This is a genomic window from Mesorhizobium prunaredense, assembly GCF_900156895.1.
In the GTDB taxonomy this organism is placed as follows: domain Bacteria; phylum Pseudomonadota; class Alphaproteobacteria; order Rhizobiales; family Rhizobiaceae; genus Mesorhizobium; species Mesorhizobium prunaredense.
In genome coordinates this window covers 169534-270555 of record NZ_FTPD01000003.1, presented here as the reverse complement: position 1 = coordinate 270555, position 101022 = coordinate 169534, and the positions used below count along the sequence as shown (strand labels likewise).

The 101022-nt window shown below is 62.3% G+C and carries 103 protein-coding genes, 2 tRNA genes and 2 pseudogenes (1 of these 107 only partly in view); 54 read left to right on the top strand and 53 right to left on the bottom strand.

The genetic code is table 11. The annotated features are described in order from the left end of the window. The first annotated feature begins 131 nt into the window (after positions 1-131). Positions 132-206 (top strand) — tRNA-Glu (locus BQ8794_RS03925). Positions 207-740: 534 nt separating this feature from the next. Further along, positions 741-953, top strand: a complete 213-nt coding sequence (locus tag BQ8794_RS36000) for a hypothetical protein (RefSeq protein ID WP_210189808.1) — start codon at positions 741-743, stop codon at positions 951-953. A gap of 836 nt (positions 954-1789) precedes the next feature. Here the strand turns inward: BQ8794_RS36000 and BQ8794_RS03915 are convergent. Next, positions 1790-2044, bottom strand: a pseudogene (locus BQ8794_RS03915) (transposase); the annotation flags it as partial. Positions 2045-2137: 93 nt separating this feature from the next. Continuing rightward, on the bottom strand, positions 2138-2359 hold the full coding sequence (locus BQ8794_RS03910) for a hypothetical protein (RefSeq protein WP_077373303.1): 222 nt from the start codon (positions 2357-2359) through the stop codon (positions 2138-2140). Positions 2360-2690: 331 nt separating this feature from the next. On the opposite strand from BQ8794_RS03910, the gene BQ8794_RS03905 reads away from it, so the two are divergent. Further along, a complete protein-coding gene (locus BQ8794_RS03905; protein ID WP_077373300.1) occupies positions 2691-3068 on the top strand; it encodes a hypothetical protein in 378 nt (125 codons plus the stop codon). Positions 3069-3351: 283 nt separating this feature from the next. Here BQ8794_RS03905 and BQ8794_RS03895 read toward each other — a convergent pair whose 3' ends face one another. Beyond that, positions 3352-4008: a hypothetical protein gene (locus BQ8794_RS03895; protein WP_077373297.1), complete on the bottom strand. Its 657-nt coding sequence runs from the start codon at positions 4006-4008 to the stop codon at positions 3352-3354. Between the two features lie 171 nt (positions 4009-4179). After that, positions 4180-4569, bottom strand: coding sequence for a hypothetical protein (locus BQ8794_RS34405; protein WP_143744454.1), 390 nt, complete (start codon positions 4567-4569; stop codon positions 4180-4182). A gap of 124 nt (positions 4570-4693) precedes the next feature. Between BQ8794_RS34405 and BQ8794_RS35470 the strand changes: the two genes are divergently transcribed. From BQ8794_RS35470 to BQ8794_RS03875, 4 genes and pseudogenes are all read left to right on the top strand, one after another. Next, a tRNA-Ser gene (locus tag BQ8794_RS35470) sits at positions 4694-4756 on the top strand. Positions 4757-5214: 458 nt separating this feature from the next. Next, the gene (locus BQ8794_RS03890; RefSeq protein ID WP_077373294.1) at positions 5215-5421 is read left to right on the top strand and encodes a ribbon-helix-helix domain-containing protein; all 207 of its coding nucleotides are present in this window, start codon (positions 5215-5217) and stop codon (positions 5419-5421) included. Between the two features lie 17 nt (positions 5422-5438). Beyond that, positions 5439-5519, top strand: a pseudogene (locus BQ8794_RS36210) (transcriptional regulator); the annotation flags it as partial. Between the two features lie 1216 nt (positions 5520-6735). Next, positions 6736-7050 (top strand): GYD domain-containing protein, encoded by a 315-nt coding sequence (locus BQ8794_RS03875; protein ID WP_077373291.1) that lies wholly within the window; start codon positions 6736-6738, stop codon positions 7048-7050. A gap of 154 nt (positions 7051-7204) precedes the next feature. Here the strand turns inward: BQ8794_RS03875 and BQ8794_RS35465 are convergent, their stop codons facing one another. Then, positions 7205-7552, bottom strand: a complete 348-nt coding sequence (locus BQ8794_RS35465; RefSeq protein WP_167378600.1) for a hypothetical protein — start codon at positions 7550-7552, stop codon at positions 7205-7207. Between BQ8794_RS35465 and BQ8794_RS03870 the strand changes: the two genes are divergently transcribed. The 4 genes from BQ8794_RS03870 to BQ8794_RS03855 all read left to right on the top strand — a co-directional run bounded on the left by BQ8794_RS03870 (position 7496) and on the right by BQ8794_RS03855 (position 9749). After that, positions 7496-7669 (top strand): type II toxin-antitoxin system HicA family toxin, encoded by a 174-nt coding sequence (locus tag BQ8794_RS03870; protein ID WP_077373288.1) that lies wholly within the window; start codon positions 7496-7498, stop codon positions 7667-7669. The genes BQ8794_RS35465 and BQ8794_RS03870 overlap by 57 nt on opposite strands. Before the next feature lie 5 nt (positions 7670-7674). Next, on the top strand, positions 7675-8088 hold the full coding sequence (locus BQ8794_RS03865) for a type II toxin-antitoxin system HicB family antitoxin (RefSeq protein ID WP_077373285.1): 414 nt from the start codon (positions 7675-7677) through the stop codon (positions 8086-8088). A gap of 186 nt (positions 8089-8274) precedes the next feature. Continuing rightward, positions 8275-8856: a VOC family protein gene (locus tag BQ8794_RS03860; protein WP_027153486.1), complete on the top strand. Its 582-nt coding sequence runs from the start codon at positions 8275-8277 to the stop codon at positions 8854-8856. A 26-nt stretch (positions 8857-8882) separates the two neighbouring features. Continuing rightward, positions 8883-9749: a glutathione S-transferase family protein gene (locus tag BQ8794_RS03855; RefSeq protein ID WP_077373282.1), complete on the top strand. Its 867-nt coding sequence runs from the start codon at positions 8883-8885 to the stop codon at positions 9747-9749. A gap of 756 nt (positions 9750-10505) precedes the next feature. Here BQ8794_RS03855 and BQ8794_RS03850 read toward each other — a convergent pair. Together BQ8794_RS03850 and BQ8794_RS03845 are read right to left on the bottom strand one after the other, a co-directional pair. Continuing rightward, positions 10506-10763 (bottom strand): hypothetical protein, encoded by a 258-nt coding sequence (locus BQ8794_RS03850; RefSeq protein WP_077373281.1) that lies wholly within the window; start codon positions 10761-10763, stop codon positions 10506-10508. 336 nt (positions 10764-11099) lie between these two features. Continuing rightward, on the bottom strand, positions 11100-11426 hold the full coding sequence (locus tag BQ8794_RS03845; RefSeq protein WP_244554842.1) for a hypothetical protein: 327 nt from the start codon (positions 11424-11426) through the stop codon (positions 11100-11102). A gap of 815 nt (positions 11427-12241) precedes the next feature. Here BQ8794_RS03845 and BQ8794_RS03840 point away from each other — a divergent pair. From BQ8794_RS03840 to phoB, 6 genes are all read left to right on the top strand, one after another. Continuing rightward, a complete protein-coding gene (locus tag BQ8794_RS03840) occupies positions 12242-13246 on the top strand; it encodes a PstS family phosphate ABC transporter substrate-binding protein (RefSeq protein ID WP_077373279.1) in 1005 nt (334 codons plus the stop codon). A gap of 120 nt (positions 13247-13366) precedes the next feature. Further along, complete coding sequence (pstC, locus tag BQ8794_RS03835; protein ID WP_077373278.1) at positions 13367-14755, top strand: phosphate ABC transporter permease subunit PstC; 1389 nt, start codon at positions 13367-13369, stop codon at positions 14753-14755. Further along, positions 14748-16361 (top strand): phosphate ABC transporter permease PstA, encoded by a 1614-nt coding sequence (pstA, locus tag BQ8794_RS03830; protein ID WP_077373277.1) that lies wholly within the window; start codon positions 14748-14750, stop codon positions 16359-16361. Before pstC ends, pstA begins: the two co-directional genes overlap by 8 nt. Positions 16362-16373: 12 nt before the next feature. Beyond that, entirely contained in the window at positions 16374-17189 is an 816-nt protein-coding gene (gene pstB, locus BQ8794_RS03825; protein WP_077373276.1) for a phosphate ABC transporter ATP-binding protein PstB, read from the top strand. Positions 17190-17227: 38 nt separating this feature from the next. After that, positions 17228-17935 (top strand): phosphate signaling complex protein PhoU, encoded by a 708-nt coding sequence (gene phoU / locus BQ8794_RS03820; protein WP_077373275.1) that lies wholly within the window; start codon positions 17228-17230, stop codon positions 17933-17935. Positions 17936-17951: 16 nt separating this feature from the next. Beyond that, entirely contained in the window at positions 17952-18641 is a 690-nt protein-coding gene (gene phoB, locus BQ8794_RS03815; RefSeq protein ID WP_077373274.1) for a phosphate regulon transcriptional regulator PhoB, read from the top strand. Between the two features lie 252 nt (positions 18642-18893). On the opposite strand, the gene BQ8794_RS03810 is transcribed toward phoB, so the two are convergent. Then, complete coding sequence (locus tag BQ8794_RS03810; RefSeq protein ID WP_077373273.1) at positions 18894-20141, bottom strand: ROK family protein; 1248 nt, start codon at positions 20139-20141, stop codon at positions 18894-18896. A gap of 267 nt (positions 20142-20408) precedes the next feature. Here BQ8794_RS03810 and xylF point away from each other — a divergent pair, with 267 nt between their 5' ends. From xylF to BQ8794_RS03790, 4 genes are all read left to right on the top strand, one after another. Further along, positions 20409-21449, top strand: a complete 1041-nt coding sequence (gene xylF / locus BQ8794_RS03805; RefSeq protein WP_077373272.1) for a D-xylose ABC transporter substrate-binding protein — start codon at positions 20409-20411, stop codon at positions 21447-21449. Between the two features lie 138 nt (positions 21450-21587). Continuing rightward, the gene (locus tag BQ8794_RS03800; RefSeq protein WP_077373271.1) at positions 21588-22907 is read left to right on the top strand and encodes a sugar ABC transporter permease; all 1320 of its coding nucleotides are present in this window, start codon (positions 21588-21590) and stop codon (positions 22905-22907) included. A 93-nt stretch (positions 22908-23000) separates the two neighbouring features. Continuing rightward, positions 23001-23795, top strand: coding sequence for an ATP-binding cassette domain-containing protein (locus tag BQ8794_RS03795; RefSeq protein WP_077373268.1), 795 nt, complete (start codon positions 23001-23003; stop codon positions 23793-23795). Positions 23796-23921: 126 nt separating this feature from the next. Then, on the top strand, positions 23922-25565 hold the full coding sequence (locus tag BQ8794_RS03790) for a CHASE domain-containing protein (RefSeq protein ID WP_077373387.1): 1644 nt from the start codon (positions 23922-23924) through the stop codon (positions 25563-25565). Between the two features lie 84 nt (positions 25566-25649). On the opposite strand, the gene BQ8794_RS03785 is transcribed toward BQ8794_RS03790, so the two are convergent. The 6 genes from BQ8794_RS03785 to BQ8794_RS03760 all read right to left on the bottom strand — a co-directional run bounded on the left by BQ8794_RS03785 (position 25650) and on the right by BQ8794_RS03760 (position 29293). Beyond that, the gene (locus BQ8794_RS03785) at positions 25650-25892 is read right to left on the bottom strand and encodes a YMGG-like glycine zipper-containing protein (RefSeq protein WP_027153471.1); all 243 of its coding nucleotides are present in this window, start codon (positions 25890-25892) and stop codon (positions 25650-25652) included. Between the two features lie 81 nt (positions 25893-25973). Beyond that, positions 25974-26300, bottom strand: a complete 327-nt coding sequence (locus tag BQ8794_RS03780; RefSeq protein WP_077373265.1) for a hypothetical protein — start codon at positions 26298-26300, stop codon at positions 25974-25976. A gap of 205 nt (positions 26301-26505) precedes the next feature. Next, positions 26506-26688 (bottom strand): hypothetical protein, encoded by a 183-nt coding sequence (locus tag BQ8794_RS35460; RefSeq protein WP_077373262.1) that lies wholly within the window; start codon positions 26686-26688, stop codon positions 26506-26508. A gap of 184 nt (positions 26689-26872) precedes the next feature. Then, complete coding sequence (locus BQ8794_RS03770) at positions 26873-27952, bottom strand: sensor histidine kinase (RefSeq protein WP_077373259.1); 1080 nt, start codon at positions 27950-27952, stop codon at positions 26873-26875. 149 nt (positions 27953-28101) lie between these two features. After that, positions 28102-28269 (bottom strand): DUF1328 domain-containing protein, encoded by a 168-nt coding sequence (locus BQ8794_RS03765; RefSeq protein ID WP_023797107.1) that lies wholly within the window; start codon positions 28267-28269, stop codon positions 28102-28104. 229 nt (positions 28270-28498) lie between these two features. Next, entirely contained in the window at positions 28499-29293 is a 795-nt protein-coding gene (locus BQ8794_RS03760) for a response regulator (protein WP_077373256.1), read from the bottom strand. 235 nt (positions 29294-29528) lie between these two features. Here BQ8794_RS03760 and BQ8794_RS03755 point away from each other — a divergent pair, with 235 nt between their 5' ends. Together BQ8794_RS03755 and BQ8794_RS03750 are read left to right on the top strand one after the other, a co-directional pair. After that, positions 29529-29726 carry a NepR family anti-sigma factor gene (locus BQ8794_RS03755; RefSeq protein ID WP_077373253.1) on the top strand — a complete coding sequence of 66 codons (198 nt, stop codon included), beginning with the start codon at positions 29529-29531 and terminating at the stop codon, positions 29724-29726. A 3-nt stretch (positions 29727-29729) separates the two neighbouring features. After that, positions 29730-30281, top strand: coding sequence for an RNA polymerase sigma factor (locus BQ8794_RS03750; protein ID WP_023797110.1), 552 nt, complete (start codon positions 29730-29732; stop codon positions 30279-30281). 53 nt (positions 30282-30334) lie between these two features. On the opposite strand, the gene BQ8794_RS03745 is transcribed toward BQ8794_RS03750, so the two are convergent. Further along, a complete protein-coding gene (locus tag BQ8794_RS03745; protein WP_425293518.1) occupies positions 30335-30655 on the bottom strand; it encodes a response regulator in 321 nt (106 codons plus the stop codon). Between the two features lie 260 nt (positions 30656-30915). On the opposite strand from BQ8794_RS03745, the gene BQ8794_RS03740 reads away from it, so the two are divergent. From BQ8794_RS03740 to BQ8794_RS03730, 3 genes are all read left to right on the top strand, one after another. Then, positions 30916-31677 (top strand): Crp/Fnr family transcriptional regulator, encoded by a 762-nt coding sequence (locus BQ8794_RS03740; protein WP_077373247.1) that lies wholly within the window; start codon positions 30916-30918, stop codon positions 31675-31677. 126 nt (positions 31678-31803) lie between these two features. After that, positions 31804-32130, top strand: coding sequence for an ElaB/YgaM/YqjD family protein (locus tag BQ8794_RS03735; protein WP_077373244.1), 327 nt, complete (start codon positions 31804-31806; stop codon positions 32128-32130). A gap of 8 nt (positions 32131-32138) precedes the next feature. Next, on the top strand, positions 32139-32603 hold the full coding sequence (locus tag BQ8794_RS03730; protein WP_077373241.1) for a hypothetical protein: 465 nt from the start codon (positions 32139-32141) through the stop codon (positions 32601-32603). A 109-nt stretch (positions 32604-32712) separates the two neighbouring features. On the opposite strand, the gene BQ8794_RS03725 is transcribed toward BQ8794_RS03730, so the two are convergent. Next, a complete protein-coding gene (locus BQ8794_RS03725) occupies positions 32713-34230 on the bottom strand; it encodes a sensor histidine kinase (RefSeq protein WP_244554841.1) in 1518 nt (505 codons plus the stop codon). A gap of 179 nt (positions 34231-34409) precedes the next feature. On the opposite strand from BQ8794_RS03725, the gene BQ8794_RS03720 reads away from it, so the two are divergent. Beyond that, positions 34410-34610, top strand: coding sequence for a hypothetical protein (locus BQ8794_RS03720; RefSeq protein ID WP_023797117.1), 201 nt, complete (start codon positions 34410-34412; stop codon positions 34608-34610). 29 nt (positions 34611-34639) lie between these two features. Here BQ8794_RS03720 and BQ8794_RS03715 read toward each other — a convergent pair whose 3' ends face one another. Next, complete coding sequence (locus tag BQ8794_RS03715; RefSeq protein WP_077373235.1) at positions 34640-35560, bottom strand: diacylglycerol/lipid kinase family protein; 921 nt, start codon at positions 35558-35560, stop codon at positions 34640-34642. 285 nt (positions 35561-35845) lie between these two features. Here BQ8794_RS03715 and BQ8794_RS03710 point away from each other — a divergent pair, with 285 nt between their 5' ends. Continuing rightward, complete coding sequence (locus BQ8794_RS03710; protein WP_077373232.1) at positions 35846-37300, top strand: PRC-barrel domain-containing protein; 1455 nt, start codon at positions 35846-35848, stop codon at positions 37298-37300. A 50-nt stretch (positions 37301-37350) separates the two neighbouring features. On the opposite strand, the gene BQ8794_RS03705 is transcribed toward BQ8794_RS03710, so the two are convergent. After that, positions 37351-38931, bottom strand: a complete 1581-nt coding sequence (locus tag BQ8794_RS03705) for an alkaline phosphatase family protein (protein WP_077373229.1) — start codon at positions 38929-38931, stop codon at positions 37351-37353. A gap of 233 nt (positions 38932-39164) precedes the next feature. Here BQ8794_RS03705 and BQ8794_RS03700 point away from each other — a divergent pair, with 233 nt between their 5' ends. The 4 genes from BQ8794_RS03700 to BQ8794_RS03685 all read left to right on the top strand — a co-directional run bounded on the left by BQ8794_RS03700 (position 39165) and on the right by BQ8794_RS03685 (position 42318). Next, positions 39165-40097: a VOC family protein gene (locus BQ8794_RS03700; RefSeq protein ID WP_077373227.1), complete on the top strand. Its 933-nt coding sequence runs from the start codon at positions 39165-39167 to the stop codon at positions 40095-40097. 10 nt (positions 40098-40107) lie between these two features. Continuing rightward, complete coding sequence (locus BQ8794_RS03695) at positions 40108-40743, top strand: alpha/beta hydrolase (RefSeq protein WP_077373224.1); 636 nt, start codon at positions 40108-40110, stop codon at positions 40741-40743. A 3-nt stretch (positions 40744-40746) separates the two neighbouring features. After that, entirely contained in the window at positions 40747-41046 is a 300-nt protein-coding gene (locus BQ8794_RS03690) for a GNAT family N-acetyltransferase (protein ID WP_077373222.1), read from the top strand. Positions 41047-41259: 213 nt separating this feature from the next. Then, positions 41260-42318 (top strand): dipeptidase, encoded by a 1059-nt coding sequence (locus tag BQ8794_RS03685; protein WP_077373219.1) that lies wholly within the window; start codon positions 41260-41262, stop codon positions 42316-42318. Here BQ8794_RS03685 and BQ8794_RS03680 read toward each other — a convergent pair. The 4 genes from BQ8794_RS03680 to BQ8794_RS03665 are packed head-to-tail and all read right to left on the bottom strand — an operon-like array spanning position 42315 to position 47068. Further along, entirely contained in the window at positions 42315-42590 is a 276-nt protein-coding gene (locus BQ8794_RS03680) for a hypothetical protein (RefSeq protein ID WP_077373216.1), read from the bottom strand. The genes BQ8794_RS03685 and BQ8794_RS03680 overlap by 4 nt on opposite strands. A gap of 2 nt (positions 42591-42592) precedes the next feature. Next, positions 42593-43843 carry an aminomethyl transferase family protein gene (locus tag BQ8794_RS03675; protein ID WP_077373213.1) on the bottom strand — a complete coding sequence of 417 codons (1251 nt, stop codon included), beginning with the start codon at positions 43841-43843 and terminating at the stop codon, positions 42593-42595. Positions 43844-43896: 53 nt separating this feature from the next. Then, a complete protein-coding gene (locus BQ8794_RS03670; RefSeq protein WP_077373210.1) occupies positions 43897-45462 on the bottom strand; it encodes a phytoene desaturase family protein in 1566 nt (521 codons plus the stop codon). Further along, positions 45449-47068, bottom strand: coding sequence for a phytoene desaturase family protein (locus tag BQ8794_RS03665; protein ID WP_077373384.1), 1620 nt, complete (start codon positions 47066-47068; stop codon positions 45449-45451). Before BQ8794_RS03665 ends, BQ8794_RS03670 begins: the two co-directional genes overlap by 14 nt. Before the next feature lie 180 nt (positions 47069-47248). Here BQ8794_RS03665 and BQ8794_RS03660 point away from each other — a divergent pair, with 180 nt between their 5' ends. From BQ8794_RS03660 to BQ8794_RS03645, 4 genes are read left to right on the top strand one after another with little or no spacing between them, the layout of a single operon-like run. Continuing rightward, positions 47249-48043, top strand: a complete 795-nt coding sequence (locus BQ8794_RS03660; RefSeq protein ID WP_077373379.1) for a class I SAM-dependent methyltransferase — start codon at positions 47249-47251, stop codon at positions 48041-48043. A 6-nt stretch (positions 48044-48049) separates the two neighbouring features. Continuing rightward, positions 48050-48763, top strand: coding sequence for a transcriptional regulator BetI (gene betI / locus BQ8794_RS03655; protein WP_077373207.1), 714 nt, complete (start codon positions 48050-48052; stop codon positions 48761-48763). Positions 48764-48790: 27 nt separating this feature from the next. After that, entirely contained in the window at positions 48791-49873 is a 1083-nt protein-coding gene (locus BQ8794_RS03650; protein ID WP_077373203.1) for an ABC transporter substrate-binding protein, read from the top strand. Continuing rightward, the gene (locus BQ8794_RS03645) at positions 49870-51180 is read left to right on the top strand and encodes a flavin monoamine oxidase family protein (protein WP_077373200.1); all 1311 of its coding nucleotides are present in this window, start codon (positions 49870-49872) and stop codon (positions 51178-51180) included. The genes BQ8794_RS03650 and BQ8794_RS03645 overlap by 4 nt, the downstream gene beginning before the upstream one ends. On the opposite strand, the gene BQ8794_RS03640 is transcribed toward BQ8794_RS03645, so the two are convergent. From BQ8794_RS03640 to BQ8794_RS03630, 3 genes are all read right to left on the bottom strand, one after another. After that, on the bottom strand, positions 51144-52217 hold the full coding sequence (locus BQ8794_RS03640; RefSeq protein ID WP_077373197.1) for an ABC transporter ATP-binding protein: 1074 nt from the start codon (positions 52215-52217) through the stop codon (positions 51144-51146). The two genes, BQ8794_RS03645 and BQ8794_RS03640, sit on opposite strands and share 37 nt — an antisense overlap. 76 nt (positions 52218-52293) lie before the next feature. Beyond that, positions 52294-53118: an ABC transporter permease gene (locus tag BQ8794_RS03635; RefSeq protein WP_077373194.1), complete on the bottom strand. Its 825-nt coding sequence runs from the start codon at positions 53116-53118 to the stop codon at positions 52294-52296. A 24-nt stretch (positions 53119-53142) separates the two neighbouring features. Then, complete coding sequence (locus BQ8794_RS03630; protein ID WP_077373191.1) at positions 53143-54060, bottom strand: ABC transporter permease; 918 nt, start codon at positions 54058-54060, stop codon at positions 53143-53145. 324 nt (positions 54061-54384) lie between these two features. Here BQ8794_RS03630 and BQ8794_RS03625 point away from each other — a divergent pair, with 324 nt between their 5' ends. After that, positions 54385-55803 (top strand): aminotransferase, encoded by a 1419-nt coding sequence (locus BQ8794_RS03625; protein WP_077373189.1) that lies wholly within the window; start codon positions 54385-54387, stop codon positions 55801-55803. A gap of 186 nt (positions 55804-55989) precedes the next feature. On the opposite strand, the gene BQ8794_RS03620 is transcribed toward BQ8794_RS03625, so the two are convergent. Next, on the bottom strand, positions 55990-57192 hold the full coding sequence (locus BQ8794_RS03620) for an aromatic ring-hydroxylating oxygenase subunit alpha (protein ID WP_077373376.1): 1203 nt from the start codon (positions 57190-57192) through the stop codon (positions 55990-55992). Between the two features lie 457 nt (positions 57193-57649). On the opposite strand from BQ8794_RS03620, the gene BQ8794_RS03615 reads away from it, so the two are divergent. Beyond that, positions 57650-58060, top strand: a complete 411-nt coding sequence (locus BQ8794_RS03615) for a hypothetical protein (protein WP_077373185.1) — start codon at positions 57650-57652, stop codon at positions 58058-58060. A gap of 129 nt (positions 58061-58189) precedes the next feature. On the opposite strand, the gene BQ8794_RS03610 is transcribed toward BQ8794_RS03615, so the two are convergent. Further along, a complete protein-coding gene (locus tag BQ8794_RS03610; RefSeq protein ID WP_167378613.1) occupies positions 58190-60274 on the bottom strand; it encodes a PAS domain S-box protein in 2085 nt (694 codons plus the stop codon). A 55-nt stretch (positions 60275-60329) separates the two neighbouring features. Continuing rightward, a complete protein-coding gene (locus BQ8794_RS03605; RefSeq protein WP_174654358.1) occupies positions 60330-61109 on the bottom strand; it encodes a response regulator in 780 nt (259 codons plus the stop codon). 47 nt (positions 61110-61156) lie between these two features. Between BQ8794_RS03605 and BQ8794_RS03600 the strand changes: the two genes are divergently transcribed. Beyond that, positions 61157-61843, top strand: a complete 687-nt coding sequence (locus tag BQ8794_RS03600; protein WP_077373181.1) for a response regulator transcription factor — start codon at positions 61157-61159, stop codon at positions 61841-61843. Between the two features lie 54 nt (positions 61844-61897). Here the strand turns inward: BQ8794_RS03600 and BQ8794_RS03595 are convergent, their stop codons facing one another. Together BQ8794_RS03595 and BQ8794_RS03590 are read right to left on the bottom strand one after the other, a co-directional pair. After that, on the bottom strand, positions 61898-62065 hold the full coding sequence (locus BQ8794_RS03595) for a hypothetical protein (protein WP_023797130.1): 168 nt from the start codon (positions 62063-62065) through the stop codon (positions 61898-61900). Positions 62066-62088: 23 nt separating this feature from the next. Further along, the gene (locus BQ8794_RS03590) at positions 62089-62352 is read right to left on the bottom strand and encodes a hypothetical protein (protein ID WP_244554839.1); all 264 of its coding nucleotides are present in this window, start codon (positions 62350-62352) and stop codon (positions 62089-62091) included. A gap of 370 nt (positions 62353-62722) precedes the next feature. On the opposite strand from BQ8794_RS03590, the gene BQ8794_RS03585 reads away from it, so the two are divergent. Continuing rightward, positions 62723-63196, top strand: a complete 474-nt coding sequence (locus BQ8794_RS03585) for a L,D-transpeptidase (protein ID WP_077373178.1) — start codon at positions 62723-62725, stop codon at positions 63194-63196. Between the two features lie 88 nt (positions 63197-63284). On the opposite strand, the gene BQ8794_RS03580 is transcribed toward BQ8794_RS03585, so the two are convergent. Both BQ8794_RS03580 and BQ8794_RS03575 read right to left on the bottom strand, forming a co-directional pair. Beyond that, on the bottom strand, positions 63285-66368 hold the full coding sequence (locus BQ8794_RS03580; RefSeq protein WP_077373175.1) for an efflux RND transporter permease subunit: 3084 nt from the start codon (positions 66366-66368) through the stop codon (positions 63285-63287). Further along, positions 66365-67630: an efflux RND transporter periplasmic adaptor subunit gene (locus BQ8794_RS03575; RefSeq protein ID WP_425293517.1), complete on the bottom strand. Its 1266-nt coding sequence runs from the start codon at positions 67628-67630 to the stop codon at positions 66365-66367. The genes BQ8794_RS03580 and BQ8794_RS03575 overlap by 4 nt, the downstream gene beginning before the upstream one ends. A gap of 150 nt (positions 67631-67780) precedes the next feature. Here BQ8794_RS03575 and BQ8794_RS03570 point away from each other — a divergent pair, with 150 nt between their 5' ends. Beyond that, positions 67781-68317, top strand: a complete 537-nt coding sequence (locus tag BQ8794_RS03570; RefSeq protein ID WP_023797135.1) for a TetR/AcrR family transcriptional regulator — start codon at positions 67781-67783, stop codon at positions 68315-68317. A gap of 144 nt (positions 68318-68461) precedes the next feature. Then, the gene (locus BQ8794_RS03565) at positions 68462-68731 is read left to right on the top strand and encodes a hypothetical protein (RefSeq protein ID WP_077373172.1); all 270 of its coding nucleotides are present in this window, start codon (positions 68462-68464) and stop codon (positions 68729-68731) included. Positions 68732-68738: 7 nt separating this feature from the next. Here the strand turns inward: BQ8794_RS03565 and BQ8794_RS03560 are convergent, their stop codons facing one another. The 4 genes from BQ8794_RS03560 to BQ8794_RS03545 all read right to left on the bottom strand — a co-directional run bounded on the left by BQ8794_RS03560 (position 68739) and on the right by BQ8794_RS03545 (position 72651). Beyond that, positions 68739-69824, bottom strand: coding sequence for a Gfo/Idh/MocA family protein (locus BQ8794_RS03560; protein ID WP_077373169.1), 1086 nt, complete (start codon positions 69822-69824; stop codon positions 68739-68741). 78 nt (positions 69825-69902) lie between these two features. Further along, positions 69903-70667, bottom strand: a complete 765-nt coding sequence (locus tag BQ8794_RS03555; protein WP_077373166.1) for an ATP-binding cassette domain-containing protein — start codon at positions 70665-70667, stop codon at positions 69903-69905. After that, positions 70664-71665: an ABC transporter permease gene (locus BQ8794_RS03550; protein WP_077373163.1), complete on the bottom strand. Its 1002-nt coding sequence runs from the start codon at positions 71663-71665 to the stop codon at positions 70664-70666. The genes BQ8794_RS03555 and BQ8794_RS03550 overlap by 4 nt, the downstream gene beginning before the upstream one ends. Then, a complete protein-coding gene (locus BQ8794_RS03545) occupies positions 71662-72651 on the bottom strand; it encodes a sugar ABC transporter substrate-binding protein (protein ID WP_077373160.1) in 990 nt (329 codons plus the stop codon). The genes BQ8794_RS03550 and BQ8794_RS03545 overlap by 4 nt, the downstream gene beginning before the upstream one ends. Positions 72652-72710: 59 nt before the next feature. Here BQ8794_RS03545 and BQ8794_RS34400 point away from each other — a divergent pair, with 59 nt between their 5' ends. Further along, complete coding sequence (locus BQ8794_RS34400; RefSeq protein ID WP_143744452.1) at positions 72711-72953, top strand: hypothetical protein; 243 nt, start codon at positions 72711-72713, stop codon at positions 72951-72953. Between the two features lie 130 nt (positions 72954-73083). Here the strand turns inward: BQ8794_RS34400 and BQ8794_RS03540 are convergent, their stop codons facing one another. From BQ8794_RS03540 to BQ8794_RS03485, 12 genes are all read right to left on the bottom strand, one after another. Then, on the bottom strand, positions 73084-74121 hold the full coding sequence (locus tag BQ8794_RS03540; RefSeq protein ID WP_077373158.1) for an ROK family protein: 1038 nt from the start codon (positions 74119-74121) through the stop codon (positions 73084-73086). Next, positions 74121-74843, bottom strand: a complete 723-nt coding sequence (locus tag BQ8794_RS03535) for a ribulose-phosphate 3-epimerase (protein WP_077373155.1) — start codon at positions 74841-74843, stop codon at positions 74121-74123. Before BQ8794_RS03535 ends, BQ8794_RS03540 begins: the two co-directional genes overlap by 1 nt. Beyond that, positions 74840-75673 carry an alpha/beta fold hydrolase gene (locus BQ8794_RS03530; protein ID WP_077373152.1) on the bottom strand — a complete coding sequence of 278 codons (834 nt, stop codon included), beginning with the start codon at positions 75671-75673 and terminating at the stop codon, positions 74840-74842. The genes BQ8794_RS03535 and BQ8794_RS03530 overlap by 4 nt, the downstream gene beginning before the upstream one ends. Continuing rightward, positions 75673-76491: a sugar phosphate isomerase/epimerase family protein gene (locus BQ8794_RS03525; protein WP_077373149.1), complete on the bottom strand. Its 819-nt coding sequence runs from the start codon at positions 76489-76491 to the stop codon at positions 75673-75675. The genes BQ8794_RS03530 and BQ8794_RS03525 overlap by 1 nt, the downstream gene beginning before the upstream one ends. Continuing rightward, positions 76491-77567 carry a Gfo/Idh/MocA family protein gene (locus tag BQ8794_RS03520; RefSeq protein WP_077373146.1) on the bottom strand — a complete coding sequence of 359 codons (1077 nt, stop codon included), beginning with the start codon at positions 77565-77567 and terminating at the stop codon, positions 76491-76493. Before BQ8794_RS03520 ends, BQ8794_RS03525 begins: the two co-directional genes overlap by 1 nt. Positions 77568-77577: 10 nt before the next feature. After that, on the bottom strand, positions 77578-78399 hold the full coding sequence (locus tag BQ8794_RS03515) for a sugar phosphate isomerase/epimerase family protein (RefSeq protein WP_077373364.1): 822 nt from the start codon (positions 78397-78399) through the stop codon (positions 77578-77580). Between the two features lie 188 nt (positions 78400-78587). After that, a complete protein-coding gene (locus tag BQ8794_RS03510) occupies positions 78588-79430 on the bottom strand; it encodes a carbohydrate ABC transporter permease (RefSeq protein WP_077373143.1) in 843 nt (280 codons plus the stop codon). Positions 79431-79435: 5 nt separating this feature from the next. Further along, positions 79436-80332, bottom strand: a complete 897-nt coding sequence (locus tag BQ8794_RS03505) for a carbohydrate ABC transporter permease (protein ID WP_077373140.1) — start codon at positions 80330-80332, stop codon at positions 79436-79438. Between the two features lie 139 nt (positions 80333-80471). Next, positions 80472-81719 (bottom strand): ABC transporter substrate-binding protein, encoded by a 1248-nt coding sequence (locus tag BQ8794_RS03500; RefSeq protein WP_077373137.1) that lies wholly within the window; start codon positions 81717-81719, stop codon positions 80472-80474. Positions 81720-81831: 112 nt separating this feature from the next. Then, positions 81832-82977 carry an ABC transporter ATP-binding protein gene (locus BQ8794_RS03495; RefSeq protein WP_077373134.1) on the bottom strand — a complete coding sequence of 382 codons (1146 nt, stop codon included), beginning with the start codon at positions 82975-82977 and terminating at the stop codon, positions 81832-81834. A 90-nt stretch (positions 82978-83067) separates the two neighbouring features. Then, positions 83068-84018: a PfkB family carbohydrate kinase gene (locus tag BQ8794_RS03490; protein ID WP_077373131.1), complete on the bottom strand. Its 951-nt coding sequence runs from the start codon at positions 84016-84018 to the stop codon at positions 83068-83070. 3 nt (positions 84019-84021) lie between these two features. Continuing rightward, positions 84022-84822: a beta/alpha barrel domain-containing protein gene (locus BQ8794_RS03485; RefSeq protein WP_023797149.1), complete on the bottom strand. Its 801-nt coding sequence runs from the start codon at positions 84820-84822 to the stop codon at positions 84022-84024. Positions 84823-84980: 158 nt separating this feature from the next. On the opposite strand from BQ8794_RS03485, the gene BQ8794_RS03480 reads away from it, so the two are divergent. The 3 genes from BQ8794_RS03480 to BQ8794_RS03470 all read left to right on the top strand — a co-directional run bounded on the left by BQ8794_RS03480 (position 84981) and on the right by BQ8794_RS03470 (position 88151). Beyond that, a complete protein-coding gene (locus BQ8794_RS03480) occupies positions 84981-85742 on the top strand; it encodes a DeoR/GlpR family DNA-binding transcription regulator (RefSeq protein ID WP_077373129.1) in 762 nt (253 codons plus the stop codon). 266 nt (positions 85743-86008) lie between these two features. Next, complete coding sequence (locus BQ8794_RS03475; RefSeq protein ID WP_077373126.1) at positions 86009-87157, top strand: Gfo/Idh/MocA family protein; 1149 nt, start codon at positions 86009-86011, stop codon at positions 87155-87157. 16 nt (positions 87158-87173) lie between these two features. Further along, positions 87174-88151: an alpha/beta hydrolase gene (locus BQ8794_RS03470; RefSeq protein ID WP_077373123.1), complete on the top strand. Its 978-nt coding sequence runs from the start codon at positions 87174-87176 to the stop codon at positions 88149-88151. Here the strand turns inward: BQ8794_RS03470 and BQ8794_RS03465 are convergent. After that, entirely contained in the window at positions 88139-89161 is a 1023-nt protein-coding gene (locus BQ8794_RS03465; protein WP_077373120.1) for a LacI family DNA-binding transcriptional regulator, read from the bottom strand. The two genes, BQ8794_RS03470 and BQ8794_RS03465, sit on opposite strands and share 13 nt — an antisense overlap. Before the next feature lie 128 nt (positions 89162-89289). On the opposite strand from BQ8794_RS03465, the gene BQ8794_RS03460 reads away from it, so the two are divergent. The 8 genes from BQ8794_RS03460 (at position 89290) to BQ8794_RS03425 (ending at position 97541) form a co-directional block, all read left to right on the top strand. Next, entirely contained in the window at positions 89290-90234 is a 945-nt protein-coding gene (locus BQ8794_RS03460; RefSeq protein WP_077373117.1) for a sugar kinase, read from the top strand. After that, positions 90231-91517 carry a D-tagatose-bisphosphate aldolase, class II, non-catalytic subunit gene (locus BQ8794_RS03455; protein WP_077373114.1) on the top strand — a complete coding sequence of 429 codons (1287 nt, stop codon included), beginning with the start codon at positions 90231-90233 and terminating at the stop codon, positions 91515-91517. Before BQ8794_RS03460 ends, BQ8794_RS03455 begins: the two co-directional genes overlap by 4 nt. 146 nt (positions 91518-91663) lie before the next feature. Beyond that, a complete protein-coding gene (locus BQ8794_RS03450) occupies positions 91664-92548 on the top strand; it encodes a dihydrodipicolinate synthase family protein (RefSeq protein WP_077373111.1) in 885 nt (294 codons plus the stop codon). A gap of 23 nt (positions 92549-92571) precedes the next feature. After that, on the top strand, positions 92572-93231 hold the full coding sequence (locus tag BQ8794_RS03445; RefSeq protein ID WP_077373108.1) for a GntR family transcriptional regulator: 660 nt from the start codon (positions 92572-92574) through the stop codon (positions 93229-93231). Positions 93232-93295: 64 nt separating this feature from the next. Beyond that, the gene (locus tag BQ8794_RS03440; RefSeq protein ID WP_077373361.1) at positions 93296-94633 is read left to right on the top strand and encodes an ABC transporter substrate-binding protein; all 1338 of its coding nucleotides are present in this window, start codon (positions 93296-93298) and stop codon (positions 94631-94633) included. Continuing rightward, complete coding sequence (locus tag BQ8794_RS03435; RefSeq protein WP_077373105.1) at positions 94633-95616, top strand: carbohydrate ABC transporter permease; 984 nt, start codon at positions 94633-94635, stop codon at positions 95614-95616. Before BQ8794_RS03440 ends, BQ8794_RS03435 begins: the two co-directional genes overlap by 1 nt. Further along, positions 95617-96438 carry a carbohydrate ABC transporter permease gene (locus BQ8794_RS03430; protein ID WP_077373101.1) on the top strand — a complete coding sequence of 274 codons (822 nt, stop codon included), beginning with the start codon at positions 95617-95619 and terminating at the stop codon, positions 96436-96438. It begins immediately after the preceding gene. A 44-nt stretch (positions 96439-96482) separates the two neighbouring features. Continuing rightward, the gene (locus BQ8794_RS03425) at positions 96483-97541 is read left to right on the top strand and encodes an ABC transporter ATP-binding protein (protein ID WP_077373098.1); all 1059 of its coding nucleotides are present in this window, start codon (positions 96483-96485) and stop codon (positions 97539-97541) included. Between the two features lie 55 nt (positions 97542-97596). On the opposite strand, the gene BQ8794_RS03420 is transcribed toward BQ8794_RS03425, so the two are convergent. The 4 genes from BQ8794_RS03420 to BQ8794_RS03405 form a co-directional block, all read right to left on the bottom strand. Then, positions 97597-98520: a helix-turn-helix transcriptional regulator gene (locus BQ8794_RS03420; RefSeq protein WP_244554838.1), complete on the bottom strand. Its 924-nt coding sequence runs from the start codon at positions 98518-98520 to the stop codon at positions 97597-97599. 287 nt (positions 98521-98807) lie between these two features. After that, the gene (locus BQ8794_RS37255) at positions 98808-99131 is read right to left on the bottom strand and encodes an alpha/beta hydrolase (RefSeq protein WP_167378611.1); all 324 of its coding nucleotides are present in this window, start codon (positions 99129-99131) and stop codon (positions 98808-98810) included. Then, positions 99023-100399, bottom strand: a complete 1377-nt coding sequence (locus tag BQ8794_RS03410) for an alpha/beta fold hydrolase (RefSeq protein ID WP_167378610.1) — start codon at positions 100397-100399, stop codon at positions 99023-99025. The genes BQ8794_RS37255 and BQ8794_RS03410 overlap by 109 nt, the downstream gene beginning before the upstream one ends. Positions 100400-100519: 120 nt before the next feature. Then, positions 100520-101022 carry the 3' portion of a hypothetical protein gene (locus BQ8794_RS03405; protein WP_077373092.1) on the bottom strand. 76 nt of this gene lie beyond the right edge of the window, so the window shows 503 of its 579 coding nt (coding positions 77-579); the start codon falls outside the window, past its right edge; it ends in the stop codon at positions 100520-100522.

Here is a 101022-nt window from a genome sequence, read left to right as displayed (position 1 = left end):
CTCCACGGAAATCTCTGGGACCTGATCGAGCCAAAACGATAGGCCTGCAACGGAAATTTTCCGGCGCCATAGACTGTCCGAAGGCCAGTTGCTTTTTCTCAGCCGTCAGCCTATATCGCCGGTTCTTGAACGCGCCCATCGTCTAGCGGTCAGGACACCGCCCTCTCACGGCGGGAACAGGGGTTCGATTCCCCTTGGGCGTACCAAGGATTTCAATAACTTAATGATAATTCGAGTAACCGGGGCAAAACCGGTGGCGGGCGCGGCATTATGACTCGGGGTGTATCGGGTTAGAGTGGGTGGCGGTTTGGCGGGCGGCGTGATTCTGTCGGGCTATGGCGGAGCCACCAGATTCTCGAACGCCGACCCCTGGCGCGTCACCGCCCTCGCAGGCATGGTGAAATTCGGCGACGGCTTCGTTGACAGCCTGCTTCCCGAGCTTCGGGCGGACAGTCGGGGTTAACCAGCTCGCAAAGGACGGTGGCAGCATCTCGCAGAACCCCCCTTATCTCATCCGGCGTCAGCTTCTCGAGACATCTCGCGGCTTCCAGAAGATCAACGACAAGATCATCGGCATGCGCGGGCACGTGCCGCATTTTGAAAACCCCAATGTGGACGGCAGATTAGACGCACTAACATAAAGGTTTGGCAATCAACCGACGGTCGCGTTTTTGAACGGGCTACAGCAGCACGTGTGCCGCCGATATCATCGTGGCCCGTCTGGAATGGGGAGACGCCCAATGAGCGCCGCATCGCTGGCGGGATCGATCTGCACCAAGCGGTATGCGGCCTCGACCAGACACCGTCGCGCGCGTATCCTGCTGCAAAGCGCGGTATTCTCGGCCAGCAATTCCTCTGTGCGCTCAAGCGCGAGCTTGGTCCGGTTGATGCGCTCCCTAGCATCCGCCATCGCGCGTCCGTGGGGTTCCATGGTGTTCATCATGATTTACTAACTCATGGCGGACCGGATCGTTCCCGCCTACCAGAATTGGATCTTGGCGGTGAACTCGCCACGGGCTTGACAATGGGCATAGGCATCGCCGTCGGCCTAGCGCTGGCAGGCTAGCTAGTTCTGCTAGCTTCTTCCTGCGGAGGACCCCAATCCGCCCGGCCGGCGCCTTACAGGCAATGGTGGTCGGGCCGGGCGAGCGCCACGCTATCAGCGGTACCTATGATGAGGCCAAATTCCCCGCCTCATGACAAAGATGACGGGGCCAAAGCGCCCCAGAACAAACCCGCCGACATCAAGCCGCCAAACCCAACATCCAGATCCAACCGCCACCTCATGAGCGAGCCTATCGTCATGCCCGAAACGCGCTCCCCACAACCGTTGGACCACAACAACCGGCACGGCCGCTATCGGCGTGAATTAAGCGGGCTAATGGTTTCCAGCAAAGGACGCGCGGCGTGGTATACCATCACTATCCGGGGAAACATTGGATACGCAGCCGCTCAGCGCCATCAAAATCAACACCAAAAATAGTCGCATCTTTCCCTCCGAATTGGGGGCACTTAGCACGGATGTCATGCTGGTGCCTGGCCGCCGACCGAAAGCGAGGCCCGTTCAGAAACTTATGGAGACCGACATTCCCCGGATGAACCCGGTTTCTGGCGACACAGTAGCCGTCATGGCCGCCCCAGGCAATGTTGAGCGCGGTGCGGGAGGGTATTCGCCTTGCTGTGCTGCCAAATCCGCCTGAGCCAAGCCTTCCCAGGCCGTTGATGGCGCCGATTCTCGTCCTCAAGGCGCACCTCTCCCGTTGTCTGTCTGCGGCATCGACCTTGCTCCTCAAGCTGGAGCCGGTGGCGCCCGGAGTTGAGCTGTCAGCCGCAGAATTTCCTCGAACAGGCCACGAGACACCGCGACCTCAGCCATCTGGAACGTGACGTATCGGCCGTGCGTGACGATCCTGGCGCCGATCTTGACGAGCTTCTCCCGGAGGCTGGTCAGCGACCAGTGTTTGACCGCCTCCGGCAGTGCCAGCGTCCGCATGAAGTTACCGAGATTGTAGGCGAGCGCATGACGCGGCGGGAGTGCTAGCCTTAGCCCGCGCTTTGGCCCCAGCCTTGCGCTTGTCAGCATAGTCCTTGACCATCTGGTTGACAACTTTGACGCCAACCTTAGCGGTCTTCGCGGCTAGGTGCCGGAGGCGGTCACGCTCAGCCGCATCGCCCATAGCGCTGTCAATGCGAATACCTTGGCGGCATCGGCCCCAGCTGTCGCAATCACGGCTTCAAATGTCGCAGCATCCATGACCAGTTCATAGATCGCGGAGCCGTGGGCGAAGGAATGAATGACCAGGCCACCGCTGTCCTGCCTCAGGATTTTGGCCTTGCTGCGGCCATAAGTCGGTTCCAAGGGATCGGCTAAGGTTTCGCCAATATAATCATCACCAGCCCGAAGGACTTGCTCGACGGACTTGATGCCGACCTTAGGATCGTCGAACGGCTGCGACCTTTCGAAAGGTCATCAGTTCATTCTCGGTAATCCGGGCGCCGCGCATCCTCTCGTTGAGTTCAGCCGCCAACTGTTGAAAGGCTGAACCGGTAGCCGGACGCTAGCGCGCCACGGGTAGTTTGGAAGCCGAGACAAGCTCGTCCTCATCCGTAAGGTCAGTTTGAAACCAAGAGGATCTGCCGTTACTATTAGTTGGGACTAATGCATATCTCCTTGGTCGGAAGGGACCAAAGTGGAGAAGTTCCTGGCTGGTCTGTTGGCAGCGGCGCTGGTGGCGTCGGTAGAACGATGCTGGTCTAAGGACAAGCTACCTTACAAGCCGATCTCGGAAGAAACAGTGAGAATGGCGAGTGCCCTACGGTATTCCGACATTCTGAGCCAAGAATGCATGCATGGGCGGCGCTATCCGCAGAGCAAAATTGAGAATGGCTTCAAAAGGCACTTCGAGGAAATGAGACTGCAGTTGGTCGCGGAAGGGCACACCATAGTGGCTAGTGTGACCGAGAACGGCTCACTCTGGAGTATGTCGGAGATGGAATTTGACACCAAACGGCGGCTTGGGATTGCGCCCCAATTTGGCTGTTTTCGAGCATACTGGCTAGATGATTGAGGCCGGGTTTCAAATATATAATCGCTCGGACCGGCACGGCCTTTATTCCACTGCGCTTACAGTGCGTCGGGCCGAAGAAATCAATGCAGCCAAGGCTTGACGGCCGGCGATGGCCTCGCATGTAAAGTGACCATGCTTGTAAAGGCCATGCGCGGGGCCTCTAGGCGCTCCACCACCCGCCCCGTGAAATCGGCAAACGCGATGGCCCCGCTTTGCAGGCGCCTTGCAGCCAACCCCGCTGCGCTTGCTGCGAGCCTGACAACGCGGTGCGCGGTTCATGGGGTTATCGATCATTTTCTTCGCCTACCCCGCCCCCATGGGCGACGTTGCCGACGATGGCTTGTCCGCCCTTTTCAACGTTCACGCGCTCGACAATCACGCGCTGCTCTCCCTTGCTGCGATAGCGCTTCAGAGCCTCAACCTGGGCCACATATGTACGGGCGAGGCGGTTTAATGACCGTTCTTGCGATTCCTTCAATTTCCACGTCTTGGCTTGTCCCATGCACATAGCGGCATTCATCGTGGCCATCTGAATGGCGGCCATCTGGACACCAAGAGTCGCTTCGATCTGGTCCTTCGGTCGGAGCCCGCATACCATGGAGAGTGCATAGTTCATTTCACCCTCACGTACCACGGAGCCGACCTGAGCAACCTTGGCCAGTGAATCGAGAGTGCCGGCAAGGAAAGTGCCGCTATCGGCCCCTACGGCTTCGGCCAATAGCTCATACCCTAGTGCCGGGTCAGGGTGGTCCACCGCGAGCGATGCGACGCGGCTGCCGCCATCTTCGCTCATCGAAACTTTTATTTGCGGGACCGGACGCCTGTTCTCGCGGCGCTTAGCGTAGGCGGCCTGTGATGCAAGTTCCCGCGCTGTCGGCTCGTGCGGCTTTGCAACGGGGTTTGCCGTCTTGGCTCTCTTGGGCATCGGAACGACTGTCATTAGTGCCTCGCCATACCCGCATGCTGAATACCGATCGCCATCAGATCCGCGAGAGCGTTCGCAGCCTTGCTGAGCAAGTCCTGGCCCAGGGCGTGAAAGAACCCCGCGCTGTTATGGTCGCCGCGCCACGTGCGCTGTGAGTAGGACATCAACGTGCCAGTCGTTTTGCGGTCATTGTCCTATTCTCAACACCACTTTGCGCCCGTCGGAAAGGGTTCCCGTTCCTGTGCCAACCGGGGGTTGTCTGCTGGTCAGCGAGAACACGAATCGGGTTGAGAGTTGCCCGCAAACCATCGTTCCTTCTCCACGCGAGAAGGTAAGATTGGCAGTGGTCGTGCCTCGGCATTCGACCCCAGTGTTGGTCTGTCCGCGAATAGTACCGCGCCGTGTAATACTGTTGACGAAAGCCGTCCCGGAAAAGGAGAGCGTCCCATCAACAGTCTGACCGGAGACTGGTGCGGTGATGGTGAGCAGATTTTGCGCCTGCGCGTAGCCGGCAGCGTCTGCGACACCACAGGCAATCAACATTGTCGCCAAGATTCCCCGGAAAGTACGGTGCATATGGACGGTTCCTTTGAGACCGCTCCTGCGAGGCTAAAGCAAATCCGCCTTCAAATCCGCAAATGCCGTTCAAAGAAATTGCAGACTGCTGCAGCGCCTTGCGAGCGTTCGGCATTAGGCATGAACGGTAGTGGTTTTCTGCCCTTTCACGGCGGTAACAGGGGTTCGATTCCCCTTGGGCGTGCCAGCAAAATCAAGCACTTAAGCCTACCCGGCCTGATTTCATCGAATATCCACCGAATAAACCCCGACGAATTTTAGCGAACAGAGGCAATGAAGCCTGCCGCAGTGAGGCCAGCGGGCACTCCCAGGCAGTCTTCTTGCATTTCTGCCCCTTCCTGCGACTATCGGCAGGTCCTACGTGGACATGGATAATTAACGTTGAGGAAGCGCGAGCGCGCCGATGACAACCCGACCCGCCAACAGAAGATGGCAGGATATCGGTTTTTTCTTTTCGATAGCCTGCTTTTCGGCCGGCGAGCGAGGCCTGCCCCTGACAGGTTAAGCAGGCGGCGGCGGTTGACATCGGGGCATACCTTCGGCGGCTGCCCGAACAAGGGTGTTCGGCATCGGATCTTCTCCAATTCGGTTGTGTGTGAGGCTCTAGCGCTTCCGCAAGAACGGGAATTCTGATATCAGAGTTTTATGCCAAAGCAAGAAACCGTGGTATCAAAGAAACGGCGCGGCCCGGCCCCAACTGGAAAGGGTGTGCCGATCATGGTCCTCCTTCAACCGGACATGCTGGCGGGCGTCGATCAATTTGTTGCCGAGCATGATGTTTCGCGACCTGAAGCCGTCCGATTGATCATCCGTGACTGGTTGATCAGACACCAGGTACTGAAAGCCGAGTGAAACCCTGGGCGACTTTCCGCGCAGCGCTCGAATCTGCCGGCGTCGAGTTCATCCCCGAGAATGGCGGCGGCGCCGGCGTGAGGTTGAGGAAGAAATGACACTGCGCGTCGAGGATGCTGGCGGTCACTGAGCGTCGGGTCCGCTGTCGACGGCTCCAAAAGCGCGAACGTTGCGCAGCTGGACACTTCCGGGAGACAGCGGACTCAAACTCGGGCCTAGAGGGGACAAGGCCCTTTATGATCCCTATGCGGGGATCAGGATGATAACACTGGGCGGGTACAAAACGTTCCGTCGGCTGAAAAAATATTATCCGGCCGCTGATGATCTGCTTAAGCAGGGTGATTTTAGCCGCATCCGCCCCACCGCAGCGGACACAGCTTCGACCTGCACTGACTGGGAGAGGCTCGGTTTGCCGCTCCCCGTCCGATTTGACTCGCTAATACGCTAGCAAAGCGTACAGAAGGCATGTCGCTGACCAACTGAACGGGCGTTGGCGCTTGGAAGAGTCGATCACGCTTTCGCCCCACAAGGGATAAAGCGATGTCATTCGACGATCATCTAGACTCCGAGCAACTCGCAACGCTGGCGAGGGTTCTCAACGACTATTGCACAGAGGCAGGAATTCCCAAAGGCCATCCAGCCAGAGAGCACTTTGGGCGGCGCCTCATAAGCCTGTTTCGATCCGGGATAGATCAGCCAGATGATCTGAAATCCAAAATGAACGCAGGCTATGAGGATTGGCTGGGTGAGATCGGCGCTACCGGTCCTTTCATACCGCCCAAACTATCGTCCGAAGACCGTCTCGTAGGTGACAATATCTTGCCAGGATCGGATCGCAGAGGCAGACCAGCGGTCGCGAAAACACAACGAGCTGTCAGTCCGCCTACGGCTGGGTAGCGCCTAAGCCGGCGTCGATGATGATCTGGGAGCGGTAGCCGTCGAATTTGGCTTCATGCATCCAGTCATCGCCTTGGGGCGGCTTTGCTACCACGGTGGGCATCATCGGAGGAATGAACTCTAGCCGTCCAGCGGCGCCGGCACACACTCGTTTACGCACCGATTCGACTCTAGGTCCGTGCAATCTGGCGGCTAGGGGAACGGATCATGATCATTTTACTAAATTAGCAATGATGCATGAAATCGCCTATAATTCGCTCCAGCCGGCGAGTGCGAGATCTCACGAGCCGGTTAGGCCTGGCGGCCGAAGGGTGTCGGGCCATTCACAGACCACTGTAAATTGGTAGCGAAAAGATAAATAACTCCGTGTTGGTCAAATATTGATACGACACGAGTATAAGCTTTGGAGGAATACCCATGAAAGTGACTATATTGGCAAACTATGCACCCAATGCCTATAAAGGATTGATACAGGGCTCAGACCGAGAAGCTGCAATCAAGGCGCTTTTTGAAAGCGTTGGCGGCAAGGTTTTCGGTGTGATGTTTACTCGCGGCGCCTATGATATCGTGGTCAATGCTGAGGTGCCGGACCAGGCCGCTGGGATGGGCCTAGCCCTGGCGGTGCGGGCAAGCGGCTCGGTGACCGACCTCGTTGTCCTCGAAGAGCTCGACATGAAGGCGGTGCTCGCAGCGGCCAACAAAGCTGCAAGAGTTTACAAGCCCGCCGGCTGATTGGACTGACTGTGCATTGATGGCAGCACGGTTTTGATTGAGACTAACATACCTCCTTGGTCGGGAGGGACCAACGCGGGGAGTTCCTGGCAGGCCTGTTGGCCGCGATGCTGGTGGCGTCGGCAGGACGATGCTGGTCCAATGAAAGGCTTCCTTACAAGCCGATCGCCGAAGAAGCAGTGAGAACGGCCAGTGCCCGCTGTATTCCGACATTCTGAAGCAAGAATGCATGTACGGGCGGCGGTATCCACGGAGCCAAATTAAGAGCGGCTTCAAAAGGCACTTCGAGGAATTGAGACTGACGATTGTCGAGGAAGGGCGCAAGGCAGGGTGCGACCGCGGCTTGTGCGGAAGCTGCCGGCAAACAAGCCCTTGAGCGGACACGGCTATTTGAAAGACTGACTTTGGCTTTTTTGTTGCATTCTTTTGCAACTAGTGTGCAGACGTGATCAAAGCCCTGGAGGCTGATGGTCGGTATGAAGTTGCTCGAAGGGGCAGCCATGCACAATTCAAACACAAGAAGAAAGCCGGTAGGGTCACGGTTCCACACCCCAAAAGGGATATTCCTTTGGGAACCTTGCGGAGCATTGAACGTCAATCCGGTCTAAGGCTGAGGTAGATACAATGAAGCAGTATATCGGATTGATCCATAAGGATACCGACTTCGGTGTGTCCTTTCCTGATTTTCCCGGCGTTGTCACCGCCGGCACCGATCTGGACGACGCTCGTGCTATGGCTGAGGAGGCCCTTGCCTTTCACATCGAAGGGCTTGTCGAAGATGGCGAAGCCATTCCAGAACCCTCCAGCTTGGAAGATGTCATGGCCGACGCCGATAATCGAGACGGCGTTGCAATTTTGGTTGCGGTGAAGACCGAGGCCAAGAAAGCTGTCCGCGTGAACATCACGCTCGCTGAAGATGTTCTAAGCCAAATTGACGCCTTTGCTGAGGCGCACGGTTATACCCGGTCCGGCTTTATCGCGAAGGCGGCTCAAAGAATCATCGAGCTTGGGGGCGGCCGAAAGGCTCGCAGCGCTTAGCCACCGTTTGCGCTACCAAGGCCTTCCAAATGCAAGCGTCCCTATGTGGCTTGGCTTCTGGCGCATCGTCGCCGGTTGATTTAGCATCTCCAGATAATCCTCGTGCCAGGCACAAGGCAGCACAACCGCGAGCGGCACCGGGGGCGAAAATAACACGACGTCGTCCGGCTGCCAGGGAGAGGTCCCATGCAAAAACTGCAATCGCAAGGCGTCCATCACATCACGCTGGTCGGCGCCGGGCGCCAGACGTCGATCGATTTCTGGGAGGGCGTGCTTGGCATGCCTTTCATCTTCGAGCAGCCCAATCTCGACAAGGCCAGCGAAAGCCACCTCTACTTCGATCCGGGCGACGGCCGGCTGATCACCATCTTCACCGACGAGAGCCGCACGCCGGTCAAACGGCGCACGCCGACCGATCCGGGCTGCGTCCATCACATCGCGTTTGCGGTGTCGCGGGTCACCTTCCTGCAGGCGGTCGCCCGGCTCGACGAGCGCGCCATCAAGCACAGCGGCGTCAAGGATCGCGGTTTCATGGATTCGATCTATTTCGAGGATCCGCTCGGCCTGCTGATCGAGCTCGCTTCCTACCGTTTCGAGCCGCCGGCGGGCTTCACCCATGCCGACGTTCTGATGCAGGCGCACAAGCTTCGCGTCGCCCGCGGCGACTACGCAATCGCCGAAGTGCATCTCGCCGACGCGATCCAGGCGCTGGTCGAGCGCTCCCGTGCGACCTTGTCGGAGGACCGCGCGCCGAAAAATCCATACTGACGACATCAACCCGAGGGAGGACCACAATGGCAAAGACGACAACGAAAAGTGCGAAGAAGCCGGCTGCCAAGGCCGCCACAAAACCATCCGCCAAGGCGTCGGGCGCTTCCGCCAAGTCGGCAACGAAAGCCGCCGCAAAACCTGCAGCCAAGGCGTCCGCGAAATCGGCGCGGAAGACCAAGGCGAAATCAGGAAAGAAGCCTGCGCTGACGCTCAGCATGCTGAAGCCGAGCGTCAACAATATGAGCGTACGGGTGTTTGCACGCGCGGCCGGGCTCGACCATTCCGAGACCGACGTATGGGGCCACACGCGCTCGCCCGAGTATATGGCACGAAACCCGGCCCATCTGACGCCGATGATCGAGGACAAGGGCCTGCCTAGGGGCGTGTTGTGGGAAAGCTGCGCCATCATGCAGTATCTCGCCAACAAGCATGGGCTGGAGAAATTATATCCCAAGGCGCCGGCCAAGCGGGCGATGATCGACAGCGCCATGTTCTACCTGATCGGCACGCTCTACCCCTATGTGGCGCGCGCCACCTATCCTGCGCTGAATTTCCCGCAATATGCCGGCGAGGTCGGCCACAGCGACGCTCCTCCCGACAAGAAGGCGGAAGCCCAGAAGGCCGCTATAACAGCGATAGCCGAGCCGCTGGAGGTCTTTCACAGCTTCTTCAGGAACGGCAAGCCGTTCATCGGCGGCAAGAACCCGTCGATCGCCGACATCCGCCTGGCGGCGACGCTCGAATTCCTGGCCGCCATCGACTACGCACTGCCCCAATGGGCGAAGGAGTACATGGCGGCGATCGAGAAGAAGCTCGGCAAGGCCTATGCCGAGCCGGCGGCCGACGTGCGCGGCTATATCGCTTATGTGAAGTCGCAGGCCGCGGCGTGAGGCTTTCGCCCTCACGGTTTTGCTTGCCCAGGCCGACCCAAACCGAGCCCGAAGGCCCGCCGCCTTTTACCGGACGTAAGAATGTTTGAAGCGTCGACGACGAAGCGACGGTTGACCAGGAGGCAGCGGTCCTGATGATCAGGCCTGCGCGGGTGGCGTCCATGGAAGGGACTGTATATGACCCGCAAACTACCCTTATTCGCCGCGTTCGGCCTGGCGCTTGCTGCCCTGGCGGCGTGTGACCAAACTCAATCGGGAGGAACGCAGGCGACGACCGCTGGCCAATTGCCGCCGCCTCCAGCCGACACGATGACGCCGGCACCCGCAACCCCGCCAGTTCAGACAGCCCCCGCTCAGTAACAGATCGTCGTTTTCAAGAATGGAACCCTCGCCCCGAGAGGCGGGGTTCGCTTTCGGCATTTCAGCTGCAAGAGGACTTTCCGCACTGATCACGAAAACGCAAAGCAGATTGGCCACGACGCGTCGACGAGCAGTTCCCGTCGGTTAAGGATTCGTTAACCAAATCCCTATCTACTGGGCGGCAATTCACCTCCAACTCGTGACCACGGATGTACTGGCGCGGTCGAGGTGGAAGGAAAGGTCGGCCATGTGCCGGCCTTTTTGTATCGAGGGCGATTGTAGTCGGGCACCCTCGGCTTCAAGCGCAACGGCACACTGATCGGGCCGCCGATTCCGCCAAGCGTTGTTCGGTGGCGTCACCTCGCGCGATCGGCCTGGTTCCCGGTTCACCAGATATCAGTGTTGCCCGCGTCTCGCATTGACATGGCGCGCCAATTCCGGCGTCTCGAAGACGTAGTCGCTCCAGGCCGATTCCGGAATCTGACCGGCCAGATAGCATTCCAGCAAAAGACTTTGCTCAGGACTGAGAGGTCTCGGCGCGCGCTCATGGTCCAGTCTCAACGAGTGAAACAGACTTCTGGGCGAGTGAAGCAGATTTCCGGGCAAGTGAAACAGATTTCTGGTCACGTCCGAGACAGTGAAGTGAATCGACATGTGTTCGGTCTCCTTTGACCATCCAGCGCATCACCCAAGGGATCGGGATCGATCTCTGCTCCGCTGCCCTCGGTTCGGAAAGGACCATGCGCCAAATCCAAACGCCACAGCGTGCTTTGTGCGTCCAAAGCGACGCGCGGCGCTGCAATAGGTGTTTAACGTGGAAGGCCGGATAAGGTTCAATGCGGCTGGCGGCAACGCCGATCAGGCAGCCCGAAACCCGCCAGTCGGCTCATGCCCTCGGCCTGCGCGTCTGACCGAACCGCGCGTCAGGTGCGCAGCAACGTTTTCAGGGCGGCGCATCTTTTTAGCTGCCAGCGCTTGAATGCCGGCTGGCTATTCGCAGACCATGCGAACCCGTTTTCCGGGTTGGCTGACGTTCCTGCAGGTGAGCGGTTTCGCCGGCTCGGATGACGGCGTCGGCGGTTGTTTGGCAATCCTGGCGATTTTCCTTCTCGGCGCCACGGAGGTGTCGATTTTGCGGGCCGCCGCTGTTTCCGGCGTTTCGGGCGCCGCAGGAAAGACATCGGTCTGCAGCAACTGCGGCTGTTCGGCTTGCGCCTGCTGCGGCGGCCGGTCCCAGAACCGCCGGACATCGAGCGGCCTTGGAATGACGACGGTGCCGTCGTAGCTGCGCGAGCAGCCGCTCCCTAACAGCAGCATCGGGCACACGAAAAAAGGCAGGATCCGTCGCAACATCGGCAACACCCTTGCGGGATCTATAACGCGGCTTCGGTTCTACCGACAACCGTCGGAATACACTGCGGGCAAGGCTAGCGCATGACCCGGAGAATCGGAATCGATTTCGCTGGGGATCATGCGCAAAAATCAAAGTGCCGTAGCGTCCCTGGCGCGACTTTGGCGCGATTGGGGTCGGGCATGGACGATTGCCTGCGCAAGCCCATCAGCCCTAAGCCCATTAGCCCCAGGCGGCGCCTGCTCGAAAAGGTCCGCGGACGGAGAAATCCAGCCTAGCGCGGGATAACCACGTCAGCCTATCGGGTCCACCCGATTCGGCGACGCGTTGCGACAAGACTATGGTGCGATCGCACCATACCAAAGCATGCGTCCGGTTGGAACAATAAGCGCATTGAGTTCCGCTCCTCCAGTTACGGGCGGGAGCAGCGACCGCCGGCAAGAAGCAGGGTCAGATTTACCCCAACGGACCTGCTTCGGCGATGGCGCGGCCATGACCTCCTTGGCCGCATGCAACGCGCTCCCGCCCGGATTTTCTTTTCGGCGCCAATTGTTCGCCCGTCGAGGGCAAATGCCGGCCGCAAATCGCGCAAGCTGCTGATTCCAGCGGCAAACCACGGCTGTAGCGGCGAGACCCGCGGCCCTTCCTTTTCGACAGGCTGTACGGCGGTTACCGGGCTGACATCAAACTGTCATGTGACTGTAATAATCGGGGGCTATGGCCTCAGCGGGCGCCGAAGGAATGGCGCCGATAGACCATTTTCCGAACAGGAGCAGGCCACATGAAAAAATTCCTCCTTACGGCGTCGGCCGCGGCGCTTGCGCTCGCCGCGTCGGCTGGTTATGCCGCCGCGCGCGACCAGATTCAAATCGTCGGTTCGTCCACAGTGTTCCCCTTTACGACGGCTGTCGCTGAAAAGCTTGGCCAGAGCGGAAAGATCAAGACCCCGGTCGTCGAGTCGACTGGCACCGGCGGCGGCATGAAGCTGTTTTGCCAGGGCGTCGGCGAAAATACCGCCGACTTCACCAATGCGTCGCGCGCCATCAAGGACAGCGAGCTTAAAACCTGCAAGGCAAACGGCGTGACGCCGGTCGAGATCAAGGTTGGCTTCGACGGCATCGTACTGGCCAACTCGAAGGCAGGGACTGTCGTTGATCTGACCAAGGAACAGATTTTCAAGGCGCTCGCCAAGAACGTCGCTGTTGACGGCAAGGTCGTCCCCAACCCCTACAAGAACTGGTCGGATGTCGATTCGTCGCTTCCCGCGACGAAGATCGAGGTGCTTGGCCCGCCGCCGACATCTGGCACGCGCGATGCATTCGTCGAGCTCGTCATGGACGCGGCCTGTCAGGAAGAAGTGAAGGCGGCTAATGAAAAGGGCTGCGGCGAGATCCGCGAAGACGGCGCTTTTGTCGAGGCCGGCGAAAACGACAATCTGATCGTCCAGAAGCTGGAAGCCAACCCCAATGCCTTCGGCATCTTTGGTTTCTCGTTCCTTGACCAGAACGCCGACAAGCTGCAGGGCCACAAGGTCGACGGCGTCGAGCCGACCTTCGAGAACATCGCATCCGGCGATTACGGCGTTTCCCGCTCGCTCTATGTCTATGCCAAGAAAGAGCATGTCGGCGTCATCCCCGGCATGCAGGAGTTCATCGCCGAGTACACCTCGGAGGGTGCATGGGGTCCTGATGGTTATCTGGCCGACAAGGGCCTGATTCCGCTGCCGGACGCCGAGCGCGCCAAGTGGGCCGAAAACGCCAAGGCCCTGAAGGGCATGGGCTCTTGATGTTTCGGGGTCCGGGCGTATATCAGCCCTGACCCCTCATGCTCTAAAAGCCCAAAGCGCGGGACCAAAGGTCCCGTGCTTTGAGCCGGTGAATGACCGGCGGTCGAGGGGACGTCCTGAATGGTCGGTTATCTCGTTGTTCTACTGTTAGGTCTGGCCGCTGCGGCCTATTGGATCGGCCGGACACGCGCAATTGCCAGTGTCAACGGCGACGTCGCGCGATTGCATTCGCTGCCTGGCCAGCATGGCATGTTTCTGGCGCTTTTTGCTGCCGGTCCGGCGCTGCTTGCGATCGTGTTGTGGTCGCTGGTGACGCCGAGCATTGAATCTTCGATCATTGCCGACCGCTTCTCTTCCGAATTGTCGGGAATGGGCGTCCCGCAGGTCGAAGCTTTCATCCGCGATGCTCGCGCGATGGCCTTTGGCGGGCTTGTCGGCTTCGCCGATCCCACGAAAGAGGCGGCCGCCGCCCTCTACAAATCGGTCCATGCGACCAGCAGCTGGATCATCTGGACCGTCGCGCTCGTGCTTTCCGCGTCCGGATTTTACTGGGCCTATTCGCGCATCGCACAGGCCTACCGGGCGCGCCACGTGGTCGAGCGCATTCTTCGCGCATTCTTGATCGCCTGTTCGGTGGTCGCGATCCTGACGACGATCGGCATTGTCCTGTCGCTTATCTTCGAGTCCCTGCGGTTCTTCCAACAGGTGCCGTTCTACAAGTTCCTGTTCGGCACGCATTGGTCGCCGCAGAGCGCCTTCACCGGTGCGGGAGCGGAGGCCCGGGCGGTCAACGAGGACATTTTTGGCATGGTGCCGCTGTTTGCCGGCACGTTGCTCATCACCTTCATCGCCATGCTGGTGGCTGCGCCTATCGGGCTGATGGCTGCGATCTACCTTTCGGATTACGCCTCCAAAAGCGTCCGCGCGGTCGCAAAGCCAGTTCTGGAAATCCTCGCCGGCATTCCGACCGTCGTCTACGGCTTCTTCGCCGCGCTGACGGTTGCGCCCTACTTCCGCGGTATCGGCGAAAGCCTGGGCCTCAACGTCGCGTCTGAATCCGCGCTCGCCGCAGGCGTGGTCATGGGTATCATGATCATTCCCTTCGTCTCCTCGCTTTCCGACGATGTGATCAACGCCGTTCCGCAATCCCTGAGAGACGGTTCCGCCGGCCTCGGCGCGACCAAGTCGGAAACCATCCGCAAGGTGGTCCTTCCGGCTGCCCTTCCGGGCATCGTTTCGGCGATGCTGCTTGCCGTCAGCCGCGCAATCGGCGAAACAATGATCGTGGTCATGGCGGCGGGGCTGGCGGCAAACCTCACGGCCAACCCGCTCGAAGCGGTCACCACCGTGACCGTGCAGATCGTGACGCTGCTGGTGGGCGACCAGGAGTTCGACAGCGCCAAGACGCTTGCAGCCTTCGCACTTGGCCTGGTGCTGTTCTGCATCACACTTTCCCTCAACATCGTCGCTTTGCGCGTCGTCCAGAAATACCGAGAGCAATATGACTGATGCGATCTCGCCATTGGGCGCCGTCGGACGGCCGGTCAGCATTCATACCGACGATGCCGCGAAGGCGCGGCTGAAGGGCCGCTACCGCACGGAAACATGGTTCAAATGGCTTGGCGCCGCAGCCGTCGCGTTGGCCGGCTTGTTCCTTGTGCTGCTCCTGTCGACGATCGTCACGCAGGCGATTCCGGCGCTGCGGCAGAACTATCTGACGCTGCCGATCGATCTTTCAGCGGCCAAGGTCGACCCGGCGAAACTCGGTGAAGTGAACTACGACGCCATCGCTCAGGAAGCGCTTACGGCAAAATTTCCGGATGTGACGAGCCGCCAGGACAAGCGCCTGCTGCGCGGGCTGATTTCCACCGGCACAGGCGTGTTCCTGCGCAAGGATATTGCGGCTGATCCGGGGATGCTCGGAGGAACGGTGGACTATGCGGTTCCACTTGACGATTTTGCCGACCTCTATCTCAAGGGTTTGCTTGCCGACGTCGGTTCGGACGAAGCGATTTCGACAAGCGTCACGCCTTCGGAAACCAGCGGCGACATCGATCTGACCTTCGGCGACGATGCCATGCTGGCGCTGGCGCGCGGCCATGGTGCGACCGAGGGCGAAAACGGCATGCTCACGCTGACGAGCGGTGCGTCGTCGCTGCTGGTCGCGTTCAATGGCGGCACGGTCAAGCTGACCGCGCTGTCGCCTGCGGCCAACGGCACGGTGATCGCAAAAGGCACGGTGATCGAGGCGCTGGACAGCACGGCGCCCGCCGCGAGCGGCCAGGCATTCCTGCGCGTCATCGAGACGCCGGAAGCATCGCGAAAGATTTCGGACAAGGTGATCGTCTGGCTCGACACGCTGAAGAGCGCCGGCCTGATCGAAAGCCGGTTCAACTCGATCTTCTTCTTCACCGGCGCAAGCCGCGAGCCGGAATTGGCCGGTGTCTGGGGCGCGGTCGTCGGATCGTTCCTGACCATGATCGTAACCCTCGCCATCGCCTTCCCGATCGGCGTTTCAGCGGCGATCTATCTTGAGGAATTTGCGCCCAAGAACCGGCTGACGACGATGATCGAAGTGAATATCAACAATCTGGCGGCGGTGCCTTCGATCGTCTTCGGCCTGCTTGGACTTGCCGTATTCCTGAATTTCTTCGGCATGCCGCGGTCAGCCCCGGTGGTCGGCGGCATGGTGCTGGCGCTGATGACCCTGCCGATCATCATTATCGCCTCGCGCGCTTCGCTGCGCGCCGTGCCGCCGTCGATCCGCGAGGCGGCGCTCGGCATCGGAGCGTCCAAGGTCCAGACCGTATTCCATCACGTCCTGCCGCTGGCGATGCCGGGTATCATGACCGGCACCATCCTCGGAATGGCGCACGCGCTGGGCGAAACCGCGCCGTTGCTGATGATCGGCATGGTCGCCTTCATCGTCGACATTCCCGGCGGCTTCACCGATCCCGCGACGATCCTGCCGGTGCAGATATTCATGTGGGCGGATTTCCCGGAAGCTGGATTCCAGCAGAAGACTTCGGCGGCGATTTTGATTTTGCTGCTGTTTTTGGTCATCATGAACGCCATCGCGGTGATACTGCGCAAGCGCTTCGAGCGGCGCTGGTAAGGAGTAGAGGATATGAACATCATGACGGAAGCCGGCGTTGAGCAGAAACTGAGCAGCGGAACCAATGCCCCTTCGATCAAGATGAAGGGCGAAAAGGTCTCTGTTCATTACGGCGAGAAGCGAGCTCTGTTCGACGTGGATATCGATGTCCGCGAGAACCAGGTGACGGCGTTGATCGGCCCATCGGGCTGTGGCAAGTCAACATTCTTGCGGTGCCTGAACCGAATGAACGACACGATCGATATCGCGCGGGTGAGCGGCAAGATCACGCTCGACGGCGAGGATGTCTACGACCCGAAAATCGATGTCGTCGAGCTGCGAGCCCGCGTCGGCATGGTGTTCCAGAAGCCGAACCCGTTTCCGAAGTCGATCTATGAAAACGTCGCCTACGGTCCGCGCATTCACGGCCTGGCCAGGAGCAAGGCCGAGTTGGACGGCATCGTTGAATCGAGCCTGAAGAAGGCCGGCCTGTTCAACGAGGTCAAGGATCGCCTGCTCGAGTCGGGCACCGGTCTCTCCGGCGGACAGCAGCAGCGCCTGTGCATCGCGCGCGCCATCGCCGTATCGCCGGAAGTGATCCTGATGGACGAGCCCTGTTCGGCGCTCGATCCGATCGCCACCGCCCGCGTCGAGGAACTGATTGACGAACTGCGCCAGAACTACACGATCGTCATCGTCACCCATTCGATGCAGCAGGCAGCGCGCGTGTCGCAACGCACGGCGATGTTCCATCTCGGCTATCTGGTCGAGGAGGGCGCGACCGACAAGATGTTCACCAACCCCGACGACAAGCGCACCCAGGACTACATCACCGGCCGATTCGGCTGAGCGGTCCGGCGGCGAATTTCGAACACGAGGACAGTATCATGGGTGAACACACCGTCGCCTCTTTCGACGAGGAACTGGAGCACATCGACAGGCTGATCCGCGATATGGACGAGCTCGCCGCCGCGATGGTCGCAGCCTCGATCCGCGCGTTGCTTGCATCAGACAATGCGATGGCGCAGCGCGTCGTCTCGGACGACGCCATCATGGATGCGCGGCAGCGCGAACTCGACGATAGTGCGATCACGCTGATCGCCAAGCGGCAGCCGATGGCGCAAGATCTGCGCGCCGTGGTTGGCGCAATCCGCATGGCCGGCGATCTCGAGCGCATCGGCGACCTGGCCAAGAACATAGCCAAGCGGGTCAGCGCAGTCGGGCAGAGCGCCACGCCGCGTAATCTGTCGCACGGTATCGACACGATGGCGGATCTCGTTCTTGTGCAGCTCCGCGGCGTGGTCGAGCACTATGTGTCGCGCAATGCCGGCGCGTTGAAAGAACTGCGCGCCGACGACCAGAAGATCGACGTGAAATACACGGCGGTTTTTCGCGAACTCCTGACCTACATGATGGAGGATCCGCGCAACATCACCGCCTGCACGCATCTTCTGTTCTGCGCCAAGAATCTCGAGCGTATCGGCGATCACGTCACCAACATCGCCGAAAACGCCTACTATGTCGTGACCGGGCAGCAATTGCCGGCGGATCGCCCGAAGCTCGACGAAACGACGATGTCGGCGCCGGCGACATGACGGGGGTGACCGGTCGATGATCGCGCCACGCATTATGGTGGTGGAGGACGAAGAGCCGCTGGGCGTCCTCCTCCGCTACAATCTGGAATCCGAAGGCTATCAGGTCGAGGTGGTGACGCGCGGCGACGAGGCCGAAATCCGGCTGCAGGAAAACGTGCCCGATCTTCTGGTGCTCGACTGGATGGTGCCGGCGGTTTCCGGCATCGAGCTTTGCCGACGCCTTCGGATGCGCCCCGAAACCGAGCGGCTGCCGATCATCATGCTGACCGCACGCGGCGAGGAGAGCGACCGGGTGCGCGGCCTCTCGACAGGGGCCGACGACTACCTGATCAAGCCGTTCTCGACACCGGAATTCATGGCCAGGATCAAGGCGCTGCTGCGCCGCGCCAAGCCCGAAGTGCTGTCCAGCGTGCTGAAGGTCGGCGACATCATGCTCGATCGCGAATCGCACAGGGTCTATCGCAAGAAGAGCGAGATCCGGCTCGGGCCGACCGAATTCCGGCTGCTCGAATTCATGATGCGGCACCCAGGTCGGGTCTTCTCGCGCAGCCAGTTGCTCGATAATGTCTGGGGCGAGACGATCTACATCGACGAGCGCACGGTGGACGTCCATGTCGGCCGGTTGCGCAAGGCGGTCAACAATGGTCGCATGCCCGATGTCATCCGCACCATCCGTGGCGCCGGCTATGCGATCAGGGAAGACTAGCTGATATTCAGGTGATGCCGGCCTGCGAACGGCGGCTAACTGCGCTTACCTACAGCGCCGCGCAAAGGACGCTGTAGAACTTTGATTTTGCGCATGACCCTTCCGAAATCGATATCGATTTCGGGGTCATGCGCGGGCTCACGTACCCAAAGTACGCTCCGCTCCGGTTCTCGGAACCCACCGTTCTCGACTCGGCCTGACCTGAATCTCAACACACCCTGCGTCGCGACCCGGGAATCCCTGCATTCGAATTCAAGCCACGTTCTTTCCGACCGAGCCGGCTCGTGCCTGGATGCTCGGCGCAAAAATCTCCTGGTCGACGAAGCTCAGCGCCCGCATGGCGCAGCCTTCGCGGATCAGCGGCAGCTCGTTCGGCTCGGTGTCGAAGGAAATCGAACCCGAATGCTGGCCGCCGGCGGTCTGGGCGATGGCCTCGCGCAGGGCCGGCTCGATCAGGTCGAAGGCGGCAGCGCTGGCGCCGACCATGGCCACCGGCGCCGGATCGATCAGCGCGAAAAGGCTGCCGAGCCCGAAGCCGAGCGCTTCGCCGGCCTTGCGGTAGGCTTCGCGCTCCGGTCCGTCCGTCTCGCGCGCCCGGGCCGCCAGGGTCCGCATCTCGGCGTCGCTGACATCGGCGACCGGCTCGGCGTTCTCGCTCATTTGCCTTGCGTTGCGCCAGATGGCGTAGTTGCCGGCATAAGCCTCGACACAGCCGCGCCGCCCGCAGCGGCAAAGCGCGCCGCCTGGCCGATGGATCATGTGGCCGAATTCGCCGCCTGAGGAGTGGGTGCCGGTGAACAGCTCGCCCTTCAGCACCAGCCCCATGCCGATGCCGTGCGAGAGCAGGATGGCGATGAAATCGTCGCGGTAGCGATGCGGGTCGCGCCAGCGCAGCGCCACGGCCATCATGTTGCAGTCGTTCTCCATGATGGCCGGGATGCCGAACTCGCGTTCCAGAATGTCGGCGAAGGCGATGTTCGTCTGCGGCGTGATCGGCGACCACAACATGGCGCGCGCATGGGAATCGGTGATGCCCTGGATCGCCAGCGCGATGCGGGCGACGCTTTGGACATCGAGATCGGGATCTTCGAGCCGGCGCCGGACGATGGCGACACATTCGCCGATCAGCGCGTCGCGCGACATGGTCAGCGTGTCCAGCCGGCGCTGTTCCTCGGCGACCACTTGTCCGGCATAATCGATGACGGCGACCGACAGGAAATTCAGCGACAACACGACAGCCAACACCGCAGCGGCTTGCGGATTGAGGCTGAGGCCGACCTGCGGTCGGCCGCGTTTCATCGAAACGGTCTCGCTCGCCTTGCTCTCGGCCAGGATGCCTTCCTGGATCAGGTCGGAAGAGATCGCCGATATGGTCGAATGGCTGAGGCCGGTGGTTGCGGCGATCTCGGTCCGCGACGGCTGGCCTGCCCGGCGTACCGCCGAAATCACCATCGCGCGGTTGCGCCGGCGCAGATCGTCATGACGGATTCCCACCGACATTTTTTGCTTCCTCCTCATCGCCGCGGCCGCTCATGAATCGGAAGCCGTCGGTAATGTCCGACAAATACTGGCAGAAGCAGAAGGGGCTGTCATTATTTATTCCGAGCCTCGAAAAAAAGCCGAACAGGACATCAAAATCCATCAGAATTGGTGTTGACAGTGCTTCGGCGTTGGACCAGTATTTTTTCGAGGCTCGAAAAAATAGGAGCCTTTGTGCCGGCCTTCGGGCCAGTTGGTCGCGCCCTACGCGGCGCAGGGAGGAATATCATGAAGAGATTCGCAGCCGCCATTCTGGCGGGGGTCGCCATGTCGCTGACGCTCGCGTCGGCCGCACAGGCCAAGGACAAGGTCATTGGCGTTTCATGGTCGAACTTCCAGGAAGAGCGTTGGAAGACCGACGAAGCCGCGATGAAGGCAGCGATCGAGGCCGCCGGCGACAAATATATTTCCGCTGACGCACAGTCCAATCCCGGCAAGCAGCTGACCGACGTCGAGAGCCTGATCTCGCAGGGCGCCAACGCGCTGATCATCCTTGCGCAGGATGCCTCGGCCATCGGTCCGGCGGTGCAGAAGGCGCTGGACGAAGGCATTCCGGTCGTCGGCTATGACCGGCTGATCGAGAACAAGGACGTCTTCTATCTGACCTTCGACAACCAGGAAGTCGGCCGCATGCAGGCCCGCGAAGTGTTCAAGGTGGCGCCGGAAGGCAATTACGTCTTCATCAAGGGCTCGGGCGCCGACCCGAATGCCGATTTCCTGTTCGCCGGCTCCATGGAAGTGCTCAAGGATGCCATCGACAGCGGCAAGATCAAGAATGTCGGCGAGGCTTATACGGACGGCTGGCTTCCCGCCAACGCCCAGAAGAACATGGAACAGTTCCTGACTGCCAACGACAACAAGGTCGATGCGGTGGTTGCCGCCAATGACGGCACCGCCGGTGGCGTCGTCGCGGCGCTGACGGCGCAAGGCCTGGCCGGATCCGTCCCGGTTTCGGGCCAGGACGGCGACCACGCCGCGCTGAACCGCATCGCGCTCGGCACGCAGACCGTATCGGTGTGGAAGGACGCGCGCGAGCTCGGCAAGAACGCTGCCGAGATCGCCTCGCAGCTGGCCGACGGCAAGCCGATGACAGACATTGCCGGCGTCAAGGACTTCGCCACGCCGGGCGGCAATGTCGTCAAGTCGCTGTTCCTGACGCCGATTGCCATCACCAAGGACAATCTCAACGTCGTCATCGACGCCGGCTGGATCAAGCAGGAAGAGGTCTGCGCCGGCGTGGCAGCGGGCACTGTCCCGGTCTGCAACTGATCCGCCTTCGCCAAAAAACCTGAAACGCCGCGGCTTCACGCCGCGGCGTTTTTTCAAAGAGTTGTTTTTCCGCGTCTCGCGGGTAATTTCTAAGCTGCTTCCGGCATCCGCGGCAGACGGCAACGGTGGGAGGACATCATGACCGACACGACTTCCAACACGCCGACTGCCGATCGGGCGCGGGAATCCGAGCTCAGCCCCTTCGGCCGCTTCCTCAAGGCAACCGAGCTCGACATTCGCATGCTCGGCATGGTCGGCGCGCTGCTGATCATCTGGGTTGGAATCCACATCCTGTCGGGTGGACTTTTCCTCACGCCGCGCAATCTCTGGAACCTGTCGGTGCAGACTTCCTCGGTCGCGATCATGGCGACCGGCATGGTGCTGGTCATCGTGATGCGCAACATCGATCTTTCGGTCGGCTCCGTCGAAGGCATGATCGGCATGGTGATGGGCGTTGCGCAGGCAGAATTCCTCATCCGCGTCATGGGATTGCAGCTTGGAAATCCCTGGATATGGGTCATCGCACTGGCTGCCGGCGTGGCGCTCGGCCTCATGATCGGCGCGCTTCAGGGCTTCATCATCGCCTATCTCGAGGTTCCGGCCTTCATCGTGACGCTGGGCGGCCTGCTGATCTGGCGCGGCATGGCGTGGCTGATGACGAGCGGGCGCACAGTCGCGCCGCTCGATGCCACCTTCCAGCTGATGGGTGGCGGGCCGCGTGGCTCGATCGGGGCGACCGCGAGCTGGATCGTCGGCATCCTCGCCTGTGTGGCCGTCGCCTTGATGCTGCTCAACGGCCGGTCGCAGCGCAAGCGCTTCAAGTTTCCGCTGCGCCCGGTCTGGGCGGAGAGCTTGCTTGGTGTTGTCGCCTGCGCCGCCATCCTCGGCGCCGTCTGGATCGCCAATTCCTATCCGTGGCCGATCGGCATCGTTCGCCAATACGCCCAGCGGAACGGCATCACCATCCCCGAAGGCGGGCTGTTCATCGCCCATGGCATCGCCATACCGGTGCTGATCGCGGTCGCAGTTGGCGTCGTCATGACCTTCATCACCAGGCGCACTCGTTTCGGCCGCTACGTCTTTGCCATTGGCGGCAACCCGGAAGCGGCGGAACTCGCCGGCATCAACACGCGCTGGGTGACCATGAAAGTGTTCATGATCATGGGCGTTCTGGCCGCGATCAGCGCGGCGATTGCTTCGGCCCGCCTCAATGCGGCGACCAATGCGCTGGGCACGCTGGACGAGCTCTTGGTCATCGCCGCAGCCGTCATCGGCGGCACGTCGCTGGCAGGCGGCTCCGGCACGGTGCTCGGCGCCATGCTGGGCGCGCTTCTGATGCAGTCGCTGCAGTCCGGCATGGTGTTGCTCGGCATCGATTCACCGCTTCAGAGCGTCGTCGTCGGCGCCGTTCTGGTCGTCGCCGTCTGGCTCGACACCGTCTACCGCAAGCGGGTCTGAGCATGATCCCGAGCCGAAGCTCCGCGTCAGCGAAAAGTGGACATCCGTTTCGGTTCAACATCATGCTCGGCAAAACCATAGAGAGGAACGATCATGGCTGACACGACTGCTCCCACGCCACTGATCGATATGCGCAACATCTCGATTGCCTTCGGCGGCATTCGCGCCGTCGACGATGCGTCGATCGACCTTTTCCCGGGCGAGGTTGTGGCGCTGCTCGGCCACAACGGTGCTGGAAAGTCGACGCTGATCAAGATCCTGTCCGGCGCCTACAAGCGCGATTCGGGCCAGATCTTCGTCAATGGCGAAGAGGCCTCGATCGCCAATCCACGCGACGCCAAGAAATACGGCATCGAGACGATCTACCAGACGCTGGCGCTCGCCGACAATGTCGACGCCGCCGCCAACCTGTTCCTCGGCCGCGAGCTGATGACCGGCTGGGGCACGCTCGACGATGGCGCCATGGAGGCCGAGGCGCGCAAGGTGATGGGCAGGCTCAATCCTCGCTTCCAGCGCTTCAAGGATCCGGTGGTCAAGCTTTCGGGCGGCCAGCGGCAGTCGGTGGCGATCGCGCGCGCCATCCTGTTCAACGCCCGCATCCTGATCATGGATGAGCCGACGGCGGCGCTGGGACCGCAGGAAACGGCGCAGGTCGGCGAACTGGTCATGCAGCTCAAGGCCGACGGCATCGGCATCTTCCTGATCAGCCATGACATCCACGATGTGTTCGAGCTTGCCGACCGCGTCTGCGTCATGAAGAATGGTCGGGTCGTTGGAACGGCGCGCACCGGCGACGTGACCCAGGACGAGGTGCTCGGCATGATCATTCTGGGCAAGTGTCCGCCCGGCGCCATTCCGGGCCCGGGCGCGCTGAAGATCGCTGCCTGAAGCTTCAAAAAAGCCGGCTAACTACCTGTCATGTGATATGCCAGCCGTCATGATGGTTTGGCCGCGCCATTGTGTTGCCACGGGGACTTGCCCATAAGATGGGGAACCATGGGCCGCAGCAGCAACTTGAAGAAGTTCTTCCCGATCGTCGCTTTCATCGCCGTCGCGCTGATCAGCCTGACGATGGCGGGATTCGCCTATTTCGCCACGCAGGAAGCGGCGCGCATCAAATTCGAGGCGACGGCGGACGACGCCCTCAACCGGATCGATAGCCGCATCGACCTGCATCTGTCACTGCTGCGATCGACACATGCGCTGTTCGAGGCTCGCAATGGCAACATTTCGCGGGGCGAGTTCAAGGCGTTCTTCGATGCGCTGGGTATCAACGACAATTTCGCCGGCCTGCGCGGCATCGGCTTTCTCCGGCTGGTGAGAGCCGGCGACGAGGCAGCGGTCGAGCGTGCCATCCTGCACGACTATGGCGTCAGCGATGCGATCTATCCGGCCTCGACAGCGCTGCCATGGCGTGCGCCCATCACGCTGTTCGAGCCGCTGGACCCTTCCAATCAATCCGGCATCGGCTACGACATGTTCACCGAACCGGTGCGGCGCGAGGCGATCGAAAGGGCGATGGCCGACAACCAGCAGCACGCGAGCGGGCGCGTGCAGCTAGGCCAGGAAACAGGTGCCGCGCAGACCTTCACCGGCTTCCTGGTCTTCGTGCGGCTCAACATCGAAACCGCGGCGGACGGCATCGATGCGTCCAGATCCTCGACAACAGGCTTTCTTTATGCGGCGTTCCGCGCCCGCGACCTGTTCCAGACCGCGCTCAGCCGGACACCGCTGCTGCCGGTCAACATCGAAATCTATGACGGCAAGGTGGATGCCGACCATCTTTTGTTCCAGTCGGAAACGCCGCCGGCGTCGAGCTTCGGCGACAGGTTGCTGGTTTCTCGCGAACTCACCATCGCCGGACGTCCATGGACCGTCCTGTTCAGGCCGACAAGCGCGTTCTCGCAACCCTCCTCGCGCGCCATTCCGGTGATGCTCGGCCTGTTCGGACTGCTGCTCGCGGGAACCATCGCGCTGGTGGCCCGCTATCAGGAGCGGGCCTATGACGCGGTCTCGCTGCTTCATGAGACCACGGAAAAAAGCCTGCTCGAAAAAGACCTGATGCTGCAGGAGATGAAGCACCGCATCAAGAACTCGATCACGCGGGTGCTGGCGATCGCGCGCCAGACGGCATCGCACGCCACCGACGTCCACGAGTTCTCGTCCTCCTTTTCGGCCCGGCTGCAAGCGATGGCGGCGTCCCAGGACATGCTGACGCGCTCGCGCTGGCAGAAGGCCGATCTTGGCGACCTCTTGCGCATCGAGCTTGGCCAGGTGTTCGGCAAGGAGCTTCCCGACGGGATATTGTCGGGGCCAGAGGTGTTGCTCGACGAGACGACGACGCAAGCGCTCGGCCTGACCTTTCACGAACTGGCGACGAACGCGCTGAAATATGGCGAAACCGGCAATTCGGCCAATACCAGGAACGGCGATTGGTCGCTCAAGGTCGACTGGTCGGTCGAAGGCCGCAGGAGCGACCGGACGCTGGTTCTCAACTGGCGCGAAGCCGGCAAGAAGAAGCTCGAAGCACCTGTCAAAACCGGTTTTGGCACCAAGCTGATCGATCTGAACGTGACGCGCGAATTGCGCGGTACGATCAATCGCGATTTTCACAATGGCGGATTGAGCGTGGAAATCAGGATCCCGCTGTCGGACTGAAACGCTGCCGCAAACCGTTCGTTTCCGAAACAGAGACCGGGCTCGTCCGGTCTCCGCTTCTGATGCTCTTGCGTTTGAAATGGATCAGCAGCGAGCCGTAAAGAGACGGCCACGGTTGTCGCGGTACTGGCAATAGCCATTGCGCAGGTTGCGCACCAGCAGGCCGGTACCGGCACCGATGGCTGCGCCCACCAGCGCACCCTTGCCGCCGTCAATCAGGCCGCCGGCCAGAGCGCCGACACCGGCACCGACGCCGACATCCTGCTCGGTGGTGCTGCAACCGCTGACCGCGATCGCGGCAACCATGGCAATAATCATCTTCCGCATAGGGGTCACTCCTCGCCTTTTTCCTCACTTGTAGCTCCACTCGTCACTTATCATGCGAAAAAGCGTTTTGCCTGCTCGATTTCATTGTTGGCTAAGAGAGTCTTTTTCCGAACGCGCGCCGCTCAACGCGACCTCAAGATCGGAAATCTCTACGGACGCGTCGAGCGTGCCGTCCGGGCGCACGTTCCAGACGATCCGGTCGTAATCATCCTCGAGCGCCGGATCGACGGAAAGGCATTTGGCAATGATGCGCGGAGCCTGACCCTGCACGTCGCCCAGGGCAAACGGACGCGCGGCGGTGCACTCCTGAGCGGTTTCGAAAACGCTCACCGATACCGGCAGTTCGCGGCACTCGGTCATCGTGTTCGAACAGCCGATGACCAGCAGCACGGCAGCGATATGTTCCATGGCGACGGTCCTCCCGCCATAGAACGGGCAACATCCCTCAAAGTTCCTGCGATGCAGGCTGGTGCGACCATTGGAGAAACAGATCGGCGTGAGCCAAACACGAGCCGCCGGCCACTTTGCGTCCGACGCTTTGCTTCAAATTGTTATCGCAAAACCGCTGCACACCCTCGGTTCAAGCCCGAGGGCAGCTTTTGCGCGACATGCATTAGACCAATTGGAACGCGGCGGCCAGGACGGCCACTGCAGCCAGCCCGATTGCGGCGAGGCCGGGGATCGGCGAGGAAGCACGGGGCGAACGCATTGCGGATGCTTCGAGATCCTGAAACCCGCTCATCGAAACGCGTGCGGCCTGTTCCAGCCTGTTGATGTCGGCAACCGTCAAAGCCATTCCTCCCGTGCGCAGCAACTGCGATAGACCTCATGCGGAGTGGTGTCTGAAGAAAAAACAGCATCGAGCTTTATGGTGAACAGATGGTTAAGCCGGCGCGGCCGGTATCGATCCCAGCTCTTGGCCCACCCCCTTGGCCCCAACCCTCTTGGTCCCAGCTCTCTTGGGCTCGGCTGTTGTCCGTTCAATCCGTCTCGAAATTGCCGCGAGGAACGACAAGATGGTATTCGAGACGATCCCCGGTGATTTCAAGTTTCGCCGTGCCGTTCAACGACGCAGGCACGACGCGCTCGAGCGCGACGCTGCCAAAGCGCTTCTCGCTCGGCTGATTGTCATTGGCTCCGATGGCCTCGGCCCATGTCAGCGACAGCGCGGTCTCGCCAGCGGAAGCGGCCGTCAGGTCGGCCGTCACCTCGACGAACCCGTCGGCTCGCGACAGAGCGCCGTAGCTGACAGAATTGACGGCAAGCTCGTGCATGGCCAAGCCGATATGCAGGGCCGCATTGGGATTGAGGTATGGGTTCGCACCGCGAAAACGCAGGCTGCGCACAGGGTCGGCTCCATAGCGGCCGACCTGGCCGGACACCAGTTCGCGCAGTGCCGCTCCCCGCCAGTTGGACGAGGTCACCAGGTCCTGGGATGAGGCAAGCGACTGCAGCCGGCCGCGAAAGCGTGTCAGGAAATCACTGAGCGTGTCCGAATAACGGCTGGTCTGGGTGGCGATGCTCTGGATGATGGCCAATAGGTTCTTCGAACGGTGGCTGACCTCGCGCAGCAGCGTCTTCAGGGTTTGCTCGCGACGTTTCTGCTCGGTCGTTTCGACCATGGTGGTGACGACGCCCTGCACGGCGCCGCCGTCGTCATGATCCGCGTCTATCCATATTTGGAACCAGCGGACGCCATCGTCGGCGGGAATGCTGAGCTCAAGATGTTCCGGATTGCCGGATGCGACGACCTTGCGTTTGGCCGCGCCGATGCGCTCCGCCTGCGCAAGCGGCAGGATGCCGTTGCTGTCGCCCGTGTCGGAAACCCCCGTCTCCGAACCCCCCGTGTCGGAAACCCCCGTGTCGGAAATCCAGGGCGGGCGCATGTTGCGGGCCCAGACGGTTTTCATCTCGCGATCCTGATAGAGAACCGAAATGCCGGCGTTGTGCAGCGCATGGAGAAGGGCCCGGCCAAGCTGCATTCCACTCTCAGCGGACTGCAAAGCGATGATCTCATCGCTCCGTCCGCCGTCTTTCATGTCTCCGGTTCTGGATTGCATCGTTCACTTCACCCACCCCCTCCGTGCTGAACGGCTGACGGAAAAATGGGTTCCCAAAAGAAGTCCGCCGAGCGACGTCCGGCTAAGGACACCGCCGGCGGTCGCTGGAAACCGCTTGAGGGGTGCGGCTCCCAGTGTTCGATCGCAGTTCACGACGCGCGTTTGAACAGGCCCGCAATAAGCGAAATGATCAGGAAAGCGAGAAAGATGAAAAACAGTATCTGCGCTATACCAGCCGAAGTGCCGGCGATGCCGCCGAAACCAAGAGCGCCTGCAATGATCGCAACGACGAGAAATACGAGGGCCCAGTAAAGCATGGTCCATCTCCTTCAAATAGTATGCCAAAAACGTCTTTCGCTGCCGTTTGTTCCAGCATTTCCCGAAAAAGACGATCCCTGGAAAGCTTTCCGGCTCGAATTGGATCGTCATGCGCAGGTGAGTTGCAAGTGACGTGTGCCGGCCGCAAGCGGCCAGTCCTACCGTCTGTGGAAAACGGGCGATCTGAGGAACTGTGGAAAGGGGCGCTCAGGGCCGGGCTGCCCGGCCCTATGCAGCGGCTTTCGCATGCCGGTCGAAGAACAGCGCCTGGCTGATCAGGGCCTTGACCATCTCCGGATTGAACGGCTTGGTGACGAGGAAGGCCGGCTCCGGCCGCTCGCCGGTAAGGAGGCGCTCGGGAAAAGCGGTGATGAAGATCACCGGCACCGGGGTGGTCGACAGGATCTCGTTGACCGCTTCGATGCCCGAGCTGCCGTCGGCAAGCTGGATGTCGGCCAGCACCATCTTCGGCCGCGTCTTGGCGAACATCGCCACCGCCTCGGCATGGGTACGCGCCGTTCCGACAACGCGATGGCCCAGGCTCTCGACCATTTGCTCGATGTCCATGGCGATCAGCGGCTCGTCCTCGATGATCAGCACATCGGTTGCCACTTGGCGGGAAATCTCGTTGCTGGCCTCGGCAAGAAGCTCGGAGAACTCCTGATCGTCGACGTCGAGAATCTCCGCCGCCTCGTCTTCGCTGAAACCTTCGACGGCGACCAGCAGGAAGGCCTGGCGGGGACGGGGTGAGATCGCGTTCAGATTGGCGGCGGCGCGCTGTTCCCACGCCGACTGCGGGTGTTCTTGCGGAACGCGGATGGCGACCGAGGTGAACAGCCTGGCGAAGACCTTGTAGAGCGCGATGCGGTCGTTCGACGCGGTCGGAAAGATGTCGACGTCGGCGATGATGGCTTCGAGCATCGCAGCGACCAGCGCGTCGCCACTCTCCTGCGATCCGGAGACGGCCCGCGAAAAGCGGCGCAGGAACGGCAGGTGTGGAGCGATGGTTGCGGATAGGCTCATGATGGACGTCTCCCTCTGACGTAATTGCATAGATAGCAGGCCAAGCTGATGACAAGCCCCGAAAATAAACCCTGAAAGCATAAACGCCGGCTTTCCGAAAAAGTTCCGAGGGCTTGGAACTAATGTAAGCGGAAGGCGTTTGGGATCGGGACGGGCAACCAGACGAGGGGGCCGCCTGCTTTGCGTCGTGTATGGAAGGCGGCAGGGTACTGGGAACGAAGGGCGAAATGGCGACATGAGGAAAGACAACACGGCTGGCGCTGCAACGAACCGGCGCCGGGCTGCTTCCGGCGACCCGCTCGGGCCAAACTCGGAAATCGGCCGCAAACTCAAACAATATTACGACGAGCTGGTCTCCGATAGCGTGCCGGATCGCTTCGCCCAATTGCTCAGCCAGTTGGAACGGGCCCAACCTGCACGGAAAAAGGACTGAGGCATGGCGGCCGTCTCCCAGAGCTTCAAGACGGATCTGCTCGCCTCGATTCCGAGCCTGCGGGCCTTTGCCGTGTCATTGACGCAAAACGCCGACAAGGCCGACGATCTGGTGCAGGAAACGCTGGTCAAGGCGTGGGACAAGCATGAGAGCTTCGAGCCGGGCACCAATCTCAAGGCATGGCTGTTCACCATCCTGCGCAACGAATTCTATTCGCAGATGCGCAAGCGCGGCCGCGAGGTGCAGGATAGCGACGGCATCATGACCGCCAGGTTAGCCGTCCATCCGGCCCAGCACGGCCAGCTCGACCTCAAGGACTTTCGTAGCGCGCTCGAGCAATTGCCAGAGGACCAGCGCGAAGCCATCATCCTCATCGGCGCGTCGGGCTTTTCCTACGAGGAAGCCGCCGAAATTTGCGGCTGTGCGGTGGGAACGATCAAGAGCCGCGTCAGCCGCGCCCGCACGCGGCTGCAGGAAATCCTGAAGATTTCCGGCGACGACGAGTTTGGCCCGGATGCGATCTCGGCTCAGGTGACGGGGTCGAACGCCGCCTGAGTACGGATCACCGGTAATGAGGGACCCGGTAATCGGGCTCCGGTCTGCGGACATCAAACAACAGGTCCGCGCCCGCACGCCGACGCCACTGCCTCCACGAGATCGTCTCCCGAATAGGGCTTGGTGACCAATCTGACATCCGGAAACGCCACCTTGATTTCGTCCATGTCGGAATAGCCGGAGGCGAAGACGAAAGGCACGCCCGTTTCGCGCAGCCGCGAAGCGAAATCGAGTGTCGAAGTGCCGCCCAGCATGAGGTCGACGATGGCCGCGTCGAATCGCGAGGCAATGCTCTGCCGATCGATCTCAGCCAGATCGCGGGCGATGACCACATCGCCGGCGCCATAGTCGCGGCAAAGCTGCTCGACATCCATGGCGATCAGGAATTCATCCTCCAGAACGAGAATCCGCAATCCGTCCAGCAATGGGGGCACGTGGCGATGTCTCCGTGGGGCGCAGGGAACAGCAAGCGCAAGGGATAGAGGAGTCATGATCCCTATTTGGCTTCCTGTCATTTAAAGTTATTTCGCATCCTGTCATTTAAAAAAGACATGCCGCCGCAGATGGCGGAACCTCGACGCCTGCAGGACGTTTGCTATCGCCCTCCGGAAGAGGGCTTCGAAGAGGGATTGAAATGTCTGGCCAGAACGGCCGTTCCTTGTCCGCCCGCCGGTATTCATGTGAGAACTGCCCACTGCGGCCGTTGCCGGCGTTCCGGGCGTTCGAGAAGCAGGAACTCGTCTTCGTCAATGGCTTCAAGAAGGGCGAACTGGCCGTCGACAAGGGCGACACGGTTCTGGTTGAGGGAAGCCGCAGTGCCCATCTGTATACAGTGCTGTCGGGTTGGGCTTTCCGCTACAAATTGCTGTCGGATGGCCGCCGCCAGATTCTGAACTATTCCATGCCAGGCGATCTCATCGGTCTGCAAGGCAGTCTGATGGGCGAAATGCAGCACTCCGTGGAAGCGCTGTCGCCGATGCTGCTCTGCCTGTTCGAGCGGGAGGCCCTCCCCGAACTCTACCGCAGCCATCCGGGCCTCGCCTACGACATCACCTGGATCGCCGCGCGAGAGGAGCGCATGCTGGACGAGAACCTGCTCAGTATCGGCAGACGCACCGCGCTCGAGCGTGCTGCCTATCTCATCGCCTTCATCTCCAGTCGCGCCAGGGTGGTCGGGTTGAACGGCAGGACGCCCGTGCAGATTCCGATCACACAGCAGCACCTCGCCGATACGCTCGGCCTGTCGCTGGTCCACACCAACAAGACGATCCGCAAGCTGATCGACCGCAAGCTTATCTTCTGGCGCGACGGCGGCTGCGAGGTGGTCGACAACAAAAGGCTCAAGGAACTCGCCCGCTGGGAAGGGTTGAGCGAAGGTCGCCGACCGCTGATCTGAGCGGCTAGCGGAGACGTGCCGGGCTGGACTCGGCTGCGCAAACACCCTTTCATGGGAGTTGTTCCGATTTCGGAACCTTGGGGTGGGTCGAACGTTTCGACCCGAGCAAACGCAAGGAGTCAAGCAATGGCGACTGCCGCAGGAAAGTCCCCGAACGAAAGCCGGCCGAATTCGGACCTTGAAGACGACATCAGGCAGCTGAAAGTCGACATTCAGAAACTCACCGAACAGCTGGCCGAAACCGGCCAACATGGTTACGGGGCTGCTCGTCGCGTTGCTGCGGAAGGGGTCGAGCAATTGCGCGCCCAAGGCGAAGCAGCCTTTGAAAATGTGCGCAGCAACGCCAGGGATATCGAAGCGCAAGTGGTGGCGAGCGTGCGCGAAAAGCCGGTGACGTCGCTGGCAATCGCGGCAGGCGTGGGCTTTCTGTTTGCGCTTCTCGCGCGCCGCTAGTCTCCCAGATGGGAATGCTGGCATCGTTGATCTCGGGCCTCGCCTCGGGTGAAGCCGCTGCAGTTGTGCGCCGCGCGCGCAGGGCTGCGATCGTCTATGCGCTCGCAGGACTTGCAGCGCTGTGCGGCCTCGGTTTCCTCATCGGAGCGGCCTATGTCTGGGTCGCGGGTCGCTACGGGCCGATGGCAGCCTGCCTTGGTTTCGGGGTCGGCTTCCTGCTGATCGCAGGGCTCCTCTTGCTTATCCATCAGCTGTCGGCCGGCGCGCGCGCCCGACGCCGGGCGCGGAGGCGCAATGCCGACATGAAGGCGGTCGGCATCACGGCCGCGCTCGCCGTGCTGCCGGCGCTACTCAAGGGGAAAGGCGGCCTCGGCACCATACTCGCCCCGGCGATTGCACTCGCCGCCTACGCCATCTACCGCGAGAACACAAAGTCCGATGCCGACAATCCGGATGCCGGCGAAGCGAAATAGCTGGAAGTGATTCTTCTTCGTGTTGGCAATTTCGTGTTGGCAATGATCCGAAAACCGGGTTCCACTTTTCCCTGACGCGGAGCTTTGTTCGAGGTCCATGGTCGAGCCGTCACTTCGGCAGATCCTCCAGCGGCATCGATATTTCGGCGAACACGCCTTCCGGCCGGAATTCGTGGGTCACTTCACTGGAGATGACCTTGGCCAGGCTGCGGCGGATCAGGATCGAGCCGAAGCCGTGGCGTTCGGGCGAGGCAACTTCAGGCCCGCCGCTTTCGCGCCAGGTCAGCACCAGGCGCCGGGCGCTTTTCCGAACCTGTGCCCTCCAGTCGAGATCGACCTTGCCCGACGCCGCCGACAGCGCTCCGTGTTGCAGGGCGTTGCTGGCCAGTTCATGCAGGATCAGGCCAAGCCCGACTGCCTGGTCGGGCGAAAGCAGCAGATCGGCGCCTGAGATTGTCATGCGTGGCTGATCGGCGGTGTCGAACGGCTTGACCTCGATCTGCACGAGTTCGCGAATGCCGATGCCGCGCCACTCTCTGTCGGACAGCAGGCTGTGGGCGGCGCCCAGCGCCTGAAGCCTGGCGCTGAAGGCGTCGAGGAAATCGCTCGGCTGGCGGGCATGGCGGACTGTCTGCGTCGCCAGCGCCTGGACGGTCGCCAGCGTGTTCTTGACGCGATGGTTCAGCTCGCGCAGTAACAGCCGCTGCCGCTCATCGCCGAGCTTGCGTTCGGTGACGTCGTAGTTGACGCCGAAGATCAGCGTCGGCTTGCCGTCGCCGTCGCGCTCGATGACCCGGCCGCGCGTAGCGAGCCAGCGCGGCGGACTGAAGCCCTTGACGCGGTATTCGCCAAAATAATCGTCGCCGCCGCTCAGCGCGTCGCGAAAGCGTGTCTCGGTCTGGTAGACGTCACGCGGGTCGATGGCGGCAAGGATATCGCGCGCCCTCAGCCGGGTCGAGCGCGGCAGGTCGAACAGCTCGGATAACCGGGCATCGCATTCGATCATATCGCTATGGATATCCCATGCCCAGCTCGCGAGCGATGCGGCATCGAGCGCAATGCCGCGCCGCTTTTCCTCGCGCGCCAGTGCCGCAGCGGCGCTGGCGGCGTTGCGGGTGGTGTCCTTCAATGCGAACAGGCTGGCGGCGAGGCTGGCGAGCGCCGTCAATTGTTCGAGCTGGGCGGCAGTCGGCGACGCGCGCGGCCTCCGATCGAGCACGCAGAGCGTGCCGATCCGGGCGCCGGCCACCACAATCGCCGCACCCGCATAGAAACGGAAATGATGCTCGCCAGTGACCAGCGGGCTGGCGTTGAAGCGTGAATCCATGGTCGCATCGGTCACCACCATCGGCCCGTCGCCGGCGGCAATGGTGTGGGCGCAGAAAGATGTATCGGTCTCGGCCTCGGTCTCGTCCAGGCCGACACCGGACTTGAACCACTGCCGCTCGATATCGAGCAGTGTCACCAGCGCGACAGGCGTTTGCATCACCGCGGCGGCGAGCCCACTGATAGTGTCGAAGTCAGGATCGGCCGCCGTGTCGATTGCATCGAGATCATGGAGTACGGCAAGCCGGTCCTGCGCCCTTACCACGCTAAGGACATCGACCGGCAGGTTCGGCTTTTTCACTACCCTGCGATCCACAAGGCCCCCAAATGCATCGGCTTGCAGCCATTGGCGCTGGGCCCAGTTGCCAGGCTCTGAAACCGGAACCTTCGCCTTGAGGAACCGTTACCCAACCACATTTTGCCAGCCGCGCCCGCCAGCGCCAAACGAAATGCCAGCGCCAAACGAAATGGAGGCCGATCATGCCCAAGATCGTTCCTGAAGACAAAGCCCGCCAGGGACGCTGGGGGTGGCACACTTTTCGTATCTTGATCGCCGCGCTGCTTTTGGCGTTTATCGCCTGGGGCATCGCGGAGATTTACGGCAACATGATAGACCGGACGCCGACAACCGAACAGGGCGAACTCCCCAGGAACGAACAGGGCGAGATTCCCCGGGGCTGAAGGCTTCCGATCGACTAAGCCGGGATGCATCACGCGGCCTTCGCCTGGACGGCGCGCGCCGGGACGAGAACGTTCAGCGCACCAGGATGAATTTCGATCGTCGTTTCGCGGTCAAGCCTGACCAGTTCGCCATCCATGACGGCGCGAAATTTCTTCGCAGCCGAGTGGACTTTCAAAACGGCCCGGTCAGCCTGGTGAATTTCCACATGCTCACTGTCGCGCCATTTGCCGCGCGCCATGTCGAAGAGGACCCTGACCAGTTCGCCACGCCGCCGCGCCACCGTGACATAGATGCCGAGCACGCCGCCAGCGGGATTGTCGGCATAGGGCAGATGACCCTCACCGAACAGATTGTTGGTGATGCCGATGCCGGTGGTGCGCGTCACGATCTCGGCTTCGCCGATGATCAGCGTCACCTTCATTGCCGAAGGGTTGTTGATCGCCGCCCAGGCAGCCTTCACCGAAGCCCGCATCTTTCCCAACCGCGAGCCAAATTCCATAGTCTGGCGAAGCTGAACCATCCTGGCATGCATGCCGATCGAGAACTGATGCACGAATGGCTTACCGTTGGCGGTTGCCATATCGACTGCGATCACCTCGCCGTCGGCAAAGGATTTCACGGCCGCGTCAAGGGTCTGTGGAATGCCAAGCCCGCGCGCGAACAGGTTCATCGTGCCAGCCGGTAAGATGGCAAGTGCCTTCTTCCTGCCCATCAACCGAGCCGCCGCGGCCGAAATGGTGCCGTCGCCGCCACCAGCCAGCACAATATCGACACTGTGCCTGGAAGCGATGCGGTCCAGCGTTGCGACGATGTCCCTGCCGGCAACGATTTCGATATCGATGCAGTGACCTGCTGCCTCCAACGCCTGGCGCATCCGGTCGGTGAAGGCGGAGAGATCAATCGTTCGCAGGGTGCCGCCCTCCCGGTTCAGCACCGCCGCAAATCGCATCCCCCTGCTCCGTTTTTTCTTGGCAGCCATTGGATAATTATCGGCCAGGACAGACCCAGCCACAGGTTGGAACGGGGCGGCTGAAAAAAAGTTCCACATGCTATAACGAAAATACAGGAGCGAATCTCACCGGGCGAACGCATGGCTGAGCGCGATTCGGGTGGTTTTTGCACGACGCTCGCCATGGTGTCGGAACAACCGCGCGGTCACGACGTTGTGAATGTGTAACGCCGCGACCAATCTCCCCTGCTCGCGGCGCGAGATAACGCACGAGGAGGATTTACGATGATCCGCACCCTTTTAACCACCACCGCACTCGCAGCTTTGCTTGCGACCGGTGCTTATGCGCAGTCGACCACAACTCCGGCGCCGACGCAGGACCCGGCAGTCCAGGATACAGCTCCGGCAGCTCCCGTTGCGCGTGCCGAGGGCAGCCTGGTAACCAACATCGTCGGTGAATCTGTCTATAATGGCACAGGCGACGATGCCGAGAACATCGGTAATGTCAGTGATGTCGTCTTCGATGAAAACGGTCAGGCGAAATCCGTCGTCATCGGCGTCGGCGGCTTTCTTGGCGTTGGCGCCAAGAATGTCGCTTTCGACTACAGCAAGCTGCAATGGGCCGAACGGAATGGCGACCGCTGGCTGATCGCCGAAACCACAAAGGATGAGTTGACGGCTCAGCCGGACTTCGATCGCAAGCCCTATGATCCGGCTCCTGCGGCCACCGACACCACGGCCACGGCTCCTCCAGCCCCTTCTGGCTCGACCGACACCACCGCGCAGAACGCTCCGGCGGCTCCGGCCGAACCGGCTCCGGCCGAACCCGTGAAGCGCGCTGATGGCAACCTTGCCACCAACATCATCGGTGAAACCGTCTACAACGGCACCGGCGACGATGCTCAAAACATTGGCGACGTGAACGACATCGTCCTGGCCAAGGATGGCAAGGCCGAGTCGCTGATCATTGGCGTCGGCGGCTTCCTTGAGATTGGCGAAAAGAATGTCGCCTATCAGTTCGACGAGGCCAAGTGGGCGGAGAGGGAAGGCGATCGCTGGCTGGTGGCCGAGACCACGAAGGAAGAGTTGGAGGCGCTGCCGGAGTTCGACCGCAGGCCCTATGATCCCGCCCCGGCGACAACCGCATCGACTGACGCGGCGACGCCGGCGCCAGTGACCACCACCCCTGCTGTCACTCCAGCCCCGGCGGAGAAGACCGCGGAAGCTCCGGCGGCAACGCCTGACGCCGCTGCTCCAGCCCCGGCGGACAAGACCGCGGAAGCCCCTGCGGCAACGCCTGACACCGCTGCTCCGGCTCCAATGGACAAGGCAGCCGAGGCTCCGGCTGCAGCAACGCCTGACGCAACACCCGACCAGACACAGACCGCGGCGATCGACAAGTCGGCGCTGGCCGAAATGCCGATCAACGAAATCCGCTCCGAGGATTTGGTTGGAACCACCGTCTATGGCGCCAACGATGTCAACGTCGGTGAGATTGGTGACGTCGTGCTGACGGGCGACAAGAAGGTCGACGCCGTCATCATCGACGTCGGCGGTTTCCTTGGCATTGGTGAGAAGGAAGTGGCTGTCGGCATGGATAACCTGAAATTCATGACCGACAAGGATGGCAAGCGCTATCTCTACACGAGCTTCACCAAGGAACAGCTCGAGGCGCAGGCCCCTTATGACAAGGGCACATATACGCAAAACCGCGACACACAGCGCATGATCATGCGCTAGTTTACTCCAACGACGAAAGAGGCCCGTGCCGGTAAGGGCGCGGGCCTCTTTCATGACTGGAAAGGTGGCAGGCCTGCGACGTGGCCGACCACGCCATCCTCAGTGAGTTCGGCAAGCGCCAGCGACTGATCGAGATGTTCGGCCCGCCAGGCAAGCAGCCTTTCGGCAAGCTCCAGCCGGACCGGCAGATAGGCCGGGTCGGCAGCGACATTGGTCAGTTCGTCTCGATCCTGCTCCAGGTCGAACAGCAGCGGCGGCAGGCCGCCGCCGAAATGTACATATTTGAATTGTTTCGTGCGGATAACGGCCAGATTGCATTGGCGCGGACCGATGTCGAAATGGCGCTCGGCATGACCGTCGGCAACCGAGCGGAAATCGAACTCCCAATGCGCGGCCTCGCGCCAGTTGCCCGGCTCCCCGGCATCCAGGAACGGCTTCAGCGATTGTCCGTCGAGATGCGGCGGGGATACCTCGCCAAGCAGATCGAGCAATGTCGGCACTATGTCCACCGCTTCGGTGAAGCGGTCGACGCTGGCGCCGGCCGCCTTGCGGCGACGCGGGTCGCGGATGATCAGCGGAATATGAAAACTGCCGTCGAAGAAGCCGCCCTTGCCCAGCATGAAATGGTCGCCCATCATCTCGGCATGGTCAGAGGTCAGCACGACGATGGTCTCGTCCCAGGCATCCGCCGCCTTGACCGCCTGCCAGATGCGGCCAAGCTGCGCGTCGACTTCCGAGATCATGCCGTAATAAAGCGCGCGGATGCGGCCAAGATTGTCGTCGCCCCAGTCGCGCACCTTGCCCTCGGCGCCGGGGCGGAAATTTGCCCGCTGCTGCTGGCCAAGTTCATAGGCAAGGTAGGGGTGGCTCTGCGCCTCGGCCTGCCAGCTCGCGGCGCGGCGGAAAGCTGTTCCGTCGGCTGGATCATACATCCTGTTGTAAGGCTCCGGCACGATGAAGGGCGGATGCGGGCTGAGGAAGGAAAGATGCGCGAACCACGGTGTATCGCGCTCCTGTTCGCCAAGCCAGCGGACGAATTCGCCGGTCAGGAAGGCGGCTGGGGTCTCGTCCTTCGAGTAGACGGGCGGTGAGGTGGTCACGGCGCCGTCCGTCGTGGCACCAACGATTTCGTCCGCTGGGCGATGGATATCGGGAAAGCCGGCGCCGCTATCGATGCCGCGCGCCTCGAGCCATGACAGCCACGGTTTCTGGTGCTCCGGCAGGAGTTGGCGCACGGTGAAGCCGGGCAGCACGCCTTCATAGCTTTTCAGCCGCGGGTCGCCTGGCGCCAGCGTGCGCGGATCGGGCGATACGTCGGTATAGCCGAACAGCGTTGGATCATAACCGAGACTGCGTGCCGAGAGCGCGATGTTGCCATGGCGGGCGTCGAGCGGCGTGCCGTTGCGGCAGACGCGGTTGTTCATCTGGTAAAGGCCGGTGTAGAGGCAGGCGCGTGCCGGCGAGCAGGGCGCCGCCCCGCCAAAGTGCTGTCGAAACAGCACACCCTCGGCGGCGAGCGCGTCGGCATTTGGCGTTCGCACCACCTTGTTGCCTGCCGCCGACAGGCAGTCGCCGCGCCACTGGTCGCAGGTGATCAGGAGAACATTCGGGCGTCTGTCTTTTCTGACCAATGCTGGTGTCCTTCTTTGAAAACCTGCCGCAAATACCTGCCGGTCACGGGAGCCGAATTTTTGTGGCGACACAAGCCTCAGGTGTTCGCTAAATGGTGAACAAAAGTCGCTTTATTGTTCACTTATAGAGCACAGTCTATTCTGTGTTTGCGGCCTTTGCCGCCGGCTGGCGGGTCCTCATATTGGCGTGGACGCGGCATGGGCCGCACAGGACAAGGGAAGGAGCAGGAAAAATGCTCGACCAGATCAAGGGCCTGCATCACGTCACCTCGATGGCCAGGGATGCGCGCCAGAACAACGAGTTCTTCACCAAAAAGCTCGGCCTGCGCCGGGTCAAGAAAACCGTCAATTTCGACGCGCCGGATGTCTACCATCTCTACTATGCCGACGAGCTCGGCACGCCCGGTTCGGTGATGACCTATTTTCCGTTCCCCAATATCGGCAAGGGCCGCCACGGCGTCGGCGAGGTCGGCACCACGGTCTATTCGGTGCCCGAGGGCACGCTCGCCTATTGGGAAAAGCGTTTTGCCGATGAGGGCGTCACCGGGCTGTCGCGCGACGAGAGCTTCGGCGAGAAGCGCCTTGGCTTCGCCGGTCCCGATGGCGACGGGTTTGCGCTGGTCGAGAGCAAGGCCGACACCCGTACGCCGTGGGCGAAAGGCAATGTTCCCTCGGACGAGGCGATTCGCGGCTTTCACTCGGTGTCGCTCAGGCTGAAGGATGGCGGCGCCACGGAAGAGCTGCTGAAATTCATGGGCTATGAGGAAGTCGACACGTCCGGCACTGTAAAAAGGCTGGCGGTGAAGGACGGCAACGGCGCCAACATCGTCGACATCGAATCGCTGCCGGGCGCCGCTTTTGCCGATCTCGGCGCCGGCTCGGTCCACCACGTCGCCTTCGCTGTCGAAAACCGCGCCAAGCAGCTCGACGTGCGCAAGGCGCTGATGGACACCGGCTACCAGGTGACGCCGGTGATCGACCGCGATTATTTCTGGGCGATCTATTTCCGCACGCCGGGCGGCGTGCTGTTCGAAGTCGCCACCAACGAGCCGGGCTTCGACCGCGACGAGGACACCGCCCATCTCGGCGAGGCGCTGAAGCTGCCGTCGCAGCACCAGCATCTGAGGCCCTATCTCGAGCAACATCTGCAAAAGCTGGAAGACTGAGGACAAAGCCATGAGCAAGGACGCTTACACCTACAAGACACTGCCTGGTTCGCCTGATGGATCGCGGCTCTTCGTCTTCCACGGCACCGGGGCCGACGAGAACCAGCTTCTGTCGCTCGGGCGCGATCTCGCGCCGCAGGCGACTATCGTTTCGCCGCGCGGTGATGTCTCGGAAGACGGTGCTGCGCGCTTCTTTCGCCGCACCGGCGAGGGCGTCTACGACATGGACGACCTGGCGCGGGCGACGGGCAAGATGGTTGGCTTCGTCAAGGCGCATGTCGGGGCGCATGTCGAGGCGTCAAAGCCCGCGCCGGTGCTTGGCCTCGGCTATTCCAACGGCGCAAACATCCTGGCCTCGGTGGTGTTCGCTGCGCCATCGCTGTTCGATGCGGCGGTGCTGATGCATCCCCTGATCCCATTCGAGCCGGAGGTGAACGGCAGCCTGGCCGGCCGCCGCATTCTGGTCACGGCAGGCAAACGCGATCCGATCTGCCCGCCGAACCTGACCGCTCGGCTCGAAGCCTATTTGCGCGCCGCTGGCGCCGATGTCACAGTGGAGTGGCACGACGGCGGCCATGAGGTGCAGTCGAACGAGATCGAGGCGGCGCAGCGGTTCCTGTCCGCTACGCCGGCAGAAGGAGCGTAAGCAATGCCTGACCAATTGCCGGAGATCGAACTGGAGGATCGCGGTTCCAAGGGCCGTTATCTCCTGCGCGGGCCTGATGGCGCCGAGGCGGAGATGACCTTCACCAAGATCGGCGAGCACCAGATCATCATCGACCACACCGAAGTGCCGGATGCGTTTCGCGGCCAGGGCGCGGGGCTTAGGCTCGTTACCCGCGCCGTCGAGGATGCGCGCGCGGCAGGCAAGAAGATCATTCCGCTCTGCCCGTTCGCCAACGCCCAGTTCCGACGTCACCAGGAATGGGCCGACGTGCTGAAGCAATAGCGTTGATCCTGGCGCCAGGCCTCGGCGCACGATGACGGTTGAGGGCGGGCAGCCACAAGCGCATCGCTTCATTTGCGCAGATTGCCAGTCTTGCCCAGTGGCCAGTCTTGCCCAGTGGCCAGTCTTACCCAGTGGGGCGTCTTGCCTAGTGGGTATTGCCTTGCCTAAGTAGGATACTGCCCGCCCGACCAATCGAACCGAAATGATCCCTTGATGACCGAAACCGATCTTGTTCCCGTCTTCGACGGCCACAACGACACGCTGCTCAGGCTCTATCAGTCGAAAGACGCGGATGTCGAAAAGCTGTTCATCGAGGGGACATCGGGTGGCCACATCGACCTGCCGCGTGCGAAACAGGGCGGCTTTGCCGGCGGCATGTTCGCGATCTTTCCGCCGCCGGTCGAGAAATCCAAGCGCAGTGCGGTTCCTCCCGCACCGAGCGATATCGAGCCCTTGCCGCCCGAAATTCCGCGCGCCGACGCGCTTGCTTCCACCATCGCCATGGCCTCGATCCTGTTCAGGCTGGAACGAGCGTCGGCGCTCACCGTCTGCCGCAGCGCCGGCGACGTGCGAAACGCGATGGCGCAAGGGTCGATCGCAGCGGTGTTCCATATCGAAGGCGTCGAGGCGATCGACCCCGAACTGACCATGCTCGACGTGCTGCATGCGGCCGGCTTGCGCTCGCTCGGCATCGTCTGGAGCCGCCCGAACGCTTTCGGCCACGGCGTGCCGTTCCGTTTCCCGTCGACGCCCGACACCGGACCTGGCCTGACCGATGCCGGCAAGGCGCTGGTCAAGGCCTGCAACCAGCTCGGCATCCTGGTGGATCTTTCGCACCTCAACGAAAAGGGGTTTCGCGACGTTGCCGAGATCAGCGACGCACCGCTGGTCGCGACCCATTCCAATGTCCATGCGATCTGCGGCCATTCGCGTAACCTCACCGAATGGCAGCTCGGCGCGATCCGCGACTCGGGCGGCATGGTCGGGCTGAATTTCGCCACCGGGTTTTTGCGCGAGGACGGCAGGATGAATGCCGATACCAGTCTCGACATCATGGTGCGCCATGTCGATTCACTGCTGCAGGCGCTGGGCGAAGACGGCGTCGGCCTCGGGTCCGACTTCGACGGCGCCATGATCCCGGCTGTGGTCGGCGACGTCACCGGCCTGCCGAAGCTGCTCGACGCGTTCGCCGCGCGCGGCTTCGGTCGCGCGCTGATCGAGAAGATCGCCTACCGCAACTGGATAAGCATGCTGGAAAAGACGATTGGCTAATTGCGTGAGGATTGCTCGAAGCCCAGGCGCTTCAGCCAATCCAGGCCGACACCGCGGTCGCGGATGATCGGCAGCGGATCCATCGAATCCAGCCGCGCGCAGATGCGGTAGACTTCCAGCGTCTCGGCATTCATCTCGCCGCGCTGGTAGAAGAACATGGCGGCGGCGTAGCGGGTGCGGCCCGACCATTTTTCGCTGAGCGGCGTGGTGACCAGCTGCCACTGCTCAGCGGCTTCCCAATCGAATTCGTGCTTGTCAGCCTCGTCCGCCATGGTCAGAAATCAGCCGGCGGATTGGCGGTGCGACGGTCGAGCTTGATGAACGGTCGCGGCACCACCTTGGCCCGCTTCATCAGCTTCTGGTACTGCAGCTCGCGCATGGCGTAGATCTCGACCCAGAGATCGTCGACGATCGTATCGCCGAACGGCCGCGCCAGCGAGGCGATGGCGATGTTGCGTTTGGCCATCGGCGACCACATGGCGGCGCTGACCAGCCCGACCTCCTGGCTTTTCCTGTAATAAACCATGGCGTGCTCGGCCGGAATGTTGCCCTCGATCTCAAGCCCGACCAGCACATGGCGAAGACGCTTCTTCGCCCGCGCGCTGACAATGGCGCGGCGGCCATTGAAATGGCCTTTATCGAAGTCGATCATGAAACCGAGACCGATCTCGTCCGGCATGCGCAAGCGGTTGGGCCGAACAGCATGCACGGCGGTGACGAAGTCGGCATTGGCGACGATCAGCCCGGCTTCGAGCCGGGCGCGGTTGAGTGCCGCATAGCCGATGGCGCGTATGCCGCGCAGTTCGCCGGCCAGCATCAGCCGATCCCAAAGGCTGAGCGCATGTTCAGCCGGCACGAACAGCTCGTAGCCGAGATCGCCGGTGAAACCGGTGCGCGAAATGGTGACCCTGCTGGTTCCCTGGGAACTGCCATCATGCGGGAATTCGGCAATGTCGAAAATCTTCAACCGTTCGACGTCGGCGAAACCGGCGTCGCGCAGCACTGCAAACGAAGTCGGACCCTGCAGGGCCAGACCGGCGACGGCTTCGGTTTCTTCCTCCACGATCACCTCAAAGCCTATGGCGCTGTCGAGCAGCCAGGGCAGATGCCGCTCCTGCGAGCACAGCCGGAACCGTGTCGGCGAAAGCCGGAACAGCGTGCCGTCGTCGAGAACGAAACCCTCGTCGTCGCACCAGGCGGTGTAGTGGACGCGGCCAGGTTTCAGTTTTGCCACGTCCCGCAAGGTGATGCGGTTGAGGAAGGCTTCGGCGTCTGGTCCCTCGACGCGGTATTTCGTCATCGGCGAGATGTCGAACAGAGCGGCCTGGCTGCGGATGGCGAAATATTCGAGCTCCTCGTCCCACAGCGAATGCGGGGCACGATAGCCGGCCCAATTGTACCAGTCATTGGTCCTGGCCAGCGCATCGATGCGCGGCTGGAACGGCGTGCCGGGCCGCAGCGTGCGGAAATGCGATTGCGCTGCGGCGCGGGCGGTCGACGGCGCGATGGCGGGTTGCTGATTCATGGTGGCGATCCTTCGCCGTGAAGCGCAACCTTGGCGAAATGAACAGACATGACCTACCCCTTCATCGCAATGATCCGTCTTGCAGCATTCAAGCCCGGCGCGCCGGAGACGCCGCCGCCCGGATGCGAGCCGGCGCCGGCGAGGAACAGCCCGTCGATCGGCGTGTCGTAGCCCGACCAGCCGGCGACAGGACGCGACATCAGCATCTGGTCCGCCTGCAGTTCACCGTGATGCCAGTGACCGCCAGGCATCCGGTAGCGCGCCTCGATGTCGGCCGGCGTCAGCAGCTCGGCATGGCGAACTGTCTTGCCGATTCCCGGCGCATAGGTCTCCAATTGAGCCATGATCGCGTTGAGGAATTTGCCCCTGCCGGAGGCCCAGCCTTCTCTCAGCGCATAGGGGGCATATTGCACCACGGCTGACAGCACGCAGGCGCCGTCGGGCGCCAGCGACGAATCGGCAAGGCTGGGCAGCGTGATCTCCATGACAGGCTCGGGGGAGAACTCGCCGTATTTCGACGGGTTGAAAGCGCGCTCGACATGATCGGGCGAGGGGGCAATGACCAGACGGCCTTTGTGGCCGGCGGCATCGACACCGGCGAATTGCGGCGGCCGGTCGAGCGCCAGATTGAGCTTCGCCGCATCGCCGTTCATGCGGATGTTCTTTACTTTTCGGATAAAGCCGGTGTCAAACTCGAGCGGCCCGACAAGGTCGAAAACAGTGGTTGCCGGATTGATGGCGGAAACGATCGTCCTCGCCCGGATTTCCTCGCCGCTGGCCAGTGCGACGCCGACGGCTCGGCCTTTCTCAACGATGATCCTCGCCGCCGGTGTATTGGTGCGGCTGGTCACGCCGGCCTTTTCCGCTGCCACGCAGATGGCTGAAATGACCGCGCCCATGCCGCCTTTCGGCAGGATTTGCGCGCCGGCAGCGCCGCCGGACTCGCCCGCCAGGCGATAGTAGAGGCCGAGCAGCGAGGTCGGCGAGCGCGGCCCGAGATGGGAGCCGAGCGTGGCATCGAAGGCGAGCAGGCCCTTCAGCCGGTCGTCGGAAAGCTGCTCGTCGAGCAGGTCGGCAACGTTCATCAACAGCACGCGCAGGAAATCGCGCATGTCCTCCTTGCCGAGCTTCTTCAACGCCAGCGCGGTCTGGCCAAGCGACGCCGTATCGAGCAGTGACATGCCGCTGAGATCGGGCGGACGGCGCGCAAGGAGCGGCTTCAAGATGCCGGCATAGCGCAGCAGTTGCGCGCGCAGGTCCTTCCAGGCGGTCTGCCCGGTGGGACTGGCGCCGGTCAGCACCTCGCCATAGGCGCCATGCAGGACAAGCGGCGGGCCGTCTGTCGACAGTGCCACGGACGGCACGAAAGCGCTACGCGCGATCTGCAGCCCGTGCTTTTCCAGCTCCAGCGTCGTCACCACATCGGGATGCAGGCGGTTCAGCAGATGGGCGATCGACGAAACGCGAAAGCCCGGTGCGAATTCCTCGGTACGCGCCGCACCGCCGACGTCGCCGGCGGCCTCAAGCACCAGCACGTTGCGGCCGCTCTTGGCCAGAACGGCGGCCGAGACGAGGCCGTTATGGCCGCCGCCAACAACGATCGCGTCAAATGACGTCATGGGCCGGGCTCATATGCTTGGTCGGCTTGGCGAGATCGGACAGGATCTCGGCTGCTGCATTGCGGCCAGGCGCGCCCATGACGCCACCGCCGGGATGGGTCGAGGAGCCGCACATATAGAGCCCGGCGACCGGCGAGCGGTATTGCGCGTAGCCCGGCACCGGCCGGTTGAACAGCAGTTGATCGAAGGTCAGCTCGCCCTGAAAGATATTGCCTTCGGTGAGGCCGACCTCAGCCTCGATCTCGCGCGGCGTGCGTACCTCCATATGGACGATGCGGTTGCGGAAACCCGGCGAATAGTCTGATATCTGGGCAATCACGCTTTCGGCAAAACCGTCGCGGTCGGCGTCGGTCCAGTCGCCGCCGTTCACTTTCGGTGGCGCGTACTGCACGAAGCAGCTCATGAAATGCTTGCCTGATGGAGCCATGGTCGGATCGAGCGTCGTCGGGATCACCATGTCGAGGAAAGGGTCGGCCGACCAGCGCCCGGCCTTCCAGTCGTCATAGGCGCGCTCCATGCGCTCCATCGAATCGGTGAAATGCATGTCGCCGCGATAGACCGGCGAATCCTTCGGCAGCGCCGGGAATTCGGGCAGTGAATCAAGCGCGATGTTGACCTTGCCCGACGAGCCGCGAATCCTGAAATTCCTGACCCGGCGCAGGAAGATGTCGGGCAGCTCCCTTTCCTCGACCAGTTTCAGGAAGGTGCGTTTCACGTCGGCATTGGAGACGACCAGCTTGCCGTGGATCTCTTCGCCGCTGGCCAGCACCACACCCCTGGCCTTGCCGCGCCGGATCGTCACATGGTCGACCTCGGCGCCAGTGCGGATGGTGCCGCCTGAGGCCTCGAAGGAAGCGGCGAGCGCCTGGGTGACTGCGCCCATGCCGCCGCGTGCATAACCCCAGGCGCCGACCGAGCCGTCGACCTCGCCCATGTAATGATGCAGAAGCACATAGGCGGTGCCCGGCGACATCGGGCCGAGCGCGGTGCCGATGATGCCCGACAGCGCGAAATTCGCTTTGACGACGTCGGTCTCGAAATACTCGTCGAGGAAGTCCGAGATCGACATGGTCCAGAAGCGCAGCGTCAGCGCCATTTCCTCTGCCGATAACCCGGCGAACTTCTTGCCCAGATACAGAAGCTCGCCAAGATCGCGTGGCCGAAAACTGGTCGGATCGGGCGCGGTGCGCATCAACAGCGGCTGGATGAAGCGGCATTGCCGCGTCACGTCGCGGGCGTAACGGTCGTAGGCTTCGGCATCGCGCCTGGAAAAGCGGGCGAATTCGCGCCGGTGAGCATCGTGGTCGCGGTAGTTGGCGAGATAGTCGCCATCTCTGGTGAACACCGCGCCGCCCTCATAGGCGATCACCTGCAGGCCAAAGCGCGGCAGTTCGAGGTCGCGCATGATCTCAGGGCGAAACAGCGAACAGACATAGGAGCAATTCGAATAGAGGAAGCCGGGCGTCAATTCGCGGCTGGTGGCGGCGCCGCCCACCCAGCCGTTCTTCTCGACGACCAGCACGTCGAGCCCGGCGCGCTGCAGGTAGCAGGCATTGACCAGCCCATTGTGCCCGCCGCCGATGACGATCGCATCCCAGGATTTCATTGTGGCCCGCTCTTCATTGGTGGCCGACGCCGTGTGTGGTCGGCCCGAATGCGCGGAATTTGCCATGGCTGTCGCCGTATTGTCCAGCCATTTTGAATGAATGTTCAACAAATGATGTTGCGTTTTCGCCGACATGCGCTAGGCTTTGCCACCATTCGAATGGCTTTGGACTGGGGTCCGATGATCGAAACGACAGATGCCGAGCCGGAATATGACGACACCGCCATCCGCTTCCTCGAGGCGCTGTGGGGCGACGGCTATCTGTCGCCGGGCGGGCCGGATGAGGTCGACCGGGTGGTCGAGGGTCTTGCGCTCAACGGCAAGACGATCCTCGACGTTGGCTGCGGCTCCGGCGGCATAACGCTGCATCTGCTCGAGCGCCATGGCGCCGCCCACGTTGTCGGGTTCGATGTCGAGCGGCCGGTGATCGAGGCGGCCAGGAAAAGGGCGACGGCACGCGGGCTTTCAGGTCGCGCCAATTTCGTCCAGGCACCGCCTGGGCCGCTGCCCTTCACCGATGCTTCCTTCGACGTCGTCTTCTCCAAGGATGCGCTGCTGCACGTGCCCGACAAGGATGCGTTGTTTGCCGAGATCGTCCGTGTGCTGAAGCCGGGCGGTGTCTTCGCTGCCTCGAACTGGATGATCTCGCATGACGGCGAGCCGTCGCCTGAGATGAAGGCCTATGTCGCCGCGGAAAGCCTGTCCTTCGCCATGGCGTCGCCAATCCGCTATGCGGCGGCGATGCGCCGGGCAGGCCTTGCCGACGTCACCGTGCATGACCGCAATCCCTGGTATCGCGAGGTCGCACGGGAGGAATTGAACCGACTCAAAGGCCCGCTCTACCCGGCGGTTGCGGCTGCGGTCGGGACTGCCTATGTCGACAAGAACATCCGAACCTGGGAAGCCATGCAGAAGGTTCTTGACAGCGGCGAGCACCGTCCCACTCATCTTCGCGGTCGGAAGCCGGTTGGATAACCGGCGATGCTGGAGACCATCACGCCCATGAAGACAGCAGAGGCCAAGGAGGCCCACCTTGCAGCGCAGAAAAGCGATGCCGAGAAGCGCGGTCGCAAGGCGTCGAGGGAGGTCAGGCAACTGCAGCTGATCGAGGCGACGATCGATTCGCTGGCCAAGCGCGGCTATTCGGAGACGACGATGGCCGATGTCGCCGATGGCGCCGGCCTGTCGCGCGGGATTGTCAACTTCCACTTCGAGAGCAAGGAGAAGCTGCTCGTCGCAACGCTGCAATACATGGCCGACGAATACGCCGCGCACTGGCGCGCTGCCCTCACCAGGGCTGGCGACGATCCTGCCCGCCAGTTGCGGGTTCTGGTTGCCGCCGATTTCGACCGCTCGATCTGCAACAAGCGCAAGCTGGCCGCCTGGTGCGCCTTCTGGGGCGAGGCCAAGTCGCGTCCGACCTATCAGGCGCTGTGCGGCGCGCGCGATGCGGCTTACCAGAAGATCTTCATCGACCTTTGTGCGACGCTGAAGCAGAGCGGCGGCTATGCCTATGAGCCGCAGGTCATCGCGCTGGCGCTCAGTGCCATGCTGGAGGGTTTATGGCTGCGCCTGATGATGGGCACCGAGGACGTCACCCGCGAAACCGCGCTGCAGGCGGCGAACGAATTCCTGTCGGCGGCATTTCCAAAGCACTATCCGTGGCCAACGGCCGGCGGTGTCAAGACGGCATGAAACAATCAAAAAGAGGATGGAACGGCAATGAAGACCATGACTCGACGCCTGACGCTGACATTGGCACTGACCGGTGCGCTGGTGGCCTCGGTCGCAGCGCTGGCGGTTGCCGCGGACAAGGACCTGATTGTGTTCGACTGGTCCGGCTACGAGGATCCCGGTTTCCACCCGAAATATGTCGAGAAGAATGGCGACTCGCCGACCTTCACCTTCTTCGGCGACGAGGACGAGGCGTTCGAAAAAGTCCGTTCCGGCTTCAAGGCCGATCTCGGCCATCCCTGCTCGCAAAGCGTGGTGAAGTGGCGCGAGGCGGGGCTGTTGCAGCCGCTCGACACCTCGAAGATATCAGGCTGGAAAGACCTCGATCCCGGCATCGTGGCGATGAAGGATCTCGCCACCACCGCCGACGGCAAGGCCTGGTTCATGCCCTGGGACTGGGGCAATACGCAGCTCACCTACAATTCCGACAAGGTCGATGAGAAGGACGTCCATTCGCTGAAGGCATTGGCCGACCCCAAGTTCAAGGGCAGGGTCTCGATCGGCGACAGTGTCGACGACGCCTATGCGCTGGCCTCGCTGGCGATCGGGCTCAAGGACTGGACCAAGATGACGGACGACCAGTTCAAGCAGGCGTCGGACTTCCTGCGCGAGGTCCACAAGAATGTCCGCTCCTACTGGACCGACACCACCGATATCGTCCAGCTGTTGAGCGGCGGCGAGGTCGACCTTGCCTGGGCGTGGAACGACGCGGCGGTGCAGTCGGTCGCCGCCGGCGTGCCGATCAGGGCGAAGAAGGACACCGACGAAGGCATCTCGACGTGGGTCTGCGGCTATGTGCTGTTCAAGGATGCGCCGGGAAATGCCGACAAGGCCTATGACTATCTGAACGCGGTAAACGATCCGGCAATTGCCAACGTCCTGGTCAAGGATTGGGGCTATGGCCAGGCCAATGCCAAGGGCATGGCCGGCGTCGATCAGGCCATGCTGAAGGAAAAGGGCTACGACGACGTGCAGAAATTCGTCGACAAGACGCTGTTCCAGGCGCCGCTTCCCTCGGAACTCAAGCTCAAGATGATCGCCGAGTTCGAGAAGATCAAGGCCGGCTATTGAAGGGCGGGATCGAAAGGACCGAAATCGTCGTTGTCGGCGCCGGCTTCACCGGCCTGTCGGCAGCGCATGAGCTAAGCAATGCCGGCATCGATTTCCTGCTGCTCGAAGCGCGCGATCGGGTCGGCGGGCGGGTGGAGGCCAAGCGCAACGGACTCGGCGAGCGGATCGACAGCGGCGGCCAATTCCTTTGCCAGGACATGCCGGAGCTGATGGCGCTGTTGCAGGCGCGCGGCAAGACGCTGGTCGAGACCTATGTCGATGGGGAATTCGTCACGCAGCCGCGGATGAGCGCGCAGCAAGCCGACCGAACTTACTTGGGTTCGATGGCGATCCGCGACCGGATGAATGCGATCGCGCCGGATGATCCGGCCATCGCTGGACTGACTGTCGCGGTATGGCTCGATCGCCAGCATGACCCCGACCAGGCCAAAGCGGCCTTCCGCTCGATGATCGAGGGCTTATGGTGCCAGGCGCTCGAAAAGCTGCCGCTGTGGCATCTGATCGACAACGACCGCCGCATCACCAACGAAGTTTCGGAACTGCAATATTTCGTGCGCGAAACCATGCAGTCGCTGGCCGACGATCTGGCCGGCGATCTTGGCGATCGTGTGCGGCTTAACACGCCGGTTGCGACCATCGAGCACCGGCCGAAAGGGGTTCGTCTGGTTTCGGCGAGAAGTGCGGTCGAAGCCCGGGCGGCGCTGGTTGCCGCGCCGCCGATGATGGCCTCGAAGCTGGATTTTTCACCGCCGCTGCCGGCTGGCCTGAGAACGGCGCTCGGCGTCTGGCAAAGCGGAGCGGTGATCAAGCTGCTGGTGCGCTACCCCAGCGCCTTCTGGCGTGCAAGGGGCCTGAGCGGCGTGGTGATGTGGCGCGACCTGCCAGGGCTGTTTGCCTGCGACGCCAGCAAGGACGACGGCCATGCCGCGCTGGTCGTCTTCGTCGGCGGACCGCTGGCCCTGCGCTGGCGTGAGCTCGGCGGTGCGGCATTGCGCGCCGAGGTGACGACGAGGCTGGAGGACGCGCTCGGCGCCGAGGCCGCCGACATGCTCGATTTCAGTTGTCGCGACTGGACGCATGACCGCTGGAGCGGCGGCGGCTACAGCGATCTCATCATCGACCCGGCGGCGACCGACGCCGAACGCATCATCCTGGCCGGCGCGCCGCCGCTGCATTTCGCCGCGTCCGAATTGTCACCGTCATTCCCGGGCTATGTCGAAGGCGCTGTTGCGGCGGGGCGGATCGCTGCCCGAAAGATGATCTCGGGACTTCAGTCCGCCATCGCCACCAGTGCCTCGGGGTCGTAGGCGAGGCGGATCGAGGTGCCGACCGGAATGTCGTCGGCGCCGAAATCGTTGGTTTCAGTGACCGAAAGCGGTTTTTCCAATCCCGGTATCTCGACGACAAGATGGGTGATCTCGCCGAAGTAGTGGCGCTCGACGACCTTGCCGGCCACCTCGAATTTCGCCGTCGCGTTGTCCCACAATACGCGCAGACGCTCTGGCCGGATGCCGAGCGTGGCGGCGCCGCCATTGCGGACGAAAGCCTTCGGCCTGTCGGTCTTGACGCGGCCGAAGCCCAGCGTGTCGACGACCAGCGAAGCGCCGCTCTCCTCGACGATCTCGGCCTTGACGAAATTCATGCCGCCGAGAAAGTCGGCGACCTGCCGGTTGACCGGGCGCTGGTAGATCTCCTTGGGCGAGGCGACCTGCGCGATCCTGCCGCCGAACATCACGGCGATGCGGTCCGACATTGCCAGCGCCTCATATTGGTCGTGGGTGACCAGGACGAAGGTGATGCCGACCGCCTGCTGCAGGCGGCGCAACTCCACCTGCATCTGCTCGCGCAGCTTCTTGTCCAGCGCTGACAGCGGCTCGTCGAGCAGAAGCACTTTCGGGCGCATCACCAGCGCACGGGCCAGTGCCACGCGCTGGCGCTGGCCGCCGGACAGCTCGGTGGCGAGGCGCTTGCCGAGGCCGGTCAGCGACACCTGGCCCAGCGCCTCTTCGACGCGGCGCTTTTCTTCCGACCGTTCGAGCTTCAGCCGTTTCAGCCCATAGGCGACGTTCTGCTCGACATTGAGATGCGGGAAGATCGCATAGCTCTGGAACACCATGTTGGTTGGCCGGCGATTGGCCGGGATGCCCTCCATCGACTGGCCGTCGACCGAGATCAAACCGCTGGTCGGGTTGTCGAAGCCGGCGATCATGCGCAACAGCGTGGTCTTGCCGCAGCCGGACGGGCCGAGCAGCGAGAAGAATTCGCCCTCCTTGATGGTCAGCGAGGCGTCGTCCAGCGCCTTGAACGAACCATAGCTGCGGGTGACGTCGCGGATCTCGATCATCGGTCGTTCGGTTTGGTGGGGTCGTTCGGTTTGATGGGATCGTTCGGCCCCGAGAGGTGATTCGGCTTGGCCCTGCTCAGGCATGGAGGCCTCCCTCGTTCTGGGTGCGTCTTGCGGCGCGGCGGCGCAGGATTTCAGCAATGGTCATCAGCAGGAATGAGGCAGCCAGCAGCAGCGTGCCCAGCGCCAGCACGCCGGGCAGCTTCGAGGCGAAGCGCAACTGGCCCCAGATGTAGATCGGCAGTGTCGCCTCGGTGCCGGTCAGGAAGAAGGCGATGATGAACTCGTCGAGCGAAATGGTGAAGCAGACGAGCAGGCTGGAGACAATGGCCGGCGCCACCATCGGCAGCGTCACCCGTCTAAAGGTGCCGAGGGCGCTCTCGCCGAGGTCGGCGGAGGCTTCCTCCAGGCTGCGGTCGAAGCCTTCGAAGCCGGCGGTCAGCACGGTCATCGAATAGGGGACGCAGATCAGGACGTGGCCGAGCACGATGGTCAACAGCGACAGGCTCAAACCCAGTTGCAGTATCACCAGGAGCATGGAGATGGCGACAATGATTTCGGGCAGCACCAGCGGCGCCATGATCAGTCCGTTGATGGCGCGACGGCCGGGATAGCGGTAGCGCGTGATCGAACGGGCCGCGAGGATGCCAAGCACCGTGGACAGGATAGATACCGATACGCCGACGACCAGGCTGTTCCAGGCAGCGTCAAGCAGCGCCGGGGTGCGCGGCAGGTCCTGATACCATTTGAGGGTGAAGCCGGAGAGCGGGAATTTCGGCGTCGCGGCGCTGTTGAGCGAAAAGATCGGCAGGAAGATGACCGGCAGATAGAGGAACACGACATAGACAAACGCATAAGCCGACAACCAGCCGCTGGCCAGGAAGCGCCGCATCCCCGTCATCGCGCCAGCCTCATCGCACAAGCCTCATCGCACAAGCCTCTGGGCAGTGCGGATGATCACCACGGTGGCGCCCGCCATCAGCGTCACGATCAGCATCGTGGTGACCGAAAGCGCGGCACCCAGCGGCCAGTTGGAAGCCTTGCCGAATTGCGCCTGGATGGCGTTGGCGATCATGACGCCGTCCTTGCCGCCGACAAGCTTGGGCGTGACATAGTCGCCGACGGTCGGGATCATGACGATCAGCGCCGCCGAAATGACGCCGGGCGCCGACAGCGGCAGCGTCACGCGCAGAAAGGAACGAATGGGACCGTCGCCAAGATCCTTGGCCGCCTCGATCAGCGTGCGGTCGATTTTTTCCAGCGAGACGAAGATCGGCAGTATGGCAAAGGCCGCCCATGCATGGGTCAGCGTGATGATGACGGCGCTCGAATTGTAAAGCAGCGCCGTCGACGGCTCGTCGATGATGCCAAGGCCCAGCAAGCTGGAATTGAGCACGCCGTTGTAGCCGAGGATGACCTTCCACGACATGACGCGCAGCAGGTAGCTGGTCCAGAACGGGATGGTGATGAGGAACAGCCACAGGCTTTTATGGCGGCCGCCGTGGAACGAGATGAAATAGGCGATCGGATAGGCGAGGACGACCGTGAAGAAGCTCACCATCATTGAGATGTAGAGCGAGCGCCAGAGCAGGTCGCGATAGATCGGCTCGGTCAGCGCAGCGCGGTAGTTTTCCAGCGTGAAGGTGCGATCGATGGTCAGGTAGTTCTGCGTCCAGAACGAATGAGCGACGACCACTAGGATCGGCAGGACCAGAAGCACGAGCGCGTAGAGGAAAGTCGGGCTGATCAGGGCAAGGCCCTGGACGGGTTCGGACAGCAGAAGGGCATTTCGCCTGGCCCGAATGATGCCAAGCGTGGGTGGTCCTTCCGCAGCCGCTGTCATTGCAGATCCTCGGGCAGGCCCTCAAGCAGGGGCCCAGGCGTAATCTCGGTTGCTGGCGCGCATTGTCCTGGCATGCGGCGTCCCATTGCTAGCGCACCGGCTGTTTGTTCCCAATTCAGGGCCCAGGACGCAATCGCTGATCGCGTGCCTGGCTTGCCGGCTTTCTTTCATCATGCGCGCATCCGTGGATTGAAATCAAGCGCAATTTCTGTAATATTGATTGAACGGACATTCAAAATGTGGCGAAGAAAGCCGGTTTTTCCGATGCTTGGAACTGAGTTTCGTGTCCGATGAGATTTGCGACGAAACGATGGCGAGGCGACGATGGCGGCTGCAAGAGATTTGAGGGCGACCAAAACGGATGGACTTGACGGTGCCGATGCCGTTGAGCTGGCCAAGCGCCACCTCGTCCAGCCTTGGCCGTTCGCCGGCTCGGTCGGCGCAGAGGCACGCGCCATGATCGGCGGGGGCGACGGCATCTACATCACCGACGGCACTGGCAAAAAGCTGATCGACGGGCCGGCCGGCATGTGGTGCGTCAATATCGGCCACCGCCGCGAGGAGCTCGCCAAGGTGATGTACGATCAGGCGATGGCGCTGTCCTACAACACGCCGTGGTATACGATGAACGCGCCGTCTGCGGAACTCGCCATGCGCATTGCCGGCCATGCGCCCGGCGACCTCAGCCATGTCTTCTTTACCACCGGCGGCTCCTCGGCCGTGGAGACGGCGCTGCGCTTCATGCAGTTCTGCAACAATGTTCGCGGCCGCCCGGAAAAGAAGCTGATCCTGAGCAGGGGCGGCGCCTATCATGGCTCGACCTATCTGTCGGCCTCGCTCAACGGGCGCCCGCGGACACGCGACTGGATGGACGGTGCCGACGATCTTGTCGTCAAGCTGTCCTCGCCCGATCCGTTCCGCCGCCCGGCCGGCATAAGCATTTCGGCCTTCGCCGATCTCCTGGTTGATGAATTCCGCGATACGCTCGCCCGCGTCGGCGCCGACAGGATCGGCGCTTTCGTCGCTGAGCCGGTGCAGGCATCGGGCGGCGTCATCGTGCCGCCCGATGGCTATCTACGGCGCATCCGCGAGATCTGCCGCGACAACGACATCCTCTATGTTTCCGACGAGGTGGTGACCGCGTTTGGCCGGCTTGGTCATGTGTTTGCTTCCGGCGACCTCTTCGGCATCGATCCTGACATGATCACCTTCGCCAAGGGTGTGACGTCAGGCTACTTCCCGCTCGGCGGCGTCATCATCTCGGAGCGGCTGCTGGAAGAACTACGCCGTTCGAACCATCCGGACGCCATGTTCGGCCACGGATTGACCTACACCAGCCATCCGGTCGGCTGCGCGGTGGCGCTGAGGAACCTCGATATCCTCGAAGACGGCGTGCTCGCGCATGCACGAGAGGTCGCGACGTATTTTCAGGCGCAACTGAAGACGCTGGAGGAACTGCCTCTGGTCGGCGAGGTGCGCGGCCTGGGGCTGATGGGCTGCGTCGAATGCGTCGCCGATCGCGAAAGCAAGGATCCGCTGCAGCTCGACAAGGATGTCGGCAAGCGCATCGATGCGCATTGCCATGAGCTTGGCCTGCTGGTCCGGCCGCTGATCAACATGTGCGTGATGTCGCCGCCGCTGATCATCACGCGCAACCAGATCGACGACATGGTGTCGATCCTGCGCGAAGGCATTTCGCGCACGATGGATGATTTGCGACGGGAAGGTGCATGGCAGGGGTGACAGCCGATCTCCCCCCTTGAGGGCCCTTGTGGGGGAGACGTCGCCAAAGGCGACAGAGGGGGTCGGTTCGCGTGGAGTGCTACCTCCTCCTCTGAAGCAGCAGGCCGAGTCCGTCGGACCGACCCCCTCTGGCCTGCCGGCCATCTCCCCCTCAAGGGGGGAGATCCGCAGCTTCGGCGCCTCGCCCTACGACCGCGACCGCAGCGCCTCATTCAGCGCCCACATGTCCTTTTCCTCGGGCGCCGTTTCCAGCCCGAGCACCGGGATTTGCTTGCGAAGATGGTCGTGGTGGGTGCGCACGCCATATTCGAGATCCGAGAGATAAAAACCCTCGAAGGCTTCCGACAGCATGGATTCGTTCGACCACACGGAAAGCTGCACGTCCTCGTTCATGGTGTCGCGATCGATGCGGTAGGCGAGATAGCGCGCCGCCGCCTGCTCCCTGGTCTCGTCGGGGTAACGGTAGATGGCGCCGCGCAGCAGCGTCTCGCCGGTCGACAGCGGGAACTCCTGATAGAACTGTACGGATTCCGGCATGATCGACAGCGCATTGTTCGGGAAGATTCCGTAATAGATCCAGGCCTTGCGCAGGTGGTCGGGCAGATGCTTCGCCTTGGGCGCGATCTTGATGTACTGCGCGACGCTCCAGCGCCGCCCGGCATGCGGATTGTAGGTGGCGAAGGAACGTGACACGCCGTTGATGAACGGCTCGTCGAAATAGGTCGCGCCGTAAAGGTCCTGCAATGCGGGATGCGCCATGGCGACGTGGTAGCCTTCATTGTCAACGTCACGCACCGACTTCCAGTTGACCGGGCTCGTCTGGCTCCAGATGCCCCAGGAAGGCACCATCTCGGCGACACCATAGTGGGCGATCTCGGCCTCGATCGGCTTCAGCAGCTCGGCCACCGGCGGCTGCGGGCCGCCCTTGCGGAAGCGGATGAAGATGAAACCCATCCAGATTTCAAGCTCGATCGGCATCAGGCCGAATTCGGTCTTGTCGAGATCGGGGAAAGAGCGCGGACGGGCAGCGCCCCGCAGCGTGCCGTCGAGATTATAGACCCAGCCATGGAAAGGGCAGACCAGGGCGTTCTTGCAATTGCCCTGGCTGTCGGCGACGACGCGACTGCCGCGATGGCGGCACATGTTGTTGAAGGCGCGTACGACGCCGTCCTTGCCGCGCACGATCAGCGCCCGCTCGCCGACCACGTCCATGGTCAGATAGTCGCCGGCGTTCGGCAGATCGGAGATGTGACCGGCAATCTGCCAGTGGTTGCGAAAGACGTATTCCTTCTCGAGTTCGAGCACCGCGTCGGAATGATAACTCCAACCCGGCAGGCCCCGCCGGTCCCAGTTGTTGGGGATCGCCACGTCACGCAGGTGCGGGTTCATGAAAAAGCTCTTCTTTTGTTGAATGCTCATTCAATAAGACCACATTTTTCATTTAAATGCAATGACTTGTGGATAGACGATAGATTCTTGAGGCAAAATCCTCCGGCGCTTTTGCTCCAAATTCAAACGCTCAAGGCTGGAGAAATCCCGAAAATTCCGGGTGTTAGCAGGGTTCGCATCGCACTCCATTTCTCGGCGTGGGCCAGACTCCCCAAACTGGAAATTGCCAGCGAGGCTCACCTGTTTCGAAGGTCTGCCGATGCCCGCCGTTGCGCTTTCGCTGGCGGCGTCTGCGAGGCTGGATCGCGCGTTCTTGCCGCCTGGTGGCCGCCCGAAGATACCGCGAAATAGCGGTTTCTTGCCCGTTACATTGCTGGATACGCGCCATCGTCGGGTGGTTACAAAGTGCGTCTATGTTCGTTTCCACAGAAAAAGAAGATCGACGAAGGGAAGCGCGATGTATACGAAAATCCGGACTGCCTGCAATGACCGTCGTCTGCAAGCGCCGGAGCGCAACGATCGGCGGCCGAAGCTGGCGCTGCGCCAGCGCGCCAACGACCATCCGATGGCGCTGTTCGTGGTGCTGGGCGCCGCCGCGTTCGCCGGCATGGCGTTCGCGCCGACGGTTGGTCCCGCCTTTGCTTCACTGAACCCGCCGGCAAACATCGTCAAGGGCGCACCGACCACGACCAAGACCGCGCGCCTGCCGATGCCGGAGATCGATTTTGTCTGCAAGGGGCAGGCCTGGGGCGCCGAGAGTGCGGACTGCCTGCGCGTCATTGCCGAGCAATCCGGCATTCACAAGGCCCGCGCGGTCCGCGTGATCGCCAATGCCGCGCCGCTGACCCATACCCCGAACGTTTTTTGATGCTCTGAGCGACCCTCCAGTGCCCAGGCAGGCTCCCGCCGCATCGGTCGGGAGTCTTTTTTCTCTGGATCTGGCCCTTTGTTTGAGCGCCGGATTTTTTCAACTACCGATTTCCACCAGTCCGAAGTTCTAGCTGCCCAATGCGGCCTGCTCGGCAATGGCCGACAGCACGCCGCGCACGTCCAGCGTGCTGAACGGCTTTTCCAGGATCTGCGGCCGCTGCGGCGCCGGCAATGCCTCGATTTCGGCCTTCGCGCCGATCAGGTCGCCGGTGACCAGAACGAAGCGCCGCGCCAGATCAGGCTTTTCGGCGAGCAGTTCGCGATAGATCGATATGCCGCTGGTGCCGGGCATGCGCAGATCGGAAAAGACGATGTCCGGCGGCATATGGCCGGACAAGGTGGCGGTGGCCGATGCCCAGGCCGGCACGATCCGCGACTTGATGCCCATCAGCTCCAGAATGTCGGACAGCGAGGCGGCGACATCCGGCTCGTCGTCGATGATCAGGGCATGGCGCAATCCGCTCGAGCGCGACGGGCTTTCGCCGGCGCCGGCCGCGCCGCCGGAGATCTCCGGCAACTGGACGACGAAACGGGCGCCTCTCGGCAGAACTTCCTCGAACCAGACATTGCCATTGTGCCGCTCGATGATCGATTTCGAGATCGACAGGCCGATGCCGGTGCCGACGCCGACCGGCTTGGTGGTGAAATACGATTCGAAGATGCGAGAGCGTATCGCTTCCGGCACGCCCGGCCCGTTATCCTCGATCGAGAAACAGGGATTGCCGCGATCGCTGCGAAACGTGCGAACCTTGATCAGCCGGTCGCCGCCGATGCCGGCCAGTGCGTGCTGGCTGTTGATGAGGAAATTGGCGGCCACTTGCGTCACATGGTCGGCGTCGGCCATGGCCAGCAGCGGACCGCTGGCGAAATCGGTATCGATAATGATGCCGGTCGACCTGGCGCCGTAGGCAGTCACTTCGAGTGCCGCACGGACCACCTGGTTGAGGTCGGTCTCGGCCTGCGACGCCGGATGCAGGCGAACCATCGAGAGGAAGCTCTTGACGATGCGGCCGCAACGCTCTGCAGCGGCGCGCACCTTTTCGGCGCGCACCTTGGTCTGCGGGTCTGAAGCGAACTCGTGCAACAAAGTCGATTGGGCGACGACCACGGCAAGCGGGTTGTTGAGCTCGTGTGACACGCCGGCAAGCAGCGAGCCCATCGCCGCCATCTTCTCGTTCTGGTGCAGCTTTTCACGCTGGCGGCCGATCTCCTCCTCGGCGCGCAATTTGTCGCGAAGGTCGCGGATCGAGCCGAAGATCAGGCGGCGGTCGGCGACCCGCATCTCGGTCGCCGTCAGCTCGATCGGAAAGACCTCGCCGGCCGCGTTCTGGGTGACAGTCTCGATCCGCTGGCCGACCATCGGCGCGCCGCGGCCCGACATGTATTCGGCGCCCGACACATAGCCCTTGCGATAATAGTCCGGAACGACGGTGTCGAGCAGGTCCTTGCCGAGGATGTCGCTGCGCTGATAGCCGAACATCTTTTCGGCGGCCGGATTGAACTCGATGATCGAACCGGTCTCGTCGATGACGATGATGGCGTCGAGCGAGGCCTGCAGCATGGTGCGGCGGATGACTTCGCTGGCGTGGGCATCGGAAAGCGATCGTTCGATGGCGTCGCCGATGGCCAGTGCCACGATGTGCAGCGTTGCCTCTTCCTCGTCGGTCCATTCGCGCTCGTTGACGCAGTCGTTGACCGCCAGCGTGCCCCACAAATGGCCATGCGCAAAGACCGACACCGACAGGAACGACTTGATGTGCTGCTTATCGAAGTCGGTTCTCAGAAAGCCTTCGAGGTCGCGCGTGTGTCCCGCGAAGATCTTGCCTTGCCGCTCGTCCTCCGCCAACCGTTCCAGCAGTGGGTCCGAATTGACGACCGACTGCAAGATCACCGTCGGCGATGCCAGTTCGCCACCATATCGGGGGTCGATCCAGTAGGCCGCCACCGACTGGGCAAAGCCCTGGCCGGGCAACTCGCGCAGCCGAAACAGGATGCCGCGCTGGCAATCCATGGCCGCGCACAGCGTTTCAAGGATGCTGGCCATCTCGCGCTGCCAGTCGTCAGCTTCGTGAAGCCGGCGAACGATGTGAACAGCGGCCATCGCCGCGCCCTGCCTGACGCCGTGCCTATCGCTGCGTGCTTCAGCCGTCATGGTCAGCCGTCATTTCACAGTCGCCACCGGGAGTGGTTGCCAGTGGTCGCGCCGCTCAGTTGCCTTCGCCAGTCGGCAGCGAGAAGATATAGCCTTCGCCGCGGACTGTGCGCAGGAATTTCGGATTGGCCGGGTCCGCCTCGATCTTCTTCCTCAGCCGCATGATGCGGATATCGACTGCACGTGAGGATTCAGGATCTTCCGCGAAGCCGATCGCCTCGGAGATCGCCGCACGCGTCAGCAAGCGGTTGGCACGCGTCAGGAAGACCTCCAGCACGTCGAACTCGCTCTTGGCCAGGTCGATGACCGTCCCATTGGTGCCGGTGACGAACCGACCGTCGAGATCGGCATGGAAAGGGCCGAAGCTCATGGAACGGCGGCTGGCAGTTGTTTCGGCCTTGGCGGCCTGCGGCTCGGCCGGCTGCGGCACGCGGCGCAGCACGCTGCGGACCCGAGCCAGCACCTCGCGCAATTCGTAAGGCTTGACGATGTAGTCGTCGGCGCCGAGTTCCAGCCCGACGATGCGGTCGAGCGCGGTGCCGGCGGCAGTGGCATAGATGATGCCGATCGACGTTTTCGAGCGCATCCAGCGGCCAAGCGACAGGCCGTCCTCGCCCGGCATGGCGATGTCGAGGATGGCCAGGTGAAACGACTGCGTTTCCAGCAAGGTTCGCGCAGCGCTGGCACTCTCGGCCGTCGCGACATCGTAGCCGCTGGCGCCGAGATACTCGGCAACCGCGTCCCTCAGATCCGGCTCGTCCTCGACGACGACAATTCGTGCCCGCACGATGCTCTCGCTCCCACTTTCAGCGGAAAGTAGATTGGGTATAAACATCATGTCCAGCACTCATCTTGGGTTGCCGGTTGCAGGGTGGAAAAAAAATGGCTGCACGATCCATCATCGCGCTTGTTTCCGTCGCCGAAGTGGTCGCAACCGATCTGGCCGACCATCTCGAACGGCGCGGTCATGACGTGCGCGCAGTGCGGCAGCCGTGGGAGGCCGAATCCCTGCTTTCCGGAAACGGCATCGATGTCGTCGTCGTCGGCGACAGCCTCAGCCAGGCGGAAGGGCGTGATCTGCTCAAGCGCCATGGCGGCGAGGGCGGGCCGGATTTCATCCTGATCTGCCGGCCGGCCGATCTCATCGACAAGGTGCTGGCGCTCGAGCTCGGCGCCGCCGACGTCGTCGAGAGCCCGCTCAACGTCAGGGAACTCGCTGCCCGTATCGGCGGCTTGCTGGCACGGCGCGGCCGGAACGCCGGGGAATTGGTTGTGCTGGAGAACGCGACGGTCGACCTCCGGTCGGCCATGGTCATGCATCGCTCGGGCACGGAAGAACAATTGTCGCCGGGTCAGGTGGCGCTGCTCAGATTGTTCCTGGCCAGGCCGCGCAAGGTCTTGACGCGCGATGACATCATTGCCGCCGCGCCCGCCGAAAATGCCGATGCCTTCGATCGCTCGATCGATTCGCGCATCGTGCGACTGCGCCGCAAGCTCGACACCGAAACCATCACCACGATAAGGGGTGCGGGCTACCGGTTCGATCCGCCGACGCAGTTCGCGGACTGAGGCCCAGTCCCTCACCTTCGAGCCCCTCACCGTGCTGTCCACGGGCCCAGGCGCTCAGCGCACCACGAGAAGCGACGGACCTGACGGCATTTCGCTGGCCGCGACGAATTCGCTCGCATGGGCACGATCCCTAAGAAGCACGGTGGCTAGGCCGGCAAAGCCGAGCAGGCCCTGTGCGTAGAGCAGTGCGGAAAGCACCGAAGCTGCAAATTTCGTGTTCATCGTTTCGTCCCCCAAATTTGGTTTCAGGTTCGCTTCAGGGAAAACCCCGAAGTGCCCGCGCCGCCAGCGGAGCCCCCCGTTGCGGCGCGGGCCTTCGGTCCTCTCGGCTGCAAGTTGCCGGAGGTGCCGCGCATCTTCTTCAGCCCAAAACCGACCCGCCAGAGGGCCTTGAGCCGGTTATGCGCAGGCTGGACACGATCCAGACCGTGGCGAAAACAGTGCGGCATGCCAATCAACGCTGCTTCTATGCTTATCCTGAACAGCCAGGAGATCGCGTTCGACTGCATTTTCATCTTCGTTTGTGCCGGCTGTTTTCGTTGGGTCAACTTTGCGGGTGGCCTGTATCCAGATCATGCCGCTCGAGTCCGCGCTTTGTTGCCGATTGGTTTCGAGCCAAGTCAAGTTTCTTTCATATGAGGGAAGACCGCACTTTCCCCGGCAGGCGGCAGTCCTTTCGCGGGTCCGGGCTCGACCAGGCAAACCGTCCTGTCCTTGGTTTCACCCCTGCAAATGCCTCGGATGGGCCTCCGGCCGTTAACCAGAGGAAACAGATTCGAAACAGAAAAATCCGCCGTGCGAAATCAATTCGAAACGTGATCCAACGACAAGCCATTCATCGAATTGGAGCCGGCCATACCCGGCAGACAGGGGGACATCATGTACACTGCCATTTCCGCCAAGCTCATCAACATCGCCGCCGCCGTCACCGCGGGCACGGTTCTTCTGTTCGGCGTCGGCAACGGCGTTGCCCATGCCGCCAATCGGGCCGCCAATCAGATCGTGGCGCGGATTTCGCTTTCGCAGCAGACGATGGAAGTCCTCGTCGACGGCCGGCCGACCTTCGCGTGGAAAGTCTCGACCGGCGGCAAGGGGCATGTCACCCCGACCGGCTCGTTCAAGCCGACCCGCATGCACCAGATGTGGTATTCGAGGAAGTACGACAATGCGCCGATGCCGCATTCGGTCTTCTTCAAGGGTGGCTACGCCGTGCATGCGACCAATTTCGTCAAGCGCCTCGGCCAGCCGGCCTCGCATGGCTGCGTGCGGCTGCATCCGGACAACGCCGCCGACTTCTACCAGCTTGTCGAAATTTTCGGTCCGACCAACACCAAAATCGTCATCGTCAAATAGATAAGCAAGACGATCCGCTTTCATAAATGCGTTGCGGTCGGACATCACTGCCCAAGAAAAGGCCGGAGATTTCCGGCCTTTTTGTCAATCAATCGACCGGCACCGGCATCAGCTTCGGGTCCGGCTTCTCGGCGTGATGCGGCAGGTCCTTGCTGGCGATGAAGGTGTAGAACATCGGCACCACGAACAGGGTGAACATGGTTCCCACCAGAATGCCGGTGAAGATCACCAGGCCCATCGAATAGCGCGCCGCGGCGCCGGCGCCGCTGGAGATGATCAGCGGCACCACGCCGAGCGCCATCGCCGCCGTCGTCATCAGGATCGGTCTTAGCCGCACCCTGGCCGAGGCGACGATCGCATCGCGCCGCCGCATCCCGTGGAGCTCGCGCTGCTGGTTGGCGAACTCGACCAGAAGAATGCCGTGCTTGGTGATCAGGCCGATCAGCGTGATCAGCCCGACCTGCGTGTAGATGTTGAGCGTTCCCAGCCCCAGATTGAGCGGCACGATTGCGCCGAAGATCGACAGCGGCACCGACATCATGATGATCAGCGGATCGCGGAAGCTTTCGAACTGCGCCGCCAGAACCAGATAGATGACGAGAACGGCTGCCGCGAACGCGATGATGATCGTGTAGCCCTGTTCCTTCTCCTGTCGCGACTGGCCGGTGTAGTCGATGAAGAACGTGTCGGGCAGGCTTTCCCTGGCGATATCCTCGATGGTCCTCAGCCCGTCGCCTGTGGTGACGGTTGGCAATGGCAGAGCGGAAATCGTGGCGGAGTTCAATTGGTTGAACTGCTCGATCACGGCCGGCGAGGCATTGGTCGAGATCTTCACCACCGCCGAGAGCGGCACCATCTCACCCGACGCGCTGCGCACGAAATACTCGGCCAGCTTTTCAGGGTTGTCGCGGAAGTTCTGCGGCACCTGCGGGATGATGTCGTAGCTGTTGGATTCGCGGTCGAACTGCGCCACTTCGGCGCCGCCGACCAAGAGGGTCAGCGTCCGGCCGATGTCGGCGATCGGCAGGTTGAGCGCCGCAGCGCGGTCGCGGTCGATCGTCACCGTCACTTGCGGTGCGTCATAGGACATCGAATTCTGCACTGCGAGGAAGCGACCGGAGGCCTGCGCCTTGTTCTTGATGTCCTCGGCGGCCTCGTACACCTGGGAGGCATCGCCGGTCGAGCGCACCACCATGGTGACCGGCAGGCCGCCGCCGGAGCCGGGCAGCGTCGGCGGGGCGAAGACGAAAGCCTCGACGCCCGCCACCTTGGCAAGGCGGGCGGTGATGTCTTCCTGAAGCTCCTTCGAGCTGCGCTCGCGCTCGGCCCAGTCCTTGAATGCGAAGCCGACGAAGGCGTTGTTCGTCGGGCCTTGGAAGGCAACGGCGGAGAACCGAGCCCTGGTTTCGGGGATATCATTCATCAGCCCGAGAATCTGGTTCACATAGGTCTCGGTGTAGTCCGACGTCGCATAGCGCGGCGCATTCACAATAGACAGCAAGAAGCCCTGGTCTTCTTCCGGCGCCAGTTCGCTCGCGGTCTTGGTGAACATGAAGCCGGTCGTGGCGACCAGTGCAATGACGATCATCAGCGTCACCGGGCGATATTTCAACGAGCCGCTGACCAGCCGCTCATAGATGTTTTCGACGCGCCCGAACGTGTTGTCGACAATACGCTGGAAGCGGCTGTGCGAGCCGGGCCTGAGGATGCGTGCCGACATCATCGGCGTGACGGTCAGGGCAACGACACCCGAAAGCACCACCGAGCCGGCAAGCGTCACCGCGAATTCGCGAAACAGTGCGCCGGTCAGGCCGCCGGTGAAGGCCAGCGGCGCGAACACGGCGGCCAGCGTTATCGTCATGGCGATGACGGCGGACGAGATCTCCCGCATGCCGTTGAAGGCCGCCTGCATCGGCGACAAACCGTCTTCCTCCATGTGGCGGTGAATGTTTTCCACCACCACGATGGCATCGTCGACGACGAGGCCGATCGCCAGGACCATGGCCAGCAACGACAAAAGGTTGATCGAATAGCCCAGCGTAAACAGCAGGAAGCAGACGCCGATCAGCGACAGCGGAATGGTCACGATCGGCATCAGCACCGAGCGGAACGAACCGAGGAAGAGCAGGATGACGACGATGACGATGATAACTGCCTCGCCGATGGTCTTGAACACCTCCTCGATCGATGCGCTGATCTGCTCGGTCGAATCGTAGACGATCTCGATCGTCATGCCTTGCGGCAGCGTCTCCTGGATCGTCGGCACGATTTCGTGGATCGCCTCCGCTGTCGTCAGCGGATTGGCGGCCGGAGTCGGGAAGATGGCGAGAAAGATGCCGGGCTTGCCGTTGAAAGTGACCCTGGTGTCGGTGCTCGCCGCGGCGAGCTCGACGCGCGCCACGTCGCGCAATCGCACCACATTGCCGTCTTTCGAACGGAGCGGAAGAGCAGCGAAAGCCTCCGGCGTCTGCAGCGTCGAACGAACGGTGATCGAGGAGGCGACGTATTCGTTTTCGGTGTTGCCGGGTGCTGACAGGAAATTCGATTCGTTGATGGCGGTCAGCACTTCCGACGCCGTCACGCCGCGCGCCGCCAATTTGATCGGGTCGATCCAGACGCGCATCGAATATTCTGCCGCCCCGAAGATCTGCACGTCGGCGACACCCTCGACCGTCGACATGCGCGGCCGCACGACGCGCTCGATATATTCGGTGAGCTGTTCCGGCGTCATGTTCGGGTTCTGCATCGAGATATACATCATCGCGAACTGCTCGCCGGTGCCCTTGACGATCACCGGGTCTTCGGACTCGTCCGGCAGGTCGCCGCGCACGCTTTGTACCTTCGACAAGACTTCGTTCAGCGCGACGTCGGGGTTGGAGCCGAGTTTCATCTGCACCGTCACGGTGCTGGAGGACGGCCGGCTCGCCGACGTGACATAATCGATGTTCTCGGTCGAAGCGACGGCACGGGCGATCGGCGCGGAAATGAACCCCTGGATCAGGTCGGCGCTGGCGCCGGGATAGGCCGTGGTGATCGTGATGGCCGTTTCTTCGACCTCCGGATACTGCCGGATCGAGAGGCTGAAGATGCCCTGGAAACCCAGAAGCAGGATCATCAAGGCGAGCACGGTCGAAAGGACCGGACGGCGAATGAAGATGTCGGAGAAGCTCATTTCTGGGCTGCCTGCTGGTTTGCCGGCTTGGTCGGATCGATGGTGTTGTCGACGGCAACGGACATGCCGTTGGAAAGGCGGTTCTGGCCGGCGGTAACGACTTCGTCGCCGGGCGCGATGCCTTCCAGGATCTCAACCAGGCCGGCATTACGGCGGCCTGGCTTGACGAACACCTGGGCAAGCACGAGCTGCGGCTTCTGCTCTTGCGCCGTCGGCTCGGCTGGCGCAGCAGCCGGTTGTTCCTCGGGTTTTGCCGCGGGCGCTTCAGTCGCGGGCTTCGCACTATCCGTGGCCGGCTTTTCTTCCGCGTTGGCCGCGGCGGCAGGGGCGGCGCCATTGGCCGCGGCGGGCTTTGCCGGACGCACCACAAAGACGAAGTCACCGTAGAGGCTGGAGGTCAGCGCAGTCTGCGGCACCGTCAGCACGTTGTTTTCCTCGGGCAGTTCGACGCGCACCTGCACGAATTGGCCAGGGGTCAGCTTGCCTTCGGGGTTGGCGACCTCGGCCCTGACCGTCACCAGCCGGCTGGCCGGGTCGATTTTGGGGTCGATGCCCCGAATAGTGCCGGTGAAAGGCAACTCGCCGTCACCAACGCCCAGCCGCACCGTCTGGCCGATCTTCAGCAGCCGAAGCTGCTGTTCGGGAACCGAGAAATCGGCCCGCATCGTCTCCAGATCCTGCAGGGTCGCTACGGAAGTGCCGGGTGAGAGATACTGGCCGAGATCGATCCTGGGGATACCCACGGTGCCGCTGAAGGGCGCGGTCAGCAGCTTCTGCTCGAGCACCGCCTGCAGCCTGTTGACCCGCGAAGCGGAAGCCAATGCGGCTGCCCGCGCCGTATCGAGCGTCGAATCCGAGCCGACACCGCGTTTCTGCAATTCAAGGGCGCGTGTCAACGCCGTCTGGTCGAGTGCAGCTTGCGCCTTCGTCGCCTCGAGATCGGCGCGCTCGGCGGCATCGTCAAGCTGAAGGAGACCCGCGTTGGCTTCAACCTTCTGATTGGCGTGAAACAGGATGTCCTTGACGATGCCGGCGGTTTCGACGGTCAGGTCGACGCCGCGGACCGCGCTGACAGTGCCGATCGCCTCGACGCCCGGCGTCCATTCCGTCGGCTTGACGATTGTCGTCGACACGGTCGCGGCCGGCGGCTTCATGGTGGCGAAGAATTGCTGCATTGCATTGTCGCGGAACAAGTTGAAGCCGACGATGCCGCCGCAGACCAGCACGAGCAGAATGAAGGCAATGATGAAACGCTTGATCACGAACAGTCCCCTTGGCCATGGCCCGGCACAACAGTCGGATGACCCAAACACATACCTGTGGCTGGTCCCGATATCAAATGACGGCGACCTTACTGTACCGTCTGGACGGTCTTGTCAATTCCGCGTAGGCTAATGTATGGGGAGCGATTGATGAAAGCCCGCAGAGCAAATTCGCGTGATAAAATTCTCGCCGCCGCCGCCGATGTGGCACGCGAGACAGGGCCGGGCAGCCTGTCGCTGGACGCCGTCGCCAGCCGAGCCGGCGTGTCGAAAGGCGGCTTGCTGTACAATTTCCCGACCAAGGCGAAGCTGATGCAGGCGCTGGTTGAGGATTACCTGCGCGCCTTCGAGCAGGCGCTGGACGCCGCCCGCACTGCCGGCGTCAGCGGCGAGAGCCCGCTTGCGACCTACATCAAGCTTTCGGCCGAACATGCCGCGGAATCGAAACCGTCAGCTTCCTGGATATTTTCGGCGATCGCCGAGGATCCCGATTTCCTGACGCCGATAAAAGCGTTCAGGCGGCAGGTTTTCGAACGGCTCAAGGGAGAGACGCCGGACCTCAAGGCGCTGCTGGTCTGCTACCTCGCCATCGAAGGACTTCGCAGCATGAATCTCTTCGACTCGGACGTCCTCTCACAGGACGAACGTCGGTTGCTGGTATCGTCCTTGCTGGAGATTGCGGGATAGATTGCCGCGCAGCGCTGCAGGATATACCTATTGTGACAGGTGGGATCATATGGTTGAGCTGGTCTGGCGAGGGTGAAGGAACTTTTGTCCGCCTCGCGATTTTGGATGTGTGGTGAGAAGCCGAACCGTCAGAAGGGATTGCCGATGACAACAAAACGCTTTGCGATCCGCGCTCTCGTCTTCGCAATGGGCTGCAGCATGTCTGCCTCGGCCTTCGCTGGAAATCGCGACCAACGGACTGAGCCCGAGCGCTACGTTCCCGCCGAAGGCAACATCATCGAGATTCTGTTCGGCGGCCCGCGCTACTATGACCGGCAGTTGTTCACGACAGCCGCAGGAGCCTGCTCCTATGACAGGGTCGGGCCCGATGCGAACGCGTTGAACAAGATCAACGATCACTATTGCGGGAAGTAGGCAGCCTTCAGCGCCTGACAGTCTTCTTCATCTGCTCGATGATCTCTGCCATCAGCGCCAGGTCGCGGCGGGAGTCCGCTAGGTCGGTCAGCGGCTTCGTCCCGTCGGTGATGTGGCGGTGGAAGGTTTCCAGTTCGTTGGAGAAGGCGTCGCCATACAGCGGCCCGAATGTCCGCGTCACTGGGCCGGCTGCTCCGGCTTCCGTCACTTCGAGCCACGTCGGTAGGCTGCGGATGTAGGGCGTGTCGTAAATGATGCGGACCCGTTTGGTGTTCGAGCGCACCTCGATCATGGCATCGAATAGGCCGAGATCGTCAACGACCGCATCGTAGCAGCAGGCGAAGTGGCCGTAGTCGAAGGTCACGCTGGTGTTGGCGCCGCCATTGGTGCGGTGCGCCGCCAGCACACGGGCTGGTTCGCCGAGCAGCCCGCGCATCGCCGAAATATGGTGCGAGCTCAGCGCCGTCAGGCCGCGATAGGCGCGTACGAGATCGGCGGGCGCATCGCTGCCCACCACTTCGCGAATCAGCGCCTCGCGCTCCCCGGCGCCGCGTGCCAAATGGGCCGGATCGATGTCGGTGGGATAGAGGACGTTCTGGCTCTTCTTCAGGAAATGCCGGCCCTCGGAGATCAGGTCGAAGATGCGGACATGGGTGATGTCGGCGAAGTCAGGCAGTTCCTCTATCGCTGCCAGATAGGCCGGAGCGTAGCGGCGCATGTAGCCGACGAAGATCGTTTTGGCGTAGTTTGGCGTCAGCGCCAGAAGCTCGTCGATCTCGCGCACCGTCAGGCAGGCGGGCTTTTCCAAGAGGACATGCTTGTTCGCCTGGACGGCGGCATGGACGAAACGGCTGTGGGTCTCGTCTGACGAGAGGATGAAAACCGCGTCGATATCCGGCGAATCGATTAGCGCCTCTGCCGTTTCGAAGGCTTTGGCGGTCGGGTATTCGGATGTGCACAGCGCCATTAGGCTCGGCGACACATCATAGATGCCTGATACCAGCCAGCTGTCGCGCTGATCGCTCAGCACCGGCAGATGGATCGATTGCGCGACCTCTCCAAGACCCACTAGCCCGACACGGATCACCGCCACGGCACACTCCCTTTGCAAACCAATTGTTTCAGCCAACAGCTCGTTATAGCTACAGGTGCGGCTCGACCCGGCCGTCCGTCATGCAGCGCCGGTGACGAGCGCGACGAGTTCGTTGCCGGTGGTCTCGGATGAACGGACGGTCGCCACCATCCGTCCCGCTCGCATCACCCAGATCTGGTCGGACAGGCGCCGCACCTGATCGAAATTATGGCTGACCAGGATGACGCTGACGGCCTGTTCGCGCAGCCGCCGGATCAGGGCTTCGACATTGGCCGTCTCCTGCACGCCGAGCGCTGCGGTTGGCTCGTCCATCACCACCAGCTTGGCGCCGGAACCTGCGGCGCGGCAGATCGAGATCGCCTGTCGCTGTCCGCCCGACAGGCGCCGCACGCGCTGGCTGACCGAAGGCATGTTGATCGACAGGCGCGACAGCATGGCGCGCGCCTGCTGCTTCATCGCCTTGCGGTCGAGCAGGGCGAGCGGGCCGATCCGGCGCACGATCTCACGGTTGAGGAACAGGTTCTGAGCGACTGTCAATTCGTCGATCAGCGCGAGGTTCTGGTGCACCGTCTCGATGCCGGCCTTGCGCGCCTCGTCGGGATTGGCGAAGGGGTGCAGCCGGCCGTCGAAGAAAATGTCTCCAGCGTCCGGCACATGCACGCCGACCAGGCAGCGTATCAGCGTCGACTTGCCGGCGCCATTGTCGCCGATCACCGCGGTGACCTCGCCACGGCGGGCCTGGAAGGCGACATCGGTGAAGGCGCGGATGCCGCCGAAATGCTTGCTCAGTCCTTCGCAGGCGAGGATCGCGTCGGCCGACGGGGAGTGATTGACGGCGCTCATTTCTGATACCGCATGATCAGTGCCGCCAGCACCACGATGGCGCCAACGGCCAAGGGCTGGTAGAAGGCCGAAACGCTGAGCAGCGTCAGCCCGTTGACGAGAGCGGTGAGCATCAGCGCTCCGATCGCCGGGCCGAGAATGCTGGCGCGTCCACCAAACAGGCTGACGCCTCCCAAGACGACTGCCGCCACCGAATTGAGCAGAAGGCTGGTATTGATCTGCGGTTCGGCCGAGCCGATGCGCGCGACCAGAAGCAGTGCGGCGATGCCGGCGCAGAAGCCTGAAATCGTATAGGCGGCGATCTTGACCCGGTTGGTGCGGATGCCGAGCGCGCTGGCGCTTTCGACCTGGCCGCCGGTCGCCAGCAGATGCACGCCGAAGCGGGTGTGGTAGAGCGCGATATGCGCCACCAGAACGGCTGATATCGCCACCCAGACGGGATAGCCGAACGGTCCAAAGGAGCCCGAGGCCAGCCGCAGCAGGAAAGTCGAGCCGACCATTATCGGCTCGCCGCCCGACAAGATCAGGCCGAGCCCGGTGACGCCCGAAAGCGTGCCGAGCGTTACCACGAAGTCGGGTATTCGCCCGGCTGTGATGAGCGCGCCGTTAAGGAAACCGACCGCGCTGGTGGCAGCTACGGCGAGCACGCAGGCGAGAAAGATGCCATAGCCCGCGGCATCGACGAGGCCGAGGATGATGGCGCCCAGCATGACGGCTGCCGCCAAGGAGAGATCGATGCCGGCGGTCGCGACGACGAAGGTCTGTCCGATCGACAGCACGACCAGGATCGCCGCGGCCAGCAGCAGGGCCTGCAAATTGGCGATGCTGAGAAAGACCGGCTGACTAATGCCGAAGACGATGACGAGGCCGACAAGGCCGACGACCGATGCCCAGTCGGCCCAGAAGGAAGGATCCAGGAGGAGAGCCGACAGGGAGGGGCGGCTCTCCTCCGCCGCGCCCGCGGTATGCACGGGCGCGTTTTGTTCAGGAATGGTCACTTCAACATCTCGCGGAAGGGATCGGGATAGTCGCCGCCCGGACGCGGGAAGTTCTTCAGCGAGGCTTCGGCATTGTCCTTGTTGATCAATAGAACCGGCGCCGGCACGTTGGCGGGCAGTTCCTTGCCCATGGCCGCTGCCTTGCAGGCTTCCACGCCCATGGCACCGACGACATAGGGATATTGCGCGACGGTCGCGGCGAGTTCGCCGGCCGCCACCGATTTCAACGCGTCGACGATGCCGTCGAGGCCGATCACCTTGACGTCCTTGCCCGAGGTCTGGACGGCGCGCTGAACGCCGAGCGCCATGATGTCGTTGGCGGCGAAGAAGCCGGCGAGATCGGGATGCGCGGCCAGGATGTCGGTGGCCGCGGTGAGCGCCTTCTCGCGATCCCAGTCGGCACTGACCATCACCACGACTTCGAGCTTGCCTTCGACAGCCTGCTTGAAGCCCTTGATGCGGGCGTTGCTGCCGACATCGCCGACAATGCCGGCCACCAGCGCGACCTTGGAGCCTGCAGGAACCAGCTTCAGCATCTCTTCGCCTGCCAGCACGCCGGCGGCAACGTTGTCTGTGCCGATATAGGTTGAGATGGTGAAGCCCGCGGCCTTGGCCTGCTCGGCGTCGATGGTGCTGTCGATGTTTACGATCGGCTTGTTCTTCTGGGCGACAGGCACAAGTGCCTGGACGAGGTTGCTGACGCTGATCGGATTGACCAGATAGCAATCGAAATCCTGCATGGCCATGGCGGTCAACCGATCGGCCTGGCCGGTAGCGTCGCCCATATTGGCGGCTGCCTGGATAGTGACGGCAACGCCGTCGGCCTTGGCCTGCCCTTCGATGCCTTGGTGCATGTACTGGAAGAAGGGATTGTCGAGACCCTTGACGATTGCCGCGACGCGGGCCGCGTCCTCGGCATGGACCGGCACTGAAATCACGATTGCAAACAGGCCTGCGCCAAGCGTCAGGCAATTGAACATACGCATGCTTTTCCTCCTCCTAATTTGTTGGTGGTGTCGCAATTGACCCGTTGTTCTGCGAACTAATGCCTGTGCCGGCGAAGGCCTGCCCGGCGCTTGCGATGATAGGCTGCCGACCGACCGGCGATCGCCGCACGGCGGTTTCCGAGCGCCCGGTAATGGCCATTTTCGTGTCAGGCATTTCTCCTCCCGGAGCGCTGACCGATGCCTTGTCAGCATTTCCGCATGTTTTAGAAAAAATTAACATGCGTCAAGATTTAAAATGGTATGCAGAGGTTTTTGATGTGCTGCGGTGCAGCAGAAATTGACACTGCGGGGGCGAAGCAGCTTGATGCCGGCGTCGTCAGTTGTGTGGCTTCAGCCTATGAGTCCACCGCGAACGCCGAATGCAGCGGCACCAGCGCTGGGCCATCGGTGACCGGCGCCGCGCAGCTTGGCTCAGCGATGGCTTGCCTCCCTGCCGGCGGCACGTTCGGTCGGACCGTCTTTGCTATTCTTGTCCTGTGCCATCGCCAATGGCGCGCCCGGTTCGCCTTCCCACAGAATCAGGCTGGCCGCGCCGACCAGTCCTGCGCGGTCGCCGAGCTGTGCCGGCACGATTGGCACATCCCGGTAGGCCGGCATCGCCCGCTGCTCGACGGTTGCCCTGATGGTCGGAGCCAACAGGTCGAAGCCGTTGGCGAGGCCGCCGCCCATGACGATCAGGCCCGGCGAATAGAGGTGAAGCAGGTTGGTGAAGCCGATGCCGAGCCACTTGGCTTCCACTTCGATCAACTCGAGCGCGCTGATATCGCCGGCACGCGCGGCTTCGACGACGTGCCTGGCCGAAACGTCGCCACCGCCCGAAAGGCGCCTGAGCAGGGAGCCGTCGCCCGGCGCTGTCAGCGCCGTGGCACGCCGCCCGAGCGCGGTTCCGGAGGCGACCGCCTCGAAACAGCCGACGGCGCCGCAGAAGCAGCGGTCGCCCTCGCCGGTGATGGTCATGTGGCCGATCTCGGCGGCAAGCCCGCGCCGGCCGTGATAGATGTGGCCGTCGGCAACGACGCCGCCACCAATCCCGGTCGATACGGTGACGAACACCAGGGATCCGGTACCTTGCCCGGCGCCGAAGCGCCATTCGCCCAGCGCGGCCGCGTTGGCGTCGTTTTCCAGACGCACCGGCAGGCCGAAATGCTTGGCGAGAATGTCGATCAACGGCACGTCGTGCCAGCCGGCCAGCGTCGGCGGGGCAATCACGATCCCGGCCTTGGGATCGAGCGGTCCCGGCGCGCCGATGCCGATGCCGACGACATCCGCTTGTGGCCGCTGTGCCAGAAGATCCCCGGCCAGTGCGATGATCTGGCCGATCACCGCATCCGATCCCGCGATCGCCATCGTCGGCGCCGAAACCTGCGTGACGACGCGGCCGCCGCTCTCGACCAGCGCACCGCGCAGCTCCGTTCCGCCGAGATCGAAGGCGAGGGCCAGTCTTGTCATCAGGCGGCGACCTTCAGCCCATGCAGCCAGGCCATGCGCTGCGCAAGGTCGGGGTCGCCGAACGCCAGCGATCCGAGCACCACCGTCTCGGCGCCAACGAAGCGCAGGCGGGGCACCGTCTCGTGGCGGATGCCGCCGTCGGCAGCCAGGATGATGTCGGTTTCGCGACCGGCTTTTCTCATCAGTGCGCGCGCTTCGATCAAACGTGGGCAGGCCTGCTCGGAAAGGCTCTGGCCCTTGACGCCGATGGATGTGCCGAGAAGCGTCACAAACGCCACTTGCGACAGGAAAGGCGTGACCGCGGCCACCGGCGTTTCCAGCCTGAGCACCACGCCGGCCTCGGCGCCGAGCGCATGCGCCAGCCGCACGGCGCGCAGGCCGGCTTCGCCGTTTTCGGCGTGGACACTGACCAGATCGGCGCCGGCCTCGATGAACTGACGCGTCTGCTCCTCGACGATCTCGGCTTCGACCATCAGGTGCACATGGATAGGCCTTGCCGTTAGCCTGGCGATCCGCGCTACCAGGTCCGGGAAGAACAGGAAGCCGGGAGTGAAGCGGGCGTCCGCGACATCGATGTGGTGGAGGTCGACATGAGGTTCTATGCGCTTCAGGTCGCGTTCCATATTGGCAAGGTCGGCCGACCACAGCGAAAACTCGCCAAGCAGCCGGTTGCGCGGCAGGGCGGCGACGGCAGCGGGGCCGGACAGGGATTTGGTCGTCATGACGGAACGAGGCTCCGGAAGTTCGAGTAGGTCTGAAGGAAGGTCGTGATCTCGGCCTGCAGCTCGGCGAAATGCCTGACGCTGTCGAGCGCCTTGGGATGGATTTCGGCAAAGGTCGCGCCGGGAATGGCTGCGGCGAGCGTATGGGCCGTCGAGAGCGGATGCACCGCATCCATGGCATTGCCGATGACCAGCGTCGGAATGCCAAGCACCGCGGCGTCACGCGCCGAAACGCCCGGGCCGTCGGCGGCAATGTCGGCGAGGACCTGCGCGAATGGCGCGGCGTCCGGCCGGTCGAAATAGCCGGACAGCGAGGCAAGGTTGTCGGGTGCTTCACGCTGCAGGCGCGCCGCGGTTTCCGATTGCGCGAAAATCGCCCTCGCCTTGTCGGGGCCGCGGTCCTGGATAAGCCTGGCAACCTCGGCGATCGGCCGCAGGTTCACCGGCGCGCTGTCGAAAATCCAGGCCGGCCGCACCAGGAGAAGACCTGCGACGCGGTGCGGATGACGGCAGGCCAGGCGCATGGCGATCGCGGCGCCCATGGAAATGCCGCCGGCGACGAAACGATCGAGACCGGCCTGATCGGCGGCGGCAACAACATCGTCCGCGAACATACTCAGGGAGAACGGCCGGCGGCTGCCCAGTCCGGAGGCGCCGTGCCCGCGACATTCCAGCGTGATGCGCCGCAACCCCGGCCCGGAAGGGAAAGCCTGGGCGACCTGCGCCTCGCCACCGCCCAGCCCGTGCTGAAAGACGACCGCAAGCCCGTCGCCATGGTCGAAGACTTGAAGCGTGGCGTCATCGCGAAGCAGCGTGGCCAGGCGCGCCATCACACCAGCCCCTTGAGGAAGCGGGCAACGCTGGGTGCCTCTTCGGCCGAGAGGCCATGCGTGACCAGCGGCCCGTCAAAGCCCGATGCTTTCAGCCTGGCGACGAAATCCGCAAAGTCGACGACACCCCGACCGGCGGTGGCAAAGCGGCCGTCGGCAAAGCGGTCCTTGGCGTGGGCCATGGCGACGTGGCCCGCTGCGCGTTCGACGGCGGCGGCGACGATGGCGCGTGCTTCGGCCGGGCTCGCCTGCTCGAACAGGTTGGCTGGATCGAGCACGATACGCAGCCGTGTCGAGCCCATCTCGGCGATCAGGCGCATCGCGTCCGACGCCGAGGTGACGATGTTGGCCTGTTCGGGTTCGATGCCGAGATCAACGCCGTGACGCTCGGCGAGTTGAAGCGCCTTTTCCATCTCGCCCGCCATGTCGTCCCATGCCGAGGGCTCGGTATTGTCGGGATGATATGCCCACTGATCGTCCGCGTTGCGCGTTCCCGTGCACAAGGTGACCAGCGGAACGGAAAGCTCTGCCGCGGTCTTGATGACCACGCCAAGCCGGCGCAGGCCGTCGTCGCGCACAGTCCTGTCGGGATGGGCCATGTTGTAGGTGCCCGAGAGCGCTGCCAGGGCGACACCGCAAGCCTTCGACGCGGCCGCGATGGCCTCAAGGGCGTCTTTTTGCACCGCATCCGGCATCGACGGCAGCCCGGCGCAGGCAAGGTTGAACTGGGTGACGGCAAATCCCGCGTCGCGGACCGCTGCCAGCACGCCAGCCGGCTCGCTGCCCGGAAAGGTCTTGGCGAACACCCCGATCTGCATCAGACCGCTCCCGTTGCGGAAGCGATCTCGACGCGATCGCCGGTTTCGACCGAACGGGCGATCGCCACCATGGCGCGGATCGAGGCAAGGCCGTCCTCGACGTTGGCGCCGCGCATCGGTTTGCCGTCAAGGATTGTCTCGGCGAGGCCTTCGAGCTGGCGCCTGAAGAAATGCCCGTCGGCGCCAAGCGGCCTTCGCGACGTTGCATCCTTCTCGTGAAAGATATCGACCTCACTCGCCCGGAAATACCAGGGATTAAAGGTCTTCGCGATCACCGAGCCGTTTTCGCCATAGAGCTGAAAACCCTCGTGCCAGTCCATTCGGACAGCCACGGTGAGGTCAAGATGGCCGAGCGCGCCATTGCTGAATTCGGTTTCGACGAACCAGCAATAGGCGCCGAAACGTTGGTTGAGGCGGGCGCGCACGGCAACGATCTCGCCGCACAGGAAGCGCGCGGTGTCGACGAGGTGCGAGCCGTGCGCGAGCATGAAATACTGCCTGAGATCGGCCTTCGGATTGCCGCCCGGCTTGCGCGCCAGCTTGCTGGTGACCGGCAGCGGCTGGACCGCGTCGGTGTTGGTGTAGCGGTGAGTGGAATCGCAATACCAGGCTTTTAGCGCCAGGATCTCGCCGATCTCGTCGCGGACGAAATCGCGCGCCGCTTCCAGTGCCGGGTCGAAGCGCTTCATATGGCCGACCTGCAGCACCTTGCCGGAGCGCCGGACCGCATCGGCGAGCATCTCGCCTTCCTCGACCGAGACGCCGATCGGCTTTTCACACAGCACGTGCTTGCCGGCCTCGAGCGCCTTGATCGACATCGGCACGTGATAGGCGTCGGAGGTCGCGACGATCACCGCTTCCAGTTGCGGGTCGGCCAGCATCTCATCGTAATCGCCATAGATTCTTTCGGGTTCATAGGTCGCGCCCATGCGCGCCAGGAGATCGGGGGCGGCATCGCAGATGGCATAGAGATCGGCATTCCCGGCCTTCACGCAGGATTCGAGATGGGCGAATTGGGCGATCGGCCCGCAGCCGAGCACGCCGACACGAAGGCGACGGTCTTGCTTCCGGATCATGGTCTCTTCCTCACGCGACGTAGCCGTGCATGGTCTGGCGGTTGGTCTTGACCGCGGCGGCCGGATCGGCGGCGGCGGTCTCGGATTCCTCTTCCAGCACCAGCCAGCCGTTGAAATGTGGCGCCGCACTGGCGACGTCTATCACCGCTTGGGTATCGCAAACGCCCTTGCCGAGCATGGCCCAGGTGCCGCCGGCATCGACGTCTTTCAGATGCACGTAGCGGATGCGGTCGCGGTAGGTGGTGAGCGTGTCGATCATGTCTTCATGGCCGCGCAATATGTGGCCGGTGTCGGGCACCCAGCCGACGAGCGACGGATCGATCAGTGCGAAGATCCGGTCGTAGTCGGCACGGTCGAAGAGCAGCGTGTTGTGGTGGGAGCTGGGATGGACGGCGATTTCGACGCCGGCCTTGCGCCCGAGTTCGCCGGCCTTGTTGTAGAACTCCGCGGCAATAGGGAACCTGTCGTCGCGCGGGCCGTCGGACACGACGGTGGCCGAGCCCATCGAAACCAGCGCGCCTGGAAAGGCAGCGGCAAAATCGATCCAGCGTTTCGCGGTCTCGAGGTCGGCGCCGATGCTCTCCTTCAGCGTGAAGCCGCTCTTCGAGCCGAAGGCGAAAGAAACAAGGGTGAGGCCGGCCGATCTCAGCGCCGTGGCGAATTCCGCCGGCCTGTCGGCATAGCGGCCGATCATCGTGTCGGTGATCTCGATGCCGGCATAGCCGGCATCGGCGATCGCCTTAAGCAGATCGTCGGGACCGCCGGCAAAACGCTCTCCAAGCATTTCCCAGGTAAAGGTCTGGCAGCCGACTTTCAGGTCTTTCACAGTCATCCTTTCATTCCTTGATTTCACCTGCATAGGCCCTTCGATGATATGGCGCTGGAAGAACAGCACGAGCACGATCAGCGGCGCTGTGACGACGCCCGAGGCCGCGGTGATATCGCCTGCCAGCAGAGAAGGTCCAATCCATCGATTTCGACGCGCGGCCTACCCCATCGGTTCTCCGTGGGAGGGACATCCTACTTGACCGAGCCCGCGGTCATGCCGGCGAGGAAGAACCTCTGGGCAACGAGGTAGATGATCAAGAGCGGTAGCGAACCGAGCACGCTCATCGCCATCATCTGGTTCCATTCGAAGGCGTGCTGCCCCATCAACAGCTGGATGCCGATGGGGACGGTGCGCATGGACGTTGACTTCGTCAGCGTCAACGCAAAGAGAAATTCGTTCCAGCACAACAGGAAGGTGTAGACCGACGTCGCCACGATACCAGGCAGTGAAATCGGGACGATCACCCGCCAGAGTGCGGTCCAGCTGGTGCCGCCGTCGACAGCCACCGCTTCATCGAGATCGCGGGGCAAGGTGTTCAGATATCCCGTCATCAGCAGGATCGCGTAGGGCAGCGTAAACACCAGGTAAGTCAGGATCAGTGCGACGTAGGTGTCGAAGATGCCATACGAGACGACAAGCCCGAAGAAGGGGATCAAAAGCGTGATCGGCGGGATCGTCTGCGTGCTGATGATGAGTGTGTTGAGGCTGCCCTTGCCGCGGAAATTGAAACGGCTGAACCCGTAGGCGGCCAGCAAGGCGATCAGCACCGTCAGCACGGTCACCGCTCCGGCCACGAAGTAGCTGTTGAAGAAGAAGCGCAGCTTTACCGGGTCGCCAAGGATGGCCGCATACGCTTCCAGCGTGAAGGCCTTCGGCAGGACGGTTGGTGGCAGGGCAAAGATTTCGGTATTCGACTTGAACGAGCTGCTCAGCATCCAGTAGATCGGGAAGGCCGCGAAAAAGAGCCCTGCGGCAAGCGCGACATGGAGCGCGACGGTGATCAGCCTGTCTTTCGGTGTGTGCCTTTTCCTCATGGTGACTACCGAGCCTTTTGATAGCGGATGTAGAGCAGCGTCAGGCCGAGCGAGATCAGCAGGATGACCACGGCGCTCGCCGACGCCTGCGACAGGTTGTAACTCGAAAACGCCAGCTTATACGTGTAGGTGCTGAGGACCTCGGTCGAGTAGATCGGACCGCCGCCCGTCGTTATCCAGATCAATGGAAAGACCTGCATGGTCCAGATGAAGTCGAGCAGCGAGATGCTGATGATGATCGGCATCAACTGCGGGATGGTGATGAAGATCAGCTTCTGGTAGGCCTTCGCCCCGTCGATATCGGCGGCCTCGTAGAAATCCCTGGGAATGCCCTGCAAGCCTGCGAGCAGGCTGACCATGAAAAGCGGGTAGCCCGCCCAGATATTGGCGAAGGTGACGGCGTGCAGCGCGGTCGCGGGCGAGGAAAACCACTCGACCTTGGAACCGATGATGCCCATCTGCATGAGAACGCTGTTCACGACACCGTTCGGCTCGAGCAGGAGGCGCCAGATCACGGCGATAATCACCGCGGTGAACAGCCATGGCAGTATGTAGAGCACGCGCAGAATATTGCGCAGCGTCGGATTGATGCGGTCGCTGTTCAGCATGAGTGCGAAGACCATGCCGATGGTCATGTGGAAGACGACACTCATGCATGTGAAGTAGAGCGTGTGCCACAGCGAAGCCCAGAACACCGGATCGGCAAAGATCGCCTGGTAGTGTTTCAGTCCGGCAAAGGTCGGGTCGCGACGCAGCACCGCGCTGTTCTGGAACGAATAGCCAATCACCGTCACCATCGGCAGCAGCATCAGGAGGCCGATTATGAGGAGCGAGGGTGACAGATAGAGATAGGGTGCGACCGCTCGTTTCAGTCTATGGTGGGAGCGCTTCTGCCGAGTCATGTGCCACCCTTGGGATACGCCTTCAAGAGGAAGGTGCGCTTCGGAAACAGGTCCATCTCAATTGCCGATCCGTTGTTGACGGGTGGCCTGCCCGAAGTCAGGCCACCCGGTGGAAGATAGCAAACGGGGAACAGGCCGTTCAGAATTTCGCCATCCAGCCCTTTTGAGCGTTTGCTGCGGCTTGTTCCGGAGACTGCTCGCCGGCGAGCATCTTCTGGGCTTCCACGTCGAACTTGGTCATCAAGTCTTCAGCCACCGGCAGACCGGTGAACTCGTTGGCGAGATAGCCGGTCTTGTAGATTTCGAAAGCCTTGGCGAAAGCCTTGTCCGAGGTCACGAAATCGGGCTTGGCGTTGACGTTGCCCGGGAAGGCGTTTGCAAGCGACACGAGCTTGGCGTTCACCTTTTCACTCATCAGATATTGGACGAGCTTCCAGGCTTCCTCCTGATGTTTCGAGGCCGCAGAGATGCCGATGCCCCAAGAGGCGTAGGGAAGGCCGCGCTTGCCGTTGTAGTTCTCCACGACCGGGACCGGGATGAGGTCGAAGTTCAGCTTGGGATTGCGTTCGCGGATGAGGTTCACATGCGCAAGCGAGTCGATCATCATCCCGACCCGGTCGTTGACGAATTCCTCGACCTTTTCCTGTTCGGTCTTGGTGGCAATGCCGGGCGAGATGACGCCGGCGTCGTTCAGCGATTTGACGAAGGTGAGCATATCGACGACCGGCTTGCCCTCGAGAGCCGGCTTGCCGTCAGCCATCATCGATTGACCCGAGGCCCAGACCCACGACATCAGGTCGTTCTGGACACCGGACGGCGTTTGCAGCGACAAGGGAAGCACCCAGCCATACTGGTTCTTGTCGGCATGGGTCATCTTCTTGGCGGCTTCGAGAAACTCCGCGCGGGTCGACGGCAGCTTGGTCACGCCGGCCTGGGCGGCGAGGTCCATGTTGACGAAGACCGGATAGACGAACGAAGCCACGGGAAACATCACCGCCTTGCCGTCCACCTTGATGATATCCGCGACCTGGGTCTTGTCGAACCCGCTCGCATCCATCATCGGGTTCATGTCGGCCAGCGCATTCTGCGCGTTCAGATTGTTCACCCAGGCGCCGTCGAGACCGACGACGTCGCTAAGCGTTCCAGTTGCAGCACCAACCGAGATCTGGTCTCGCGTGGTCGCATAGGGGCCGCTGACCAGCGTCACCTTGATTCCGGGGTTTGCAGCCTCGAAGTCATTCATGATTGCCCTGAGCGAGCCGGCCGGCAATTCGGGCTCCCACCATTGGGTGAATTCCAGCGTCGTGTCCGCCATGGCGCCGGTTGCGCCAAGTAACCATGCGGCCGCGGCTATTTTCAGCATCGCGGGTTGTATCCGAAACATCATTTTCTCCTCCTTCTTTAAGATCGACCGCACAATGCGGACGATCGTCTGCTTTATTCAGAAGCCTTCTTGCGAGTATCTTTCGCAGGCGCCTCGCTCCCGCCTGCGGTCTGCCTCAGATCGCCAGATGCGTCTCGGGATCGAAGAAATGGAACTTGGCATCATCCACGGCCAACCGGATTTCCGAGCCGGAGTGGACGGCGCTGACCGGCTCGAATCTCGCCACCGCGTTCGATGCCAGGCCAAAATCGTCCACCGCGTCCGGGTCGCCGGAGTCCACCCGGACCGCGTCGATGTTCAGGTGGACGATATGTTCAGAGCCGAGTTCTTCGATCGAAGTCACCTTTGCGGGTATCGTCTGATACTTGCGGCCGGATTCGAGGCTGCTGTCATAAAGATCCTCCGGTCGGATCCCGAACACGATCTTGCGCCCCGCATACGACCGCAAGCCCGGCCTGCGCACGAAGGCTGCATCCTGCAGCCGGATGGCGAAGCTGCCGGACATCAGTTCGTCGCCCATCAGGGTCGCCTCGAAAAGGTTCATCGAAGGAGAGCCGATGAAGCCGGCAACGAAGGCGTTCACCGGCGATTCATAGAGCCTCTTGGGTGTGTCGACCTGCTGCAGCACGCCGCCTTTCAACACCGCGACCCTGTCCCCCATCGTCATCGCTTCGATTTGGTCGTGGGTCACGTATATGGTCGTTACGCCGAGCTGCTTTTGCAGGCTGGTGATTTCGGCGCGCATTTGAACACGCAGTTTCGCATCCAGGTTGGAAAGGGGTTCGTCCATGAGAAAGGCGGCCGGCTCGCGCACCATGGCTCGGCCCATGGCAACCCGTTGACGCTGTCCGCCTGAAAGGTTCGCGGGTTTGCTGTCCAGCAAAGACGTCAGCTGAAGGGTTTTGGCGATCTCGTCCACGCGCTTCTTGCGCTCGGCCTTCGGCTTGCCTGCCAGCCGCATCGAAAAGGCGATGTTTTCGGACACGGTCATATGCGGGTAGAGCGCGTAGCTCTGGAAGACCATCGCGATGTCGCGGTCCTTGGGCGGCATGTCGACGACGTCGACTCCGCCGATCCGAAGGCTGCCGCTGGTGATGTCCTCCAATCCCGCGATCATTCGCAACGCGGTGGATTTGCCGCAGCCGGATGGCCCGACGAGAATCAGGAACTCGCCGTCCTCGACCGATAGGTTCAATTGGTCGATTGCGCGAAAATTGTTCCCGTAGGTTTTGCAGATATTCTCAAGAATGACTTCTGCCATCTTCCTCCCTCCACAAGTATAAGTCACCGATTCTTATAATTATCCTCGACTTATGTTGACCTGCGAAATATTTCCTCAGATAGTTTCAGCCTATGTTACAGTATCGGCATGAGAATTTTTGAGTTCGACTGCTGACGGCGCGTTCGTCGATGCCAGGAGTTCCGTGACCTGGTCGTCGGTCGGAAGCGCCTCGCGCCCGCCACGCCCCGTTATCGAAAGGGCAGCCGCCGCGGCCGCGAATGCCACCCGGCCTGCGGTGTCGGCTCCACGCGTCAACGCATGGGCGTAGGCGCCATGAAAGCAGTCACCCGCGCCGGTCGAGTCGACGACCACGACCCGGTGCGGGGGCAGGTGCCAGAGACCTGTCTCTTCACGCCCGCGATAGTACACGCCTCTGCCACCATCGGTCAGAACCACGGCAGACCGCGACGGCAACCACAATGCATCGAGCATCTCGGAGGGCGATCGGCACCCCGTGGCAGTCCGCGCAAAGCCGAGCGGAAGAATGAGATGGTCGCAGAGCGCGATCAGCCGCTCCGTGGCTGGGCCGCTGCTCCATTCGATATCGCCGAGGATCGCAAGGCCGAGATCGCGAGCCCGAGCCACGACATCCAGCGACCGGATCGCGTAGCTATCGACGATCAGAACGGTCGCGCGGCTGAGGATATCGTCCGGAAAGTCCGGAGCGGTGCCCAGCATCGCATCGTCGTCATACGCGATGAACCGTTCCCCATCCGAGCCGACGGTGATCCGCGAGCGCACCGGGCGCGCGTCGGGATGGCGCGGCGCGAATGCGGTTTCAACACCGCTCGCAACGAGATCGCGCAGCACGGCGTCGTCCGCGGCACTGCCCAGCCATCCGGCGAACCCGGCGGTTCCGCCGAGTCGCACGACGGCGGCCAGCGCCGTCGCAACATTTCCCCCGAAAGCGCGGGCACTTTGCAGAACCTTCCCCTTGCCCGCCGACAACGGCTGATCGACGTAGACGATGTCGTCGATCGCAATAGCGCCGAAGCCGAGGATCGCGGGGACGGTGGGCATCGTTCAGGCACCCGCCTTCGCCAGGGCGTCTTGCGCCGAAAGGCCGTCATGGATGACGCCCCGAAAGGCAAGCGCTGCCTTCTCCGGATCGCCATGCCCCCAGAGATTGCGGCCTACCACGGCGCCGCGTGCGCCGGCACGGATGGCGTCCGCCGTCTGCTGAAGCGCGCCGAGCAGCGTATCGGTCTTTGGACCGCCCGCGATCACAACCGGCACCGGGCAGGTCCGGACGGTCTCTCGGAACGACTCGAAATCGCCCGTGTAGCCGATCTTGATCACGTCGACGCCGGACTCGTAGCCGATGCGCGCCGCATAGGCGATCTCGTCGGGGGTGAAGACGATTTTTGCTCCGTCGGTGAAATCGCGAGGGTAGATATGCGCCACCACAGGCATGCCATAGCGGGCCGCTGCATTTACCGAATCGGTCAGCCAGCGTATGTATTTGCCCTCGGTCGCGCCGCGTACCGGAATGGCCACGGCCAACGCATCGGCCCCCGCGCGCACCGCATCCTCGGGCGTTGCGATCAACTCGCTGATGCGATCGTCCGGAGTGAAGCAGCCCGCCTGAATCACCAGGGAAGCTTTGCCCGCATATTGCGGCCACAGATGGCGCGCGGTGCCAGGCTGGATGCTGACGTAGTCGGGTTTGCCCACCATGACGCGTGCGAGCGCACCCGGCAGGTCGGCAAGGCCGCCTTTGCGCACGTCGCCATAGCCGACGAAGTGGTCGACCGCGCCGCCAAAAAGTTTCCCCGATGGATGCGAGAAGAGGCGCGCAAGACGCACCTTGGTTCCTAGGCTCATGAGTGAAAAATTCCCCAATCGTTTGATTTCAAAATCCTGGACCCAGTGTTTCCGAAAGAAACAAGAAATACAATCTTTCGAAAGCTTTCGAATTTGCATATTTTTGGTAAGCTGAGCCGAGGCCAGAGCGGTTGCTTGGCGCAGGGAAGGGCAGGGCAATGTTGTCGGAGCAGAGACGCCAATCGATCCTGGGTGAGGTGCAGCGCAGCGGACAGGTGCGCACGAAGGACCTGTCAGACGGGTTTGGCGTGTCGGAGGTCACGGTGCGTTCCGACCTCGAGATACTTGACCGCAAGGGACTACTGACCAAGACCCGTGGAGGGGCGGTGACCCGGACCACCGATTCGACTACGGCCGCGTTCGCCCGGCGGATGCAAACGAACCTCGACGCAAAGAAGCGCATCGCCCGGGCGGCGCTAGACCTGTTCGAGGACAACCAATCGGTCATCTTCGACGGCGGCTCGACATTGATGCAGGTTGCCATGCAGTTACCGCCGCTCAGCAATGTCGTGGTCGCGGCCACGGCCATGAATATCGTGCAGCATCTTATGCATCGTCCCGGGCTCGACGTTCATATGATCGGCGGCCGGGTCTATCCCGACACGGTGAGCACGCTGATCACCGATGCCGATACGGCCCTCGGCGGCTTGGTAGCGCATCAGGTCTTTGTTGGAGCGCATGCGATAGACTCGTCACTGGATGTGGTCGACGTGAACGAAGACATGGCGCGAACGAAGCGAAACCTCGTTCGCATGGCCCGGCGCGTTGTCCTCCTCGCCGATTCGAGCAAATGGGGCGTCAGCGGGACCTCCAAGGCATTTTCGCTGTCGGCCGTCGATGTGGTGATCACCGACGATGGCCTGCCCGGTCCAATACGCAGCGAGCTTGATAGGATCGGGGCCAAGGTGATCTATGCCTGAACCCGTCTCGGTCCCTGACCGCGACGGAAAGATCCAATGCGCGCATGACCCACAGGCTCGGTAGCGGCGGTCGGCCGTTTTTTCATGTCTGTCATTTTCTCCTCCTAAGGCTGGCAGCCTCCCGATCTTGCGCCAGCATTTTCGCATGTTCTATAATAATTTTACGCGCGTAATATTTAAAATGTTGTATAGGGGCTTTCGACTGTGATCCGTTGCCGGCGCAATGGCTCAGCGAGACATTGCCGCATTGGGAGGTACGATCGAAAATGCACGGAAAATCAAAGACGAAGCTCGGCATCGGTGTCATCGGCTGCGGCAACATCTCGATGACCTACCTGCGCAATGCGGCTCTGTTCGGCGGGGTCGAGCTGCGAGCCTGTGCCGACATTTCGGCCGACATCGCCGCGCTCCGCTCCAAGGAATATGGCATCCGCACGCTTGGCGTCGATGCGCTGCTGGCCGATCCCGACATCGACCTTGTCCTCAACCTGACCATTCCGGCGGCGCATTTCGACATTTCGCTTTCCGCACTTTCGGCGGGCAAACATGTCTTCACCGAAAAGCCGCTGGCGACCTCGGCTGCCGACGGCCGCCGCCTTGTCGCCGAGGCTGCGAAGCGCGGGCTGCTGCTCGGCTCGGCTCCGGATACCTTCCTTGGGGCCGCTGGACGCCGCGCCCGCCGCCTGATGGACGACGGCGCCATCGGCCGCGCGGTGACGGGCACCGCCTTCATGATGGGGCGCGGCATGGAGCATTGGCATCCCAATCCGCAGTTCTACTATCAGCCCGGCGGCGGTCCGGTCTTCGACATGGGGCCTTACTACCTGACGATGCTGGTCAATTTGCTCGGACCGGTTGAGCGCGTCATGGCGATGGCGACACGGGGCCAGGAAGAGCGGCTGATCACCGCCGAAGGCCCCTACCGGAACACCAGCTTCAAGGTCGGCACGCCGACCAACATCCTGTCGCTGCTGGAGTTCCATTCCGGTGCCACCGTCACCTTCGGTGCCTCGTGGGATGTCTTCAGGCACTCCAACCACCCGATCGAGCTGCATGGCACCGAAGGATCGCTCAGGCTGCCCGATCCGGATACGTTCGGCGGCACCGTCTCGCTGTCGGAACGTGGGGCCGACTGGGCCGACTTTCACAGTGAGAGCGAACTCTATGGCGCGCGCAATTGGCCCTTCGCCGCGCCCGACCGGGCGAATTACCGCATGCTCGGCGTTGCCGATCTTTCGCGCGCGCTGGCAACAGGAAGAAAGCCGCGGGCGTCCGGCGACCTGGCGCTTCATGTGCTGGAGATCATGGAGGCGATCCTCGCTTCGGGTGAGAGCCGCGAGTCCGTCGCCGTCAACGCAACTGTCGATCAGCCGCCGCTCTTCCAGGACGACGAAGCAGCGAGCCTGCTCGCCTGATGCCGGAGCGCTTACGATGACGACATTGCTTTCACCCTTGCTCGATCCGGAGGCCCGGCATGTGCTCGACCTTGACCGGCAGGCGGCCGCCCCGCCATTCGAAGCCGGCACGCCCGAAGAAGCGCGCCGCGCCTATGAGCAGGGCTTTCCGGCACTCCAGGGCGAGCGCGAGCCGGTCGGCTCATTGACCGAGCGCACCATCACCGGACCCGGCGGCCCGTTGACGCTCAGAATCTATCGCGGACAGGGCGCGGTCGGGGCCGCTGCCCCGGCGCTGCTCTATCTGCATGGCGGCGGCTGGGTGATCGGCAATCTCGAGTCGCATGACGAGATCTGCCGCTGGCTTGCCAATATGGCGGCCTGCGTCGTCGTCTCTCCCGACTACCGGTTGGCGCCGGAGCACAAATTTCCGGCGGCGATCGAAGATTGCCGTGCCGCACTTTCCTTCATGCAGGACAGCGCGGGCGATCTCGGCATCGACGCCGAACGGATCGCGGTCGCCGGCGACAGTGCCGGCGGCAATCTCGCTACCGTGCTTTGCCTGCTTGCGCGCGGCGACAAGAACCCGCCGACTGCGCAACTGCTGTTCTATCCGAACACGGACGCCTCGCAGGCGGCGGACAGCTATCGCCGCTTTGCCGACGGTTATGGTCTCACCGCGGCGACCATGGCCTGGTTCCGCGACCACTACATCCGCGATGTCAGGGACATTGGCGACTGGCGCGTATCGCCGCTCAAGGCCGCGAGCCTTGCCGGCGCAGCCCCGGCCTTTGTCGCCATCGCCGGTCACGACATCCTCGCCGATGAAGGCGAGGCTTATGCCAAGCGTCTGGAAGATGACGGTGTGCCGGTCGTCCTGCGGCGTTGGCCCGGCCAGATCCACGGCTTCGTCTCGATGGGCCGTCATGGTCCGGCGGCGCGGCAAGCGGTCGGCGCGGCGGTTGCAGCATGGCGCGGCTTCGATCCTGTCTCTGCAAACGCTCAGGCCGACTGACGCATGACCAGCTTCGCGTCGAGACTGACCTTGGGGGCAACTGCCGCGTCGTCCTCATCCAGCAAGGCCAGCAGCGTCTCGACGCTGCGTCCCGCCATCGAAGCGAAGTCCTGCGCCATGGTGGTGAGGGCAGGGCAGGTGTAGCGGCTCAGCGGATGGTCGTCATGGGCTGCGACCCGCAGGTCGCAATCGCCCTTGCGGCCGACCTTGCGGCCTTGCGAGTAGGCGGCAGCCATCACGCCGAAGGCGAGGCGGTCGTTGGCGCACAGAATGGTCTTGCCCGGCAGGCCGCCACGGGCGAGCATCGCTTCCATCTGCTGGTAGCCGATCCGTTCGAAATCCCAGCTGTAGTCATAGGTGTTGCCGATGAGCACCGGCTCATGCCCAAGCCGCTGCATGGCGACGACATAGCTGTTCAGGCGCTCGCGCGAATTGTGGTTGACGTGCGGGATGTCGAAATAGACCGGGGCGTCACCGGAACGGCAGAGATAATCGACGATGGTCGAGACGCTCTGGCTGTTGTTGTTGCCGACGAATGGCGTGTCGCCCTCAAGATAAGTGTCGAAATAGACGATCGGTATGGTCTGTGTCAGCTTCTCCAGCGTGCGGTGGTCTGAGCGCAGGCCGAGCGGCGCGATCAGCGCGCCGGAAACTTTTAGGGAAAGAATGGTTCGCGTCGCTTCCACTTCGAGCTCGCGCGAGCCGTGCGAGGAGATCACGACCGGCCAATAGCCCTCGTCGCGCAGCCTGAGCTCGATGCGGCTGACCATTTCCGAATAGAAGGGATCGGCGAGCGTCGGCACGACAATGCCGATGCTGCGGGTCCGCTTGCGGTTGAGGTTGCGCGCAAAGAGATTGGGCTGGTAGTCGGACGAGCGCAGCGCCACTTCGATCCGTTGACGTGTCGCCGGCTTGACGCTGGTCGGATCGTCGAAATATTTCGACAGTGTCGGCCTGGAGACGCCGCAAGAGCGAGCAAAATCCTCCATCGTCTTGTGCGTCATCGACATCAAAGCCCTCGAATGCAAGGCGAACTTTACAGGCAAATTGCATAGTTTCCATGCGTAAATTTATTAATTGACGCGAAAAAGCACAAGCCGTATTCACTTGCAGTGGGCGAATTTGAGGGTTCCGCGTGATGAAGAAGCTGGTCAGTGCCGGCGAGATTCTGGTCGAGATCATGGCCGAGCGGATCGGCCAGAGCTTTCTCGAGCCTGGTCCGCTGCTTGGACCCTACCCGTCCGGCGCGCCCGCGATCTTCATCGGCCAGGCGGCGGCGCTCGGCCAGCCGGCCGGCCTCATCGGCGCCGTCGGCGGCGACGATTTCGGCAGGCTGAACATCGATCGGCTGCGGGCACTGGGCGCCGACGTGTCGGCGATCGCAGTTCACGCGGGCCATGCGACGGGCACTGCCTTCGTCACCTACCGGGCCGACGCCAGCCGGCATTTCGTCTTCAACATCCGCAACAGCGCCGCCGGCCTGATCGAGACAAACGCGGCGGCGACAAAGCTGCTCGCCGGTGCCGATCATGTCCATGTCATGGGCTCGTCGCTGTTTTCCGACCGCGCCATCGCGGTGGCGCTATCGGCGATCGAGACCGTCAGGGCCAAAGGTGGAACCGTGTCTTTCGACCCGAACATCCGCCGCGAGATCATGCAGGCATCCGGCATGCGCGAAGCACTCGACCAAGTGCTGGCGCGAGCCGACATCTTCCTGCCGAGCGGCGAGGAACTCTTCCTGTTCTCATCAGCCACGGACGAGAAGGGTGCGGTCGACGAACTGCTGGCCCGTGGCCTGTCCTGCATCGTCCTGAAGAAAGGCGCCGCCGGCGCCGTTTATCATGATCATCACGGTGCGGTCGCCTCGTCAGGCTTCGCCGTCGACGAGGTCGATCCGACCGGCGCGGGCGACTGCTTCGGTGCTGCTTTCGTCTCGTTCTGGCTGCGCGGGGCGGCTCCTGCGGAGGCGCTGCGGATCGCCAATGCCTGCGGTGCGCTTGCCGTCACCCGCAAGGGGCCGATGGAAGGCATTTTCCCGCTTGAAGCGGTCGAGGCCTTCATCGCCACGGGGAACACGCCGTGAGGGCTGCGACGCACAGGTTTGCAAACATTGCGGCTCGACGCGCCGCAGGCGAGAAAAGCGGCATCGCCTCGGTCTGCTCGGCGCATCCGCTGGTCATCGAGGCTGCCCTGCGCCATGGCGCGGCGCGGCGCACGGATGTGCTGATCGAGGCCACCTGCAACCAGGTCAACCACGACGGCGGCTACACCGGGATGACGCCTGCGGGGTTCCGCAGCTTTGTCGAGGCGCATGCGCACAAAGCCGGTTTCCCAATTGATCGCCTGATCCTTGGCGGCGATCATCTTGGACCGAACCCGTGGAAGCACATGGCTGCCGCCGCCGCGATGAAGAAGGCTGCGGCGATGATCGATGCCTATGCGAGCGCCGGTTTCACCAAGATGCATCTGGATACGAGCATGGCCTGCGCCGACGATCCAGCCGTGCTTGCCGATGAAACGATCGCCGCGCGCGCGGCCGAACTTGCTGAAATCGCTGAGGCGGCGGTCGAGCGGGCAGGCGGTGAAAGACCGGTCTATGTTATCGGCACCGAAGTGCCGGTGCCGGGCGGGGCGCTGGAGGCGCTCGACCACCTGCATGTGACGGAGCCCGGGGATGCCTTGCGCACCGTAGAAATCCACGCCCGAGCGTTTTCCCGCGCCGGCCTCGAAGCCGCATTTGGCCGTGCGGTCGGTGTCGTCGTCCAGCCCGGCGTCGAGTTCGGCAACACCGAGGTCGTGCCTTATGCGCCGGCCAAGACGACCGAACTCGTGGCCGTGCTCGACCGCATGCCGCAATTTGTTTTTGAAGCGCATTCGACCGACTACCAGCCGGCCGAAGCGCTCAATGCTCTCGTTCGCGACGGTTTTGCCATACTCAAGGTCGGCCCCTGGCTGACCTTCGCGCTTCGCGAAGCGCTGTATGGGCTCAGCCATATCGCCGATATCCTCGCGCCGGACTTTTCGCGCGAAAGCCTGCCTGCCGCGATGGAACGCATCATGCTGGCGTCTCCGGAAAATTGGCAGCAATACTATCCGGGCACGCCGGACGAGCAGCGCGTGCAGCGGCATTCCTCGTTCAGCGACCGCATCCGCTATTATTGGCCGACGCCGGAGGCGCAGCGCGCAACACGGACGCTGCTGGACGTGCTGAGCGACAAGGATATCCCCCGGCCGCTGATCAGCCAGTATCTGGGGCAGCTCGACGCCGAGGTTGCGGCAGGCCGGGTCAAGCCCCTCGCGCACGACGTTCTGATCGGCAGCATCACCCGTGTCCTCGATATCTACGCGGACGCGACGGGACAGTAGGGATTGCGCTGCCGGAAAGACGGCGCCCAAATCCGCCTCATATATTCGTCCGATGTCGACGCCGTTTCGAAAAGGTCCCGCCGCAATTTACAACTAACATGTTAGTGTGCTAGTTACTGCTTGCACATCGACATCTGGAGAGCATATTGGCCTCGCGCTTTGGTCTTTCGGTTGCCCTCGCCACGCCTTTCGACGCGTCCGGGCAAATCGCCATCCTTCCCATGATCACGCAGGCCCGGGCTTGCCTTGGCGCCGGCTGCAGCAGCGCCACGCTCTTCGGCACCACCGGGGAAGGCGCTTCCGTAGGGACGGGAGAGCGGCGGACTGTTACCGAGGCCATGCTTGCCGCCGGCATTCCGGCACATCAGCTCGTCGCCGGCGTGCTGGTCGATGCGGCCGAAGACGCCGCCGAACAGGCGCGGCATGCCTTGCAATGCGGCGTCCGCAACATCCTGCTGGCTCCACCGAGCTACTTCAAGAATGTCAGCGAGGACGGGTTGTTCGGATGGTTTTCCGCCGCCTTCGCTGCGCTCGGTCCACTGGCCCGCGGCGTCCTCCTCTACAACATTCCTTCTGTCACCATGGTGCCGCTCCCGCTTGCCCTGATCGGTCGGCTGCGTGCGGCCTTTCCCGGTGTGGTCGCCGGCGTGAAGGATTCGGGTGGCGACTGGAGTTACAGCGAGGCGTTGCTAAGAGCCCATGGCGACATGGTGATCCTGATCGGCGACGAGCGGCACCTGGCCAGAAGCGTGCGCCAGGGCGGGCAGGGCGCCATTTCCGGCATGGCCAATTTCGTCACCGGCGAAATCCGCGCCATGGCCGAGGATGGGCGCGATGATGCCCGTGTCGAGAGCTTCGTGCTCGAATTGCTTAGATATTCGGTCATCCCGGCGGTGAAGGTCATGGTGGCGCGCAAAACCGGCGACGAGCGCTGGCTGGCGGTCCGTCCGCCGCTGGAGCCGATCGGTTCGCAGGGGCGGCAACAGCTTGCTGCCGCCTATGACAGGCTGTTTGCGACAGAGCCGGCCTGACCGGCAAAGGGAAGTGCGCTGAAATGGACGACAGCAGCGAACCGGCAACCCTCAGGGAAAGAGCTTATGCCAGCTTCACGCGGCATTTGCTGGCCCGCGATCTGCGGCCGGGACAGTTCGTGTCGCAGCGCGAACTGGTTGCCTTTACCGGGCTGCCGCTTGGCGCCATCCGTGAGATCGTGCCGCGCCTCGAGGCCGAGGGGCTTTTGGCGACCATCCCGCAGCGCGGCATGCAGATCGCTCATATCGACATCAACCTGATCCGCGAGGCCTTCCAGTTTCGCCTGTTCATGGAGCGCGAGGCGGTGGCGCTGTTCACCGTCAACGCCTCGGACGCTGTACTCGCCGGCCTGCGGCGCGAACATGAGGACATGCTGGCTCAAGCCTTGTCGCAGGCGCCGACGCCGGAAATGGAAGCCGAGGCCCAGAACATCGATTGGGCCATGCACGACACCTTCATCGATGCGCTGGGCAACGAGATCATCGCCAAGGCGTATCTGGTCAATTCGGTAAAGATCAGGCTGATCCACCAGGAGCGTTTCCGCATCGACGGGCGCGTCGTGCCGGTGATGCAGGAGCACCTGGCGGTGATCGAAGCGCTCGAGAGCCGCGACCCGCAAAAGGCGGTCGAGGCGATCAGCCGGCATATCGACAATGCGCGCCGGTTGGCGCTCCAGATCTGAGGAACGTATGGTTCGCGGCTGCCGCGACGCTATCCACAACGACAGCAACCCAAGGGAGGAAGAAATGTCGTCCAATCCGTTCAAGCCAACGAGAAGGCAAGTCCTTGCAGGAACCACGGCGCTCGCAGCCGCGGGCCTGGCCGGCCTTCGCCCGAGCTTTTCCGCCAGCGTCGACTGGAAGCGCTTTGCCGGCAGCACGCTCGACGTCAATCTGGTGAAAAGCCCGCGCAGCGACACCATCCTGAAATACATCGCCGAATTCGAGGAACTGACCGGCATCAAGGTCAACGCCGAGGCGACGCCGGAACAGCAGCAGCGGCAGAAGACGGTGATCGAGCTCAGCTCCGGCAGGCCGAGCTTCGATGTCGTGCATCTGAGCTATCACGTGCAGAAGCGCCAGTTCGAAAAGGGTGGCTGGCTGGCCGACATCGCCGGCTATCTCGCCGATCCGACCCTGACCGATCCCGGCCTGGTCGAAGGCGATTTCGCCGAGGCCGGCATGCTTTTCGCCAAGGACAACCAGGGCGTGCTGCGTTCGCTGCCCTTCTCGGTGGACTACTGGATCGTCTACTGGAACAAGGAGCTGTTCGAGGCCAAGGGCCTCAAATACCCTGAATCGTTCGACCAGTTGGTGGCCGCCGCCGAAGCGCTGACCGATCCATCGACCAACACTTTCGGCTTCGTCGCCCGCGGCCTGAAAAATGCCAACACGCCGGTGTGGACGTCGCTGATGCTCGGCTACGACATGACGCCACTCGACGACAAGGGAAAGCTGCGCACCGAAACGCCCGAGGCGATCGAGGCGGCTGCCCTCTACCAGAGGCTGATGACCAAGTCCGCCCCTCCGGGTGTCACCGGCTTCAATTGGGCCGAAGCGCAGTCCGCCTTTCTGCAAGGCAAGATCGGCATGTGGTTCGATGGCGTCGGTTTTGCCCCGCCGATGGAAAATCCCGAAAAGTCGCGCGTGGTCGGCAAGGTCGGCTATGGCGTCATGCCCAAGGGGCCCAAGGCGCATGCCTCCGGGACGTTTGGCGACGGCCTCGGCGTGACCGCCTCCAGTGAAAAGAAGGAGGCCGCCTATCTGTTCTGTCAGTGGGCGGTTTCCCCGGCGATGGGCGCACGCCTGCTCCAGGCCGGCGCCGGCGTGCCGTTCCGCAAGTCGGTGCTGGAAGATCCCAAGGTGCGCGAAGGCGTCACCATGCCGGCAAGCTGGCTCGATGCGGTGGTTCAGTCCGGCAATATCAGCAGGCTGGCCCTGCCGGTGATCATCCCGGTCACCGAGTTCCGCGACATCTATGGCGTGGCGCTGACCAACATGATTTCCGGCGCCGATCCTGCCGAAGAGCTGAAGAAGGCCACCGCGCAGTTCCAGCCGGTTCTCGACAGGAGCGAGCAGGGCTGATGTCGACCATCGCCCCAGATCGCACCGGGGTGACGACAGGTCGCACCGAGGTGACGACGGATCGCACCGCGGTGACGACTGAACAGGCCATCGAAGGGAGCCAGACGATCCGGCTGGCTCCCAACTACTGGCCCTTCGTCGTTCCGGCGCTCGTCGTCGTCAGCGCCGTGATCGTCTTTCCCTGGGCTTTCACGCTCTGGATGAGCGTCAATCGCTGGACGCTCGGCCAGTCGCGGAGCTTTGCCGGGATGGAAAACTATCTCCGTCTGGCCAGCGACCCGCGATTCTGGGAATCGCTTGTTCATACGTTGACCTACACCTCGCTGTCGGTGGCAGCGCCGATGTTCTTGGGCACTGTCGCCGCCCTGATCTTCGACGCCAGGTTTCCGCTGCGCGGCCTGCTGCGCGGCGTCTTCGTCATGCCGATGATGGCAACGCCAGTTGCCGTGGCGCTGGTCTGGACCATGATGTTCCACCCCCAGCTCGGCGTGCTCAACTACCTTCTATCGCTGGTCGGCATCCCGGCGCAGGAATGGATATTCAACGCCAACACGGTCATCCCTTCGCTGGTCGCGGTCGAGACTTGGCAATGGACGCCGCTGGTGATGCTGATCGTGCTGGGCGGGCTGGCCTCGGTGCCGCGCGAGCCGTTCGAGAGCGCCGAAATCGACGGCGCCAATGCCTGGCAGCAATTCCGCTACCTCACTTTGCCGATGATCGCGCCGTTCCTGATGATTGCGCTGATCATTCGCACCATCGATGCGCTGAAGAGCTTCGACATCATCTATGCGATGACCCAGGGCGGGCCTGGCACGGCGTCCGAAACCATCAACATCTATCTCTACAACACCGCCTTTTCCTACTACGACATCGGCTATGGCTCGGCCATGGCCGTGGTGTTCTTCATCGTCATCGTGGCGCTGTCCTTCATCCTCCTGATGCTGCGCCAGCGCTCGCAGTGGAACGACGCGGAGGGCAAATAGATGAGCTCACGTCTGCTCAACCAGATCGGCCTGTTTTTCGCGGCTCTGGTCATCGTCTCGCCGGCGATCCTGTTCTTTCTCTGGATGATCTCGCTTTCGCTGAAATTCGAGATCGACAACGGCGCCTATCCGCCGATCCTGATCCCCGAACGCTTCGCCTGGTCGAACTATGTAAAAGTGTTCGAGGAGAATAATTTCCTGCTCTATCTCTGGAATTCGGTTCTGGTGACCGGCACGGCGACACTGCTGGCGCTGCTGATCGGCGTACCGGCCGGCTATGGCATAGCGCGGCTCAAAGCCGAAAGATCGGCGGTCGTCATCATGATCGCCCGCATGACGCCGGGGCTGTCCTATCTCATCCCGCTGTTTCTGCTGTTCCAATGGATCGGAATCCTCGGCACGCTCTGGCCGCAGATCATCATCCACCTGGTGGTGACGGTGCCGATCGTGGTCTGGGTGATGATCGGTTATTTCGAGACCACGCCGATGGAACTGGAAGAGGCGGCCAATATCGACGGCGCCAGCTCCTGGCAGGTATTCCGGCTGGTCGCCCTGCCCATCGCCAAGCCGGGCATCGTTGTCGCCTTCATCCTGTCGGTCATCTTTTCGTGGAACAATTTCGTCTTCGGCGTGGTGCTCGCCAGCCGCGAAACGCGCACACTGCCGGTCGCCGTCTACAACATGCTCTCCTATGAGCAGGTGAGCTGGGGGCCGCTCGCCGCCGCCGCACTGGTGGTGACGCTGCCGGTGCTGGTGCTGACCATGTTCGCGCAAAAGCAGATCGTCGCCGGGCTGACCGCCGGCGCAGTCAAGGGCGGCTGAAGCCGCATTCCAGCTCGACATCACTCTTCTCCCGGAGAAATCCAATGGCATCGGTAACCATCAACAACGTGCAGAAGGCTTTTGGAGCCACCAAGATCATTCACGACGTCAGTGTCGACATCGCCGACGGCGAGTTCGTCATCCTGGTCGGCCCGTCGGGATGCGGAAAGTCGACGCTGCTGCGCATGATCGCCGGACTTGAAACGATCTCGGGCGGGAAGATCACCATCGGCGAGCGTATGGTCAACAATCTGCGGGCGCGGGACCGCAACATCGCCATGGTGTTCCAGAATTACGCGCTCTATCCGCATATGACGGTGGCCGACAATATGGGCTTTGCGCTCAAGATCAAGAAAGCCGATCCGGCCGATACCGCTGGCCGGGTCAGGAATGCCGCCAATATCCTTGGCCTGGAAAAGCTGCTTGAGCGCTATCCGCGTCAGCTCTCCGGCGGCCAGCGCCAGCGCGTCGCCATGGGCCGCGCCATCGTGCGCGACCCGCAGGTCTTCCTGTTCGACGAGCCGCTCTCCAATCTCGACGCCAAGCTGCGCGTCCAGATGCGCGGCGAGATCAAGGCGCTGCACCAGCGGCTGGGCACCACCACCATCTACGTCACGCATGACCAGATCGAAGCCATGACGATGGCTGACAAGATCGTCGTGCTGCATGACGGCCTGGTCGAGCAGATCGGCGCGCCGCTCGACCTCTACGACCAGCCGGCCAATCTCTTCGTTGCCGGCTTTATCGGCTCGCCCGCCATGAACTTCATTGCCGGCCGCATCGAGGAAGGCGTGTTCCGCAGCGCCGGGGGGCTGATCCTGCCGCTGCCGGAAGGCGCCCGCCCGACCGACGCTGCAGGACGCGAACTTGTCTACGGCATCCGTCCCGAGCACATCCGCGCAACTGCCCAGGGCATGCCGGGCACGGTCACGCTTCTGGAAGCCACGGGTTCGGAAATCTTCGCCAAGGTCGACTGCGCCGGCGAGGAAATTTCCTGCCTGTTCCGCGAGCGGCTGCCGCTCAAGCAGGGCGCGCAGATACGGATCGAAGTCGATCGCGCCTGCGCCCACCTGTTCGACGCGAAAACCGGTCGGCGTATGTGATGGTGTGGCCTGCGCGGCGGGTTCGCTGACGCGAGGGCCGTTACTCATGCGCGAACTATCGGCCGTTCGAGAGCCTTGTGAGAAGCGCGACCAGCTCCGACTGCCGATGCGTCTGCGTCTTCGCGAAGACCGATTTCAGCTGGTTGCGCCCGGTCTCATAGGAAACGCCAAGTTCGTCGGCTGCCGCTTCAACGCCGTGTCCCGAGCAAATCTTTCTCGCCAGCCTCGCTTCGGACGCTGTCAGCCTGAAGCAGGACTGCAGCACGGCTTCAGGAGGAGGAGGTCTCGCGTCAGGATCAATGAGGATGACGATTGCCTGGCACGGCGCGAGCGCGTTGTAGGAGACTTTCGGAAGTCGCAACGGATAGGCAAGAAGCGGCCGCCCTTGCAGTCTGGGCAGTGGCACGGGAGGCATCGATGCGGCCGTGTCCGGCGAACACAGCAGCGCTTTCAGCGATCGGTCGAGAGCATCTGTCGCGGTTCGGTCAAAGGACACCAGACGCCGGCGCGTAATCTGCAGACCCCGCCCCAGAAGCCTTTCCGCCGGAGCGTTGGGCCGGAGTACATTGCCGCTCCTGTCCAACATGACGGCAGGCGTTTCGGTGGCGCTAAACGCATCCAGTGCCGCGTCGGCCCTCCCGAAACCGATTGCCCGCGCAACTGCGGCCACAGAGCCCAGCTGTCTTGAAAGGTCCGCCAGCTGTCTCATTTCGTCTGGCGTGAACGGACCCTGTTGGATCGACCGCTGCAGCGACAGTGACCAGAAGTCGTCTCCTGCAGCGATCTTGACGGCCGCGCACCATCGCAGGCCGAAAGGCGCGAGGAATTCCTGGTAGTATGGATGCTTGGCGATATCGTCTGACGTCAGGAGGTCGAACTCCGAGGTGACCCCTTTCCGATCGAGGAAGTTGATGAGGCGATACCGCTCGTCGCGGTCAATCCATCCATCGCGGACATAGGTGTCGAGAGCAGGGGCCAATGGTGCGGCTGCAAGGCACGAGTGGCAGATGCCCTTTTATGTCGAAGAGCAGCGCTCCGGCGCTCCCGGTGGCCTTTTCTGCAACCTCCATCGCGGAATCCCAGCGCGATGGATCGAGGGCTGCCTCGACAAAGGCAACACCGATCGCGTCAAAATCGAAAGCAGCGCCCACCGCCAGCCCCTTGGTAGGCACCTATCTAAACATACTGAATCTTGAATGGCGAGTCGGGCCGCCCTCAGGGCCGCCCGCGATCGTGATGCAGCTTGGCGGTGCTTGCCGCCCGGAACTAGTGTTTTTTGGGCGATGTTGAAAAGCGATGCCTGAACCGGAACGGCGACCTTATCGCCGCAGCCCGCTGCGTTACTGGCCCTCGCCACTGCTCCTCCGCCGCGGCGGTGAACTGCGGAGCCTGCATCCGCCCAATGCACCCAGTCTTCAGCTTGCGTCTGGGGTTCGCCAGGAAATCGGCGACAACCTCCGATCCGCAAGGGTCAGAATCGATCACATCGTGGCCAATCCCGCGAAGCACGACGACCTGCCCAAAAGGAAGGCTTTTGGCCGCACGATAGGCCCAGTGAGTTGGTGTTGCCGGATCATACTCTCCAGACAACAGCAGGGTCGGGATATCCAGGCGGCGGGGACGCTTTGCGAAACCGCCATTCCCTGAGGAAACCAAAGCGGGCAAACCCAGGTATAGTCGGCCTCTCCGATCCACTTCGTCCAGTATTCGAGGCCCTTGTCAGGCAGCTCGGATCTGTTGGTCTCAGAGCAAGTGACCGAAAAATCCATGCCCTGGGCAATCTCGGTATCGTCACCTTCAAAGATCATATCCGCAAGCGGTCTGAAATCGTTTTCGTATGTTTTCTCGACCAGCTTTGGAAGATCTTCGATAGCGTAACGATCATAGAGCAACCCGAATATAAGCTCGAGAAAATCCGCGCCGGAGACATATCTGTACTGAGCGGGAGCGTTTTCTCTGTCATCGCTCCGCAAAAGCGCCGGCTGTTTGTCCAGCTGCTTTACGATCGCTCGCACCGCGTCTCCCAGCCCGCGCATGCAATTTTTTGATTTTTGGCAATCTCGTTCCAGCAGTCGCAAAGAACGATCCAGATTTCGCCCATCTTCCTTGAGGTAGTCGATATCAAGGGGAAGAACGGAATCCAGAATGCTCGCCGAGATGCCCTCTGGATACTCGTTCATCACTTCCAAGGCAACTCTTGTGCCGTAAGAGACGCCGTAGAGTACCCACTTCTTTATGCCAAGAGCCTTCCGAACGTCGTTGACGTCTGCTGCATTTTCGGTGGTGTTGTAGGCGAAGAGGTCAATGCCCTTTGCTATCAGCGCGCTTCGGCACGCGACCACCTCATCTCTCATGAGCTTGTCAAAGCTGATCTCGGCATCGACGCTTAGCGAAATGGAGTTCCAATGATCGGCCTTGAAGTATCGCGAACAGCTGAGCCTGGGGATTGACTTTCCTATCCCTCGTTGGTCGACCACGACCACTCGGCGCCCGATCATCCAATTTTGATCACTTATGAACTGCCACCATGCCTCGATGTCTTCCCGGTCGCCAATATCGGTGGGCTGGCCAGGCCCGCCCGTGAGAAACACAATGGGCTCATGCCGCTCGCGATCGGGTTCGAAGACCACCACCGATAGAGTGATTTCAGTCCCAGAGGCTTTTTTGCGATTTTCAGGGACATTGAGCGTCCCGCATGTCATGCCACGGTCGCGCGGAATCTCGAACCAACAATTGGTTTTCTTGAACTCTCCCGCATGGATATCCCCGCTCCACGCGCAAAAGAGAAATACAGCTGACGCGAGCTTAAGGAGCACTCGAACCAGATTGTTGAACATACGCCGGAAAGAAGTGTGCATGTTGCCCTCCATCATGCAGCAGGCTTGAGGCATTCTCTCGCCACCGCTGAGCTTGGACGCGGTTCGTAGCTGGCGCCGCATCACCCGGCGGCGGTCAGTGCGGCAAATGCAATAGCGACTTTATCGGTGCTCCTCGACGAATGCCTTGCAGGGCAGTGACAACTGCTCGATCATGCTTTCAAGATCGCATTTGCCGATCGGTATCATTGGGCAGAGCCGTCTATAGTCACGGTTGCATTGCTTGCCCTGGAAATTTTTGAAAGCTTTTGCCTCGGCGACCGGCGGGTTCAACAGTATTCCCGAGCAGGCTAACGCCAGGCTTAACCACAGATGCTTCCCCATAACGCTCCCCACCGGTTGCTCCCAATATACGGGGCACAGGGTACTCCCCACGCAATAGATGATCGTGGTTTCCCGGCCCACCGAATAGCTATCAATTATGAGTGCCTTCGATGGGCCGCGCATGACCCATTTGAGTACAGGGTCATAGGCGACGATGGCGTCCGGGCAGTTGTCACCGTTGGCCACTCCTGAGCGTCCAGGAGCGTCGCATTCGGGTTGGCGCATGCTGACGAGATCGTCGGCAAGGACGCGGACTGCTTCGATGCCGGACCTGCCGCCGC

What these genes read in the sequence shown, in the direction of transcription:
- BQ8794_RS03445 (WP_077373108.1), top strand. Translation starts at nt 92,572, where the DNA reads ATGGACGACAGCAGCGAACCGGCAACCCTCAGGGAAAGAGCTTATGCC.
- BQ8794_RS03845 (WP_244554842.1), bottom strand. Translation starts at nt 11,426, where the DNA reads ATGCTGCTGTTAGGGAGCGGCTGCTCGCGCAGCTACGACGGCACCGTC.
- BQ8794_RS03780 (WP_077373265.1), bottom strand. Translation starts at nt 26,300, where the DNA reads ATGGAACATATCGCTGCCGTGCTGCTGGTCATCGGCTGTTCGAACACG.
- BQ8794_RS03755 (WP_077373253.1), top strand. Translation starts at nt 29,529, where the DNA reads ATGAGGAAAGACAACACGGCTGGCGCTGCAACGAACCGGCGCCGGGCT.
- phoB (WP_077373274.1), top strand. Translation starts at nt 17,952, where the DNA reads ATGATCGCGCCACGCATTATGGTGGTGGAGGACGAAGAGCCGCTGGGC.
- BQ8794_RS03460 (WP_077373117.1), top strand. Translation starts at nt 89,290, where the DNA reads ATGAAGAAGCTGGTCAGTGCCGGCGAGATTCTGGTCGAGATCATGGCC.
- BQ8794_RS03635 (WP_077373194.1), bottom strand. Translation starts at nt 53,118, where the DNA reads ATGACGGGGATGCGGCGCTTCCTGGCCAGCGGCTGGTTGTCGGCTTAT.
- BQ8794_RS03735 (WP_077373244.1), top strand. Translation starts at nt 31,804, where the DNA reads ATGGCGACTGCCGCAGGAAAGTCCCCGAACGAAAGCCGGCCGAATTCG.
- BQ8794_RS03720 (WP_023797117.1), top strand. Translation starts at nt 34,410, where the DNA reads ATGCCCAAGATCGTTCCTGAAGACAAAGCCCGCCAGGGACGCTGGGGG.
- xylF (WP_077373272.1), top strand. Translation starts at nt 20,409, where the DNA reads ATGAAGAGATTCGCAGCCGCCATTCTGGCGGGGGTCGCCATGTCGCTG.
- BQ8794_RS03580 (WP_077373175.1), bottom strand. Translation starts at nt 66,368, where the DNA reads ATGAGCTTCTCCGACATCTTCATTCGCCGTCCGGTCCTTTCGACCGTG.
- BQ8794_RS03500 (WP_077373137.1), bottom strand. Translation starts at nt 81,719, where the DNA reads ATGATGTTTCGGATACAACCCGCGATGCTGAAAATAGCCGCGGCCGCA.
- BQ8794_RS03685 (WP_077373219.1), top strand. Translation starts at nt 41,260, where the DNA reads ATGACCGAAACCGATCTTGTTCCCGTCTTCGACGGCCACAACGACACG.
- BQ8794_RS03615 (WP_077373185.1), top strand. Translation starts at nt 57,650, where the DNA reads ATGTATACGAAAATCCGGACTGCCTGCAATGACCGTCGTCTGCAAGCG.
- BQ8794_RS03855 (WP_077373282.1), top strand. Translation starts at nt 8,883, where the DNA reads ATGGCAAAGACGACAACGAAAAGTGCGAAGAAGCCGGCTGCCAAGGCC.
- BQ8794_RS35465 (WP_167378600.1), bottom strand. Translation starts at nt 7,552, where the DNA reads ATGGCTGCCCCTTCGAGCAACTTCATACCGACCATCAGCCTCCAGGGC.
- BQ8794_RS03525 (WP_077373149.1), bottom strand. Translation starts at nt 76,491, where the DNA reads ATGCAGATCGGGGTGTTCGCCAAGACCTTTCCGGGCAGCGAGCCGGCT.
- BQ8794_RS03895 (WP_077373297.1), bottom strand. Translation starts at nt 4,008, where the DNA reads ATGACAGTCGTTCCGATGCCCAAGAGAGCCAAGACGGCAAACCCCGTT.
- BQ8794_RS03495 (WP_077373134.1), bottom strand. Translation starts at nt 82,977, where the DNA reads ATGGCAGAAGTCATTCTTGAGAATATCTGCAAAACCTACGGGAACAAT.
- BQ8794_RS03760 (WP_077373256.1), bottom strand. Translation starts at nt 29,293, where the DNA reads ATGAGCCTATCCGCAACCATCGCTCCACACCTGCCGTTCCTGCGCCGC.
- BQ8794_RS03410 (WP_167378610.1), bottom strand. Translation starts at nt 100,399, where the DNA reads ATGCACACTTCTTTCCGGCGTATGTTCAACAATCTGGTTCGAGTGCTC.
- BQ8794_RS03600 (WP_077373181.1), top strand. Translation starts at nt 61,157, where the DNA reads ATGGCTGCACGATCCATCATCGCGCTTGTTTCCGTCGCCGAAGTGGTC.
- BQ8794_RS03810 (WP_077373273.1), bottom strand. Translation starts at nt 20,141, where the DNA reads ATGTCGGTGGGAATCCGTCATGACGATCTGCGCCGGCGCAACCGCGCG.
- BQ8794_RS03745 (WP_425293518.1), bottom strand. Translation starts at nt 30,655, where the DNA reads ATGGATGTCGAGCAGCTTTGCCGCGACTATGGCGCCGGCGATGTGGTC.
- BQ8794_RS03740 (WP_077373247.1), top strand. Translation starts at nt 30,916, where the DNA reads ATGTCTGGCCAGAACGGCCGTTCCTTGTCCGCCCGCCGGTATTCATGT.
- BQ8794_RS03640 (WP_077373197.1), bottom strand. Translation starts at nt 52,217, where the DNA reads ATGATCGAGATCCGCGACGTCACCCGCAGCTATGGTTCGTTCAAGGCG.
- BQ8794_RS03750 (WP_023797110.1), top strand. Translation starts at nt 29,730, where the DNA reads ATGGCGGCCGTCTCCCAGAGCTTCAAGACGGATCTGCTCGCCTCGATT.
- BQ8794_RS03765 (WP_023797107.1), bottom strand. Translation starts at nt 28,269, where the DNA reads ATGCTTTACTGGGCCCTCGTATTTCTCGTCGTTGCGATCATTGCAGGC.
- BQ8794_RS03670 (WP_077373210.1), bottom strand. Translation starts at nt 45,462, where the DNA reads ATGACGTCATTTGACGCGATCGTTGTTGGCGGCGGCCATAACGGCCTC.
- BQ8794_RS03715 (WP_077373235.1), bottom strand. Translation starts at nt 35,560, where the DNA reads ATGCGATTTGCGGCGGTGCTGAACCGGGAGGGCGGCACCCTGCGAACG.
- BQ8794_RS03700 (WP_077373227.1), top strand. Translation starts at nt 39,165, where the DNA reads ATGCTCGACCAGATCAAGGGCCTGCATCACGTCACCTCGATGGCCAGG.
- BQ8794_RS03555 (WP_077373166.1), bottom strand. Translation starts at nt 70,667, where the DNA reads ATGAGCGCCGTCAATCACTCCCCGTCGGCCGACGCGATCCTCGCCTGC.
- BQ8794_RS35460 (WP_077373262.1), bottom strand. Translation starts at nt 26,688, where the DNA reads ATGGCTTTGACGGTTGCCGACATCAACAGGCTGGAACAGGCCGCACGC.
- BQ8794_RS03690 (WP_077373222.1), top strand. Translation starts at nt 40,747, where the DNA reads ATGCCTGACCAATTGCCGGAGATCGAACTGGAGGATCGCGGTTCCAAG.
- phoU (WP_077373275.1), top strand. Translation starts at nt 17,228, where the DNA reads ATGGGTGAACACACCGTCGCCTCTTTCGACGAGGAACTGGAGCACATC.
- BQ8794_RS03865 (WP_077373285.1), top strand. Translation starts at nt 7,675, where the DNA reads ATGAAGCAGTATATCGGATTGATCCATAAGGATACCGACTTCGGTGTG.
- BQ8794_RS34400 (WP_143744452.1), top strand. Translation starts at nt 72,711, where the DNA reads ATGCCTGTGCCGGCGAAGGCCTGCCCGGCGCTTGCGATGATAGGCTGC.
- BQ8794_RS03535 (WP_077373155.1), bottom strand. Translation starts at nt 74,843, where the DNA reads ATGACGACCAAATCCCTGTCCGGCCCCGCTGCCGTCGCCGCCCTGCCG.
- BQ8794_RS03475 (WP_077373126.1), top strand. Translation starts at nt 86,009, where the DNA reads ATGCACGGAAAATCAAAGACGAAGCTCGGCATCGGTGTCATCGGCTGC.
- BQ8794_RS34405 (WP_143744454.1), bottom strand. Translation starts at nt 4,569, where the DNA reads ATGCACCGTACTTTCCGGGGAATCTTGGCGACAATGTTGATTGCCTGT.
- BQ8794_RS03795 (WP_077373268.1), top strand. Translation starts at nt 23,001, where the DNA reads ATGGCTGACACGACTGCTCCCACGCCACTGATCGATATGCGCAACATC.
- BQ8794_RS03530 (WP_077373152.1), bottom strand. Translation starts at nt 75,673, where the DNA reads ATGGCGCGCCTGGCCACGCTGCTTCGCGATGACGCCACGCTTCAAGTC.
- BQ8794_RS03425 (WP_077373098.1), top strand. Translation starts at nt 96,483, where the DNA reads ATGGCATCGGTAACCATCAACAACGTGCAGAAGGCTTTTGGAGCCACC.
- BQ8794_RS03505 (WP_077373140.1), bottom strand. Translation starts at nt 80,332, where the DNA reads ATGACTCGGCAGAAGCGCTCCCACCATAGACTGAAACGAGCGGTCGCA.
- BQ8794_RS03840 (WP_077373279.1), top strand. Translation starts at nt 12,242, where the DNA reads ATGAAAAAATTCCTCCTTACGGCGTCGGCCGCGGCGCTTGCGCTCGCC.
- pstA (WP_077373277.1), top strand. Translation starts at nt 14,748, where the DNA reads ATGACTGATGCGATCTCGCCATTGGGCGCCGTCGGACGGCCGGTCAGC.
- BQ8794_RS03650 (WP_077373203.1), top strand. Translation starts at nt 48,791, where the DNA reads ATGAAGACCATGACTCGACGCCTGACGCTGACATTGGCACTGACCGGT.
- BQ8794_RS03785 (WP_027153471.1), bottom strand. Translation starts at nt 25,892, where the DNA reads ATGCGGAAGATGATTATTGCCATGGTTGCCGCGATCGCGGTCAGCGGT.
- BQ8794_RS03710 (WP_077373232.1), top strand. Translation starts at nt 35,846, where the DNA reads ATGATCCGCACCCTTTTAACCACCACCGCACTCGCAGCTTTGCTTGCG.
- BQ8794_RS03595 (WP_023797130.1), bottom strand. Translation starts at nt 62,065, where the DNA reads ATGAACACGAAATTTGCAGCTTCGGTGCTTTCCGCACTGCTCTACGCA.
- BQ8794_RS03770 (WP_077373259.1), bottom strand. Translation starts at nt 27,952, where the DNA reads ATGCAATCCAGAACCGGAGACATGAAAGACGGCGGACGGAGCGATGAG.
- BQ8794_RS03860 (WP_027153486.1), top strand. Translation starts at nt 8,275, where the DNA reads ATGCAAAAACTGCAATCGCAAGGCGTCCATCACATCACGCTGGTCGGC.
- BQ8794_RS03585 (WP_077373178.1), top strand. Translation starts at nt 62,723, where the DNA reads ATGTACACTGCCATTTCCGCCAAGCTCATCAACATCGCCGCCGCCGTC.
- BQ8794_RS03875 (WP_077373291.1), top strand. Translation starts at nt 6,736, where the DNA reads ATGAAAGTGACTATATTGGCAAACTATGCACCCAATGCCTATAAAGGA.
- BQ8794_RS03605 (WP_174654358.1), bottom strand. Translation starts at nt 61,109, where the DNA reads ATGTTTATACCCAATCTACTTTCCGCTGAAAGTGGGAGCGAGAGCATC.
- BQ8794_RS03480 (WP_077373129.1), top strand. Translation starts at nt 84,981, where the DNA reads ATGTTGTCGGAGCAGAGACGCCAATCGATCCTGGGTGAGGTGCAGCGC.
- BQ8794_RS03510 (WP_077373143.1), bottom strand. Translation starts at nt 79,430, where the DNA reads ATGAGGAAAAGGCACACACCGAAAGACAGGCTGATCACCGTCGCGCTC.
- BQ8794_RS03625 (WP_077373189.1), top strand. Translation starts at nt 54,385, where the DNA reads ATGGCGGCTGCAAGAGATTTGAGGGCGACCAAAACGGATGGACTTGAC.
- BQ8794_RS03430 (WP_077373101.1), top strand. Translation starts at nt 95,617, where the DNA reads ATGAGCTCACGTCTGCTCAACCAGATCGGCCTGTTTTTCGCGGCTCTG.
- BQ8794_RS03470 (WP_077373123.1), top strand. Translation starts at nt 87,174, where the DNA reads ATGACGACATTGCTTTCACCCTTGCTCGATCCGGAGGCCCGGCATGTG.
- BQ8794_RS03490 (WP_077373131.1), bottom strand. Translation starts at nt 84,018, where the DNA reads ATGCCCACCGTCCCCGCGATCCTCGGCTTCGGCGCTATTGCGATCGAC.
- BQ8794_RS03630 (WP_077373191.1), bottom strand. Translation starts at nt 54,060, where the DNA reads ATGACAGCGGCTGCGGAAGGACCACCCACGCTTGGCATCATTCGGGCC.
- BQ8794_RS03520 (WP_077373146.1), bottom strand. Translation starts at nt 77,567, where the DNA reads ATGATCCGGAAGCAAGACCGTCGCCTTCGTGTCGGCGTGCTCGGCTGC.
- BQ8794_RS03610 (WP_167378613.1), bottom strand. Translation starts at nt 60,274, where the DNA reads ATGACGGCTGAAGCACGCAGCGATAGGCACGGCGTCAGGCAGGGCGCG.
- BQ8794_RS03660 (WP_077373379.1), top strand. Translation starts at nt 47,249, where the DNA reads ATGATCGAAACGACAGATGCCGAGCCGGAATATGACGACACCGCCATC.
- BQ8794_RS36000 (WP_210189808.1), top strand. Translation starts at nt 741, where the DNA reads ATGAGCGCCGCATCGCTGGCGGGATCGATCTGCACCAAGCGGTATGCG.
- BQ8794_RS03440 (WP_077373361.1), top strand. Translation starts at nt 93,296, where the DNA reads ATGTCGTCCAATCCGTTCAAGCCAACGAGAAGGCAAGTCCTTGCAGGA.
- BQ8794_RS03590 (WP_244554839.1), bottom strand. Translation starts at nt 62,352, where the DNA reads ATGCAGTCGAACGCGATCTCCTGGCTGTTCAGGATAAGCATAGAAGCA.
- betI (WP_077373207.1), top strand. Translation starts at nt 48,050, where the DNA reads ATGCTGGAGACCATCACGCCCATGAAGACAGCAGAGGCCAAGGAGGCC.
- BQ8794_RS03850 (WP_077373281.1), bottom strand. Translation starts at nt 10,763, where the DNA reads ATGTCGATTCACTTCACTGTCTCGGACGTGACCAGAAATCTGTTTCAC.
- BQ8794_RS03665 (WP_077373384.1), bottom strand. Translation starts at nt 47,068, where the DNA reads ATGAAATCCTGGGATGCGATCGTCATCGGCGGCGGGCACAATGGGCTG.
- BQ8794_RS03620 (WP_077373376.1), bottom strand. Translation starts at nt 57,192, where the DNA reads ATGAACCCGCACCTGCGTGACGTGGCGATCCCCAACAACTGGGACCGG.
- BQ8794_RS03675 (WP_077373213.1), bottom strand. Translation starts at nt 43,843, where the DNA reads ATGAATCAGCAACCCGCCATCGCGCCGTCGACCGCCCGCGCCGCAGCG.
- BQ8794_RS03800 (WP_077373271.1), top strand. Translation starts at nt 21,588, where the DNA reads ATGACCGACACGACTTCCAACACGCCGACTGCCGATCGGGCGCGGGAA.
- BQ8794_RS03890 (WP_077373294.1), top strand. Translation starts at nt 5,215, where the DNA reads ATGCCAAAGCAAGAAACCGTGGTATCAAAGAAACGGCGCGGCCCGGCC.
- BQ8794_RS03485 (WP_023797149.1), bottom strand. Translation starts at nt 84,822, where the DNA reads ATGAGCCTAGGAACCAAGGTGCGTCTTGCGCGCCTCTTCTCGCATCCA.
- pstB (WP_077373276.1), top strand. Translation starts at nt 16,374, where the DNA reads ATGAACATCATGACGGAAGCCGGCGTTGAGCAGAAACTGAGCAGCGGA.
- BQ8794_RS03545 (WP_077373160.1), bottom strand. Translation starts at nt 72,651, where the DNA reads ATGCGTATGTTCAATTGCCTGACGCTTGGCGCAGGCCTGTTTGCAATC.
- BQ8794_RS03435 (WP_077373105.1), top strand. Translation starts at nt 94,633, where the DNA reads ATGTCGACCATCGCCCCAGATCGCACCGGGGTGACGACAGGTCGCACC.
- BQ8794_RS03680 (WP_077373216.1), bottom strand. Translation starts at nt 42,590, where the DNA reads ATGGCGGACGAGGCTGACAAGCACGAATTCGATTGGGAAGCCGCTGAG.
- BQ8794_RS03515 (WP_077373364.1), bottom strand. Translation starts at nt 78,399, where the DNA reads ATGACTGTGAAAGACCTGAAAGTCGGCTGCCAGACCTTTACCTGGGAA.
- BQ8794_RS03570 (WP_023797135.1), top strand. Translation starts at nt 67,781, where the DNA reads ATGAAAGCCCGCAGAGCAAATTCGCGTGATAAAATTCTCGCCGCCGCC.
- BQ8794_RS03565 (WP_077373172.1), top strand. Translation starts at nt 68,462, where the DNA reads ATGACAACAAAACGCTTTGCGATCCGCGCTCTCGTCTTCGCAATGGGC.
- BQ8794_RS03465 (WP_077373120.1), bottom strand. Translation starts at nt 89,161, where the DNA reads ATGTCGATGACGCACAAGACGATGGAGGATTTTGCTCGCTCTTGCGGC.
- BQ8794_RS03730 (WP_077373241.1), top strand. Translation starts at nt 32,139, where the DNA reads ATGGGAATGCTGGCATCGTTGATCTCGGGCCTCGCCTCGGGTGAAGCC.
- BQ8794_RS03695 (WP_077373224.1), top strand. Translation starts at nt 40,108, where the DNA reads ATGAGCAAGGACGCTTACACCTACAAGACACTGCCTGGTTCGCCTGAT.
- pstC (WP_077373278.1), top strand. Translation starts at nt 13,367, where the DNA reads ATGGTCGGTTATCTCGTTGTTCTACTGTTAGGTCTGGCCGCTGCGGCC.
- BQ8794_RS03540 (WP_077373158.1), bottom strand. Translation starts at nt 74,121, where the DNA reads ATGACAAGACTGGCCCTCGCCTTCGATCTCGGCGGAACGGAGCTGCGC.